Origin of the sequence: Arcticibacter sp., from assembly GCF_045629565.1 — a bacterium.
GTDB lineage: Bacteria > Bacteroidota > Bacteroidia > Sphingobacteriales > Sphingobacteriaceae > Arcticibacter.
Genome location: NZ_JAZQRL010000104.1, coordinates 57,672 through 159,624 on the forward strand (window position 1 = coordinate 57,672; position 101,953 = coordinate 159,624).

Annotated in this window: 81 protein-coding genes and 1 pseudogene (1 of these 82 running past the window's edge); 29 read left to right on the top strand and 53 right to left on the bottom strand. The window is 45.8% G+C overall.

Going from position 1 to position 101,953, the window contains the following annotated elements; genetic code table 11:
• The 4 genes from ACKI5J_RS14005 to ACKI5J_RS14020 form a co-directional block, all read left to right on the top strand.
• A protein-coding gene (locus tag ACKI5J_RS14005) for a head GIN domain-containing protein (RefSeq protein WP_407430109.1) crosses the window boundary here: on the top strand, positions 1-76 show its end. It extends 575 nt beyond the left edge of the window; 76 of the gene's 651 nt are visible here — the last part of the coding sequence; its start codon lies off the left edge, out of view; it ends in the stop codon at positions 74-76.
• Positions 77-195: 119 nt separating this feature from the next.
• A complete protein-coding gene (locus ACKI5J_RS14010; RefSeq protein WP_407430110.1) occupies positions 196-774 on the top strand; it encodes an RNA polymerase sigma-70 factor in 579 nt (192 codons plus the stop codon).
• Positions 775-779: 5 nt separating this feature from the next.
• Complete coding sequence (locus ACKI5J_RS14015) at positions 780-1,721, top strand: FecR family protein (protein WP_407430111.1); 942 nt, start codon at positions 780-782, stop codon at positions 1,719-1,721.
• A gap of 4 nt (positions 1,722-1,725) precedes the next feature.
• Complete coding sequence (locus ACKI5J_RS14020) at positions 1,726-3,558, top strand: STN and carboxypeptidase regulatory-like domain-containing protein (protein ID WP_407430112.1); 1,833 nt, start codon at positions 1,726-1,728, stop codon at positions 3,556-3,558.
• Positions 3,559-3,575: 17 nt separating this feature from the next.
• Here the strand turns inward: ACKI5J_RS14020 and ACKI5J_RS14025 are convergent, their stop codons facing one another.
• From ACKI5J_RS14025 to ACKI5J_RS14090, 14 genes are all read right to left on the bottom strand, one after another.
• Positions 3,576-4,427 (bottom strand): SDR family oxidoreductase, encoded by an 852-nt coding sequence (locus ACKI5J_RS14025; protein WP_407430113.1) that lies wholly within the window; start codon positions 4,425-4,427, stop codon positions 3,576-3,578.
• A 29-nt stretch (positions 4,428-4,456) separates the two neighbouring features.
• Positions 4,457-4,939 (bottom strand): hypothetical protein, encoded by a 483-nt coding sequence (locus ACKI5J_RS14030; protein ID WP_407430114.1) that lies wholly within the window; start codon positions 4,937-4,939, stop codon positions 4,457-4,459.
• Positions 4,940-5,097: 158 nt separating this feature from the next.
• Positions 5,098-5,817 (bottom strand): DUF4198 domain-containing protein, encoded by a 720-nt coding sequence (locus tag ACKI5J_RS14035; RefSeq protein ID WP_407430115.1) that lies wholly within the window; start codon positions 5,815-5,817, stop codon positions 5,098-5,100.
• Positions 5,818-5,837: 20 nt separating this feature from the next.
• Positions 5,838-7,100 (bottom strand): PepSY-associated TM helix domain-containing protein, encoded by a 1,263-nt coding sequence (locus ACKI5J_RS14040; RefSeq protein ID WP_407430116.1) that lies wholly within the window; start codon positions 7,098-7,100, stop codon positions 5,838-5,840.
• Positions 7,101-7,108: 8 nt separating this feature from the next.
• Complete coding sequence (locus ACKI5J_RS14045) at positions 7,109-8,350, bottom strand: DUF4374 domain-containing protein (protein ID WP_407430117.1); 1,242 nt, start codon at positions 8,348-8,350, stop codon at positions 7,109-7,111.
• 46 nt (positions 8,351-8,396) lie between these two features.
• Positions 8,397-10,781 (bottom strand): TonB-dependent receptor domain-containing protein, encoded by a 2,385-nt coding sequence (locus ACKI5J_RS14050; RefSeq protein WP_407430118.1) that lies wholly within the window; start codon positions 10,779-10,781, stop codon positions 8,397-8,399.
• 378 nt (positions 10,782-11,159) lie between these two features.
• The gene (locus tag ACKI5J_RS14055; RefSeq protein ID WP_407430119.1) at positions 11,160-12,647 is read right to left on the bottom strand and encodes a RagB/SusD family nutrient uptake outer membrane protein; all 1,488 of its coding nucleotides are present in this window, start codon (positions 12,645-12,647) and stop codon (positions 11,160-11,162) included.
• Between the two features lie 10 nt (positions 12,648-12,657).
• Entirely contained in the window at positions 12,658-16,203 is a 3,546-nt protein-coding gene (locus tag ACKI5J_RS14060) for a SusC/RagA family TonB-linked outer membrane protein (protein WP_407430120.1), read from the bottom strand.
• A 48-nt stretch (positions 16,204-16,251) separates the two neighbouring features.
• Positions 16,252-17,256, bottom strand: a complete 1,005-nt coding sequence (locus tag ACKI5J_RS14065) for a FecR family protein (RefSeq protein WP_407430121.1) — start codon at positions 17,254-17,256, stop codon at positions 16,252-16,254.
• 92 nt (positions 17,257-17,348) lie between these two features.
• Entirely contained in the window at positions 17,349-17,936 is a 588-nt protein-coding gene (locus ACKI5J_RS14070) for an RNA polymerase sigma factor (RefSeq protein WP_407430122.1), read from the bottom strand.
• Positions 17,937-17,986: 50 nt separating this feature from the next.
• On the bottom strand, positions 17,987-19,663 hold the full coding sequence (locus ACKI5J_RS14075; RefSeq protein WP_407430123.1) for a glycoside hydrolase family 28 protein: 1,677 nt from the start codon (positions 19,661-19,663) through the stop codon (positions 17,987-17,989).
• A 33-nt stretch (positions 19,664-19,696) separates the two neighbouring features.
• On the bottom strand, positions 19,697-21,820 hold the full coding sequence (locus ACKI5J_RS14080) for a hypothetical protein (RefSeq protein WP_407430124.1): 2,124 nt from the start codon (positions 21,818-21,820) through the stop codon (positions 19,697-19,699).
• 116 nt (positions 21,821-21,936) lie between these two features.
• Positions 21,937-24,420 (bottom strand): glycosyl hydrolase family 95 catalytic domain-containing protein, encoded by a 2,484-nt coding sequence (locus ACKI5J_RS14085; protein ID WP_407430125.1) that lies wholly within the window; start codon positions 24,418-24,420, stop codon positions 21,937-21,939.
• 146 nt (positions 24,421-24,566) lie between these two features.
• The gene (locus ACKI5J_RS14090) at positions 24,567-28,949 is read right to left on the bottom strand and encodes a two-component regulator propeller domain-containing protein (protein WP_407430126.1); all 4,383 of its coding nucleotides are present in this window, start codon (positions 28,947-28,949) and stop codon (positions 24,567-24,569) included.
• Between the two features lie 161 nt (positions 28,950-29,110).
• Between ACKI5J_RS14090 and ACKI5J_RS14095 the strand changes: the two genes are divergently transcribed.
• The 3 genes from ACKI5J_RS14095 (at position 29,111) to ACKI5J_RS14105 (ending at position 32,391) form a co-directional block, all read left to right on the top strand.
• A complete protein-coding gene (locus ACKI5J_RS14095; protein WP_407430127.1) occupies positions 29,111-29,452 on the top strand; it encodes a hypothetical protein in 342 nt (113 codons plus the stop codon).
• A gap of 103 nt (positions 29,453-29,555) precedes the next feature.
• A complete protein-coding gene (locus tag ACKI5J_RS14100) occupies positions 29,556-30,350 on the top strand; it encodes a FixH family protein (RefSeq protein ID WP_407430128.1) in 795 nt (264 codons plus the stop codon).
• Between the two features lies 1 nt (position 30,351).
• Positions 30,352-32,391, top strand: a complete 2,040-nt coding sequence (locus tag ACKI5J_RS14105; RefSeq protein ID WP_407430129.1) for a TonB-dependent receptor plug domain-containing protein — start codon at positions 30,352-30,354, stop codon at positions 32,389-32,391.
• Here ACKI5J_RS14105 and ACKI5J_RS14110 read toward each other — a convergent pair.
• The gene (locus ACKI5J_RS14110; protein ID WP_407430130.1) at positions 32,363-33,289 is read right to left on the bottom strand and encodes an alpha/beta hydrolase; all 927 of its coding nucleotides are present in this window, start codon (positions 33,287-33,289) and stop codon (positions 32,363-32,365) included. The genes ACKI5J_RS14105 and ACKI5J_RS14110 overlap by 29 nt on opposite strands.
• Positions 33,290-33,407: 118 nt before the next feature.
• Here ACKI5J_RS14110 and ACKI5J_RS14115 point away from each other — a divergent pair, with 118 nt between their 5' ends.
• Both ACKI5J_RS14115 and ACKI5J_RS14120 read left to right on the top strand, forming a co-directional pair.
• Positions 33,408-35,642 (top strand): ATP-binding protein, encoded by a 2,235-nt coding sequence (locus tag ACKI5J_RS14115; RefSeq protein WP_407430131.1) that lies wholly within the window; start codon positions 33,408-33,410, stop codon positions 35,640-35,642.
• Between the two features lie 204 nt (positions 35,643-35,846).
• Complete coding sequence (locus ACKI5J_RS14120) at positions 35,847-36,851, top strand: SDR family oxidoreductase (RefSeq protein ID WP_407430132.1); 1,005 nt, start codon at positions 35,847-35,849, stop codon at positions 36,849-36,851.
• Positions 36,852-36,884: 33 nt separating this feature from the next.
• Here ACKI5J_RS14120 and ACKI5J_RS14125 read toward each other — a convergent pair whose 3' ends face one another.
• Positions 36,885-37,436 (bottom strand): rhomboid family intramembrane serine protease, encoded by a 552-nt coding sequence (locus tag ACKI5J_RS14125; protein ID WP_407430133.1) that lies wholly within the window; start codon positions 37,434-37,436, stop codon positions 36,885-36,887.
• Between the two features lie 394 nt (positions 37,437-37,830).
• Here ACKI5J_RS14125 and ACKI5J_RS14130 point away from each other — a divergent pair, with 394 nt between their 5' ends.
• A complete protein-coding gene (locus tag ACKI5J_RS14130; protein ID WP_407430134.1) occupies positions 37,831-38,562 on the top strand; it encodes a hypothetical protein in 732 nt (243 codons plus the stop codon).
• Between the two features lie 416 nt (positions 38,563-38,978).
• A complete protein-coding gene (locus ACKI5J_RS14135) occupies positions 38,979-39,332 on the top strand; it encodes a two-component system response regulator (protein ID WP_407430135.1) in 354 nt (117 codons plus the stop codon).
• A 29-nt stretch (positions 39,333-39,361) separates the two neighbouring features.
• Here the strand turns inward: ACKI5J_RS14135 and ACKI5J_RS14140 are convergent, their stop codons facing one another.
• Positions 39,362-40,417, bottom strand: a complete 1,056-nt coding sequence (locus ACKI5J_RS14140) for an ATP-binding protein (RefSeq protein ID WP_407430136.1) — start codon at positions 40,415-40,417, stop codon at positions 39,362-39,364.
• 474 nt (positions 40,418-40,891) lie between these two features.
• Positions 40,892-42,514 (bottom strand): NADP-dependent glyceraldehyde-3-phosphate dehydrogenase, encoded by a 1,623-nt coding sequence (locus ACKI5J_RS14145; RefSeq protein ID WP_407430137.1) that lies wholly within the window; start codon positions 42,512-42,514, stop codon positions 40,892-40,894.
• Positions 42,515-42,619: 105 nt separating this feature from the next.
• Here ACKI5J_RS14145 and fabF point away from each other — a divergent pair, with 105 nt between their 5' ends.
• On the top strand, positions 42,620-43,864 hold the full coding sequence (gene fabF / locus ACKI5J_RS14150; protein WP_407430138.1) for a beta-ketoacyl-ACP synthase II: 1,245 nt from the start codon (positions 42,620-42,622) through the stop codon (positions 43,862-43,864).
• A 161-nt stretch (positions 43,865-44,025) separates the two neighbouring features.
• Complete coding sequence (locus ACKI5J_RS14155) at positions 44,026-44,466, top strand: Hsp20/alpha crystallin family protein (RefSeq protein WP_407430139.1); 441 nt, start codon at positions 44,026-44,028, stop codon at positions 44,464-44,466.
• Between the two features lie 74 nt (positions 44,467-44,540).
• On the opposite strand, the gene ACKI5J_RS14160 is transcribed toward ACKI5J_RS14155, so the two are convergent.
• Complete coding sequence (locus tag ACKI5J_RS14160) at positions 44,541-45,998, bottom strand: SusD/RagB family nutrient-binding outer membrane lipoprotein (protein WP_407430140.1); 1,458 nt, start codon at positions 45,996-45,998, stop codon at positions 44,541-44,543.
• A gap of 63 nt (positions 45,999-46,061) precedes the next feature.
• A complete protein-coding gene (locus ACKI5J_RS14165; protein ID WP_407430141.1) occupies positions 46,062-49,331 on the bottom strand; it encodes a SusC/RagA family TonB-linked outer membrane protein in 3,270 nt (1,089 codons plus the stop codon).
• Positions 49,332-49,536: 205 nt separating this feature from the next.
• On the opposite strand from ACKI5J_RS14165, the gene ACKI5J_RS14170 reads away from it, so the two are divergent.
• The 3 genes from ACKI5J_RS14170 (at position 49,537) to ACKI5J_RS14180 (ending at position 51,084) form a co-directional block, all read left to right on the top strand.
• Positions 49,537-49,746 (top strand): hypothetical protein, encoded by a 210-nt coding sequence (locus ACKI5J_RS14170; protein ID WP_407430142.1) that lies wholly within the window; start codon positions 49,537-49,539, stop codon positions 49,744-49,746.
• 197 nt (positions 49,747-49,943) lie between these two features.
• Positions 49,944-50,156 (top strand): hypothetical protein, encoded by a 213-nt coding sequence (locus ACKI5J_RS14175; protein ID WP_407430143.1) that lies wholly within the window; start codon positions 49,944-49,946, stop codon positions 50,154-50,156.
• Positions 50,157-50,187: 31 nt separating this feature from the next.
• Entirely contained in the window at positions 50,188-51,084 is an 897-nt protein-coding gene (locus ACKI5J_RS14180) for a DUF6562 domain-containing protein (protein ID WP_407430144.1), read from the top strand.
• Between the two features lie 22 nt (positions 51,085-51,106).
• Here the strand turns inward: ACKI5J_RS14180 and ACKI5J_RS14185 are convergent, their stop codons facing one another.
• Both ACKI5J_RS14185 and ACKI5J_RS14190 read right to left on the bottom strand, forming a co-directional pair.
• Complete coding sequence (locus ACKI5J_RS14185; RefSeq protein ID WP_407430145.1) at positions 51,107-52,273, bottom strand: MFS transporter; 1,167 nt, start codon at positions 52,271-52,273, stop codon at positions 51,107-51,109.
• Positions 52,274-52,389: 116 nt separating this feature from the next.
• Positions 52,390-53,208: a hypothetical protein gene (locus ACKI5J_RS14190; protein WP_407430146.1), complete on the bottom strand. Its 819-nt coding sequence runs from the start codon at positions 53,206-53,208 to the stop codon at positions 52,390-52,392.
• A gap of 112 nt (positions 53,209-53,320) precedes the next feature.
• Between ACKI5J_RS14190 and ACKI5J_RS14195 the strand changes: the two genes are divergently transcribed.
• Positions 53,321-53,845, top strand: a complete 525-nt coding sequence (locus tag ACKI5J_RS14195; RefSeq protein WP_407430147.1) for a ClbS/DfsB family four-helix bundle protein — start codon at positions 53,321-53,323, stop codon at positions 53,843-53,845.
• On the opposite strand, the gene ACKI5J_RS14200 is transcribed toward ACKI5J_RS14195, so the two are convergent.
• On the bottom strand, positions 53,817-54,347 hold the full coding sequence (locus tag ACKI5J_RS14200; RefSeq protein WP_407430148.1) for a C40 family peptidase: 531 nt from the start codon (positions 54,345-54,347) through the stop codon (positions 53,817-53,819). The two genes, ACKI5J_RS14195 and ACKI5J_RS14200, sit on opposite strands and share 29 nt — an antisense overlap.
• Positions 54,348-54,600: 253 nt before the next feature.
• On the opposite strand from ACKI5J_RS14200, the gene ACKI5J_RS14205 reads away from it, so the two are divergent.
• The 7 genes from ACKI5J_RS14205 (at position 54,601) to ACKI5J_RS14235 (ending at position 64,073) form a co-directional block, all read left to right on the top strand.
• Positions 54,601-55,833, top strand: a complete 1,233-nt coding sequence (locus tag ACKI5J_RS14205) for a hypothetical protein (protein ID WP_407430149.1) — start codon at positions 54,601-54,603, stop codon at positions 55,831-55,833.
• Positions 55,833-56,870, top strand: coding sequence for a sensor histidine kinase (locus ACKI5J_RS14210; RefSeq protein WP_407430150.1), 1,038 nt, complete (start codon positions 55,833-55,835; stop codon positions 56,868-56,870). Before ACKI5J_RS14205 ends, ACKI5J_RS14210 begins: the two co-directional genes overlap by 1 nt.
• Positions 56,871-56,875: 5 nt before the next feature.
• Complete coding sequence (locus ACKI5J_RS14215; RefSeq protein ID WP_407430151.1) at positions 56,876-57,646, top strand: LytR/AlgR family response regulator transcription factor; 771 nt, start codon at positions 56,876-56,878, stop codon at positions 57,644-57,646.
• 117 nt (positions 57,647-57,763) lie between these two features.
• The gene (locus ACKI5J_RS14220) at positions 57,764-59,446 is read left to right on the top strand and encodes a polysaccharide lyase (protein WP_407430152.1); all 1,683 of its coding nucleotides are present in this window, start codon (positions 57,764-57,766) and stop codon (positions 59,444-59,446) included.
• Between the two features lie 75 nt (positions 59,447-59,521).
• Positions 59,522-62,140: an outer membrane beta-barrel family protein gene (locus ACKI5J_RS14225; RefSeq protein ID WP_407430153.1), complete on the top strand. Its 2,619-nt coding sequence runs from the start codon at positions 59,522-59,524 to the stop codon at positions 62,138-62,140.
• Between the two features lie 83 nt (positions 62,141-62,223).
• On the top strand, positions 62,224-63,135 hold the full coding sequence (locus ACKI5J_RS14230) for a helix-turn-helix domain-containing protein (RefSeq protein WP_407430154.1): 912 nt from the start codon (positions 62,224-62,226) through the stop codon (positions 63,133-63,135).
• Between the two features lie 98 nt (positions 63,136-63,233).
• Positions 63,234-64,073, top strand: coding sequence for an SDR family oxidoreductase (locus ACKI5J_RS14235; RefSeq protein WP_407430155.1), 840 nt, complete (start codon positions 63,234-63,236; stop codon positions 64,071-64,073).
• A gap of 1 nt (position 64,074) precedes the next feature.
• On the opposite strand, the gene ACKI5J_RS14240 is transcribed toward ACKI5J_RS14235, so the two are convergent.
• Positions 64,075-64,689, bottom strand: coding sequence for a uracil-DNA glycosylase family protein (locus ACKI5J_RS14240; protein WP_407430156.1), 615 nt, complete (start codon positions 64,687-64,689; stop codon positions 64,075-64,077).
• Between the two features lie 107 nt (positions 64,690-64,796).
• Here ACKI5J_RS14240 and ACKI5J_RS14245 point away from each other — a divergent pair, with 107 nt between their 5' ends.
• Positions 64,797-65,294, top strand: a complete 498-nt coding sequence (locus ACKI5J_RS14245) for a DUF421 domain-containing protein (RefSeq protein WP_407430157.1) — start codon at positions 64,797-64,799, stop codon at positions 65,292-65,294.
• 44 nt (positions 65,295-65,338) lie between these two features.
• Here ACKI5J_RS14245 and ACKI5J_RS14250 read toward each other — a convergent pair whose 3' ends face one another.
• From ACKI5J_RS14250 to ACKI5J_RS14355, 22 genes are all read right to left on the bottom strand, one after another.
• Positions 65,339-66,163 carry a DNA/RNA non-specific endonuclease gene (locus ACKI5J_RS14250; protein ID WP_407430158.1) on the bottom strand — a complete coding sequence of 275 codons (825 nt, stop codon included), beginning with the start codon at positions 66,161-66,163 and terminating at the stop codon, positions 65,339-65,341.
• 36 nt (positions 66,164-66,199) lie between these two features.
• The gene (locus ACKI5J_RS14255) at positions 66,200-66,874 is read right to left on the bottom strand and encodes a hypothetical protein (RefSeq protein WP_407430159.1); all 675 of its coding nucleotides are present in this window, start codon (positions 66,872-66,874) and stop codon (positions 66,200-66,202) included.
• A complete protein-coding gene (locus ACKI5J_RS14260; RefSeq protein WP_407430160.1) occupies positions 66,861-67,667 on the bottom strand; it encodes an alpha/beta fold hydrolase in 807 nt (268 codons plus the stop codon). The genes ACKI5J_RS14255 and ACKI5J_RS14260 overlap by 14 nt, the downstream gene beginning before the upstream one ends.
• A gap of 128 nt (positions 67,668-67,795) precedes the next feature.
• A complete protein-coding gene (locus ACKI5J_RS14265) occupies positions 67,796-68,062 on the bottom strand; it encodes a hypothetical protein (protein ID WP_407430161.1) in 267 nt (88 codons plus the stop codon).
• Between the two features lie 82 nt (positions 68,063-68,144).
• On the bottom strand, positions 68,145-69,638 hold the full coding sequence (locus ACKI5J_RS14270; protein ID WP_407430162.1) for a M14 family zinc carboxypeptidase: 1,494 nt from the start codon (positions 69,636-69,638) through the stop codon (positions 68,145-68,147).
• A gap of 101 nt (positions 69,639-69,739) precedes the next feature.
• Positions 69,740-72,454, bottom strand: a complete 2,715-nt coding sequence (locus tag ACKI5J_RS14275; RefSeq protein WP_407430163.1) for a hypothetical protein — start codon at positions 72,452-72,454, stop codon at positions 69,740-69,742.
• A 139-nt stretch (positions 72,455-72,593) separates the two neighbouring features.
• On the bottom strand, positions 72,594-72,917 hold the full coding sequence (locus ACKI5J_RS14280; RefSeq protein WP_407430164.1) for a hypothetical protein: 324 nt from the start codon (positions 72,915-72,917) through the stop codon (positions 72,594-72,596).
• Positions 72,918-72,925: 8 nt separating this feature from the next.
• Positions 72,926-73,519, bottom strand: coding sequence for a superoxide dismutase family protein (locus ACKI5J_RS14285; protein ID WP_407430165.1), 594 nt, complete (start codon positions 73,517-73,519; stop codon positions 72,926-72,928).
• Positions 73,520-73,640: 121 nt separating this feature from the next.
• Positions 73,641-74,543 carry a glycosyltransferase family 2 protein gene (locus ACKI5J_RS14290; protein ID WP_407430166.1) on the bottom strand — a complete coding sequence of 301 codons (903 nt, stop codon included), beginning with the start codon at positions 74,541-74,543 and terminating at the stop codon, positions 73,641-73,643.
• 4 nt (positions 74,544-74,547) lie between these two features.
• Positions 74,548-75,453: a glycosyltransferase family 2 protein gene (locus ACKI5J_RS14295; protein ID WP_407430167.1), complete on the bottom strand. Its 906-nt coding sequence runs from the start codon at positions 75,451-75,453 to the stop codon at positions 74,548-74,550.
• Between the two features lie 108 nt (positions 75,454-75,561).
• Positions 75,562-76,743 (bottom strand): endo-1,4-beta-xylanase, encoded by a 1,182-nt coding sequence (locus ACKI5J_RS14300; protein WP_407430168.1) that lies wholly within the window; start codon positions 76,741-76,743, stop codon positions 75,562-75,564.
• Positions 76,744-76,838: 95 nt separating this feature from the next.
• Complete coding sequence (locus tag ACKI5J_RS14305; protein ID WP_407430169.1) at positions 76,839-78,632, bottom strand: ABC transporter ATP-binding protein; 1,794 nt, start codon at positions 78,630-78,632, stop codon at positions 76,839-76,841.
• 8 nt (positions 78,633-78,640) lie between these two features.
• Positions 78,641-79,795: a hypothetical protein gene (locus tag ACKI5J_RS14310; RefSeq protein ID WP_407430170.1), complete on the bottom strand. Its 1,155-nt coding sequence runs from the start codon at positions 79,793-79,795 to the stop codon at positions 78,641-78,643.
• A 3-nt stretch (positions 79,796-79,798) separates the two neighbouring features.
• On the bottom strand, positions 79,799-80,302 hold the full coding sequence (locus tag ACKI5J_RS14315) for a glycosyltransferase (RefSeq protein ID WP_407430171.1): 504 nt from the start codon (positions 80,300-80,302) through the stop codon (positions 79,799-79,801).
• The gene (locus tag ACKI5J_RS14320; RefSeq protein WP_407430172.1) at positions 80,299-80,733 is read right to left on the bottom strand and encodes an oligosaccharide biosynthesis protein Alg14; all 435 of its coding nucleotides are present in this window, start codon (positions 80,731-80,733) and stop codon (positions 80,299-80,301) included. Before ACKI5J_RS14320 ends, ACKI5J_RS14315 begins: the two co-directional genes overlap by 4 nt.
• 5 nt (positions 80,734-80,738) lie before the next feature.
• On the bottom strand, positions 80,739-81,626 hold the full coding sequence (locus tag ACKI5J_RS14325) for a glycosyltransferase family 2 protein (RefSeq protein WP_407430173.1): 888 nt from the start codon (positions 81,624-81,626) through the stop codon (positions 80,739-80,741).
• Between the two features lie 145 nt (positions 81,627-81,771).
• Positions 81,772-82,869: a glycosyltransferase gene (locus ACKI5J_RS14330; protein WP_407430174.1), complete on the bottom strand. Its 1,098-nt coding sequence runs from the start codon at positions 82,867-82,869 to the stop codon at positions 81,772-81,774.
• 1 nt (position 82,870) lies between these two features.
• Entirely contained in the window at positions 82,871-83,779 is a 909-nt protein-coding gene (locus ACKI5J_RS14335) for a glycosyltransferase family 2 protein (protein ID WP_407430175.1), read from the bottom strand.
• A gap of 9 nt (positions 83,780-83,788) precedes the next feature.
• On the bottom strand, positions 83,789-86,128 hold the full coding sequence (locus ACKI5J_RS14340; RefSeq protein ID WP_407430176.1) for a GumC family protein: 2,340 nt from the start codon (positions 86,126-86,128) through the stop codon (positions 83,789-83,791).
• A gap of 19 nt (positions 86,129-86,147) precedes the next feature.
• A complete protein-coding gene (locus ACKI5J_RS14345) occupies positions 86,148-86,840 on the bottom strand; it encodes a polysaccharide biosynthesis/export family protein (RefSeq protein WP_407430177.1) in 693 nt (230 codons plus the stop codon).
• A 224-nt stretch (positions 86,841-87,064) separates the two neighbouring features.
• Positions 87,065-88,159, bottom strand: coding sequence for a glycosyltransferase (locus tag ACKI5J_RS14350; protein ID WP_407430178.1), 1,095 nt, complete (start codon positions 88,157-88,159; stop codon positions 87,065-87,067).
• A gap of 150 nt (positions 88,160-88,309) precedes the next feature.
• Positions 88,310-88,831 carry a DUF4142 domain-containing protein gene (locus tag ACKI5J_RS14355; protein ID WP_407430179.1) on the bottom strand — a complete coding sequence of 174 codons (522 nt, stop codon included), beginning with the start codon at positions 88,829-88,831 and terminating at the stop codon, positions 88,310-88,312.
• Positions 88,832-88,999: 168 nt separating this feature from the next.
• Here ACKI5J_RS14355 and ACKI5J_RS14360 point away from each other — a divergent pair, with 168 nt between their 5' ends.
• Genes ACKI5J_RS14360 through ACKI5J_RS14370 form a run of 3 tightly spaced genes read left to right on the top strand, consistent with a single transcriptional unit; the run spans position 89,000 to position 90,366 of the window.
• Complete coding sequence (locus ACKI5J_RS14360; protein WP_407430180.1) at positions 89,000-89,848, top strand: MBL fold metallo-hydrolase; 849 nt, start codon at positions 89,000-89,002, stop codon at positions 89,846-89,848.
• An 11-nt stretch (positions 89,849-89,859) separates the two neighbouring features.
• The gene (locus ACKI5J_RS14365; RefSeq protein ID WP_407430181.1) at positions 89,860-90,078 is read left to right on the top strand and encodes a hypothetical protein; all 219 of its coding nucleotides are present in this window, start codon (positions 89,860-89,862) and stop codon (positions 90,076-90,078) included.
• Between the two features lie 24 nt (positions 90,079-90,102).
• Complete coding sequence (locus tag ACKI5J_RS14370; protein ID WP_407430182.1) at positions 90,103-90,366, top strand: SemiSWEET family sugar transporter; 264 nt, start codon at positions 90,103-90,105, stop codon at positions 90,364-90,366.
• Here the strand turns inward: ACKI5J_RS14370 and ACKI5J_RS14375 are convergent.
• The 4 genes from ACKI5J_RS14375 to ACKI5J_RS14390 form a co-directional block, all read right to left on the bottom strand.
• Complete coding sequence (locus ACKI5J_RS14375) at positions 90,334-91,530, bottom strand: glycosyltransferase (protein WP_407430183.1); 1,197 nt, start codon at positions 91,528-91,530, stop codon at positions 90,334-90,336. The two genes, ACKI5J_RS14370 and ACKI5J_RS14375, sit on opposite strands and share 33 nt — an antisense overlap.
• Entirely contained in the window at positions 91,527-92,576 is a 1,050-nt protein-coding gene (locus ACKI5J_RS14380; protein ID WP_407430184.1) for a glycosyltransferase family 4 protein, read from the bottom strand. Before ACKI5J_RS14380 ends, ACKI5J_RS14375 begins: the two co-directional genes overlap by 4 nt.
• A 220-nt stretch (positions 92,577-92,796) precedes the next feature.
• Positions 92,797-94,278, bottom strand: a complete 1,482-nt coding sequence (locus tag ACKI5J_RS14385) for an acyl-CoA dehydrogenase family protein (protein ID WP_407430185.1) — start codon at positions 94,276-94,278, stop codon at positions 92,797-92,799.
• Positions 94,279-94,520: 242 nt separating this feature from the next.
• Entirely contained in the window at positions 94,521-96,482 is a 1,962-nt protein-coding gene (locus tag ACKI5J_RS14390; RefSeq protein WP_407430186.1) for a TonB-dependent receptor plug domain-containing protein, read from the bottom strand.
• A 25-nt stretch (positions 96,483-96,507) separates the two neighbouring features.
• Between ACKI5J_RS14390 and ACKI5J_RS14395 the strand changes: the two genes are divergently transcribed.
• Positions 96,508-96,765 (top strand): hypothetical protein, encoded by a 258-nt coding sequence (locus ACKI5J_RS14395; RefSeq protein ID WP_407430187.1) that lies wholly within the window; start codon positions 96,508-96,510, stop codon positions 96,763-96,765.
• A gap of 155 nt (positions 96,766-96,920) precedes the next feature.
• Here the strand turns inward: ACKI5J_RS14395 and ACKI5J_RS14400 are convergent, their stop codons facing one another.
• The 3 genes and pseudogenes from ACKI5J_RS14400 to ACKI5J_RS14410 form a co-directional block, all read right to left on the bottom strand.
• A complete protein-coding gene (locus ACKI5J_RS14400) occupies positions 96,921-98,444 on the bottom strand; it encodes a glycosyltransferase family 39 protein (protein ID WP_407430188.1) in 1,524 nt (507 codons plus the stop codon).
• Between the two features lie 49 nt (positions 98,445-98,493).
• Positions 98,494-101,391: a triple tyrosine motif-containing protein gene (locus ACKI5J_RS14405; protein WP_407430189.1), complete on the bottom strand. Its 2,898-nt coding sequence runs from the start codon at positions 101,389-101,391 to the stop codon at positions 98,494-98,496.
• Between the two features lie 108 nt (positions 101,392-101,499).
• Positions 101,500-101,953, bottom strand: a pseudogene (locus ACKI5J_RS14410) (hypothetical protein); the annotation flags it as partial.

The window sequence follows — 101,953 nt, forward strand, 5'->3', positions numbered from 1 at the left end:
CGGACATGTTTACTATAGAGGTAACCCTGAGTTAGATTCCCGAGTTACGGGCAGCGGCAAGGTTGTGAAGTTTTAAGGCCATTGCGCGATTTGAAAACGCAAAGACGAACAAGAACCTTCCCATTTGATTCCGTTTCATGTTCTTAACTGAAATATTTTATCAAAAATCTCTAAGTTTGGGACGAAACTTACAAAGTGGAATCAACAGTCGCTGCTTCAGTATACCAGGCACCGTTCGATGACGACAATGCGTTTGAACGCTTGTTTAAGGAACATTTCAAAGCCTTACACTCTTACGCCAACGTCATGCTGCGCGACGAAGATCTGGCGGAAGAAATGGTACAGAACGTTTTCCTCAGGCTATGGGAGCGGCGGGAGCAGTTGAGCGTGCAGACCTCTGTAAAGGCCTACTTGTATAAGATGGTACACAACGATTGCCTCAATTATTTCAAGCACAATAAGACGAAGGCGAAATACGAGACTTATGTGATCCATACGATAGACGGAAAGACAAACAGTGCGGCCCACAAACTGGAACTTGGAGAGCTTGAGCATCGCCTTGCCGAAGCGTTGGACGACCTTCCGCAACAATGCCGCACCATTTTTCAGATGAGCCGTTTTGAGGAGTTAAAATACAAAGAAATTGCCAGTCACCTGGGAATCTCGGTAAAGACCGTGGAAAACCAGATGGGCAAGGCGTTGAAAATAATGCGGGTTAAGTTGGCTGACTTCCTACCGCTGGTAACACTCTGGCTGGTCGACAAATTTTTATAAGGGACATGGACGACGAACTTTTGGTTAAATATCTTTTAAAAGAAACCCGTCCGGACGAAGACAGGCAAGTTGAGTTATGGCTGGCGGCCAGCGAAACCAACCGTAAGCAATTCAGGAATCTGGAGCTGATCTGGAATACGAGTAAGAAACTGGCAAAGACGAGCACCATCGATGAAAACGAGGCTTGGAAACGCTTCCAGACAAAGGCTGGCAGCACTACTCAAAAAGCACCTGTAAAACTTTGGGCAAGGTACGGCTGGATGAAAATAGCGGCTGCACTGGTGCTTTTATGTGGAGCATGGCTGATACTTAGCAAGATAGGCAATAATGACAAGACGCTCACCGCCTACCAGGAGACACTGACTCAAGTTCTGCCAGACGGCTCCAACGTTACATTAAACAAAAATTCAGTGCTCTCCTACTCATATGCTGCTGATGGCGGGAACAGAAACGTCAAACTGGAGAAGGGGGAGGTGTTTTTCAGCGTTGCTACTGACAAACAAAGACCGTTCATCATAGCGGCGGACGGGGTAGAGATTGAGGTGATCGGAACCTCCTTTAACGTTAAACACAATGAATCGCTCACAGAGGTTATTGTTGAAACAGGAATTGTGAAGGTGAGCTTAGGAAAGCAGTCAGTTGTGTTGCACAAAGATGAAAAAGTTACTGCAAAAGCGGGGAAACTCAAAGTCTTGAAAAACACCGACCAGCTCTACAACTATTATCGCAGCAACGAGTTCGTAGCCGACCAGACTCCACTCTGGCGCCTAGTGCAGGTACTTAATGAAGCTTACCAGGCAGAGATCAGGATTGAAAACCCAGCATTAAGGAACGTGAAACTAACGACACGCTTCCAAAATGAATCACTTGATGGCATACTTCAGATCGTTAGCGAGACATTGCAGTGTGAGGTGATCAAGCAAGACAACGCTTACATTTTAAGATAGCGAGATGAAGGCAAATCTATTCCTTGTGTTGCTTGCCTTCTTTTTTGTACCGACGTTTGCGCAGCACACCTCTCCGGTTTATCGTTCGAATTTGTTGCGCAACATTTCATTGAACATCAATAAGGAAACACTCGGGAGTACACTCGACAGAATCAGCGAACAAGGAGGTTTTCACTTTTCATATGCCGGAGATTTCCTGCAAAAAGACAGCGTTATCTCACTTTCAGTGCAAAACAAAACCATTCGGGAAGTCCTTGAACAACTGTTCCAGGGAAATGTAGATTTTAAAGAAAGCAGGAATTACATTATTCTGAGGCCGGCATCCCGTCGGTTCTCAGTAGTCCCCGAAAACATCTATACGCGAAAGAAGCTTTATGAGATTGAAGGATATGTTTATGACGAACAAAGCGGCAAAACCGTAAAAGATGCAAGCGTATATGAGAAAAAGCTATTAAGATCAACGCTTACCGATAAGAACGGCTATTTTAAATTAAAATTCAAAAAAGCAGAGGAAGGCATTGTTCTCACAGTGAGTAAAAACAACTTCCGCGACACCAGTCTGCAGTTTCTCTCGGTGATAACGGTGAGCCCTCCAGGTTATAAGGAGAACGATTCAGATGCCGGGGCTTCAAACCAGGTGGAGCGTTCTCGTTTCGGACGCTTTCTCACCTCTTCACGGCAAAGGATACAAAGTTTAAATATTCCGGATTTTATTGCCAACAGTCCCTTTCAAGCCTCGCTACTGCCGGGAATAAGCTCCCACGGGATGCTGAGCTCCCAAATAGTAAACAAAGGCTCGCTGAATGTATGGGGCGGCTACACAGCAGGCGTTGACGGTGTTGAAATTGGCGGCATATTCAACGTCAACAAAAAGGATGTAAGGAAATTGCAGGTTGCCGGTGTGCTGAACATCGTAGGAGGATCAGTGAAAGGGGTGCAGGCCGGCGGATTGGCAAATGTTGTGTTAGACAGCGTGGAGGGAGTGCAGGCTGCGGGACTCGCTAACACGGTTAAAAAGGCTATCAGCGGCGTTCAGGCCGCAGGAATTGTTAATGCCGGACTCGACAGAATGGACGGGGTACAGGCCGCAGGCGTTGCAAACTTTGTTAGAAAGTCAGTCCGCGGAACACAGGTTGCCGGTGTAGCCAACATCAATGGAGGTAGCCTTAGCGGTTTGCAAGTTGCCGGCGTTGCAAACCTTATGAGAGAGTCAGTCCGCGGAACACAGGTTGCAGGTGTAGCCAATATCCATGGAGGTAGCCTTAGGGGTTCACAAATTGCTGGCGTTCTTAACTATTCTAAGATGATGCATGGCACACAGATCGGTTTGATCAACGTAGCCGACAGCTCTTCGGGCCTAGGTATCGGGTTGTTAAATCTGGTTAGAAAGGGTTATCACAAGATCAGCATTTCCAGTAATGAAGTATTGAATTCCAACATCAGCATCAAGACGGGAAATGCAAAGTTATACACGATAATAATCGGGGGAATGAACGTTTCGACCTCAGAAAAGGTCTATTCCGCCGGAATAGGCTGGGGTCATGATTTTATCTTCAACCCTCGTCTGTCTCTAGCTGCCGAGGTATCAACACAGTTTCTTTATCTGGGCAAACCGGTTAATAACCACTACCTGTATAAAGTGCAAACACACCTGCAATTCATGGCCACAAAGGGAATTACACTTTTTGCCGGCCCTTCCTATTCCGTTTACTATAGTAAGGCTATTGGGATAGCTGAAGATGGATATAAGAGTCGGATTGCTCCTAAATACAGCCGGTCATTTTCTACAAATGCAAGAGGCTGGATCGGCTGGAATATAGGACTTACGCTGATGTAAGTCCTATTGCTGCTTCTTTAACTATTTTTAAGCGCTTCAGCTACAACCTGAGAAAGCGGTGTCGTCTTATGCCCTATGAGGCGGGAAAGCTCATGGCCATCGTCAAATAAATCGCCCTTTGAGGCAGATACATCCCATCCGGCAATTGCATGAGAAAGACTTTCAGGTATGCCGAATTCCATAAGGGCTTTAGCATATTCAGCTTCCGGCATATTGACGTAAGGAATATTTTTTCCGGTCTGTTTGGATATTTCAGCAGCCAGGTCACTCAGCGTCCATGCTTCTTCACCGGCAAGTTCGTATACCTGGGCCTTATGACCTTCAGTAGTTAGTACTGCTACAGCCGCCTCGGCATAATCTGCCCTTGTGGCTGACGAAATCTTCCCTTCTCCCGCAGAACCGATGAGCGCACCACCGGCGAGTGCACCAGGAATGGAACCTGTATAGTTTTCAGTGTACCAACCGTTTCGTAATACCGTGAAAGAAATTCCTGACTCCCGCAATGCCGCTTCTGTGGCCAGGTGCTCCGCCGCCAGACTAAGTGTGGAAGTGTCCGCATGAAGAAGGCTGGTATAAACAATCCACTTCACACCATTCTTCTTCGCAGCATCAATTACATTGCGGTGCTGTACTGCGCGTTTCCCAACTTCACTTCCTGATATAAGCAGCAGTGTGTCTATTCCCGCCAAAGCGGATTCGAGCGTTTCGCGTTCGTTATAGTCGGCCTCCCGTGTTTCTACGCCAAGGGCAGACGCTTTTTGACTGGAACGGGCAAGAGCAACTACATCGTTTCCTTTCCCCAGATCTTTAAGCTTAGAAACCACCAGTTGTCCCAGGTGCCCGGTGGCTCCGGTTATCGCGATTTTCATATGTTGAATTTTAGGTAACGTACCAGAATTTAAGGTAAGCAAATATCAGTATGTTTCAACGTATAACTTTGCTCAAAATTAACAGCACCCGGATTTATGAATACTTCTCTGCCTTGTTCAGTATTTGTCTCACCGAAACCTTCTACAAAGCCCTCAGACACCTTCTTGAATATGACCGGTCTTTCTGACCTGGCTCCTTCAGCGTTGAACACATACCTGGCCGACAAAATATCATCTTTGTATTCTCCGGTGAAGGTGCCTTTGGATCTGTCCTTTTCCCAAAAGTTGTAGACCAGGCTCCCGTTGATTTGATTGCCTCGTACCTCGGTAATCGCAAGCTGAATCGTGTCTCTTTTGATCACTGCGATGTAGCAGCCTTTTAGGGGCTCTTCGGGAGGTGTTGTACCCGAAGTCATAGCCGTCTTGCCATGATTGGCATTACCGCAGCTTGATGTGAACAACGCCGCTGCCAGCAAAAGAAAGCTGACTTTAGGAACATGTTTGATTTTCATAGCAATAAATGGGTCAAATGCAATGCCAGTTTCACAGCAAGTTGTCTGCTTTCGCGGCAAAATGTCCATGCTGTGACCTACCCGGCAACCTGTCACTTAAAAAGTTGGTGCCTGAATTACCCAATCCAAACCAACAATTGGGTAACCAGGACTTAGTATTATCTGGTAACCCCGATACTTGAGGTTGCACCCTGCCATACAGCCGTAAACTTCTGACCGTTATGCTCTCCGTTCGTCTTTTCGAAGCTGCTAAGCTCCAGGACGTACGTGCCGGGCCACAACGGAATGAACGAGATACCACCATGAGCATCTGTGATAAACTCTTTACTCCAGCCTTCGGGAGAAGATACGGATACCGGTTTATTCGCTACAGGCCGACCGTTGAGCACAGCTTTAAGCTGCACAGGTGAGTTCACTTTATAGTTCTTCGCTTCATTCGCAGCCACGTTAATGGAGTTAGGAATGGACAGGTGATCGATGGCATTTGATCTACCTACAGCAACCACGGCCACTGACGAGAACTCATACTTCGTTGTTCCGCCAAGATCCTTTGCCTCATGACTCACTGTCAACAGGTAAACGCCATCCTGTTCAGGTGTAAAACTGGCGGAGTAGAAGTTAGTTCCAGCTGTGGTATTCAACTTCACTTTCTCCTTTCCGGGTACTGTAAGCCAGAGCGCAAAGTCTTTTACATCAGAGTACCATTTCCCCGTTTCTTCCAATTCTTTGGCGGCGTATTCGCCGTAGAAAACTTTCACTTCGTGGGGCTGCCCTTTTTTTCCGCTACTTGATGTCTCTATCCAGAGCGCATGAGCATACAGGTTTACGGTGCCTGCAGTTAAAAAGACCAGCATTAATAATGTTTTCAGATTGTTCATTTCGTTTTTGTTAAGATTAATTACCTGCCGTTTTTCGGCGTTGCAGCTGCTGCCTGTAGTATCTGACCAGACGGCTTCATTACCGCCCGGGTACCATCCTTATTTACCGGCGTCTTTTTTTTGTTCTTTTTTCCATATTTACGCCCCCACCAGACCAGAAAGCCGGTGACAGGCAGAGAAGCGCCAATGAGTGAAGCCAGAAAGGCAAGCACTTTTCCGGGGAAACCCAGAATACTCCCTACATGGATATCGTAGTTCATCTTTCTCAACTTCGTACCGAATGACGCCTCCTCGTAATCGGTAGCGTATACATCCTTACGCTCCAGCTGCTTCAATGTATGTTGGTCGAACGTATAACCTTTGTTATTATAAAATTGCCCTGCACTGGGATAAATAGTGATATCGATGGTGGCCTTCGCTTTCGCACTATCAGCAAAGCTGTAGTAAAAACCACCGGCCTTTGGATGTTTGGTGATTACCCTTTCCCAGGCGATATCCATCGCTTGCTCGGGAGTATAGTATTTATTGGCTTGTGAAGAGTCAGACTGCAAACGCTCGTATGGAACCAGCGTTTGTCCACCGGAGGTTACCCAATATAACCCCTCGCTATACCATTTGATGCCATAGACCATTCCGGTTAATGAGATAGCCAGAAGGAATAACAGCGAATAAAAACCTAAAACATTATGCAGATCCAGGTTCACCCGCTTGAAGGAAGCCCCCCATTTGATTTTAAAACTTTTTTCCTTGGCGGTTTTGTTCCACTTCTTTGGATACCACCAGATAAGACCGGTTATCAAAAGCACCACAAAGACCAATGTCCCGTAATTCACAATGGGTCTCCCTATCTCAAAGGGAAGCCAAAGGAAGCGGTGACCGTTCAAAATAAAACGGAAGAAATCAGTCTCGCCCTTCTTATGTATCTGCTGGCTAACCACTTCTCCTGTATAAGGATTTAGCTTCAGCGTAGTCCCCCCGCCTCGTCTACCTTGTTCCTTTGCGCCCCTCAGGTTGATATTAATGGTACGTCCCTGTTGATACATGGCATACGACACTTTTTTATCCGGGTGAAGCTGGAGGGCGATGCTGCTGAGTTGCGAGGGCTTCAGAACAGGTTTGTCTTGCTTCTCCATCCGGGTTTCGGGCTCTAAAAGAGCAGTGATTTCCTCGTTGAATACCCAGATACACCCTGTAATACACACGATGAACACGATAATTCCGGAGATAAGCCCCAGCCAGAGATGCAGCCAGTTGTTTACCTTCTTAAATGTGGAAGTTGCCATGGTTTTGACTAATATTTAAGGGCGTTTATCGCAGTAATTGTTCCTCCCTCAACCTTCAATCCACGCTTGGCAGCACCAATTTCCGCGTCGAAGATGTAGACGTAGCTTCCTTCACTGGCAGTTGTAATTCCAATATATCCCGTCTTGCCATCGCCTGGTGAATAGTTATTGATGGTTGTTGTTTTCGTAATATCGTCTGGAAGACCGGTTACCCACTTAAATTTTTTATTGATCACATCAGCTACGGCGAATTTTCTGGCAATGCCCTCCAGGGACTTCGGTTGAGGGTACATCTGCAGAATGAAGATCCCATTACCGAGATACGATTGAGCAGCGATGTGATGACCGCCAGACTCCTGCTCCACATTGAAGAAGTAGCCTTGATCAAATTCGGTTGTTCCTTTCAGGATACGAACAATAGCCGAGGGTTTGGTAGACGTAGGGACGTTGTTGTTTGTTGCCGCTGCAGGAGAAAAGGCGTAGGCGTCACCATTCTCTGTTTCAACCAGGCCGTTATTAAAATATGCGCCGATATAGCTGGTACGGTTATCCTTTATTACCTTCTCAAGCTCAAGTTCGGGATAAGAGAATACCGCTACCCATGAGCTGTCTGGATATGCTGTTCCAAATGCGTCAGGGGCCTTTCCTTTGATGCTCATATATGGCAGAAATAGCTTGTCGCCCACTTGAGTAGCCCATGTAAAGTGTGCCCGTTCACCGTTCCCTGCCAGCTGAACAATATTTACTTGCTTCTCCCCTACAATCTGGTATTTGCGGGCATCGACGCGGAACATGGAGGCAAATTCATTACCAGATCTTGGCACTTTGACGGTCAGGACATCATCCATTACAGGAGCAAATACTTGTACCGTCTCACTCTGAAAGTTACTGAGCTTGGTTAACGTCCCAGTGGAATCGAGGCGATAACTTGTAACTGCGCCCGGGTTACCCTGACCATAGAGCATGCTAAAAAACCTGTTCTTGTGGGTTATATAGTAACGATAAGAGCCATCCTGTTCAAGTCCGTTACCCTGCGTGGTGATCATGCCCTCTTCCAGGCTATTGGCAGTAAGCAGGTAATCAGCAATTCCTGTGGTTCCAATCGGTGTGGCGGAGATGATATATTTTGTTGCTCCGGTGAGCTCGGAGTCGGTATCATCCATATTCAGGTATTCTAGCTCGGGATCGCAAGCCGTAAAAAGGCTGAGCATACAGCATGCAAAAAATAGGTGTAAATGTATAGTCTTCATTATTATTATTTTTTGAGATTGTTGAACCTCGTTGATTCCTGATTTCTTAGTTAGTGCTGATGAAGTATCTTACTTTGGCATAGATGGCTCTTCCTGGCTTTTGAAGAGAGAAATTATCGTAGACTCTATTGTCCAGCAGGTTCTTGCATTCAAGTGCGATGTTGTACTTGCCTTTCCCCAAAGAATAAACAGCATTCACATCCTGCAGCCACTGCCTGGGGATGTCATACTTTTGATCGGCAGTTCCCTGACTCGGCCAGGAGAGGTAGTAAGCGTGAACATACAGGGCGTTATATCCCAGAGTCAGTGTATTGCCCTTCTTGCCTAAATTGTTGAAAAATATGGAAGCATCGGCATTACCGAAAAGGTATGGCATGTTAGGAATCCGGTCGCGGTAAAGCGGACTTTCCATCGTTTGGTTCTCTTCATACCTGGTATTATTCCTCAGATTCTGATAAGTCATGTTCACACCTGCCGTAAAAAGCTGCCTGAACGAATATCTGATCTCTCCCTCAAAGCCCAGATTGGTTACATCGGCAAGGTTATCCATCACCTGCTTCGTATGATTGTTGTTCAAACTCGGGCGTATGAAATCTTTTGCATTGCGGTACAATACGCCTCCGTCGACACTCAGCCTATGGATCTTGTTGATCTGTGCCTGATAGCTCAATCCGAAGTTATAGTTATGGCTGTGTTCAGGGTCCAGATCAATATTTCCCTGCAGGTTACTTAGGTCACCAAACAGCTCGTCCGTTTCAGGCAATCTGTAGCTCTTTTCATAAGAGGCTTTGACCTGAAGTTGAGGCGTAAAGAAGTAGGTAGACGCCACGCCATATCCCATTTTATTAAGGCCATTTTCGTGCACCATATAAGCTACATCCCCCCAGCTGCCACTGGGATTATAGCTTTGGGAGAACTTATTATGCTGATAGAAGTATTTTCCGAAGAATGAGGTATTCCACTTTTCAGAAGCTTTGAACTGGTAACCCAATCCCAAGATGTTCTTGACGTTTTTCTGAGGTTGCTTGTACTTTTCACTTTCAGGGTCTAGCTCATCTGAGCCTTTCCTGTTAAATGTATTGTAAACATTATTCAGCGTAAACAGGTGCTTTTCGCTTGCCGTATAACTCAGGTTTACTGTACCCAAACCATTATTATTACCGTATTTATACATGGAACGCTCACGTTCACTCCCCTGCCCCGGATATTCTTTATACTCCTGGAACCAATTGTAGCGGCGGTATACGGTATCAATATTTTGCTCCTTCCCGAAATTGTAGTTCCCGGTAATCCTCAGATCGAGACCTTTCACCAATAAATCCTCTTTGGAGTACTTCACACTTGGCATGATGATACTACCTTTACGATGCCAGTCGCCGAATACACTGACCATCCGCGCGCCTGTCTGCACTTCCGAGTAGTTCTGTCCTAAGGAGATACCAAATAACAGCTGGTCTGCAAAGGACCTGTTTACCAGCCCTGCACCTACGATTAACATTTCGTTATGGTAGGTATCGTTGAATCTCTTAACTCTTTGATGCTGAAAATACTGACCAGAAAAGCTGGCTACATCTGTAGTAACTTTGTAGTCATTGTCTGAATAGTTCTGAAATGCGTTGAGAGTAAGCTTAAAACCTGATGGCGTGGTGTGTCCAGCGTTAACTGAGGTTCGGTGCGTGTTAAATGATCCGAAAGAATACGACGCATCTGCGTAGCTCCTGGTATCATTTGCTGTAACAATGTTGATTGCACCGCCGAGCGCATCGGAGCCCAACCATACAGGAACGACACCTTTATAAACCTCCACCCGCTGTGCAAGATTGATAGGAATATTGTTAAGTTGAAAGGATGACCCAAAGTTATCCATAGGCACCCCATCGATAAAGAATTTCACCTGTCTGCCCGTAAAACCGTTTAGTGAGAAATCCAACCGGGAGCCTAGGCCTCCGGCTTCTCTAACCCTTACGCCGGAAACGCGATCAAGCGCATGAGAAATGTCCAGCGTCGAGTTGTGCAGCCTTTTAGCATCCACCGCTACTACGTTGTAAGCCTGCCGGTTAACTTCCTGAACGTCAGACCGACCGATTACAGAAACCGTTTCCATCTGCTGGCTGCTTTCGTTTAGTCGGATGTCAACGTTGAGGTTTATACTCGCTTTTACCCGGACCTCGCGACTTGTTTTGCTGAATCCTACAGAGTTCACTTGCAAAACATAATTCCCCGGCATTATGGCCGCTATCCTATAGAAGCCCTGGCCATTGGAGATGGTGCCCGCTGATGTGTTTAATAACTTGATGGTAGCGGCAATAACAGGGTCTCCGTTGCCGTCTCTGACGTATCCACTGATACTTCCCGGGGGGTTGTCCTGCGCAAAGGCAAGAAATCTGCAGGCACATAGCATGCCCACAAGCAAAAATTTCGTAATTTGCATGACTTTTAAGTAACGTTAAAGGTGAACCGGCCTAGCCGGATAATAGCCGCACAACTGGTACTTGTGCGGCTTATTTCATTTCAAATATAGACTATTTAGAATAATTCCAATTAACAATTAAGATCTTTAGTTATTTTTTATTCATATCTGGCACTTTAAGTTGTCTTACAAAATAGTTTAGAAGGCATAAGCAATCTTTCACCGCGGTACTTCTATCCAAAAATTCCAGTTATACATTGAGAAAGAAGGTTACTATACCTTGCCGCAGGTGAGATAGAAAACCATTGCAAAAAAAAGAGGCTGTATCATTTCTTCCATGATACAGCCTCTCTACCTACACCACCAATCAGGGGTCAGGTATTACTCTGAGCCGAAATACTAGTTGTATCCTTTGTTCTGCTCATACAATCCGGGAATGATGTTCAATTCCGTCTGTGGTACCGGATATATGATATATTCCGCCTTCATTTGACCTATTACCCTTCCCGCGTCTTCCCTGGCAGACCAGCTGTTCATCACTTCTATGACTTCTCCTGATCTGACAAGGTCATGCCAGCGGATACCTTCACCGATAAACTCGCGTCTGCGTTCAGCTAGCAATACGTCTATATCCACACTTGTTAATGCCGGGATGTTTGCACGTTTTCTAACGTCATTTACAACATCAACAACATCCTCCTGCGATCCTGAAGCACCTCGCAAAGTACACTCCGCTCTCATTAACAATACATCGGTATAGCGCAACACAATGAAGTTGAGTGGCCAGTCTGTCCAGCGAGTACCTTTTTTAGACACATCGATGAACTTTACAAGTAATGGGCGTGGATCATATCTTCCACCGGACGTATACCCGTTTTGCACGGAGAACATCTTGCGTCTGTCCGCTTCCGGGTAGGAAGCAAGCAGATCTGCTGATGGGGGGCGAACCATCACACCACCAGCAAAACCTGCAATCTGCTGAACGTAAAGATCAGGGAGTAGCAACGATGGGTACTCTCCACCGAGACCAAGTCCGCCCGATACATACTGAACATCAAAAATAACCTCTGAATTGCCTTCGTTACCGTATCCGAAAATTTCTTCATAAGTTCCGAGCATGTTGTATCGCTTGCTGTTAATGATATCGTCTAACAAAGCAGCTGCTGCAGACCATTCGTTAACGCCTAAGCCTGGTCCCTCTATGGAGTACGAAGGCCCCGAACGGGTCATATGGACCAGCGCCAGCAATCCTTTAGCGGCATATTTGGTCGCATGCCCAACTGATTTTGCATCATACACTTCGGGCAGATGTTCAGCAGCATACTGAAGATCACTTATAATCAGCGAATAAACCTCTTCAACCGGTGTGCGGGAGACACCCGAAGCCTCGGCTGCTGTCATCACTTTATCAATAAGTGGCACCTTACCAAACAACCGTAACAGATCAAAATAATAGAAGGCACGCAGGAAACGCCCTTCTGCCTCAAGCCTGAGCCTTATTGACTCTCCTAATACGCTTCCGTTTCGCGACAGCTGATCGAGCAAAGTATTGGCCTTGAATATGCCGCTATAGTTACCGCTCCAGGCAGAAATAATCTTGGTATTACCTGCCAGCGATGGAGAAAAATTATTAATGGCATCCCAATAACGCTTACCGTCATCAGACACCCCATATATATTATCTGATCGGGTTTCCGAGAGATCCAACACTCTGTTTGGATAGGATTTCAGATCCGCGTAAACCGCATTTGCAGCCTGCGTAAAGTCGCTTTCTGTTTTATAGAAGACTACTGTCGTGGCACTGGATTCTGGAATCAGCTCAAGCTGATCAGTACAACCCTGGCACAAAAGGACCGAAAGAAGCAGGAAAACATATCTCATTTTCATAGTAATATCTTTAAAATGTAACATTTATACCGGCCACGAATGACTTTGGAAGCGGCATGCCACCATAATCCGCAGCAACAGGAAATTTGGAGTCACCGCTCACATTCGTGGTTTGCGCCTCGGGGTTATAGCCGCCATAGTATTTATCCCGCCCAAACCAATTTTCAAGTGTCATGTAAATTCGAACAGACTGGAAAAAGGGCGTTTTGCTTTTTATATTATAGCCGGCAGTAATATTCCGGATCCTCCAGTAATTCGTTGAATAAAGCCAGTCGGTATTGTTTACGGGTGAAAAATTCGAAGAAGTCGCTTTTCCTCTTGGCGCGTCCGGATCAGGATTTTCAGCTGTCCATCTGTCCCGGTGAATTCCTAGCTGATTGTCCGCGAACACAACACCTGTTACGTCAATGGCGCGGCCTAATAAGGAGTAGAGCGAACCTCCTGACTGCCCTTGCAAGAGTACCGACAGGTCAAAGCTTTTAAACCTGAAGCTATTGTTTATACCCCAAATGTAGTTAGGGTTCGGATGGCCCGAGATCTGCCGATCAGCTGCATTAATAACGCCATCTTGATTCACATCCACATACCTGGGATCACCAGCCTGCTGACCAGGAACGATGGCCGCTCCATTGTTGATATCTTCCTCCGTCAGGATTCCATTCCGATGAATAACCGAGATGCTGTTGATTGGAAGCCCCACCTGCAAAACGGTAAAGGCATCTCCGCTGTAGTTGTTAGGCAGCGGGATTTCTATAGTGGAATTATTTGCTCCGAGCTTAAGGATTTTGTTGGTGTTATAGCTTAGGTTCATGGTGGTGGTCCACTGGAAAGCTCCGGCAAGATTCCTTGTCGTTAGTTCGGCTTCCCATCCCTTGTTGTTAACAGCGCCTATATTGGTGAGCATATTTCCGAAGCCTGATGCAGCGACAGTGGGCACATATAAAAGGAGGTCGGTGTTCTTTTTCGTATAATAGTCAAAAGACGCGTATATGCGGTTCTGAACAAGTCCGGCGTCAATTCCTACATTCCAGGTATTGGACTTCTCCCAGCTTAAATCCGGATCCGCAATAATATCGGGTGCCAAACCACCTGCCTGGCTGCCGGCGAAACTGTAGTTATAATTACCCAAAGTCGAAATACTGGTATAGTCTCCTATATTATTATTCCCTGATTTTCCCCAGCTTCCTCTGATTTTAAGCTCACTAAGCGCGTCTATATCTTTCAAAAAGTTCTCCTCGGATATTTTCCAGCCGGCAGAAACAGAAGGGAACCATCCCCACTTTGCATTTACGCCGAACCGAGAGGACCCATCACGCCGTATGCTTGCAGAAAGCAGGTATTTGGAATCATATGCATATTGAAGCCGTCCAAACCATGAAAGCATCTTATTCTCACTTTCCGTTGTGTTTCCTGTGATGGCCGCTGCCCCATTTAAGGTGGTGACGTAGATATTCGTAAATCCCCCCGATGATGCCATGTTCGACGCATCCAATGAGGTGAAATTATACGAGAACCCGGCCAGGGCAGAAATGTCGTGTCTAGCCTTGATCGTGGTATTGTAGTTCAATGTATTTTCATTCACAAACGTCTTCAACCGGTAGGTAGAATAGGTACCACGGGTGATCTCTCCCGGAGTATTTATCCTGGACGACAAATTTCCGTTCACTGTATGCGGAGTGAATTTCTTCGTGCTGGCATCGGTATTGTCGAGGTTTAGCGTTGTCTTGACATGGAGGTTTTTTATCAGCTCATAGTCTCCATAAACAGTCGCCAGTGTGCGGAAGTTTTTCGTATTGCCAATGGTCTCTCTGGCAATAGCTGCAGAGCTGTTGTTCGTCGTCCCCCATCGATAACTCTCATTATTGAAGGCATTGACATTTACACCCATTGTATCTTCTGCAACAGGACTAAAGATTAGTGCTCTGTGAAGAAAAGCATCTTTACCCTCTGTTGATCCGCCCCCGTGTCCGGGCTCAAAGAGCTCGGAATAAGTCGGCGCAACGTTCATGCCCACCGTTAGCCTTTTCGTAGGCTTGATGTCAATATTTGCCCTCCCTGAGATAGGTCTGTACCGCTGGTTTAAAATAACGCCTTCCTGATTGGCATAATTCGCCGACACGTAGTACTTAACAATATCAGTTCCTCCACTAACTCCAACCTGATAGCTCGTACTTGATCCCGTACGGAACAGTTCATTCTGCCAGTCAATAATTGACAGCCCTGGATGTCCTGCCATGGCCCAGCGATCATCCAGCATCAGCTGCGTGTTGAAAGCTCCTTCTTTTAATCCCAGGATGCGTCGCCTTTCTTCCGTAGACTGTGAGGCGGTACGCCCCGCGCCCGAAGCAACCCATCGGCTATTGATCATTTCGGTGGCTCTGGCCATCCATTCCTCTCCACTAAGCAGATCGATCTTTTTCGTACTTTTAGAAAGGCCTGTAAACACATTCACATTGATCTTCGGGGCGCCTGATTTTCCCTTCTTCGTACTGATCAACACTACTCCATTGGCCGCCCGGGAGCCGTAAATGGCCGATGCGGACGCATCTTTCAACACCTGAATAGACTCGATATCGTTCGGATTGATATTGTCAAGAGGGTTACCATTTGTGTATCCACCATTGGAATTTTGGCCGTTCACAGCCAAGGGAAATCCGTCAATGACGTAAAGTGGTTCATTAGACGCAGTGATTGAACCTGAGCCTCTTACCTGGACGCTCAGCCCTTTCCCCGGCACACCTGTCGTTTGCGCTACACGCACTCCGGCCATTTGCCCTACCAAAGCCTGATCAACCCGATTAATCGGCCGTTCGTCAAGATCTTTGGCGTTAAACGTCGCAATTGCGCCGGTGATGGTTGATTTCTTTTGAGTTCCATAACCCACCACCACAACTTCATCAAGCTGCTTGTGATCGGGCACAAGCACTACATCCACTTGCGTGCGGCTTCCTACAGCTACCTCTTGCGTCAAGAAACCTATAGAGCTGAAAATCAACGTGGAATTTGATTCTACCTGCGACAATGAATACCGGCCCTCAGCATCCGTTAAAGTACCATGCGTAGTTCCCTTGATTTTCACCGCTACAGCAGGAACTCCTAATTGATCCTCAGATGATCTCACCTGGCCCTTTACAGTTACCTGAGCCATTATTAAGGAAGAAAGAGAAACATCGGTTTCTGACACAGGCACACCAGCTTTCTTTTGAATCAGAAAATACTGACCGTCGATTTTCTTCGCACTGAGCACAAAAGGTTCAAGTGTCTGATTAACTTGCGTTTCTGATATAGCACCTTCCAGCCTTTTTAATACCTCTAAATCAATTTCCTTACTCTCCTGTTCGTTTATAGACTCAGGATCATACATGAACCGTACGTTATGCTCATTTTCCATCAGCCTCAATACTTCTTTCAAAGAATGTGACGTTTGAACGGAACTGATGTTGCGTTCCATAATCCTATTGGCTGTTAAAATCAGCCCCTGAGCGCTGGTTCCCGACAAGCCCAATAGTACTAGAAAAAGGATCTTAGAAAGATGCCACCTTGTAAAGTACTTCATTTTGGTTAGTTTAAAATTTATACTGGTTTGTTTGATCATGCGCGGTAACTAAAAAGATATCAGCATGTATCCTTTCTTTCTTGTTAGCTTGAGTGAATGAGCCTCCGTGATTCCTTCCAGCAAAAGATCAGGTCGGTCTGCCTGAACAGTAGCTGTAAATCGCTTTTGCAATATTTCCTGCTCTTTTGTTTCAATAAGGAGATTGTAATTATTTCGGAGAACATCGAAGATATATCCAAGAGAATCGTTTTCGAATGTCAAATAATTCTCCTTCCACGCGGTATACTTGCTGACGTTCGCCGGACGCTTCTTTACAGGGCCTGATCCATGTTTGTAATGCACCATTTCTCCAGGCTTCAGCATCAGCTCCTCACTAGCGCCGTTGATGACCAAACGGATTGCTCCGGTAGAGAGAATCACGTCTGTTTGCTCTTCCCGACTATTTACATTAAATGTGGTACCAATGACCTGAACGTTCAGATCATTCGCATGGACAACAAATTTCTGGTTGTTTTTTTTGTGGCTTACCTGGAAAAAAGCTTCGCCTTGAATCCAGACTTCCCTCGGCTTAGTGAGGTCAAACTTTGAATACCTAAGCTCTGAATTGGAATTCAAGTTTACCCTGGACCCGTCCGGAAGCACTACTTCCTTACGAGTGCCATACGCTGTTTTAATTACTTTATATGGGGATTGGAATAAATAAAGAAAGGTTAAAGCAGAGACAATAAGAATGCTCGCAACGGCTGCAACAAGCCCTAATCGCTTAAACCTTACAACTCTCGGCGCAGCTGCCGGGAGAGCAGTATCCTTCTCAATTCTGCTCCATAACAGGTCAACCCTAGCTAAGGGCATATCATAACCGAGTGAGTTAAGGCGAATAACCTCCTGTTTTGCCTCACTAATCGCTACCTGTTTCTCCGGGAAAGATTCGCAGAAAGATTCCCAAAAAAGGTCATCTTCAACATCTCCTTCCTTCATTATCCAGTTCCAGAACGCAGGGTCGTTTAAAAAATCATCTGCATCATAGTCTTTATAGCGACTAAAAAGATCCATCCGTATTTATGTTGTTTTATACAGATAGAGCACTCTTTTTGAAAAATTGGACAAAAATATTCTATTTTTTTTCTGCAGGAGCAGGCAGAAGTCTATAGCCAAAAAGTGAAAAAGCTTAGCACACCGCCTCGCATTTCCTTTACAGCCCGCTGAATCATTTTATAAACGGCTTCTCTGCCAAGACCCATTTCCTCTGAGATTTCTGCTGCTGTTTTCTTTCGAACAAACTTCAAATACATCGCCTTCCTTTGATTGTCAGACAATTGCCTCCACAACACCCGCAACTTAGATTTTATCTGCAATTGCTCCTCCTGCAGTACAAGTTGTTCTTCAATTGTCGCCTGTCCACCGGACTCAAAATGATTTTCCGCGGACAAGCGATTGTTCAACATTATTTCTACTTGTCGGAGCTTTTTATGAAGAACACGACGAACACAGGCGTATAGATAGAACCGAACGGAAACAGGTACAGAAAGCGCTTTATGGCTTTTCCAAAGATGGCAAAATACATCATGAATTGCATCCTCTATCAGCGCATCATCCTTAGTATAACGGCGGCCGTAGTTATATAAAACCTGTACATACTGGTCATATAACGTTTTAAACGCCGACCTGTCCCCCGTAATTAACAGCTTCCATAATTCAACAGATTCATAATCCGCTTCGAAAGACGCCTTCATAAGTTATTCACCAACTACTTTGAGGAATTTCTTCAAAGCACCTTAAAATCTTAATTCGAGAGTTTGACAGTTCCCTGTTCAGTTCCAGCTCCTATTTTCAGTGATGCAGCACTATACGATGACGTAATGTTAACATCTTTCGTCCTGCTGCCGGTCACCTCGAATATGTTACTATGCGCACTGTCGGCTTTGAAACCCTCTACCTGTACATTTTTCACATTCTTTAAAAACAGCGCCGGGCTCTTCGCCGCATAGATCTGCACATTTTTCAATTTTATATTTTCGGATTCAATAAGCTCCGCCCCTACTTGAGAATGAATAGTCACATTCTCAATATTGATGTTATCAATATTGTGTTCCGGGAGACCATTAAAATACATGGCTCTTCGGGCGTTGCTGCAAGAAATATTCTTGACGTAAATATTTCGGAATGAAGGAGTCGTCTCATCTACCGGCTCAAACCTGGTCTCTACGGGCTCAGCCTCCCCTTCCAGGACTTCTACTGCAGACTTCCCTCCATAATAGAGGTCAAACAATAAGGGCTCGGTAGCAATATCAAACATACTGACGTTCGATATATAAATATTTTCCACTACACCACCGCGGCCCCTCTTACTCTTAAAACGAAGACCGACATCGGTTCCCAGGAACTGACAATTTGTAACCGAAACATTGCGCACACCGCCCGACATTTCACTGCCAACCACAAATCCACCGTGTCCTTTGAATACCGTACAATTATCTACAATTACATTTTCGCATGGGCGATTTCTTTTTCGACCATCCTCATCCTTACCCGATTTGATACAAATACCATCGTCTCCTACGTCGAAAGTGCTGTTCACGATGATCGCATTTTTACAAGACTCCAGATCAAGACCATCGCCATTTTGAGCGTAAGATGGGTTGCGCACCTGTACGCCATCTAGTATGACATTCTCACACATCAGTGGATGGATATTCCATGCCGGGGAATTTTGAAAAATCACCCCTTGAAGATATACATTTTTGCATTCCCTGAAGCTAACCATAACCGGCCGAAGGAAATCTTTCACGGATTCCCAATCCTCATCGGTTTTCAAATTCCGTGGTACATTCATATCACTTATCGAATCACCGTACAGGTATTGTGCTGACGGCATCCAGTAATCATCACGTTTGAAAACGCCTCCATGAGCTGTAGCACGTTTCCAGAAGCTTTCAGAAACTTTTTGTTTTTTAAGTGGACGCCAGTGATGACCGTTGCCATCAATTGCTCCCTTGCCCGTAATCGCTACATTTTCCAGATTACTACCCGATATGGGAGACTGGCATCTGCGGGTGTCAAGCCCTTCGAAGGATGTTTCGATCAGAGGGTACAAGGATTTATCGGGAGAGAACAATATGATGGCCTGATCTTCAAGATGCAAATTGATATTGCTTTTGAATACAATCGGACCGGTAAACCAAACGCCCGAAGGAACGATCAGCCGTCCCCCTCCTTTTTCCGACAACGCATCGATAGCCTTGGAGAATGCTTGCGTGTTGAGAAATATTCCGTCGCCGACTCCGCCAAAATCTGTTATCCTCACATCGTTATCAGCAAACTTAGGAGCTGATATAACGGGCATTTCAAATGGCAGATCTTTGTACAGATACGCGTATTTACTTTCAGATTGAGGGCTAGTGCACGAGCTTGCCGTGATCACCGTCAAAATAAGCATAACCGCAGGGAATAGATACTTCATTTTCATCATAATTAAGTGTGTTGTATATAAAATTTATGGCATAGCCTGAAGATTTTCCCATATCACGTTCCATTTGCCATCTTTAGGAAAGCCAGGATTCTTCTTTTCATTACCGTCCCATCCGGCACACATCATGGCAATGGCTGTCAGCAAACCGCCGTTTCCGGGAAGGTAAACCCGAAGACGAGCATCCTGATAATTATGACCATTCACCAGATACGTATTTTTTTGCTGATCCATTAACAACGCTCCTACCGCCTTCTCAGGTTCGCCCAATCGGGCGGCAGCCATAGCTGTCATAGGATAGTCCCAGCCCCAAGTCTTTTTCCAATTCCAGTTATCCCAAATCCAATTCAACGAATTCATCATATAATCCGTGCGAATAAGCCTGTTTTGAGGCAAAATGCCCAATGCCCCCAGTATCGCCGGATGGTCTGACGTGAACCTTATGTCCTTATACGTATCCACAGCATCCTCAGAAGCCAGGTACAAGCCATCTGCAGCTGCCAGAGGCGAAAGCTTACCGATCAGTTCATCCCACTGCGCATTTCGCTTTTCACCAGCCCGCTCTTTCCATTTCTGAGCAACAGACAGAGCATAATGCCAGTATGAAAGTTCAAATGGGGGATTGATTGTTTCCGATGCCCGAAGAGTTTCCTGTGCTGGGATCGCACCCTTAAGCACATAGCGATCATTTATTTTATCATAAGAGGCAAAGGAAGCCATAAAATCTGCTGTCTGGTTAACCAGGCGTCCATATTTTCTGATTACCTCCGGCGAAGGGTTGCTCCGGTACAGCAGTTCGGCCATATAAATAAAATGCGGTTGTTGCCAAATCAGGAACGAACCAACTTTGGAGGGGGCCTCCGTACCTGAAGGATCAGTCATTTTCATCCAGCGCAGACCTTCAAACCCCTGCCTGCTCGCTATCTTGCCTGCAACAGGAGCGACCCGGTCATACCAGCCAAGGCTACGTTCCAACAGGCTGCCATGATTCCAAAGGGCAAAATTTGCCGCATGCCACCAATGCATTTCGAGGTGAAACTTTCCGAACCAGCTATTATAGGTAAGACCAGTCTCCTGTGGTGGGTACATGCCCGCCGATTGGATAGCCAGCAAATATTGTGAAAGGATTACCCGACGTTCCAGCTCTTGCGCCCGTCCGTCTGTACACTTCGAAAAATCAACCGCTCCTCCCTTTGTCCAAAATGCCTGCCAGTACTTGGACGATGCCGTGAATGTTTCTTTGGCACCTCCATGGCTTTGAGCAGGGGCTTTTTCTGTAAATGCTGAAGTGAACGAGAAGTCGCGGCTTTTTGGAGTCAGCACAAAATAATGGGGTTCTTTTTCCGACAATGATGCATTTCCTGTATATCTCACTGTCACATAATAGACTGTAGTATCCAACGTCCTTTTGAAAATGATAACGCCCTTCCTGTCTGATATGACCTCGGTCCTGTGCTTTTCGGGTAAAGTCCAGTCTGAAGCGTCATCCGCATGTTTGCCTGAAGGGTAAGGGAACCGAAAACTAATACTCAGTTTCCCCTTTTCAAGTAAAGGAGAACTCAAGGCTACAGCTACCTCATCATATTGAGGATGAGCAGCAGTTCTGACGCTTACCGGGTCCGATCCGATAGAAAAATTACTTTTAATCTCTCCGTTCCACAGTTCGAGCTTCTGATCCACCTGGCTGATCTGCTCAGATCTTAACCGTCCACTCGCCTGTTCCAAACCTATGTACCCTAAATGCATGCGATGAGGATTTACACGGAAATATTCCGCAGCATCCCGTTGTCTTCCTGCCTCGTTAAACGGAACCGAATACAATTCATTACGGCCCCTGAAGTTGTAATTTTTCAGTGTTTCTTCGGGTTTAAAATTTTCCGTATTCGGAAAACTGTGCCACCCCCACTGTGATTGTGTTCCCAGGGGCACTCCTGCTGAATAGGTTTCAGGAAACGTTTGTAATCCTGTAGCATCTACGGTAAAAGCAAAATTGCCGTTTCCTACCGACAGGGAAGACAATTCTGCTATTTCCGTTATCCTGGGGCTGTTACGTTCAACAAGAGCGAAACGATCTATCTTTTCAGGCTGTTGCGCTGCGCATAACGAAGCGAGAATAACAGCAGAGAAAACAAATGATATCTTTTTTAACATGGACGGTTTAATTAATTGAGTTTCGTATGGGTTAAAGTTGTGAAAAATAACGCTTATGACTATCCTGTACCTACCTAGCTCAACAGGATCACCTTATGAAGGGGTTGAAAGGGTATTTATCCCTGATCCTGGATGAACACGTACTTCTTCCCTGCTGTGGTCTCCACATCATAAAGAATTCCTTCATCCACCCCCGGCGTCTGGATTACAGCCTCCTTGGATACCAGTGGCTCTTGAATTTCCGCCGTCTGAAAAAGCGGGTTCTTGTTCACTCCTGAAGCGATCCGCAACGCTTCGCCAGACGCTGATTTCAGCCTCCCTTTAACCCTCAGTCGGCAACTACCGCCGATCTTAGAAGTGACCGTCAGCTTACTTACCCTGAAATCCTTCCATTCCATATCCACAATAAAACCGCCCCTTGCAACCAGGCCGCTTACCGATCCGTTTCCCCAAACATCCGGAAGGGCAGGTAGAAGGTGAATATTTCCATCATGGCTTTGCATCAGCATCTCTGCAATGCCGGCTGTACATCCGAAATTGCCGTCTATCTGAAAGGGAGGATGAGCGTCAAACAAGTTGGGATAGGTTCCTCCGTTCTGGCCGGAAGTCTCCTGAGGCGCAGGACTAAGCTGATCGGTAATAAGCTTATATGCCCTGTTTCCGTCAAACAACCTCGCCCACCAGTTCACCTTCCAGCCCATAGACCATCCAGTAGACTTATCTCCTCGGAAAATCAGTGAAGTTCGTGCTGCCTGAAATAACTGGGGGTTGGAGAAGGCGGATATCTGATTACTTGGGTAAAGCCCGTAGAGGTGCGATATGTGCCTGTGCTTGTCATCAGGCCGGTCAAGATCCTGCATCCACTCCTGTAGCTGGCCGTGCTTACCTATCTGCATCGGCGGAATACGCATAAGGATCGTCTTAAGTGAATCGGCAAATTTTTGATCTGTATTTAAAACGTTTGCTGCACGGATCGAATTCTGCAGCACATCGAAGACCAGCTGGTTATCCATAGTCGTACCTGCTGTGATAGACACCTTCCCACGATGCGAGTTCTCCGGGGACATCGAAGGGCTTACCACCAGCCACTTATTGACCGGTTCTTCCTGCAGCACGTCCTTATAAAAAGTGGCGGCACCCTTCAAGATTGGATAGTACTCTTTCAGAAAAGCCGTATCGCCTGAATAAAGGTAATGTTGCCACAGGTGCTGGCTTAACCATGCGCCTCCCATTGGCCACATACCATAGAATGCTCCGTCGACAGGACCCGTGATTCTCCATTGATCCGTATTGTGGTGCACCATCCAGCCTCTCGCGCCATACATCTCTGAAGCACTCTCCCTACCCGTTACCGCCAGATCCCTGATCATTGAAAATAGTGGCTGATGCATCTCCGACAGATTGGTGAGCTCCGCTGGCCAGTAGTTCATCTCCGTATTGATATTAATAGTATACTTGCTGTCCCATGGTGGGTTGACCCTGTCATTCCACTTACCCTGAAGATTCGCAGGCTGTGTGCCGGGCATCGAACTCGATATAAGCAAATAGCGTCCAAACTGAAAATACAAGTTGACCAAACCAGGATCATTACCCTTCGCAAATTCCCTCACCCGCTGGTCTGTAGGCATGTCAACCTTAGCTGCTCCCGCAATCTGCAGGTTTACACGGTCGAAATATTTCTTGTATTCCTGAATATGCGCACTTTTAAGTGCGGCATAATGCTTCTTTACTGCCCCGTTAAGACGGGAAAGCGCCCGATCATGCGGATCAGCACTCAAATCTTTATAATTGACTACGTTGGTCCCGATGGAGATATAAATAGTAGCGGCTGTTGCGCCAGATACACTCAGGCTGTCCCCTGAAAAAGCGGACTTTCCACCTTCGGTAATGACCCGCACCAGCGACTTAAACTTTACCTTTCCGGTCTTGTTGTCCGCATTGCCCGAAACACCGTCCAGCGCTACCATACCGTTAACGACACTACTTTTCCATTGCTCATGCGGACTGTTCATGGCCGCTTTGAAATGAATGCTCCTGGCCTTATCTGCAGTCAGTCTCATAACGATCACGTCGTCTGTCAGTGAAGCCAGCAACTCTCTGCGAAAGGTTACACCTTTCACTTTATACGAAACTGAGCTTATAGCGTTATGTATGTCCAGATCCCTGTAGTAGGTTTCAGGACGCTCATGTCCGGGAAACTTCAAAACCAGATTGCCAACCGGCTGATACTTCATCCCATAGTTATTATCTGTCGCCACCTGCCTGGGAATAATTTTCAAGCCCAGATCCTGTGCTTCTTCATATTTTCCCTGAGATATTAGCGAGCGCATCTTTTCAATACCTGGTTTAAGTCCCTTTACCACGTTGTTGCCGGGCTCTCCCGACCAAACGCTTTCTTCGTTCAACTGGATAACTTCTTCAGAAGGCCTTCCGAAGGTCATCGCTGCCAGCCTGCCGTTTCCGACCGGTAGCGCCTCATTCCAGTTAGACGCTGGTTCCCGGTACCAAAGCTTAAGATCTGTCTGGGCAATAAGTCCGGAAGCAGACAGCAGTGCCAGTCCGGTCATAAGCGTGAATCGCTTAATCGAATAATAAAGCATATGAAATTAGATTTACATTGAGATGGGTACCAATCACCCTTCCAGGCAACGTGGCACCAAGACAAAAGAAGTCATCGCCTCTGAAACCGAACGCCAAAAACTATCAGAATTGGTCGAATTTTCGACAAAATCCCCTTTCAAGGCGTTTACCGTAATGATCTCAGATAACCAGATGGGGGCATTCCGTACTTTTCCCTGAAGCACGTTCCGAAATATTTAGGATCATTAAACCCCACACTGTATGCTACCGAAGCGATGTTGATTTCACCAGCATCCAGCATCTGTTTGCCGCGCTGAACCCGCATATCCCTGACGAACTCGACTGGTGTCATATTCGTCAGGCTTTTAAACTTTTTATAGAAGGTCGTACGTCCCATGCCAATTTTTTCTGCCAGCTCATCAATATTGAACCCCGGATCAATCATACCGGTTTCTACAATTTGGATAACCTCCTTCAGGAACAGCTCATCGCGGGAGGTAATGACGACCTCGCTCGGGCGTAACGTTACATCTCCCGGGTTCTCCAGCAGCTTCTTGAAAAGCTCTTTCCGGGACCTGATCAGGTTTTGCACAGAAGCTCTGAGAAAGGCGTTGCTGAAAGGTTTGGTGATATAGTAGTCTGCTCCGAAGTCAAGCGCCTGAATCTGACTCTCAATAGATGATTTCGCTGTGAGCAAGATCAGCGGAATATGGCTGGTCCGCTGATCTTCCCTCAATTTCTGAAGCATTTCAATGCCGTCCATCAAGGGCATCATCACGTCGCTCAAAATCAAGTCGGGTTGTAGTATCACAGCCTTACTCAAGCCTTCCTCGCCATTGACGGCGGTCTCCACACGGTAGGTATCACTAAGCTGCTCTCGCAGAAAAGCCCTGAGATCATCGTTATCTTCCACAAGTAATACCAGGGGGCGATCCCCTACCTTCAGCGGGACCGAAGGCTGTTCTGTGATTGCTGCTCGTCCAAAACCTGCGAGAGGGCGGCCCTTGACGCTCTCATCGAAAAGGTCAGTTAAAATATGTTCAGCGGACAGCGCACTTCCTGAAAGTTCCACATCGCTGGCTTTCAGTTCTACAGTAACGCTCAAACCTCCGTCGCCATTAACACTAGCGAAGATCTTACCCCCTTGAAGGTCGACCAGCTCCCTGGATAACGCCAATCCGATTCCTGTCCCTTTAAGCTGCAGGCCATCCTTCGCCTCATCCTGATAATACAACTCAAAAATTTTTTGAAGCTTGTTTACTGGCACGCCAGAACCCTGATCATGGATTCTGACGACAAAATTTCCCTCATTTTCTGAATCGCTTACTTCCACCCGGATCTTTTTACCCGGAGGACTGAACTTAAATGCATTGGAGAGCAGATTATAGATCACTATGTCCAGCTTTTCCTCATCAGCCTGCACAAGCATCACATCTCTGGATGAGTCGAGCTGTAGCTCAATATTGTTTTGCCGGGCGGTTTCCTCAAAATAATACGTTACATTTCTAAGCAGAGCAACAAGGTCTACCGATGTTATTTTCAAGCTGGCCTTACCACTTTGAACCTTGCGGAGATCCAGAAGCTGATTAATAAAGCGAACCATCCTATTGGCATTCTTCCGGACAATCTCCACGTAAGACCTGCCTTGTTTGGAAAGATCTTCCCTTTGGGCCAATTCCTCTATCGGATTCAGTATCAGCGTCAAAGGAGTACGTAACTCATGAGATATATTGGTAAAGAAGTTCATCTTCAGAGCTGCAAGCTCCTGCTCCACGGCAATTTTGTGACGCAGTCTGATAACGGTTATAACTGTCCTTCTGACCCCTTCAAAGATAGCCGCGAACAAGACAACATAGAGCAGATAAGCCCAGTAGGTTCTCCAGGGCGGTGGCAGGATATGAATATGTAGCAGCCGGAACTGGTCAGCTTTCCCCGTGTCCTGCTCTGCATGTTTTATCTCCAACGCATACTCGCCGGGCGGAAGATTTGTATAACTGATCCTTCTCCGGTTACTGTTCTTTTGCCATGTTTTGTCGAAATCCCTCAACCGGTAAACGTACTGCTGTTTGGCATTCGACCGGTAATCGAGAGAAGCATAGTCTACGCTGACTGTATTTTGGTCGTAACGGAGCGTAAGGTCGGTGGTGTAGTTAATGTTAGAACGGAGAAGCTGATGACCATCACCTGCAGCTACGTCTTCATTATTCACCTGCAGTTTGGTTAGCACAATCCGCCTGTTTTCTTCGGAATCACGAAGCTTCGCCGGAAAAAAAGAAATGTACCCTTTTGATGTACCGTAGATGATAGAACCGTTTGAATGTCTGATACAAGAAGCTTCTGAAAAACTGACCTGCGACAAGCCGTCATAAGAATCGAACTTCCTAAAATAACCTCTTGAGGGGTCAAAACGACTGAGCCCGCCCTGCGTAGCGACCCACAGATGACCGCCCTCATCCTCTGTACAACTAAGCACATAATCATTGGATAAACCCTGGGCCGTTGTATAACTCCTAAATTTAAGCGACTCAAAGACCTTATCTCCAATCGCCAGATTTAGTCCTCCCCCTGAGGTGCCCAGCCACATGCGCCCAGCCCTGTCCCTGAAAATATACTGGATATCATTAATTCCCAGACTCGTGCTGTCATTCTTAACCTTACTGTAACTTTTCCATCTGCCCCTCTTTTTTCCGTCCAGTATCAGCAAGCCGTTTGTTGTTCCTACCCAAATATTTCCCTGACTATCCAAACTAAGGTGGCGGTTCTTTTTGAAAAGTTCCGTGGGATATTTTCCAAAAACCTGGTCTCCTGGTACTATACTTACCGATCCATTCTTCCATTGCGCTACGCAGAGACCTGCATCGATAGTTCCTATCAATACACTGCCGTCAGCATCCTCCAGAAGAGAATAGATTTCATTACTTCCCAATCCGTTTTTTACGTGGAAATGCTGAAGCGTATACTTAGTCCTCTCCTTATTAACCGGCGAAGCAATAAATAAGCCATTCGCTTTCGTTCCGAGCCAGATATGGCCCCTCCGGTCCTCAATTATCGTGTAGACCATTCCCAAGCCCCCAACAGGCATGTTCACAAAAAGATCCTTCAATCTCCCCTGCTTTCCGAAAACATATAACTCGGCACTTTTAGCTCCTAACCACAGCCTGCCCTCCCTATCCTCCAGAATACCCCGAACGTCATTTTCAGACTTAAGACTTTCACCCGGACGGAGAAGCGTTTGCCTGAAGTTATCTGCCTGAAAAATCACCTTATTCAAGCCGCGCTCATCGGTTGTAAACCACAAGACACCATCCCGGTCATAATGAAGATAACTTACCATGTTCGAGAACATGCGCGTGGACGTATTAGGTTCATTATAGAAATATTCGATCTGCTTTGTTTCCGAATCGTAATAACCAAAACCGCCGCGTTTCATCTTCACCCATACCAGTCCTGCCCGATCTTCATATACCTGAAAGTACCGGGTGTAGACCTTAAAGTCCCGGTCGGCTTTTTGTGTAAAGTGCCGTTGAGTGCCATTTGACGGATCATACATAATGACCCCCTGCTCTGCCGGCTCTATCCATAGCTTTCCATGCCGGTCCTCATAAAGCCGATGTATGGGCTGATTAAAGGTCTTTTTTCTAACTGGTGCAACTCCGCCCCGGGGTACGCTAACTAATTCACCGCCCGAAGTGGTTGCATATACCAGAGAACGTTGGGCAGATATGCAAAGCGCATTGATAGAATTGCCTGAGCTCAGCTCGAGAACCTGATACCTCTCCCTCACATCGCTACTCCAACCCTTGCTTTTATCGTATACAACAAGCTCTCCGCGAGAGGTTCCAAAATAAAGATAACCCTTGTCTTCCTTGCAAACCATATAACCACGCCCCGAAGCAAGCGCTTTATTCACTACACGAAAAGTGAATAGGCCTCCTGAAGATTTAGAGACACAGTCAAGCCCTTTATCTGTTCCTATCCAGACACTTCCTTTTTGATCCTGGTGTACGAAGTTAACCTGACCTGTATCATACCAGGAAAACTTCATCTTTGTTGATTCCGGATTTCTCAGGCAGAAAATGCCATCGTTCTCAGAGATCAGCCAAACGGAACCATCCTTCAGTATCTCAATAGTCTGAAAGCGCAAATCTTTTTTAACTCTGGCATTAATCAAACGGGATACGTTAAGAAAGCGCTCAGTAACCTTATCGAAACGGTATACCTGATCATCCGCCGCCAATAGCCAAAACCGGTTATTTTTGTCTTCGACCATATAGTTGATCCGGCTATTCTTTAGTTCCGAATTGTCACCCGGCAAAGAACGGTAAGAAACAAACTCTTCCCCATCATAACGACTTATTCCGTTCCAAGTAGCAAGCCAGAGGAACCCCTCTTTGTCTTTTACAATATGGTTAATCGCATCATGAGGCAGACCGTGTTCTGTAGAAAAGATCTCCACCTTACAGTTCGGCTGAGCCTGGCCCCTCACGCTATGGATCAGGAAAGCTACGGCAATCATACACATCGCTAAATGCTGTCTTTTATACATCATAACAGAGCGGTCGGCAATCATCAGTTAATTCAGCCTCCAAGATAACGAGTTAATTAATGATAGGAAGCAGATTTTTTCGATAGAATACGCTCGTAGCATCGGAGGATATCACCAGATTCTTTACCTTTGATGCGATGTTCTATCGTATTACAGCCTTCCTTATGATACCCCTTCTTCTTGGCGTCAGCCTGTCGAGGATGGCTGTGTTTGCTGGTTTTGAGCTAAATCGTGATTACATCGCTTCTAAACTTTGCGAGAACAGGGATAAAGCCTGGATGCATTGCGAAGGCAAATGTTACCTGTCGATGAAACTAAAGCAGGTGGAAGAAAAGGAAAGCAAGCAGGAGCGCGAAATACAAAAGCAGCTCACGCAAGATTCGTCTATGCCTGAGGCCTACATCTTTTTCTTTGGAGACGGTGTGAGCACTACCATCAATACACCCTATTGCCAGGCTGTCCTTTCCGGATACGAGACCCTCTTTTTTCACCCTCCCCGAGTCTGAATGCAACTCCTTTCTATAATTTCTTAATAAAGCCGGAATGCGTCATGCATTTCTGTGCATGGCGGTTTTTATCGCCGTTAACAACTTTTAGATATCACTTCAAATGAATCATACATTTAAATTAATGATGTTGCTGGCAGCACTGTTTTCGTTTGCCTCATGCAGCAAGAATAACGATATAGGCCCTGAACAAAATGCGGAGAAGATCCGGATTGACGAACAGAAAACCGCAAGCGGTGTAACCGTAACTTTATGGGCCGATAAAAAAGATCTCACGGTAGCCTGGAACAGGCTTTATGTATCATTAAAGAACACCGAGGGTGCAGCTATCACCAACGCAGTCGTCAGCTATACACCTGTCATGGACATGACGTCAATGGAGCACGCCAGCCCGGTAGAACAACCTTTGTACAGTGCAGCACAAGCCTTATATGAGGGAGCGGTCGTATTCTCTATGCCTTCAGGTACAATGGGTAGCTGGACATTAACCGTCTCTGTAAACAACGAACCAGTTGTTTTCCATATAGAAGTAAAAGCCGCTCCGGCTAATACCAAACACACCACAACACTCGTAGGAACTGACGGTATAAGCTACCTCGTGTCTCTCGTTCAACCGTTAACTCCCAAGACGGGGATGAATGATCTGGAGATTTTGATTAACAGGCGTCAGGATATGATGAACTTTCCCCCGGTTGAAGATTTTAACGTTGAATTAACTCCTGAGATGCCCTCGATGGGACACGGATCGCCTAATAACGAGAACCCTGTTCATACAGGCAGAGGACATTACAGCGGCAAGGTTAATTTTACGATGACCGGCGACTGGCGACTCCACTTCAGACTGAAAAGAGGCAACACGGTCATTATGGAAGATGCGGCGCTGGACTTGCTATTTTAACATGAAAAAGCAATTTGTTACCTGGACGGCCGTTTTCTGGCTGTCCGCCTTTTCAGGTTCTTTACAAGCGCAGCATACAGATTCCCTGCATAAACAACTACCTGTCAGGACATTGCTCCTACTCGAAGTACCTGTAAGTCCATCAAAGAGCATAACAGACGCTGCAAAAGACATCAGGCAGAATAATCTACAGGAGCTTACTGACAAAATCCTGGAGTATACTCCGGGGATTAACATGATCCGCCGGGGCAATTTTGCCATGGAGCCCAGTCTGCGGAGTATGAGCGGCGGCCAAATTACCATGAGTATTGACGGCATTCGTATCTTCGGTGCCTGCACCGACAAGATGGATCCCATAAGTTCTTATGTTGAACCGAATAACCTGGAAAGCTTTTCTGTTTCCTATGATCCTGGGGCGAATGCAGTGGGAAGCGGAATAGGTGGCGGCATTGACTTCAAGCTTAAGAAACCATCCTTTACAGATGCCCAGAAATGGTCAGGCCGCTTGGGTTCCGGTTTTGAAACAAACGGTGCAGCGGTGCAAACTTTAGCCGGACTGGAGTATAGTAGTGCAGACGTTTCTTTCCAAATCAACGGAATCTTCAGGAGAAGTAGTAACTACCGTGCTTCTGGCGGGCGGGAGATTCCGTTTTCCCAGTATCGTAAGTGGAATGGCAGCGCCTCAATGATGGTCAGGATCGGAGAATCAGACTACTTGCAAGCTGATTACCTACAGGATGAGGGTTATGACATAGGTTACCCCGCGCTGACTATGGATGTCGCGTTTGCCAAGGCCAGGATCAGCGCGCTATCGTATGTCCGAAATAGCAAACAGGGAGCGGTACGTTGGGAAACCAAGGGATACTACAACTATATCGATCATGCTATGGACGACACCCGAAGGCCGCCGGAGACAGTACCGATGCATATGGACATGCCCGGCACTTCCACTACCTTTGGTGCTTTTTCAGCACTTGATCTACACCTGAGCGACAGCCACCACATAAAAGTGCAGGCAGACGGCTATCACAACAAACTTTGGGCAACCATGACGATGTATCCACCCGGTGGTTCTCCCATGTTTATGTACACCTTGGCGAACCCTTTGAGAAGCAATCTGGGACTACATATATCGGACGCCGTTTCACTTAGTGATAAGCTTACCATTACACCCTCTGCCCGCTTAGAGTACATGCATGATAACATCTCCGGCGGTGAAGCTAAAGCACAGCTATCAGGCATGTTTGAGGGTGACCTTTCGCGGAACAGACTGCTTACTAATCTAAGTGTTGCTGCGAGATTTCAGCCCAACGCAAATTGGTTGCTGAACGCATCGGTCGCCAGGGGTGGCAGGGCAGCTACGCTTCAGGAGGCCTATGCTTTTTATATTTATAACAGGCTCGACGCGTATGACTACCTGGGTAACCCTGATCTGAGTCAGGAATCTTCCCTCAACCTTTCTGCTGGTTCTTCTTTTCGGAACACATCGGTGGAAGTTTCCGCAAATATCTTTGGATACTTCGTTCAGGACTATATCGCAGGGATGATCCTGGATGGCTATAGCACAATGACTATTGGTGCAACCGGTGTGAAACAATATGTAAACATCCCCTCAGCGCGCCTTTATGGAGGAGAATTTGCCGTCAAGTGGGAACCGGTGGCACGGCTCGTCCTGAGCAGCTTGAACACGCTTACACGAGGATCCGATAACGAAGGCGCTGCTTTACCGCTGATCGCTCCGTTTAAAACCGTTAATGCTGTTGATTACCAGTTACGCAAGACCTTTTTCAGGGTTGAAGGGATTACCCATGCAGCGCAGAAACATGTGAGTGCTCAGAAATATGGTGAAACGGCAACTCCCTCATCAACAATTTTAAGCTTCCATATTGGAAAACAGTTCAGCATTTCGAAACAAACCAAGCTTAAAATGAATGCGAGCGTGGAGAACATCTTCGACAAGCATTATTTCCAACATCTCGATATCATGAAAATCTCCCGACCCGGTCGAAACCTTACTTGCCGGATGACGGTCCTGTTTTAAAGCCCATCTCTGTCATCCAGGCTTCACACAACTGCGTCCACTTTTCTGTGGAGCCTGGATTATTTCTTAACGCGATAGCATGTCCTCCCTGGGGAAAGACATGGAGGCTCGATTGCACTTTATTGTCCACCAATGCCTTATAAAAAAGAAGTGAATTATTAACGCTTACGGAATGATCATTAAAAGCATGAACAATGAAGGAAGGCGGTGTGGAAGGCCCCACAAGTAAATGGGGAGAATAGCGTCCGATCAGGAGCTTGGAAGGACTCTCGCCCAAAAGGTTCTTTCTGCTTCCGGCGTGAGCATAAACTCCCAGGTCAATAACAGGAGATACCAGAATACTAAAATTCGGCCTGCCCGATACGTGATCCAGATAATCGCCAATAGAAGAAACATCTTTCTCGCTTACACTTGACAAAGCAGCCAGATGCCCGCCGGCAGATGATCCTTGTACACCTATCTTCTGGGGATCTATTGCCCATTTTGAAGCATTTGACCTGATCAGCTTGATGGCTCGCTGTACATCCTGTAAGGGGCCTGTCTCCCGAACTTCCAGATCGGGAGAATTAGGGAGCCGGTAGTTGAGGACAAATGCGCTCACGCCAATAGTATTGAACCACTTGGCAAGCTGAGTGCCACTGATAACGTAAGCCAGCCTTTCGTATCCACCACCCGGACAAATAACAACAGCACTGCCTTTATTTTCGCTTTGGGACGGAAAGAATGCGTACATACCCGGCGTGCCAACCTGAAAAATCCGCTCATTAGCTATACTGTCCTGCAATTTAAGGCCCTTTGAATTAGGCATACGCCCTTCGGGCCATAACGTTATAAATTCCTGTGCCTGAACCAGAAATGAAAAACAAAGTAAGAGAAAAGATAATATTAATGCCCTCATATCGGTCTTGATTAGTATTAATTTTGTATATATTCAAATATCTGATCTCCGTAAACATTAATGAAATTAAAAGCTTATTATATATAGCACCATAGCTCAAGTCATACCACCATTCTCAATGGAAAACGCCGCAATGCCCCACCAGCCGGAACAATATTACAGAAGTCTTATCCATACCATGCACCAGGGGTACGTTCGTCTGCAGGTAATTTTCGACGAACAGCACCAGCCGGCAGCACTCCACTGCCTGGAAGCAAATACAGCCGCGCGTGAAATGCTGGGATCACGGCTTGCAGGAGAGCACCCTTTTAAACTTGATGACTACTACGCAAAGCGTCTGCTGGATGTTATGGGCAGAGTTGCCCGCACCGGTGAATCGGAACGCCATGAGCTTTCGGCTACATCCACAGATGGCTGCTATGATTATACTGCGTTCAAAGCCGGAGCACCTGAAGAGTATCAGGTGGCGGTGATATTTGAAGACTCCGTTAAAAGGCACCGCCAGATTACGACCCAGGCAATCGATAAATACCTTACACTCTTTAACTCCATTGATCAGGGTTTCTGCACCATCGAAGTGTTGTTTGATAGTACAAATAAGCCTGTTGATTACCTGTTTCTTGAGGTAAATCCTGCATTCGAAGCGGAAACTGGTTTACGCAATGCTACGGGCAGGACGATACGGGAACTTGTTCCAAACGCAGAAGAAAAGTGGTTCCAGATATTCGGTGAGGTAGCCATGACGGGGGTATCGAGGCACTTCGATGAAAGAGCAGATGCATTGAACCGGTGGTACGACGTTTATGCTTTCCGGATAGACGAGCCTGAGAAGCGTCGTGTTGCCCTGCTTTTCAATGATGTAAGCAAAACCAGGAAAGCAGAAGAAGCTTACAAGGCAAGGCTCGAGCAGGAAGTAAGTATGCGTACTGCCGAACTAAATGAGAACAGAGATCTGCTGACCTCCATTTTAAATACGAGCCTCATTGCGATGTCACTTATGGAGGCGGTTCGTGACGAGGCTGGCAACATCGTCGACTTCAGACTACGCGTTGTAAACAAACAACTTGAAAAGCAGACCGGACGTGACGACTTGGTTGGAAAGTGCTATGCTGCCGAATATCCCGGGATTAAAATTACAGGCATTTTTGATATTATGGTTCGCGTGATGGAGACCGGAATATCCGCCGGAATGGAATATTTTTATCCTTACGAAGGTCTTAACAGGTGGTTCTCTTGCATGTTTGTTAAGATCGACGATGGCATAGTCGCCACTAACCTGGACATCAGCGAACGCAAATATGCAGAAGAGGAGCGTTTTAAAAATTATATGCTGCTGCAGCAATCTGAAGATCTAGCTAAAATGGGCAGCTGGGACTATACCCCTCATACGAAGACGCTGAACTTCTCAGATGGCATGTACAGGCTTTTCAATAGGGAAAAACGGTCGCCAGTTACCCCTCAGCTCTTTCTTCAATATGTAACCGAAAGCAAGTTCATTATCGCTAAGAACATGCTCCGGCTTCTCTATGCAGGTGAAGAAAACTTTGAGGAAACGCTGGAGATCAAGATCGACGGAGAGAGGAAGATCCTGCATTTCAAAGCGGTGGTCATGAAAGGTGATGCAAGTCATCCGACCCGCGTCCTCGGCGTAACGATGGACGTAACCGCGACCCGTACCGCTGAAGAAAAGATACGACAGATGGAGGCCGAGCAGCAGCTGGAGATCTTCAAGGTGACATTAACTACACAAGAAGAGGAACGGCGGCGGATTTCGGAGAGCCTGCACAACGGCCTCGGCCAGGTACTTTACGCCATTAAGATGAGCATGAATAATCTCACGTTCAACTCCGCTACAGAAAGGCAAAACGAATTCCACAAAGCAAAAAAATACACAGAAGACCTGCTGGCAGATGCTATTAAAAGCACCCGCGATATCTCTCATGCACTATCTCCTATCCTATTGGAGGATTTCGGGTTAAAAGCGGCTTTAGAAGCGATTTGTAACCAATTGGAAACGTCAACGAAGTTCCGCTGCCAGGTTGAACTAGGAAATACTTTCATCGATAAATCGTTGGAACTGGCTGTATTCCGAACCGTCCAGGAGCTCATGGTCAATACGGCTAAACATGCCAAAGCTACCGATGCTTATGTGGAGGTTAGAGGCGACGGCAACAATCTCTTTATAGTGGTTCGAGACAACGGAATTGGTTTCCACGCAAAAAGAAACCGGGGAGGAGGCATTGGGCTAGCATCTATAAGAAGCCGTGTTAAACTTCTTAACGGAAGTTTTTTGATTACTTCACCTCCTGAGGGCGGAACAACCACTACAGTAAAACTGCCAATTATCCTTTGACCGTCAAGAATAGAAGCTCATCGGACAGAACCTGCACGCTTCACACGTTCAGCCCCAGTCGAATTATAACGGCTAAATCCCAACCAAAAGGAAGGTACCGAAATGTTGTTTCGCGCATTAGATAAGCCCGCCAACACGAGCTTTTCAATCGCTAAAACAAATCCCGGTCAATGAGGTATATCTGTGAATAAAACATATCTACCTATGAACACAGATCATAAAATCAGCAGACGTACCGCCATTGGCAGCCTTGGAGCCGGCCTTGCTGCGCTTAGTATTAGTCCGGCACTCGCCGCAGGCGAAATCGCCGAAGGCTATCAGCCAGGTCAGCCATTACAAGATCCCCTAACCATGTATCCAAAGCCTCCCTTCAAAGAACAAAAGCAGCCATGGCCGGGGCTGGCAGGCAAGATGGAGCCTCGTCCCGATCATGGCGAACAAAGTTATAAGGGCTCAGGGCGACTCACAGGCCGTCGCGCACTGATCACCGGTGGTGATTCAGGGATGGGCAGGGCCGCTGCCATCGCTTTCGCACGTGAAGGGGCCGATGTTGCCATTAACTACCTGCCGGATGAAGAACCCGATGCGCAGGAAGTCGTTGCACTCATCAGGAAGGCCGGAAGGAAAGCGGTAGCGATTCCGGGCGACCTCCGGGAGGAGTCTTTTTGCCGGCAGCTCGTAGACCGTGCAGTAAAAGAACTAGGCGGCCTGGATATCCTTGTTAATAATGCCGCGCGACAACAAACAAAGGAGTCTATTTCCGACATCACATCGGCAGACTTCGATGCAACAATGAAAACGAATGTATACGCGCCTTTCTGGATCACCAAAGCGGCTTTGCCACATTTAAAGCCGGGGGCAGCCATCATAACGACTACTTCGGTACAAGCCACTGATCCATCAGCCGAACTGTTCGATTATTCACAAACTAAAGCTGCAAATACGGCCTTCGTTCGATCACTGGCCAAACAGCTGGGACCAAAGGGCATCAGAGTAAATGGCGTCGCACCTGGTCCTATATGGACACCTTTGCAGGTGAGTGGAGGCGCAACCATGGAGAAACTTACCAAATTTGGAGAAGATACTCCAATGGGCAGACCCGGACAACCGGCCGAACTGGCATCTATATATGTACAGCTTGCCGCAGCGGATGCCAGTTACGCTAACGGTCAGATTTATGGAGCTGCAGGCGGCGGTGGACAACCTTAATCAATCGAAACCTTTTTATATCAGCCTGTCAGATCATATAACATGAGGCGGGCTGATCATCTTCCCACCGCTGGGTGTTTGTGTTAAACGAAACCTGTTTCTGGCCCTGTCAGCATACATGATTCCCAGGAGAATACTCGAAGAGTAGGTGAGTACACAAGCGATATTATGCTGATATATCGAAATAAAGCTCATCACGAGAACCACAAAATATAATTGCCATAACGAAACAGAAAAGCTGCCGACGATATGCATTTCCTTCGAACCGCAGAGGGCCACAGTAGCTGTCATAATAGCCAGGACGCTGATAAACGCTCCTTCCATAATATGGTTTCGCCCGGCAAATGTTGGAAATATCAGATGTGCGAGAATAAAAACCGCTGAACTGATCATCACGCTGATCACATAAAACTTAAGAACCCGTTCGCCACCGACACGCTTTTGAAGGACGCTCCCGAACAACCATAATGCTGCCATACTAAGAATCATTTCGTCAATTCCGGTATGCACAAATTGGTGTGTGGCAACAGCCCACCACTGAGAAGTCACTCCTTCTATATTGGAGGACAAAGCGTAACGCGACATATCCTGGTTTGTTATGAACAGCTGTAATATAAAAACGGTGAAATGCAATAAAATGAGCAATTGTATTCCGAACCTTAATGGTGCAATTTTCGCAGTATTCATCATAATTATTCCCTTTATAGTCCGGCCAATGAAGCTCAAGAAACAGACCAAAAGAGCCTGTCTTTTCAGCTCGCCCGGTTCCATCACGAGCATAATCAGCTGGTTTTCAGAACCCATACAACATATTAGCGGAGGCTTGGATGCGCAATAATTCTATGGAACATCAGAAGGCACATTGTAGAGAAAGCCCACACAATGAGTGGTTTTTGTTCGGTATTATTAGAATAATCAACTCAGAACTGTAGCGTTTAAGACGGCAATTACGTTTTGACCTTAACTAGCTGACTCCATCATGTATCGTCCTTTCAAAATCCTCACCTCCCTTTTCTGCCTTGTCTTGTTGTTTTCTGCCTGTAAGAAAGATGAACGAACAGCGGATGAATGGGGACAGCTTGCAGAAGCGAAACTTAAAGAGATCAAAAAATTGGGCGAAGCCATCCCCTGTGATAAGCAGGCAAACGTAACCCTCCAGGATGTTCCTATGGGCTGTGATGCGCAGTATTTCCCTGTGCTGTCTTCCGATATCGAAGAATTCAACAGGTTAAAAAGCGACTATCAAAAGTATTCTGCTGCGCAGGCTGAAGCGTGGGCTAAAGAGGGCCGGGTGGCTGATACAGCCCCATGTTGGATGGTTTCCTGGATGACAGAGCAACCCTTGCGACTAGAATGTAAAGACAGCAAGGTAAAGCTAATCACTACAGAGGACATCAGCATCGCGGAAGCAAAGTCTCTCGCAGAGATCACACACAAGCAGGTGACAGACTATCTAAATATGCAAAAATGCACCAGTTCAGCCAATTGGGCGTATACAGCACTGATAAAAGACAAGACAATGGGGATACAATTTATTCCATACTCAGTAAGTTCCGATTCGAAGGAATTCAAACAAAAGGTGTCGCTTTATAACCGATTAATGTTGAGAATCATTGATGCAGAGGGTTCAAGAGACCTTACGTCTGATGTTCCGAGGGTAGAAGGGGTAGATTGCGTAAACGGTAAACCGGTACTTCGGATGATAGAATAAGGCCGGATTATTGCGCATTCTTTCCAGTCAGCGCGCACCAGAGGGACAAAGTCATTTGCACTATACTGCAACGCTTAAGCCCCAAAGTTTTGGAAAGCGAGTTGTCGCCTGAAAAAAGGCGCTTTGCATCCTCGACATTGGGAAAGGAAGTTGATGAGCGATATCAGGCACGGCTGTTTGACCGATATTTCCAGGTTCCTCAAGATGGAAATAACCAATCAGGTTTGGGTCTCGGCCATTTCTGAAGACTTTATTGAAGCTCAAGGGGGCAAGATATGGGTGGAAAGTGCAGTGAGAGAAGGAAGTAAATTCTGCTTTTCGCTGCAGGCGGAGCGTAATTTAAGAACCTATAACTACAACTGCTCATTGAATTTGTTTTTAAAATATTTAATTTCTCCTTTTGCCTATATTTGTCCATGACAAAGAAGGTCGTGATTATTGAGAAAGACAGAGATATTCTGGAAGTTGTATCCTACATATTAATCGATGCGGGTTACTCAGTTAGCCCTTTTGGTACAGAAGAGGTAACCCTCGAACATATCATTAAAGAAAAACCAAATCTTATCCTGCTCGATGTTATCAATATATCGGAAGAAGGAACAGCCTTATGCCAGGCGATCAAAAAGAACTACAGGCTTGCAAACGTTCCGATTGTTGCGCTTTCAACCCATTTGAAACCACAGCTGATAAAGGAAACGTGTGCTGATGAGGTGATGAAAAAACCATTCGATATAGACGAGCTTCTTCAGATTGTAGAAGACCATATATAGCTACCCGCTATAAGAAAGTAGCGGAATGGTTACTTAGGAAGCTGGATATAAAAGACAGAGCCTTTACCTTCCTCACTATCAAACCAAATGGTGCCATCATGCCACTCGACAATCGTTTTGATGATCGACATACCCAGACCCGTCGAAGGCTCTCCCTGGAGACCGGTTCGCCGGGCGTCATTAAATTTTTCGAACAGGGTTGCATGATACCTTTGGGGTATACCAATACCGTCATCAGCAACAGTGATCAATATATGTTGTTCCTGCTCTTCAATACCAATGGTGATCGTTCCCCCCTCCGGTGTAAACTTCAGCGCATTTGACACAAGATTATTGATCACCTGAAGGAATTTATCCTCATCTACAGCTACATAAACGTGCGAACGGCTTGAAGTAAAATGGATTTGCTTGTTAAGCTCCGCCTGATGGTTCAGATAATCTTCTGTCTGGATCTTAATCATCTTGATAAGATCAATACGCTTCTTGACAAGCTTTACACCGGCACTTTCCAAAAACTCATGGTCCATAAAATCCTTAATGAGCTTGATACACCTCAGGCTGAATTTATTGACCAGTTCTGCGTATTCCCTCACTTTCGCATTTTCCGCGTGGGAAACCTCTCTGCCTAACAACGTTGACAAGTTTCGGATAAGGCCTAATGGGGCAGCCAGATCATGGGCGATGATACTGAGAATGGAGTTTTTTTTAGCGTTGTGCTTACTGATCACATTGAGCTGGCTCTTATAAGTTGTTATATCTTCAGCACATCCCATAAAGAAACGCCCTGCCGCTTCTGTGATCAGATAGGGGAAAACACGAATGTATCTTTGTGATTCTCCGCGGACGACCCTGCATTCTACACTCCCGACGGTATTGCCCGATAGGCAGGCTTCGCATTGAGATATGACATACTTCTGATCTTCCGGATGAACCATAGCCAGGAGCAATGGAACAGTCGGCTCGACATCCAAATCAAAAAAATCGATGAAAGCAGGGTTCAGGTAAGAAAACCGATTTTCTTCCAGATGATAAGAAAAATACAGTTGATCAGAAGCTTCTGTAAGCGAATATAATGTATTGGGCACATCCATAGTCGGCAAGTATTCCCGGTTGTTTAGCTACCAGACTTTATTAACTATAATCCGTTTGATAAGTTTTAATTACGCGGTTGATTTGACTTTTCGATATACCGAAAGCGGAAATATCCTGAATCAGATGCCAAACACGTTAAGGCAGACTTTATCATTCGCGGACACCTGTTTCTGATCAGTCCGGCGCCAGCTGGCAGGCAGTTAGAGGGAAGCTAGAGGGAAGGTAGTGGGTGTAGCCGCACCTTAGCCGCCTTGCAGCCACGTTGTAGCCACGTTTTGCAGGAAAAAGGTGGCTACAACGTCGCTGCACCGTGCCTACACCCTGGCTACACCCACTAGCTGCCCACCAGCTGCCCCCTAGGTGACCACTAGCCGTATCCTGGATGTCTGAAGACTGACCGAAACGAAAAAGAGGGTAGTCATAGCATGAATGACGCACCCTCTTTCTGTTTATACCCAACCTTTTTCCTAAAATATATACTTCGTACTTAAAAAATTAGATGTCTCATCTCCCACAATCTGGTTGATAAGAGCTTTATTGTTATCATTCAATTTAGTCGCAACCAGGGATCGGATAGAGAACGATCGCAACGCATCAACGACTGAAAGCGTGCCTTCGGCACTATCTTTCCGCCCGGTGAACGGAAAAACATCCGGGCCTCTCTGGCACTGGCAGTTGATATTAACCCGGCTAACCTGATTGACCAAAGGATCAATCAGGGTGGATAGTTCATGAGGATCGTTACTAAACACACTCACCTGCTGGCCGTGGGTAGACTCGATAAGATACTCTATCGGTTCTTCCACATCCGAAAACGGAACAACCGGAATTACAGGTCCGAATTGCTCTTCACGATATAACTTCATCTCCTTATTTACCGGATACACAATAGCAGGATAAACAAAAGATTCGAAAGCCTCCCCACCATGAGGATTAACCACCCTGGCGCCATGTGCGATGGCATCATCAATGCACTCTTTTAAATAAGCCGGCTTACCAGGTTCCGGAAGCGGAGTTAGTGCAACACCTTTCTCCCAAGGCATGCCATATTTAAGCTTTGCTACTTCCGCTGACAGCTTTTCCAGAAACTGCTCCGCTAAGGTCTCGTGCACATAAATGATTTTCAACGCAGTGCAGCGCTGCCCGTTGAAAGACAACGACCCGAGAACCGTCTCACTGACGGCCAGATCCACATCTGCGGCAGCCGTGATAATAGCGGCATTCTTGGCGTCAAGTCCCAGGATCGCCCGCAGTCTGTTCACTTTGGGATGTAGTTTCTTTAGCTCATTGGCCACCTTACTTGACCCGATCAACGTCAGCACGTTAATCTTACCTGACCTCATCAAATCGGGCACAATAGAATTCCCGCGCCCGTAAATGGTATTCACTACACCTTTCGGAAAGCTGTCGCGAAATGCTTCCAGTAAGGGATAATGCAGCAAGGTGCCGTGTTTAGGAGGTTTGAACAATAGCGTATTTCCCATTATAAGTGCCGGGATCAGCGTCGTAAACGTCTCATTTAAGGGATAATTGAACGGCCCCATACAGAGCACCACTCCCAACGGAGACCGGCGTATTTGCGCCACAATACCCTGTTCAATCTCAAATCTTGACGACTGCCGGTCGATATCCTTCAAGGCGTCGATAGTAGCATAGATGTATTCAACTGTCCGGTCAAACTCCTTGACAGAATCAGTAAAGGATTTACCAATCTCCCACATAATCAGCTTCACAACCAGGTCCTTTTTCTCCAGCATCTTATACGTAAATTCCTCTACGTGTTTGATCCGGTCCTGTACGCTCATAGTAGGCCATTCGCCACGGCCATCGGCATAAGCAGCAACGGCCGCATCAAGTGAAGCCTGGGCCTCCACGGGCGTACATATCGGATAGGTCCCAATCAGTTTGCGTTTCAGACCTTCGGCCGACCGCATACATACGGGGGAATAAACGGCGTGGACGTTTCCGTCCCACTGCTTCATCTCCCCATCGCTCAGATATTCCCGCTGATGAACTTCATCTATCATGAACTCCGGAGGAACCTGGCCTTCCTCTAAAAAGATAGATTCAAGATTTAGGGTTTCGCTCATTTGATTATTGCATTGGTTAAACCAAATATACTGAAAACCACCCATCACCCTCATATATGTGCATTTTTGTCTACTTTCGCAGAAAGTTAATAAAATTTCAATTTTATGCTCAATAGAGTAGTAGTTACAGGAATGGGCGTCATTAGCCCCTTAGGTGCAACCGCCTCAGCGTTCTGGCGGGCGATCGTTGCAGGCGAAAGCTCAGCAGCCCCGATCACTCATTTCGACGCTTCAGAATTCCGCACACGTTTTGCATGTGAAGTAAAGGACTTTAACGCTTCAGACTATCTGGACAGAGGCGACATAAAGAGAACTGATTTATTTACTCAGTACGCCCTTATCGCGTCTGATGAAGCGATAAAGGATGCAGGAATTGACCTCAAGGATATGGACCCTTTCGATGCCGGAGTAATCTGGGGATCAGGACAGGGCGGTATGCAGACCTTCGAAGATCAGGTAACGGAATATGTAACAGGTGATGGCAAACCCCGGTTCAGCCCGTTCTTTGTACCAAAACTTATTGCCAACATGGCATCCGGAATGATTTCCATCCGCAACGGCTACATGGGTATCAATTATACTACTGTTTCGGCATGCGCAACGTCGAATACAGCGATCATGGATGCCTACAATTATATCCGTTTAGGCCAGGCCAAGGTGATCGTTACGGGCGGCTCTGAAGCCCCGATCACACCAGCTTCTTTCGGAGGGTTCAGCTCGATGAAAGCGATGTCTGCACGAAATAGCGACCCTCAAACAGCATCCCGTCCATTTGACGTGGAGCGAGACGGATTCGTAATGGGTGAAGGCGCGGGAGCCCTTGTGTTGGAAGATTATGAACATGCGGTTAAACGCGGTGCTCATATATATGGCGAAATTGTTGGCGCTTCCATGACAGCCGATGCTTACCACATGACGGCCACGCATCCCGAAGGCATTGGCGCAGCGAAAGCTATGGAAAGAGCACTCGGGCAGGCCTCTTTGTCAATCAAAGACGTCGACTATATTAATCTGCACGCTACTTCTACACCTGTAGGCGACCTTTCAGAGATTAACGCTTTACTCAACCTTACCCAGGGGGAAAAGCTGAAGTTTAAAATGAGCGCTACCAAGTCCATGACCGGACACCTGCTTGGCGCTGCTGGTGCAGTTGAGGCAGTGATCTGCCTGTTAGGAATTCGTGATCAGGTTATTCCGGCAACGATCAATACCACACAGCTTGATCCGGCAGTTCCTGACAGCCTTAGCGTAGTGCTTGGTGAAACCATTGATGCTCCGGTAAAAGTGGCGATGAGCAATACATTTGGATTTGGCGGGCACAACGGAATTGTTGTATTTAAAGCAATCTAAGACATCATCATCAAATGAAATTTTGACACTTGAACTGATATTTTTTCAGTCCAAAATGTGAAAATGCGCAATGGCACACCTCTTGTATATCCCTTAGTGTATTAAAAATGGTAAGTATCTCTAATTGAATCATTAAACTAATTTTAAGGAGGAAAATCAAGATGGCACTTGTTAAATTTAATTCAGACAAGAAAAACAACGCATTAATGCCAGGCTTTAATGATGTTTTCGACTCTATCTTCAACGACACATTTTTTACAGACCGCACCGTGATGCGGGTGCCTGCCGCTAACATCAGTGAAACCGAAGATCATTTCCACATTGAGCTGGCTGCTCCAGGCTTGAAGAAAGACGATTTTAAAATCAACTTAGACAGAAATGTCCTGAGCATATCAGCTGAACAACGTTCTGAACAAAACGATAATCAAAAGAACTACAGCAAACGTGAGTACAGTTACAATTCGTTTGTCAGATCATTTACACTGCCAGAAAGCGCTGATGATAACGGTATCGAAGCAGAGTATGTTAATGGTGTACTGAAGATCAACATTGCTAAAAGAGAAGAGGCGAAATCTGTACGCAAACAGATCGACATTAAGTAACAATTTTCTTTTTCTCAAACAAGAAAGGCCGGTCATGTAAAATGACCGGCCTTTCTTGTTTGAGAAACTATGGATTATTTTTCCCACCAAACCTTGGTGTGGATATCATCTCCCCCGATACGGTCCGCAGCAATCTGATAATTTTCAGGATTGTACTGACGAACGTCGCTATGGTACATGAAGCGGGTAGGCATCACCCCATCATGGAGCATATGAGGTGTTTTCGGCAGCCTGGGAAAACCCGTCCTCCTGTATTCGAACCATTGCTGGTAATCATTGAAAAACAGCGCAAGGTATTTTTGATTCATGATCTGCTCGAAACTTCCATCAAATGCCGCCTCCTGATTTTGGAAATAGTTGGCGGGCATCAGGCCATTTTTCCACTGCGTAATCCCTGCCGTTACCGCTTTTTCATAAGCCGTTTTGGCAGCCGTCTGATCTCCCGCCATCAGCGCAACTTCTGCTTTAATAAATTCGACCTCTGCATAAGTCATTAATACCTCGTAGATCTCTGTTCCGACAGCACTGGGGTACATCAGGTCGCCATTAGGACTGCTAGGTGTATAGTTGAACTGTGACACGTCGCCAGAATGTGCAGAAGGAATGCCTCTAAAGCCGATATCGACAGGTTTACCATCAACGATCTGACTGGCCCGCGTCATGAACAACGCTCTCCTGGGGTCTTCCAAGCCGTTCAGCATATCAACGAAGAATTCGCTCATAGCTTCAGAGTTCACATAATCCTGCCGACGGCTCCAGGCATAATCATATGGAGCAATCCCCGATATCTTTACCAAGGCAGCTTCCGCATTACTGGTAAATACAGGATACTTTTCAGGATCAGCGATCATGGACTTCAGGCGCTCATAGCTATTCATTTCCGTTCTTTTCGAAACTCTCAACAGCATACGCATTAAAAGAGAGTTATTGAACTTTCTCCATTTCAGTTTATCGTTATTATACAGCAGGTCGTTCCCTGACATGACGCCTTCGCCTGCGTAGATGTTATTTGCTTCTTCCAGTTCGGCAATGAGTGTCGTGTAAATCTCCTCCTGGGTATCAAACTTCGGCTGACTGATATTCTCCTCCGCTTTAAGTGCCTCGGAAAATGGCACATCCCCAAAACTATCGGTCAGTATGCCTCCGATATAGGCTTTTAAAGTGATCGCGACAGCCCGGTAGGCAGGCTGGGCATATACTTCTGCCGCTGCTTCCATTTCCCTTACATTGCGTAAATAACGGTAGGTTGTATTCCAGGTGCCGTTACCCGCAGATTCGGAAATATCGTAACGGTGGGCCCCTAACTGCACACTTGGATTGGGAAGCCCTACCTGCATCATCTGCCAGGTAAAATCATAACTTCTTACGGTAAAGTAATTACTCATACCATATATAGTTGGCGTGAGCAAACTACCTGGAGTTACCTTCTCAATCAGGTTGGGATTGGTATTCAAGTCTTCAAAATCCTTCGTACAAGAAGAGAGTACCACGATATTGAGGAATGTAAAAACTGCGATTATACTTCGTTTCATTATTTTATTTTTATGGGCTCTCGGGAGCCTGATCATCCAATATTAATTATCCCGGCGATGCTGCTACAACGTAAGTCTGAGATTCAATCCAAAGGTTCTTGTGCTAGGCATCTGGCCCATTTCAACACCCGGCATAATGCTCGAGCCGTTGAAGGCAGCGGTCTCCGGATCGAAGATCGGGAAGTCAGATATAACCGCCAGATCTCTTCCGTACAAGGCAACACTTGCACCGGCAATCTTAGCCCTACTTAAGAAATTTTTCGGAAGGTTAAACTCCAGTCGCACTTCTCTTAACTTCAGATAAGAGGCATCGAAGCTGTTCGTTTCTACGTTAGCCCGACGGTAATAATCAGAGTACCAGGTATTGATATTGACCTTTGTGGTGTTTGGTGAGTAGCTGCCATCTGCATGGAGCACCACTCCCTCACCCAGAACTTTGCCTTCTTCTCTGCCAACCAATGTGTGTCTCAGCTTACCGGTTTCCGTTAGTTTATGGTGGGTCTGTGAGTAGATGATTCCGCCGTATTGCCCATCGACCAGGGCGCTCAGCTTCCAGTTTTTGTATCTGAATTCATTATTGAACCCGCCTTTCCAGTCAGCATAGGCATTACCGATCCTCACTTTTTCAGCAGGGCGAACAGCCAAACCGGTGGATTGGTTAAAAATAACCTGTCCTTCTTCATTTCTAACCAGACCGTATCCCCAAAGATCACCCGTTGAACCTCCTTTTGTCACGATAGTCTGCACTGCCCCTGCACCACTGGATGCGATAATCTGCTGGTAGCCTTCAACATCCTCGCTTAGTTCTAACACCTTATTACGATTCCGGGACCAAGTGATGGTAGAGGTCCACCCGAAATCCTTACTCACTACGGGCCTTGCATTCAACATCACTTCCACACCGCGATTACGGATGACACCTCCGTTAATCCAGGCCTGGCTAAAGCCTGTCGTTACATCAAGGGGAACGGATAACACCTGGTTCTTGGTGGTCGTCTGATAAAGGTTAACATCTGCATCTATCCGGTTATCGAATAAAGCGAAGTTAGCGCCACCTTCCCATGACTCTGTTTTCTCTGGCTTCAGGTTTGCGTTATGCAACACGCTGGGGGCTTCTGCCGAACCAGGAAACACAGAGGTATTGTAATATTTACGGGTTTGGTAAGGATCGGTATCAGAGCCTACCTGTGCCCACGATAAGCGGAGTTTGGCAAAAGATACTACTCTGGGCAGCATAAAGATGTCGCTTAATATATAACTTGAACTGACAGACGGGTAGAAATAAGAGTTGTTTCCGTCAGGCAAAGTCGACGACCAGTCATTGCGACCTGTAATATCCAGGAATACCTTATCATCCCACGCGAAGTTCATCAGTCCGTAAGTACTGTTCACCTTTTTCTCAATAAGTTCGTTCTCCGCAACCGGAACGGTAAGCGCATTCGAGAGCTTATACACCCCCGGCAGCAATAAACCTCTGGCTATACCGCTGTTTTCCTTGAGGCTCCTGCTCATCAGGTTTCCTCCCAAAGAGGCCTGGATGCTCAGCTTGGGGACAATTTTATCTTTAAAGGTCAGCATGGCGTCCGTGTTTGACTCGAAGAAGCTGACGTCTTGCTGCTTGTAATAGCCAAGAGGAAAATTAGCTGTATCGAAAGTTCTTCTCATTTCTCTCTGGTCCTGACGGCTGCTCAAGCCCGACCGGAACATCACATTCCATTTATCATTGAAAGTATATACCCCCTGCAGGTTACCGTCTATGTTATGACTATTGATACCGTTAGTCATTTCATGGGCTATCAGATATGGGTTCTCAATGTAAGAACTGAAGGGGTGGATCTGCTGAAGTTGCTCCTGCCCTTTTTGCCATCTCGGCTCGTACCATTTAACCGGGATACTCGGGTTCTGAAGAATCATGAAATAAGCTATGCTCTGATTATTATAACCCGTACCAGGTACGTTATCGCTTGATTTGTTGGTATAAGCAAACTTTCCGTTTAATTGTAGTTTATCTGAAAGCTTCATACTGGAATTAAGGGATGCAGCCAGCCTTTCAAATCCGGTATTGGGCATGATCCACTCGTTTTTGGTATGTGTCACCGATCCACGGGCAGTAAACCTGTCATTGCCCCCGTCCAGGGATAGTGAGTTTTGGAACGTTGATCCTGTTCGCCAAAAATCCTTTATGCTCCCGTCCTCGTAAGGAACCCATGGTGTCCGGGTAAGTCCCTGAGTGCCGGTCTCCGGATCGTATTGAAAGTAAGACTGTCCGTTAAACTTCGGTCCCCAGGCGCTGGATGTACCACCTGTACTGACACCATCCTCTGAAGCGGCATAAGAGTAGTATAGCTCACCTGCGGCATTTCTGTTATTGTTACCCTGGCCATATTCATATTGATAATCAGGCCAGCGCAGGATATCATTGAAACTGGAGTTTGAATTAAACGTTATGCCCAGGCCGCCTTTCCTGGCCTTACCGGATTTGGTGGTGATGATAAGGGCACCATTGTTAGCCCGACTACCATACAGCGCTGCTGCCGCTGCACCTTTGAGCACAGTTACCGATTCAATATCATCAGGATTGAGATCCGAAACACCATTTCCAAAATCAACAGGCACATCGTTGTCACCTCCAGCTGATACCGCACCGTAGGCATCATTCACGCCGGAAGTAATTGTCCCCGAAGTCATGGGAACGCCGTCAATAACGATCAATGCGTCGTTTCCATTGGGTTTCAGTGAACGGTCGCCTCGCAGATTGATACGGGTACTGTTAAACGGCCCTGAACCACCTTGTGTAAGTGTTAAGCCGGGAACCTTTCCTTTCAAAGCATCTGACCAGTTATTGGAAGGTACGTCGGCAATGTCCTCTCCCTCAACCTTCGTAATTCCGTATCCCAGCGATTTTTCCTCGCGTTCAATACCCAGCGCGGTTACCACCACTTCGTTTAAAGCATTACTGCTTGAACTCATGCTAATAACGAGATTTTGCCTTTCTGCAGCTACCACATGCCTGGCTGTGGTGTACCCGATCATATTAAAAAACAGTTCGGTTCCTTTAGGGACTCTTAAATTGAACTCACCGTTAGCTCCGGTTGCACCAAGCGCTCTCCGGCTCTGATCTGTAATGGTTACACCGGGTAAAGATAACCCATCGTCTCCATCCATTACCCTACCTTTTACGGTAACATTTTCTTGCTGCCCGGTGACGATCACTTCATTAAACATGCTGAAACCTGCCGCCTGAAGACTGTGTGTGCTTGCCGCCAACACTGAAAAAGCAATCAGCCTGATAGCCTTGCTAACTCGATTTTTACGTGGAAAAGTGCTCTTCATTATACTTCTTTACAAACCTTATTTTGACCGGAAGCACGAATTGCGGCTCCCGGTTGATGCAGCAAATGTCTGCTTCATTTATAAAGTGAATGTTAAGTCAGGATTACCATAGAAGCCGTCAGGAGCTTGAAGTTTAGCTCTTAAGTAGCGGCAGGCGCTAAACATTTTAAGCGATGAAGGTGTTAGACTGAAAAACGATCAAACTATGAAAAGCACATTAAAGTACACCTTCCTCGCATTCGCATTCGTACTGGCAACGTCTGCCTGTAGCTCTAATAAATCAGAGAACAGAACAAGCGATTCTATAGATTCTATAAATGACTCTATTCAAAATGATACAGGCGCTCTTGATCTGACATCCCAGGCTGATACCATTCCAGATGATGGAGCAGGTGTCGATACCTCCGGGATGTAGTTACTGGTCTGCTTCAACAGACTATTGTGAGCCGGTAGTAAGGAGTGGAAGTGAGCCCGGCTTTCTTCCACTCCTGGCAAAGACCTATCCTTATTATCAGTGTATAATTCTGTGGCGGCAATTGTGTAGCGCACATCCGGTGGACGCTCCGTAAATTTAGAGTAGCTACTAACCATTAAGAACTAATAATTGCCGTGATGTCTCTTGAATTAAAAAAGCCGGAAGTTTCGCTCCAACCAGGACAGCGTTTCGATCAATTTCCCCAGAGGAACCTGGATATTATAAAAGAAAGGCACTCAGAGCATGAACGAATACCGGCACATATCTCCCCGTTAAAAATCATCTGGACGGTGTTGGTAGCCTCGTATTTCCTGGTAAGATCAGGATTACGAACTGGAGGAAACCGTTAGGATTACGCATGGATTATGAAGGAACCTCCATATGATAAGAATTCTACTCTCCATCCTCAGTCTGTTTTTACTATTGGTATCATGCAAAAAAGACAACTCCAAAGACGATCCGCTTAGCGACGACTTCCATGATGTAAGATTCAACATAATGCTATCCGACCGGAACATCCTTGAACCTCCCGTTTCGGGCGTTGTGCCTTCTTCTGAATCCCGGCCCGGGCACAAGCTTTCAGATTATTTCGAAAAACTGGAGTACTATCTGTATAACTCCAGCGGCATAAAGGTTGCCAGCCTGAATATGGATGCAGATGATTCCGCTATGGCATTTAAGATCCCGGTTGTCAGCCTACCTTCAGGAATATATACGGTCGTATTTTTAGGCAGACGGGAAAAGAGCACCGGAAATTCCTCTCCGATTTATTTCGGAGACGACCAGGGTTCGCCCTACCTGGCACATTCCATACAAAGGGAGGTAACAGATCTGTTCTATGCTTCGCAAGACTTCGAAGTTAAAGACCAGGATGCCGATATCGACATCCCACTTAGACGGCCAGGAGGTAAATTCAAAATTGTAATCGAAGATGACCGGATAGCCAATGTTGAAAGAATAGGGATGCTTATCAACGGATATACTTTATTCTACCCGAGAAGCGACAATCTCGCCCAAAGAAAAGACATCAGTCTGCCCATACTGAAAAACTACATCACGTCATTTGAAATTGTTAATGGTATAAGCGTCCCCAAACAGGTTTACGTAGACTGGAGCTACGAAAACTTTGTCTTCACCAAATCGTCAAACAATACTTTGGTAAATGCAACCGTAAACGCTTATGACCGGTCGAACAATGTTCTGTCGCAAAAGTCTTTAAACAACATCATAGTCGAGAGGAACAAGACCACTACAGTAAGGGTAAAGCTATTCGATTAGCTTCTCTATACTCATGAAACGTCTACTGTCGGGAAACCGCTACCACTTGTTTACGACGGATGATAAGCACCCAAGCAATTAATGCCCCCGTAAGCGCCATGCCAACCCCTACCGCCTCCGGCGATGTATAACCTAAACCTGCCGCGATAGGCAAGCCCCCAAGGAATGCACCGAGGGCGTTTCCCATGTTAAATGCTGCTTGCGTCATTGATGCACCCAGCATTTCGGCCCCTTTCGATGATTGGATCATCAGCATCTGGATTGGAGAAGCAATCGCCAGTGAGCAGCTTCCCGCGATAAATGTCAGCACCAGTGACATCACCTGACTCTGGGAAAAAAAGAATATAAGGGCCAGGGTAACCGACATAGCCAATAACAAGACGACGCAGGCCGTCAGCGGCTTCAATCTGTCTGCCAGCTTACCACCGACCAGATTTCCAACGAACATACCAAGACCCGCAACCATCAGAATATAGGGAACCGTTGACTCCGAAAAGCCGGAAACTTCCGTCATCAGGGGTGCTATATAACTGATCCAACAGAACAAACCGCCCGTTCCGATAGCAGTGATCAAAAAGATCAGCCAGGGATCCAGGCGCGAAAAGACTTTCAACTCAGACCGTATATTACTGGTTTTAGATCCCGCAAGGGCTGGCAACGCAAGGTAGACCGCACACATCGTGATTAACCCGATCAACCCAATTCCCCCGAATGTAAACCTCCACGAATAGGTATGACCGATATAAGTACCCAGTGGTACAGTGAGCAAGTTAGCAATCGTGAGCCCGCTAAACATCAGCGAAATGGCTTGCGCCTGCTTTCCTTTGTCTGCCAGCCGGCTAGCCACAACAGATCCTACGCCGAAAAACGCTCCATGAGGTAATCCGGACATAAAACGCGAAATGAGCAGTATCGTATCGTTAGGGGCAAAAGCAGAGAGTGTGTTAAATACCGTAAACAGCAGCATGAGACCGACGAGAATTGTCTTGGGAGCCATTCTGCTGGTACCTGCAACAAGCAAAGGCGCCCCGATCATCACACCTAAGGCGTAAGCCGAAATCATATGCCCCGCCTGAGGTATGGAGATGCTGAAATCTCTTGCTACGTCAGGCAGCAAGCCCATCATGACAAACTCTGTAGTGCCTATCCCAAGCCCACCTAAGGCAAGGGGAAATAACTTTCTTTTCATAATATCTTAGCCGCCCTAATCTTTCGAGCGGCAAAGATACTTTTCTGAACTGCAAATAAGTCCTGGCTTATGTTAATACAATATCATCTTTGATGCCCCAGGAAGTTCTGGTACCATTATTTTTGCGCCATAACAAAATTTCCAAAGTATACTTTCGACTCCTGATCATAAGAAAACGGAGCAGTCAGATAGAAGAACTTTGGCACATTCGCCTTAAACATCTTCGTGTCCAGAACCTTAGATTTGTTAATATATACACGCATGCTCTCAGCCTCTACTTCAATTGCCACATGTATCAGGCTATTGGAATAGTTAGCAAAGGGATACTTTACGCTGTTGTAAACTTGGGTATCACTGCTCGAGCTGGTTATTTCCTTGTTATGGAAATGCAGCTGGGTGTTGGTAATAGCATTTCCGTTGTAAGCATCCGTCAGGTGGTTTTTAGCCCCGTTGTCCCTGGCGAATCCAAAAGACATACTACCGATATCAGCGGCTTCTGCACTTCTTGTAATCAGGTCGAATTCGATCGTAAACGCAGCGGGAGTATTTAACAAACTGTCGATTTTGTAAGTAGACTTTTCTGACAGAGCCAGCCATTTACCAGGAATATCGGGAATGGATACGATGCTTCCGGATCCACTTGATTTCCACTTCTTTGCCATTCTGCCCGCAACATCAGTTTTGAAATCGGATTCAAATAAGACCGTGCCACCGGGAGTGAACCCATAAACTTCGTCCACTTTGGGCGCATTTTGATGCGAGGACCCGTCTGTTTTCTGATTTACAGCGTTTGAGCTCTTTCCGTCAAGCACTTCCTCTATCTTTTTATTTGCCTTTTCTTCCAGCGTTCGCTGCATTTTTTTCCATACCTGCGCCTGGGTGGATACATGGCTGAGAAGCAGGACGCCAAATCCTGCGATGATCTTTGTTTTCATAGATGTATTTGCCTTATTCAAAAATATGATTTGCAGCAGATTTTTTATCGTTTCGATACAATTTATTTAAGTTTACGAAACCTGTGGATTAAAAATAGCGTTTCATGATAACATGGCAATACCTCATGATAAAGATTCGCTGCAGGATACCGTTAGAAGCAGCTATTTAAAACTCAGAGCCGAACTTCAACCCGATCTCCTGGCAGTAAGCGACTTGCGGGAACTTGACGGACATGTTAAGGGGACGAAGATGAGCCTGAATAACCTACTGGCGTATCTGCATGGTTGGGGTCAGCTCGTTTTAAAATGGGTCAGCAAAAGAGACCAGGGAGAAACGCTGAACTTGCCTGAAACGGGGTATAAATGGAATCAGCTAGGTCTGCTTGCTCAGAAATTCTATGCTGACTATGAAGCAGATGACTATCTCAGCCTCTGCAAGAAGCTTGATACAACCGTCGAAGACCTTCTCCTCCTTATCGAGAGCAAAACGAATGAGCAATTGTATGGCGAGTCCTGGTATAACCAATGGCCACTTGGAAGAATGATTCAATTTAACAGCTCTTCTCCTTACGCTAACGCAACTACAAGGATCCGCAAATGGAAAAAGGTCAGGACTCAGCAGGAGCAATTATCCTGACCACCTTCATGTATCTTTTTCTATATTTTTCGTTCAGCGCTGACTCTGTAACGCCATACGCTTTTCCTGATGTGGAATGTATGAAACGAAGTGGTTCGCCGGGGTCGGACACCACCATACCGATATGTCCGATATTTCTGATTTTAGGATTTGTGCCAGTGAACAAAATCAGGTCGCCGGGGCCAGCGTTTTTAAGATCGACCGTCGTTCCCGCTTTTGCAAATGCAGCTGAACTGCGTGGTACAGCAATCTGAAAGTTCCTGAAAACATAATGTATAAAGCCCGAGCAGTCAAAGCCGGTTTTGGGATTGGCAGATGCGTATTTATATCGAATGCCAGTCAGCGAACGTGCGAATTCAATTATTTTTGTTTGCAAAAGAGCAGCATCTGAAATCTTTTCAACGGGACTGATGGTACTGGCCGGATTGGCCGTTGCAGAACTTTGTACATGTAATAGTGGTGGCGCGCTCAAAAGCAAAGCCAGCATCAAAAATCTCTTCATAGTAAATCGCGAAGCCGCAAAGATAGCAAATTGCATATAGCGTACAACGCTGCTAGACAACCTGATCGAATATATCGCTCAACGTGTGCACAAACGCTATAGTGGAGTTCAGTTTTAAGTATCGCCTAAACGCAGGCTAAGATCTCAGCCCACTTATATCCCGGTTCGGAGTTGCAATATCTCTTTTCATTCTATAAGTGTTGACTGAGAACGAACAAAGTAATACATTTCGACTTTCCAATTAAGTGAGCCCATGAATATTCACTTCAAGCTGTTTGTTTTTTTAATCACCTGGTATGTCTGCCCGCTTTCTGTGCATGCGCAAGAGGCAAGCTATATCTATGCCGATGTGGTATTGAAAAACAAGACAACAGTCACTGGAGTAATCCGATGGAGCAGTGGCCAGATCTTCTGGACAGACGTTCTGCAGGTCTCTAAAACCGATCCTCTGGCATTGAAATATCTAAAAAAGTATCAGCTGGACAAGCTTCCCGGCAGCAGGGACAATACCGACGGTATAAACTGGGAATTTATGAACCTATGGAAGGATAAACTACCGCAAAGGCGCCAGGAGACGTTATGCCGGTTTGGCGATATGGTTTCCATACATGTTACAGGCGCCCAAAACGCTCAGATTTTCTATAAAAGCGGCACGAAGATACGCGTCAGCGGTGGTCCGGGAATCGGCGATCTGGGCAAAGATATTCTGGTGTACAGCACAAAGGCCCAAAAAGTTGCATGGAAAGACATCAGCAGAATTAACTTCAGGGAAACAGGTGAAAGTAATCTTCCGTGGAAAGGCAAACCGTTGTATGGCACCGTATACACGGTGAATGGACCTGTTAGCGGTTTAATCAAATGGGATAAGTCGACGTTTGCTGCATCAGCTGCCATCTACGGAAAAAGCGCTGACCGGATGATCGGGGTGAGCTTCAATCAAATCAAAAGGATTTCCAAAAAAGATCAGGGAGCTGTTATCACACTTCATTCGGGAAAACAGGTCTTTTTGAAAAGCACCCGGGATGTTAGTAACTCAAATCGCGGAATCATTGTTACCCATCCGGAGAACGGTCAGGTAGTGGTACCATGGTCGGCATTTAAATCGGTCATTTTCCATCAGCAACAGGGCCAACCCGTGACTTATAATTCTTTCGTCAAACCAAGAAGAATCTATGCGCAGGCATTCGGGTCAGAAAACCGCATTTTAAAGGGTAACTGTACTTTTGACATGGATGAAGAATGGAATTTTGAGATGCTTGAAGGAACGAGCAACCGTATTTACTATAAAATTCCTTTCAGCCATATTTCTGCTATTACACCGCAGAATGAAAAACAATCAACCGTTATTCTGAAAGATCAGCGATCTTTGACCCTAAATAACGAGAATGACGTTTCCGCGCTCAATTGGGGACTCATTATATGGTTAAAGAACTCAAAGTATCAGTATCTTCCCTGGGAAGAGGTAAACAAAGTACAATTCAGATAATGAAGAAGGCATCCGGGCAGAAAAGCAATATAGCACTGTGGTTATTGGCAACGGTGGTATTATTGCTCGTTTGGAGCTGCTATAACCTGTACCAATCGGACGTCCAGCTGATATATCTCGCCGCCATTATGTGGATTTTCACCGTGGTGGTCCTGCTTTGGTACGGGAACAAGTGGATCTTCGATTTTCTGAATTCACGGATTTCATGGCTTTCCCACCCTTCTAAGCGCTTCTTTTTACAACTTCTGATCAGTTGCGTTTATTCACTATTGTGCATCAATGGGTCTTACTACCTTTTTAAGATTCAAACCACACTCACTCCGCCTGACTTATCACAATTTGTGGTTTTAAATGTATACGGACTGCTTTTTCTTATTCCGGTGCTGCTTGTTAACTTTAGCGTGTATTTCATGCAGCAATGGAAAAAAGCTCACGTTCAGTCGAACAAGCTGCAGGAAGAAAACCTCCGGACTCAACTAAATTCTCTGAGAATGCAGCTGGATCCGCACTTTTTGTTCAATAATCTGAATGTGCTTTCGTCATTGATAGAGAAGGATCCGCGTACCGCACAACATTTTCTGGATAAGTTTGCCGATGTATACCGGTACGTGCTGGAATTCAACAAAGAAGAGCTCGTTCCGGTGAGTGAGGAGCTGGGCTTTGTTGATGCTTATGTGTATCTTCTGAAAAAGCGATTTGAGAACCAGTTGCGAATTGAAATCAACGTACCTGCGGGGCTTGTCGACTCATTTTTTATTCCTCCTCTCTCTGTTCAGTTACTGATTGAAAATGCATTGAAGCATAACAAGCTTTCCACAGAAAGCCCATTGCATGTGGAGGTTTTTATTGAAGACCAAAACTGGCTAACGGTACGCAACTCCTATGCTCCACGATCAGGATCAGGGGTGAAACGAGGTAAAATGGGATTGGAAAGTATTCGAAAAAGATACGCATATCTATCGGCTTTGAATTTAAAAATCCATCAGGATGATTCTTTTTTTGTAGTAAGTTTACCCCTGCTGGAAATAGAAGAGTAAGATACATGGACGTTTTAATTATAGAAGACGAGAAGCCCGCAGCAGAAAGACTGATCAGCCTATTACAGGAGTACGACCGGGAGATCACGATCCTTGATGTGATGAACTCAGTAGAAAGTACAGTAGAATGGTTGAAGTCGAACAAGCTGCCTGATCTCATTCTGCTTGATATCCATTTAGCAGACGGACTCTGTTTTGAAATTTTTGAGCAGGTGCCGGTTAAATGTCCGGTTATCTTTTGCACAGCGTATGATGAATACGCTCTCAAGGCTTTCGAACTGAATAGTATTGATTATTTGCTGAAGCCTGTCCAGCAAGCGAAACTTGCGAAGAGTCTGGAGAAGATGAAAGAGCTGAGCCGGTCGCAGGAAACAGGCAGGGCAATCAGCGCCCAGGTACATGACTTAATGGGACTTATCAAAAAACGCGAAGCTTCCTATAAATCGCGATTTATGGTAAAAATAGGCAACCGGATCAAAGCGATCAAGACCGAGGATATCGCTTATTTCCATTCTCAAAACAAACTAACGCTGCTGGTGAATAAAGAAGGAGGCAGCTTTCCTATCGATTATGCTTTGGACGAGTTGATCAATTTCCTTGATCCGGCAATCTTTTTTCATGTTAACCGAAAATTAATTATTCATATTGATGCGGCCCGCGAAATTCACCCTTACTTCAAAGGAAGAATGAAGCTCATCCTTCACCCGCCGCTGGAAGACGAGGTGATTGTTAGCAGCCAGCGTACACCGCTGTTTAAGATCTGGCTGGATCAGTAGTTCTTTTTCATCCTGGTATTTTCCAGTTCGGGTATGAAAATATCCAGCTATGTCGATAATCTGTTTGTTTTGTGGTTTCCAAATCGTCTTTTTATGAAAATTACGCCTTGTTATTGAATGAAAAGGACTAAACAAAACACCAAATTAAAGGCAGTCTTGGCATTGGCCATTGCAGCCGCTTTCAGTATTAACACACCGGGCTTCGCCCAATATCCCCAAATTCCACAGGACGTACAGAAAGCTACCAACGATATGATGGAGGCTGCGCGCAAGCAGTCTGATGAAGCATGGCAAAAAGCACTTCCGATTATTGAGAAAGAAGCTAAAGAAGGTAAGCCTTATATTCCATGGGCGGGCAGACCAACTGATCTGCCACAGGCGGAGATTCCTGCTTTCCCGGGTGCGGAAGGTGGAGGCGCTTATTCTTTCGGTGGTCGCGGAGGTAAGGTTATCGTAGTGACCAGCCTGGCTGATAACGGTCCGGGTACCCTCCGTGAAGCTTGTGAGGTAGGTGGCGCGCGTACAATCGTCTTTAATGTTTCCGGAATTATCCGCCTCAAAACACCGCTGATCATCCGCGCTCCTTATATTACTATAGCCGGACAGTCTGCTCCAGGTGACGGTGTTTGTGTAGCCGGAGAATCTGTGTGGATCAACACTCACGATGTAGTGATCCGATTCATGCGTTTTCGCCGCGGGGAGACTTACGTAGGTCGCAGGGATGACGCCATCGGAGGTAACCCGATCGGGAATATCATGATCGACCACGTGTCGGCCAGCTGGGGTCTGGATGAGAACATGTCGATGTACCGCCATATGTATAATGACAGCACAGGCAAGAAAGAGGATAAACTGGCGACAGTTAACCTCACCATCCAGAACTCTATCTTCTCGGAAGCCCTGGATACCTGGAATCATGCCTTCGGTAGCACCCTGGGTGGAGAGAACGCTACTTTTATGCGTAACCTTTGGGCTAATAATGCAGCACGGAATCCATCCATCGGCTGGAACGGCATCTTTAATTTCGCCAATAACGTCATGTTCAACTGGGTGCACCGCTCAACCGACGGTGGGGACTATACCGCTTTATATAACATCATCAACAACTACTATAAACCGGGGCCACTTACCCCGCTCGATCAGCCTATCAGCTACAGAATCCTTAAACCGGAGTCAGGCCGCAGTAAGCTTCCATATGTGGTATTCGGAAGGGCTCACGTAACGGGTAACATCATTGAAGGCAATAAAAAGGTAACCGACAATAATTGGGACGGTGGTATCCAGGTAGAAGATAAAAAAGGCGAGCTGATGTCGTACGAGCAATCACAGCCTTACTTTGCCGCGATGAAGGTAGAAAAGCCTTTCCCGATGGCGCCAATCACTATCCTTCCTACACAAGAAGCTTACAAGTATGTGCTCGATAACGCTGGCGCTACGCTACCTAAACGCGACCCGGTAGATGTACGGGTTGTGGAGCAGGTCAGAACCGGGAAGATCAATGCGCTGAAGAATGTAAAATTACCTGAGACGGATTTCAAACACCGCAGGTTACCGAAGGATTCTTACAAAGGTGGCATCATTACCGACATCAGCCAGGTAGGTGGTTATCCGGAGTACAAAGGTAAACCTTACCAGGATACCGACAAGGATGGCATTCCGGATGCCTGGGAAAAACAGAACGGCCTGAATCCCAAAGATGCAAGCGATGCTGCCAAATATCGCAACGACGGTTACACCAACATCGAAGCCTACCTGAACAGCCTCGTAGAGGTGGCAAAAGTGAAGCCGATGAAAATTTAAAGTTTTAGTTTAATACAATGATAGAATAACCAGCCGCGAAAGCGACTGGTTATTTGCTTTTGACCTAACCAATTAATGAAAAAAGCCCTCTTCCTCTTTGTCATAATTCCTCTGACACATTTCTATGCAGCCGCCCAATCAAGCCGCCTGATTACAGGTGTTGTACAGGACTCCGCCGGGATCACCTTGCCTGGATCATCAGTTAAGCTTGTTTCAAGTCTCGATACCTTCTCAACTGCTACAAACCTGGAAGGCATTTTTCGCTTTCCGGCAGTAAAATCCCAGTCGTTTCGTATCACTGTAAGTTCTATTAGCTTTCAAACGTTCAGCAAGGAATACACTGCAGATCTGAAAAGTGCATCTGTGACCCTCGCTCCTATCCGGTTGAAGGATGCTAATAATCAGTTGAACGAGGTGGTGATCAATATCGTCACACCGGTCGTGATCAAGGAAGACACTGTTCAGTATGATGCGAGGGCCTATCCGGTAAGAGAAGGTGATGCGGTCGATGAGATGGTGAAGCGCCTTCCTGGCATGGAAGTAGATAACGAAGGGAACGTAAAGGCTCAGGGTGAACCTGTTACGAAGATCCGTCTTAACGGCAAGGATTTTTTTGGTGATGAGGCCGCGGCGGCCCTGCAAAATCTGCCCGCAGATATCGTAAAGAATATTCAGCTGGTAGACGATTATGGAGAAGAGGCGAACTTGAGCGGAATAAAGAGTGGTGAACCACAAAAGATTCTGAATATCAATACAAGGGAAGACAAGAAGGTTGGCTATTTTGGACGCGCGGAGGGAGGACTTGGTTCGACGGATCGCTATGTTGGGCGTGCCAGGGCAAATCGCTTTAATGGCGATCAGCAGATCTCCTTTGATGCAACAAACAACAATATTTCCAACCGTTCAAAAGGAACCACAGACCGTACATCTGCCAGAATTCATTATCGCGATAATTGGGGGAAGAAAATAGAAAGCTATGGAAGCTACAGATTTCAGAGAAACGATAACAGCTCGCTGGAGAGAACAATCACCGAGAGTGCCTTCGACAGTTACACGCGCTATGAAAATGACCGCAGCGAAAACAACAACAAGACCACTGAGCATGGCTTGTCATGGAATCTGGAATTCAGGCCGGACAGCGTGAATTATTTTAAATTCAAACCGCGGTTATCTTATGATACAGGAAACACACGGAGTACCGGATCTACGCTGACGGAATTACTCTCGGCTAATTCGATACGTGAGCGTATCTCAACGGCCTCCTCTTCTTCTTTCAGCTCCGACAACGAACTATATTACCACCATAAATTTAGAAGGAAAGGTCGTAATCTGAGTGCCAGTGCCGTGGTTAACACCACCGCCGGTGACAATCTTTCGGATATACGAAATGACTATACAAACACCGATTCATTGAATAACAGTTCTATTGAACAGCAGTATCAGTATCGCGAAAATGATAACCGTAACACAAACACCCGTTTACGAGTGGCCTATATTGAGCCGCTAAGTGAGAAAGGGATGCTGGAGTTTAATTATCAATGGAACAGGACATCGACTAAAACCATAAGGGACACGCGCGACATCAACCCTTTAACAGAGGAAGAGACCTTGAATACCAACCTTAGCAATAACTATAATTATCAGTTCGTTACAAACCGCGCGGGACTAACCTATCGGTACATCGCACCGAAGCTTAATTATTTCGCCGGAATATCGGTGATGCCCTCTATATTAAAGGGTCAGGATCTCAGCAGGGGCATTGAAACCAGAAAAGAGACGCTTAACTGGATACCTAGTGCGAGAATGATGTATAAGTTCTCGAAGGAGCAATCGTTTACTTTTCGCTATTACGGAAGAAGCAACCAGCCAGGGTTTACGCAGCTGCAGCCCATTACTGATAATTCAAATATCCAGAATGTCGTTAGCGGAAATCCCGATCTTAAGCCGGAATTTACTAACAACCTGGGGCTGGAATACAAACAAAATGACTGGAAAAGTGGCTATGTGATGGACGCCAGGGTTGACATAAGTCAAACCAATGATAAGATTGTTACCACTAAGGTGATCATCCCCGACAGCATTAAACAGGTCTCTTCGTATATCAATACGGATGGATTTTACAATGCCCGGGCGAACTATTCGTTTTCTCTTCCTTTCTCGGAGAGACAATATACCATCACTTATTCGGGCGGATCGAATTTTAGTAATAACATCGCTTTCACCAACAATGACCGGATTACAGGTAAGAACCTGAATATCAATCAGGGACTTAGATTCAGGCTCGATATCAAGGATAAGACAAACGCGGAACTGAGTACTTCATTTTCATATAACCAGACACAATACAGTGCGGGATCTCTATCTGACCGCTATACAAAGACTTATCGTGTTGGCCTGTCGGGAAGAACATATTTCAGGAAGGATCTTACACTGGGTTATGATTTCTCGAAGACCGTGAACACTGGTTTTAACGCGAACAATACTAACCCCACGCTGCTGAACTTATTTCTGGAATACCGGTTCCTGAAACAAAACAGAGGAAATATTCGCTTTCAGGGCTATGACCTGCTCGACCAGAATACCGGTATCTCGCGGGATGTATTTGACAACGTGATCGTAGACTCCCAAACGAACCGCCTGGCGCGCTATTTCATGCTCACTTTTCAATACCGCATTCAGCATTTCGGCGGCTAAATACCGGAGACGGTTTGAATTTTACAATAAATTACTTGTTTGAGGTAATACCTCAACGGTGATTCCAATTATCTTTGCACACGATGAAGCATAACCTGTCCCTCGGAAAAGCGGAGAGCCTGGAGGACTTTTACCAGCAAAAGTTCAAGGAATTGCCATTGGATATAGGTGAAAAAACGGATCACTTCAATGTTTTCCGGCTGGAGGACTGCGTTCTGAAGCCAGTGACTTACAGTCGCCGGGATTTCTATAAGATCAGTCTGATCCGCGGGCGGAACAGATATCATTATGCGGAAAAAAGCCTTGAAATTGACGGACCTACTCTGATGTTTTTCAATCCGAGCGTACCTTACACATGGGAACCGCTGTGCAACGAGGCTACCGGGTTCTTCTGTATTTTTTCTAAATCTTTTTTTACAGGTAAGGTTGCTGGGGGGCTGACGGACTTGCCTATGTACGCTTGCGGTGGTAGACCGGCTTACCGTCTGGATGAGCGACAAGATGAGCAAGTGAGTGGCATCTTTCATAAAATGCTGGAAGAAATAAAAAGTGACTATGTGTTCAAATACGATCTGCTCCGAAATTACGTTGCGGAGCTTACGCATGTTGCACTAAAATCAACACCTTCTGAGAGCGTTTATGAACATCCCAATGCAAAGTCGAGAATTACGGCTGTTTTCACCGAGTTGCTCGAGCGCCAGTTTCCGATTGAGAGTCCCTCTGCGCGGTTTAATATGCGATCAGCTAAAGATTTCGCTAATCAGCTTGCCATACATGTGAATCACCTGAACAGGGCAGTGAAGGAAACCACAGGAAAAACGACAACCAGTATCATTGCCGAGAGGATGCTTACGGAAGCGAGAATACTGCTAAAACGCACCAACTGGAATATTTCTGAAATAAGCTACTGCCTGGGTTTTGAAGAACCCTCCCATTTTAACAATTTTTTCAAGAAGCAAACACAACTGACGCCTTCCCGATACAGGACGACATAAGATCCCAGCATGTGTTTGAATCTGATAATATTACGTTTGAATCCCACAAGCTGACCGTTGTTAGGTAATCTACCTTTGTCTTTAGAAAAACAAAGGAAATGAAAACAAAAAAAGTATGGTTTGTAACTGGTGCTTCAAAAGGACTGGGTTTGACATTGGTAAAGAATCTTTTAAAAAACGGATACTCTGTTGCCGCGACATCAAGAAAGATTGATGATCTTATCGGGGAGTTAGGTGAAGCAGACGGACAGTTTCTTCCGCTTGAGGTTGACATAAGGTCTGAAACCAGTGTAGAAAGTGCCATCGAAAAAGCATTTAATACTTTGGGAAGGCTCGATGTTGTTGTCAATAATGCCGGCTACGGACTGACCGGTGCAATCGAAGAACTCAGTGATAAGGAAGTCCGCGATAACTTTGACATCAATGTTTTTGGCTCGCTCAACGTCATACGCAAAGCCTTGCCGTACATGAGGGCCCAAGGCTGTGGTCATATTTTCAACATATCATCAATTGGAGGATTTACGGGCTTATTTCCCGGATTCGGGATTTATTGCGCAACCAAGTTCGCAGTGCACGGCTTTACGGAATCCCTGGCTGCAGAGGTCAAGGCATTCGGCATACATGCCACAGTGGTGTTTCCAGGATATTTCCGAACCAATTTTCTGAGTGCCGGATCATTGAATGTTCCGGAGCATGAGATTCCTGAATATCGCGAGGTACGTACATCGCAGGCAGTGCATCAGAACGAGATCAATGGCAATCAACCTAATGATCCTGAAAAAGGAGTAGCGACAATCGTCAGGATTGCAGAGTCTGAGAATCCACCCTTACACCTCTTCCTTGGACAGGATGCGTATGAACTGGCTGAGCAGAAGATTGCGCTGATAGAGGCCAACATGAGCAGCTGGCGCGATTTAGCTGCCACAACAGCGTTTTAGTTTACTTTTCCGGAGGAATGATCGGCATGACCTCCGGAAAATCTATTATTTCCAGCGACTTCAACTTTTCCCTTAGCTCCGGAATGACCTCTTGCATAAACCAGGGATTGACCTTTAACCAGTTCTGGTTCCGGGGCGAAGGATGGGGTAAAGGAAAGAAGCTGGGACTATATTCACGAAAAGAGCGGACCGTATCTGTAAGGTTGCCTTTGTAATTACTTCTGAGATAATAGCGCTGGGCATACTGTCCAATGAGCAATATAAGGGGAATCGATGTAAATGTTTCGAGGATTTTTGTATGCCATAAGCCTGCGCATTGTGGCATTGGTGGCAGGTCACCTGATTGCCCTTTACCCGGATAGCAGAAACCCATGGGCATGATGGAAAACATGTCGGGATTATAGAAGGTTGTCGTATCCACATTCAGCCATTGTCTCAAAGTCTTCCCACTGGCGTCATTCCACGGGATACCAGTCTCGTGAACCCGCCTTCCCGGAGCCTGCCCGATGATGATTACTTTAGACGACTTTCCAATCTGAACGACCGGTCGGGCCCCGTTCTGCAAATGGTCTTTGCAAAAAGTACAGGCTAAAATATTTCTCAACAGCTCTTCCATACAATCTCCTGAAATTTCAGCGTTCCGAATGTAAGAAATTTCTTTTAGACAACGCTTTAAACAGTTTGATAAGATGGGCGTTATACCCTATTCTACAAAGAAAGATAATGAAGCAAGTCGTCAGCACTCTTGGTGAACTCTTTCAGTTCGAATCGCCATTACATGAGTTGCTCATCAGGGGCACTATCTTGTATTTGGGGATATTATTTCTGATGCGTATTCTTCCCAGACGGGCGGGCGGCGAGCTTGCGACCATGGATCTGGTGTTCATTCTTTTAATTGCCGAAGCAGCAACTCATGCCTTGGGTGAATACAGTTCTGTTAGCGATGCCCTCATCACGATTATGACGCTGATGTTCTGGAATTACATGGTCAATATGTTGAGCTTTTACTTTCCGTCGTTCGAGAAGCTCGTTTCAGCGCCTCCGCTATTGATTATAAAGAACGGAAGGCTTTTAAGACGCAATATGAGACGGGAATATATCACGGTGGAGGAACTTATGGAGAACCTGCATAAGAGAGGCGTCGAAGATCTGAATGAAGTGAAGGCGGCCTATATGGAGGCAGACGGCCATATTAGTGTGATTATTAAAAAAAACAAGTAACAACAGAAAGACAGAAAATAAATCAGAATTTATTTACTTGCTACTTAGTCAACCTCATTAAGCAATAAATCACGTTTTTTACTTTCCAGATTGTGCTGTACGGCTCGGGATAGTTCGGGGAAGAAATTCAGGCTGGTTAATGATTCAAGATGATCGATTGTGGTGAGGTAATCTTGAAGCTTTTTGGATTGCGGATTTTGAGGAAAGAGGAACGCGACAGCCTTTAGCGTACCGGTATACCCCTTACGAAACGCCAGGATACGGTAAAAACCAGTGGGAACGGCGACACCGGAAGCGAGTCTACGCGGATTTTTATCGAAAACAGGACCAGTAATCACAAAGAGGTCGTGTACTTCCTTATTAGGGGTGTCGTCCTGTGACAGACTTTCTCTTTCGAGCTTTTCCAAACTTGCCCAAAGTCCCTGATTCAGCGCTGGGCTTTGCGGACATATATTGGTCATCAGATAGGTCTCAAGCTGCCCCAGCTGTCCGTATTGCGATAAGATAGTCGCGTTAGGAGCCATGTGGCCCCTGTCGTAGCCTGATCTGTTGAACGCATCATGGTCCACCCTGCTTTCCGTACGGTAATCTGTCAGGAAGCGGAAAGGCCTTTCCCAGTTGACGTACTTAAACTCTCCCTTCATATTCCCCAACCGGTATGCCACCCAAAGAGGATTTTTCAGTTGTTCATCATAACAAGAGATATAAGCAGCATTGATGAGTACCTTCACCTGGTCATCGGGAGCTAAGCTTTCTTTTACCGGAAGGCCTCCGTGCGTCAGCAGGCCTATTTTAGACAGGTCGCCTATCTGCGCATAGCAAACGATCTCAAGACAGAAAGAGGCAATAAACAGAACAATCTTTTTCATGGTATCAAAGGCGCGAAGATACCAATATTAACTAATTCAGCCTTGTTGGCTACCCAACTGAGTATTTGCTTTAGTGACAATATTTTTAACCACCGTATCGAGTTGATTCGCTGATTCTTTTAACATGGAGAGTAACTCTTTGAAATCTTCAGTGGCCTCAGCTTGTTCAAGCAAAACAACTAAGCCGAGCACATTTGCCAATGGAGCACGCACCAGGTGTGATTGGTCCGAAGCGACTTCCCTGAGTGTCTCGTCCTTCTGCAGAATTTCCCTTTCTGCAAGCTTCTTTTGTAATCGAAGCTCATCCTCAAACTTCTTTCTGTCGACTACCTTAAATATAGCTGCATGAACCAGCATATTCTCATCATGGCCAGCACTCACGATCACTTTTGCACTAAGCAAGCATTGAAAACTCTCACTTGCCGTTTCGATCTTAAGATTAATTTCCCTTACCTCCTTATGCATTTTAAGAAGGGGATATATGAAGAGCTGAAAATATAATTGGCTACCCTTTTCGAGTAGATCTGAAAAAGTCAGTCCATCTGTCTGAGCGTCTTCCAGGCCGGTCCACATGCAGAAGGTTTTGTTCAAATGGTGAAGCTTCCCAGATAGATCAAAAGTGATCAACCCACATGCAGCATGGTCATAGAGCATGGCAAAATCGAACGCCTGGTTATTCAGATCGTGTTTCATATCATCAGAACCCATCATTCTTTACATAAGAGCTGATGGCACGAATTGTTTCGTCGGGATGACTCATATGGGGACAATGCCCCGTGGCGCTAAGTATTACCAGGGTATTGTTAGCCGTATTCGCCTGAATATAATGCCCCACTTCTATCGGAGCAAGCATATCGGATGAACATTGCAACGTGAGACTTGGAGTCTTAAGCAACTTCAAGTCAGCTCTGTTATCGGATAGAAATGTCACGCGTGCAAACTTGCGTGCTATATCAGGATCAGTAGCACAAAAGTTGGCAGTCAGTTCTTCGCCCAGCTCCGGCCTTTCCGGGTTTCCCATAATGAGCGGTGCCATACTACTTGACCAGCCGAGGTAGTTGCTATCCATTACGTCAAATAATGCTTCAAGATCAGTCCTTTCCATGCCTCCGTTATACGATTCATCAATCATATAGCAGGGCGAAGGGGCTACAAATATCAGGCTATTAAAATAGTCGGGACTGGTTATAGCTGCTTTCAGCCCAATCATACAAGCGACCGAATGGCCAATGAAGATAACATCTTTAAGATGGAGTGTCTCGAGGATCTCAAGAAGATCCAAAGCGTAACCGTCCAGACTACCGTATCTTTCGGAATCATAGGCGGCTAGGTCAGACTGTCCTGAGCCCACAAAATCAAACACGATAACTTTGTAGCTATGCTCAAACGCCTTTATGATATATTCCCATACATTCTGGTCGCATCCAAAGCCATGGGCGAAAATCATGACTTGCTTCCCTGTACCCCTTTCTCTGACGTTGTTCCTCTTTAAGACGTCTCCCATTCTCAATTGTTGCTTGCTCTTTTGCTGCAAAGGTACGAGATTGGTCTAAGATTACCGAACTTCTGCCTTTCACAGCGGCGAAGGCCTATTGCGGATACAGCGTTTACCGCCACTTCAATATTCCCTCATTATCCGGAATAGAGCCTGTTATGCGCATTGATAGCCTTGCCGATGGCGTCTGCACATTCTTGAGACAAACTTCCCTCAGTCCACGCCCAGCTGTCCTGACCCGACAATCGAAGTTTGCCGACTTCTTTACCGCCTCGCCTGACCTGATAAGTCTGTCCCTGCATTGGAGCAATATCATATCCTTGAAACCGGGAATCAGTATCCGGATCACAGGCTATTTCTATGGTTATTCCAAACTCTTTGGTTTTTAGTTCATCATTTTCCATGGATAATTAACTGTTTACTAGCGGATAATGTTTTCAAAAGCTAACAAAAACAAGCAGCTTCAAAGCCTCCGAACAGCTACGACTAATATCCATAGGTGTTTGGCAGGTAGGAAATCTTCTTGCTGAGATCAACCAGAAAACCATTAACCACTGCATAAGCCGGCTTTCCACCAGAAGCAGCAAGAACGAAGTTAGGATACTGATACAATGCAATCGGGCGCGAGCTTACGGAAATTCCATTCATCAGATTCAGAAGACGGTTGCGTACCGGACCAGCAGGAGAACGTTGGTCGGAAAACCGGACATACAAATAGCCCTGCCTCAACAGTGCGGCCTCACTTTCAAGACTGAGCTTTTCCCATTCACCCTTTTTCATGGTGATGACTTTGCCAGGTATCGACACGAACGAAGATGCGTCAACTTCATGATAGCCGTAATTATTATGCATGTCGCCAAGCTCTTCGATAGCACCCACGTAATTTAACCGTTTACCAGTACCGTCAACTGATGCTGAATAGTTGATACCCACACTTGCGCGGTAACGCAGGCTATCTTTCACGATTTCTGCATTACGGATAACCAAATTAAAGAGGAATCTGCCATTGTCGGGAATTGCATGATATTGTTCCATATCTTCCTGTTCATAGGATTCGTCCGCGATTGCATGTAATGCACTAAGAAGTACATAAAAATTAAGTTTCCTGATGTATTGTTTTTGCGGATCGTTCTGGTAACCTCCTGATTCAATCAGAACGGTTGATATTCCCTTGTTCTGAAATGTATCCCCGAATCCCCGGGGCTCGTGCGCATCACTATATTTTGCTACCTGGTCTGGCAGGTACTTTTGAAGTGTACGGTTCATCAGTACAACCATCTTCGCTGCGTTCCCACGTGTTTCATTCATATCCCTTACCAGGTTATATGCGGGTGCGAGAAAAGAGATCGTAGCCGGTTTACTGGATGAACCAACCGAGTATAACATATTCTGATCATGTAAATTGAAACCGAACCGGGGCTTTATTTCGTCCGCAACCTTCATTAGAAAACGCCCTTCCGGTGTGGTGAGCGCATGCGCATCCCGGTTAATGTCTATATCCATCGCATTCCTGCGTTTCCATACCTCTGCCCCATCAGGATTGACCATTGGAATAAAATGAAGCTCCAGCTTCTCCATCAGGAAGTGCCGGAATGAATCATTTTCATCTGTTGCAGACAGAAAGTTGAAGATGTCGAATAAAGCCAAAGTCGCGGTTGACTCGTCTCCGTGCATCTGCGTCCATAGGAGCACCTTCGTTTTCCCCTTCCCGGCCACCAGGTGGTTGATCTTTCTCCCCTGCACAGAGGTACCCTGGAGAGAAGACCGTAAAAGTCCGGAAGAGACGTGCTTACTGATGAGCGGCTGCATCTCTGCATGTTTGATTATCCGATAAGGGATTGCTGATTCTTTGTAGCGATCGTAGCTTTTCCATATAGAGGTCTCTTCAATGGCGAGGCCGGGGGCCTCTCTCCGAATGCTGAAGCTTACCACGATTCCGATGATGATGAAAGCAGAAGTAACCAGTAGCTTAGTACCCATTGTTTTCCAGGTTTCAGACTGCAATTTACCTAACCGCGTTTAAAATGATTAATAAATGTTCATTATGATCATTTTTCACATGTTATGCAAATCGGCGTTTCCTAGATATATTTGCCTGCATAGGCAAGACACTGTATCGCTGACAGCCCCCACTGAGCAGCTCCATTCGTTCCAGCATCCTTATATTCCTCTATTGGATTCAGGACCAAAGGTCTTGGTACTAAAGAAAGCTCGGGAATTCCCTGCTCTGCGCCCAGATTGAATTCCTTCCATGCACGTTTGGCTAAGGCTTCGTCTTTCAAGGAGTGTGCCGCAAAAGCGGTTAAACGAGCATGCCCCTGTCTAAGATTGAGCTTGTCAACGCTTGAGCCGAGCTCTTGCTCCTGCTCTTCCCTGGACGCATTGTACAACCTGCAATATTGCAGCCAGGCCTTTTTGAACCCCGGAACATCAAGCAGTAACAGGAGTTCTTCGCAGACCTCCGTCAGACCGAATGCAGCACTTAGATGACTTATACTTATATCTTGTTTTTTTGTAATTTCAAATGCTCCCGTATTAAAATCAAAGTAACCTGCCCCCGTGAAGAACATTTTCGGCTGAGCAGCAATACTTTCCATTCCACGAAGCAACTTATCACGGACAGCGTTATATCCGGTACGTTCCCATTCCGTCAGCCAGGCTGCTGCAACAGATCCCCAATCGGTGCCAAAACTAGCATGGACGATATGCGAAGGTCTCTGTATCATGCTTTCGTCATCAAATTTCTCACGTTTTCGAAGCGGCTTAATGTCAACGAGGGTCTTCACTCCCTCTACCTGCTCCTTTAGCAAGTCGCCGATCCGCTCGTCAGCAGTCAGATAGTATAAGAACCTTCTGTTCAATGCAGTACTGATACGAAGCTGTTTAGCGCTACAGCCCCAATGCATTACATTATGGCGTGATCCCAATGGTGCGAAGCGCCCGATATGATGAACGTCTACCTCTCCTGTATGACGCGTCATTGCCTCGGCCATCCGGAAAGCATCCGGCCTGGAAGAACGCAGAAAGTAGTACCAGAGCCAAAGGTCAGTAGAGAGCTCCGAATTATCCCATGCAAATCCTCCGATATCGTATTTCCAGGTATGCCGGTCCGTATCATAGGAATGCATGACGTCACCATAATTCCAGAAGCCGTACCAGTCAAACTGATCAATCTGCTTCTTATAGAAATCGAAACTCCAGTCCAGCCGTTCTTCTATCTTCCTCTTAGCGGCAGAAGAACGATCGGGCAGCGACCAGTTGCCTCCAAAAACCTTTTGCTCTTGAAGATACCCGGCCTCGCATATCAATAACGCCGGATGCTGAAGAGACCTGGCCAGGCCGGCAATCTGTTCGTTTGCAGGAGTGCCCATGATCCACAATTGCATCTCACTGGTACGCGCAACCCCGTATGGCGTACCATATCCTGATTCATAGTCTTCGTAAGTAATTTCAAGGCCTTCGTTCTGTTTATCAAAATCGTCCATACCCATACCATCGTGATAGAAACGGAGATCCATAGCCGGACTTTCTGGCGCCCACAACCAGAGGGTTATTTCTGCAAGCTGCGAATGGGCGCCTCTAATGTCAATTTGCGCAGGGTAGCTTTGCCAAAAGTTTCGAATTCCAAAGGCCACTCCAACCGAAGGGCTTCCCAAATAACCGGTACCTGCGGAGCGGCCTCCGTGGCCGGCATTAAGCCAGGAATGGTTGCTGGATGTTCTCTTTTTAATCGTAAAAGAACCTGAGCTCCCCTGGTACAAGGTATAATCTCCAAAAGCAGGAATGAGATGCAGACGCTTAGAAACCACGTCTGGAAACTCCGATACAGCAGGTGTTGCCGCTCCTCTTACCTGAGCAGATCTGATCTCCTGCCCGGGATCCCGACGCAGTCCGGTAAGCCCCCTCACTCCCTCTGCAAACACGCCGCCTTCCTCTCCCACGAATCGGATATGCCGGTTATGCAGTTCATCCTCCATAGCCACCGCAAACCGGAATCCAAGTCCTTTAATAAACAACTTGTTCTCATCACCGTCGTATATAAGGGTATGCATGATTTTAACAGACTCGCTCTCATGGTAAAAGTAGAGACGAACGACGAAGAGGATCAGCGCATCTTGAGGACCGGCGCGATGGGTCCCTTCTATTTTGACTACTGTACGTACCGGACCTTGCTGTTCGATAGAAACACTTCCTATCTCGCCCGTGTACAGTTTCTTATTTATATCTTGTTCCGTGTCTGAATCGGGGCAATTTTGAGTAATCATCACCAACTTCCCTTTCAGAAGCTGCTTCTTTCCATCCTTTTCAATCGATTCAATAAGCAGGCTTCCCTTCTTGTTCAGAACACAACGGATGCGCCGGGTATCAATTTCAATCTGGGTATCTGATTCTTTGACAAGTATTCCGCCGGATGTTTTCTGTGCCGTACCGGGTTTTAATGTTAGTGCTCCTGATGAGGCCGCAACCTTATTAACGGCATAGCCCGACCATTTGACCGAACCATCGGGCCAGTACGCGAGAGGCCATGCCTGCACTGCGAGAGACTCGTTATGTTCATTTCTCAGTTGAAACTCAGTATTTTCTTTTACAAGACCTTTTGGCCAGGGAACTCCCCATGTGACGCCCTGCAGGTATTTAAGATCTGTATCTTCCAGCCATTTCAATGGTACAGCTGTTGAGGCTTTACGATACACAGACTTCTTGTTTTGTGCTGAAACAGGGAATACAGCTGCTGAAGCAGCAAGCAAAGCGGATGTTCTGATAAACTGCCTTCTGGAAAACACCTGGTTTTTCATGATTACGATCTTAGCAACGGGCGAAAGCTCCCGCTTCGTCGGGCAATATATCAGTATATCGTTATACTCTAAAATAATTTATACATTGTACTTTAAAATTACCGGTCCGAAAAATGATAGTCCCGGACCGGCAGTTTTTTTAACCCCGAAGCTGCTGAACAATCCCCGGGATGGCATTAGAAATCTTTTTGATAACTTCAGGGGAGAGACCAAACTTTCCCTGAAGCCTGTCTGCTACAGCTTTCGCAATATTTTCGGACATATCGCCGTTTCCTGACCCTCCGGTCAGCGACGACAACATTCCCCCTATCCCCCCTGAGGAGAAACTATTCTTCAAGCCTTCGTTTACGCCCGAAGCAACTTCTTTGTTGACATCTTCCTCCTGACCCGGCGGAATAAGCTTCGCAATTTCCGGATTATTGGAAACATGCTGCTTTACGAGATCTAATACTTTGTCTAACATAATAGTGGTTATTTCATCTCCATAATTACACCGCAGCCAATACGACTGCCTGAGTTACCGGTAGGTTGGGTTGTATAATCATCCACGCCTGAGTGAACAATAATAGCTTTGTCGAGTATGTTGGTCTTCTCATCACCTCCGATACTCCACCGATCAGACTGAATGGTTATCTGGCCTTTACCATTCCCATCAAGGTCAATATTTCCTATATCGCCTGAATGATGTTCACCCGAATCCCACTTCCCGTGTTTCTCTCCGGTTGGATTCCAATGTCCGTGTGCGCCGTTGCCGCTGTCGCCACAATCGCCATGCTCATGAAAGTGAACAGCAACTGATTGATTGGCTTTAGCAGGAAATTCGAGCGTAAGCTTCATCTCCACCTTCCCATCATCCAAAGAGGTAAAATGAGCCATACCGCTTCCGGATGTATCCGCCTTAGTAGCCGATATGTCGGCATGAGCCTGCCTGGAACTCGTACCGTCACTTGCATTTCCACCTTCAGTGCTCAGAGAGTCTGAACTGTTACTGTTTTTTGTATTCGTACAAGCAACCGCGAAAAGCAAAACTAATGCTCCAATCGAATTTAATGTCTTTTTTAACATAACTAATAATATTGGTTAAAATACAAAACAGTTATAAGCCTTATTTGTGTTGACATGTTTGTTAATGCGTCAAGGTATGACCTACTTAGCCGCTATTTCATAGAAGAATTTCGCATCACGGTTAGGGATTTCTTCCCAGGAGCTGCTTCAAAAATATCTTGGTTTGCAGCGTTATCCTTTCTTTAAGCGGCACATTCAATGAAAGTTCCCTCAATCTCCGCGAAACATATTCTGGAATAAGATGCCTGCGTCTGATCAGGAGCCTGTACAGATAGGAGTCAAAAAAAGCACTCATCTCCTGTGTATACAGCCCTTCATTAAGAAGAAAATTTTTCATCCGCAATCTCAGGTTTATTCGGTCATCCATGATTTTCTCTAACCTATTGGCACTGGTCGTATTTGATACCGAATTTTCCAGACTGTAGATGATCGTATGGGGTGAGAAGTCAAATCCGATTCTCGAATTTACAGTAAGTAACCTGAACAGCAAATCATATTCCTGAGAAGAACTCAAAGATTCATCCCAACCATAAACCTTCAGCAAGGCCTCCTTTTTCCAAAGATTTGCACTTGTAATACCAAGCTTGGATGAGATGAGCGATTCCCAAACATTCTCCATCCTGGGCAATCTAAGCTTTTCCACAACAGCACCACCAACAGTGCGGCTCGATAAGTACGCGCCTGAGATAACATCAAACGAGCCGTCCCTGGCAATCTCGAGCTGTCTGGCAATCTTTTCCGGCATGAGCTCATCATCGGCATCCAAAAACTGAATCCAATCACCTACAGCTTGCCTTAGGCCCGCGTTCCTTGCTGCAGGTGCTCCTGGCTTTAACTCGATTATGCTGCTTATGAATTCAGGATAAGTCTCACAATACCGACTCAACACCGCCTGTGTGTCGTCAGTTGAATTGTTGTTAACGAGGATTAACTCCCAGTTGCTGAGGGTTTGTTTAAAGACGCTTTCAATAGCCCTGCTGACGAACGCGCTGCAATTGTAACAAGGAATGATAATTGATACCATAGAGCTATCCATTTAAATATGCTCCAGGTTTTGAACATGCCTTTCTGGAATAAAGTATCTTATTAATTGACGACAGCACATTCATTCCGATTTTAAATTCCTGATAAGACAACCGCAGGTTCAGACGGAACAAAGGTTTAAAAACGTTCTTATTAAATTGGATAAGGTATTTAGTCAAAGCCTTTGGAAAGCTTTTCTCTGTATCCTTTAAAACCCGGATATACTTGATCTTCTTTATGCGTCGGGTATGCACTAAACTTACAGGCCTGTTGTCACGATCATGAAACCCCCGGTATGCCGGAGCTATTCCTATTTTAAATCCCTTTATCCTTGCCCGGGTTACAAAATCCAGATCCTCACCATACAGCGGAAATATCGGGTCAAAGAGTCCGGTTTTCAGCAAACAGTCCCGTGAAACAAGCCAGAACGCCCCGTTCACGAAGTTTATACTGTACAACTCCTTGGGTGATTGAAGATACAGATCAGAAAACAGCCCTTGGCAGTGTCTGCAATATATGCCGAACAGCGTATCGAAACCCGTACCGCTTCCATTTAAATGGGTGGGAGATATTATACCATATTCCGGATGCCGACGATGGATCTGAACGAGTCCGGCAATGGTATTTTCATCGATCCATGCATCCTGATTCATTAAAAAAACAAAATCGGCACCGTCATCAAGTGCTTTCCTAAGCAAGATATTGTTTGCCCTCCCGAACCCGATATTCTCGTAGTTAGGTGTTATATCTACTGCCGGAAACTTCTTCTTGACAATATCCAGCGTATTGTCTGAAGATGCGTTATCTATCAAGTTGACTGTTAGAGGAATACTGGAAGCGAAAATGCTTGTTAAACACTTTTCAATCCATCGGGCACCATTGTAGGTCGAAATGATTACATGAATATTCATTTAATTCGATCAGTATATCAGGGATTAAGACTTGTTATAAACGCTTAAACCAAATATACCGATCGAATTTGTGACATCAAGTGCACAGATTTGAACCAATCACTGCATTTACTTTACACCATCCAGGACACCCTGATAAGCAGGCTTCCTCTCGTAATTACTGTCAAATAACAATGGCCAGTCAGGTCTTTTATAACTTCTCGGCACCCAGCTGTCGCCATCCGTCACATTCCATGCGGTAATTCCAAATTGCTGACTTTTAGGAATCGAGTTGTATGTCTTCACAATAAACTTGTATTTAGCTGCCTGCTTCTTCAGTAAATCACTTGTTAGCTTCTTACTTTTATTGCTCTCTGGATTTAAAGAGATATCCAGTTCTGAAATATGAACTTTAAGTCCTGTCGCAGCTACTTCCTTAATTGCTCTTGCAAACTTTTCGTCAGACAAATTATAACGGGTATGCATTTGCATTCCAACGCCATGGATCGGAATTCCGCGCGCTTTCAACTTATTCACATATGCAACAATTCCTCTCCTTTTAAAATTGCCATATTCGTGACCGTAGTCATTATAAAAAAGGATTGCCTTCGGATCGGCCTCATGGGCATATTGAAAGGCCCTGGCTATATAATCCGGACCAAGCTTTTTGTACCAGAGGGTCTTCTTGTCTAATGTACCGTCGTCTTTGAACGCCTCATTAACCACATCCCAGGATTCTACTCTACCTTTGAAGTGCTTCACGATCGTCTGAATATGAGTTTTAAACATCTTCTCCCAAGCCTTCGAATCGCCTTTGTAATTTTTAATCCATGAAGGCAATGAACTGTCCCATATTAAGGTGTGACCATGAACACGCTTATTGTGTTGTTTGGCATAATTTATAAGGTAATCCGCATCCGCAAAGTCGTAGGTATTTTCTGCAGGATGGAGCTCTTTTATTTTCATAGCACTTTCTGCAGTAATGCTGCTGAATTCCTGGGTCACAAGCGCCCGATACTTTTCGTTCTTTTGGAGGAAACCAATATTTACAGAAGCTCCAAATTTAAAAGGAAGGCTGTTTTGTAATGTAGCTTTACTTTTTGATGATTTGCTGGCAGCCACTGTTTCTAAACTGACTGTTTCCGTCGGAGTAGCGATTTCCTCAGTTTTTGAACAACCAGCTGCTCCCATAACCAGCACTGCTAGCAGCACCTGATACGTTTTTATTACCATAATGATTAGAAGAAATACGAGAATATCCCCCTTGATATAATCGATTTCGTTGGTTTGTCTTACGTATTTATAAAGCACCGGTTACATATTATTGACATTTTACTTTTACAAAAAGTTAATACACAGTAGATTAATAAAATTTCACGCCGAGCAAGACGCTTTCTTGTTTGACACTAAATTTGTTGCAAAAGAACCATTCTTTTAAATCGCTCCGAATTCTCTACCATCTGACTGAAGCTTCCGCTATAGGTCACTTGCCCTCCCTCAAGCATAAAGATCTTGTCCGCGTTCTTAATCGTTGATAGCCTGTGTGCAATAATAATCATCGTGTAGCTACCTTGAAGTTGCTCGATGTTTTGCTGTATGATTAATTCCGTTTCCGAATCAAGTGCCGATGTGGCCTCGTCCAGAATAAGGATGTCTGCTCTTTTGAAGAGCTCCCTGGCAATAGAAATCCGCTGTTTCTGCCCCCCTGAAATCAACATCCCTTTATCCCCCAGCTCAGTCTTCTCTTTATTAGGAAGTGACCCTATAAAATCTGTAAGCGATGCCATTTCCACAACCTTCCAGAAGTGGCTGATATTCTCAGGACTCGGCTCGGCCCAAAAAGTAACGTTATTGAACACGTTATCTTTAAAAATTACAGCCTCCTGGGATATATACCCCACGCGACTACGATAGCTGTCAAGGTTGTATGATTTCAGGTCCTGCCCATCGATGAGCATACTCCCCTTTTCGAGAGGTAATAGTCCGGTGATAATATTGGCTAACGTCGTCTTTCCAGACCCGCTTTCGCCTACAAGGGCAATAGTTTGATTCTTTGGAATCTGAATATTAATATCATGGAGGACAGTGGTATTACCATATTTAAATTCGACATTCCTAATCTCTATTCCCCGTTCAAATCCATCAAATTCAGTCTGTTGCTGCGGTTCCTTCTGTCCCTGCATCTCCTGAGTCAGGCGTGTTACGGAGTCAATTGCGCCCACATTCTGAACAAAGCTCTGCCATGAATTCTGATAGTTCATCAAAAATGACAATGCGCGGTAAAACAAGAGAAGACTCAGAATGACAGATCCCAGGCTGCCGCCGATCCACCTGATTTGAACAATAATTACGATCACAATGATCAGAATTACCATTGGCTCTCTGATGCTCGCGGTGATAGCCTGATAATGTCCTACCTTGGTGTTTAACCTTTCGGTATCTTTAATTACCTGCCTGATCTTTTTGCTGAATCCCCTGAACTGGTTTGTTGCTTTCAAATACTTGAAAAAATGCACCGCCTCAATCAGATAAGCGTTGAAAAGATTTCCTTTTGAAGAAATCCGCATGGATGAGGTTTTTACTGTCTTTACGATTCTGCTGAAGAGAAGATTGGATAGGACTGAGCACAACGCTACCAGAAAAGCAAATTGCCAGTTGGCTAAAAATGCCATTATCACATAGGTAAGCAACATGGCCACTGCGCTTACAGCATTCAGATACTGGGTAAACGCCTGTTGCAACTTTTGCACTTCAGCAGTAAGCACATTTTGGATCCTACCCGCGTCAAGCTTCAAGAAACCGTTATAGCTGAGATGCTGCAGATCATCGGTCAGTTGAAACCGCAGTTTCTTCATAAATCGTTGCTTAAGACGGACCTGGGAACTTAGCTGAAAATATTTCAGCGCTCCCTTCATTATAAAGAGAATAACAAGAGAAATTAAGACGCTGTAAATATTTAGCGGTATGCTAAGGCTATCAAATAGATCTGTAAAAAAATGCAGATTACCCATAGACTCCCGGGTTTCTAAATTACCCTGATCGTCCATCATCTGAAGTAAGGGGATAAACATGGCGAGCCCGATGCCATCAAGGAAGCTTACAGAGATGTTCAGCGAAATGTCGAACAAAAAGCGTAAACCCAGAATTCGGTAAAAAAATCTAAAATAGGCTCCAAATTTGTTTGTTAATGATTCTGTCATATGTCAAATTAACCCGACTCAGGGTCTGCATTAATGTCTCTCTTTAACATCGTCACGTTCGTAGTCATCAGAAACACCATACTTATAGCGAAAAAGAGATTGTTAAAGGAAGATACGGAAAGTCCGTTGATTACAACAATGGCTATGAAGACGAGAATGGCGTCTTTCTGCATTCCACTTTTACGTAGCATCAGCCAGGTAGCATAAATAATAAAAACGAGGCCCAGAAGACCATGATCAAGAATTACCCTTAAAAGAAAGGAGTGTAAAACAACAGAATAGCACGTGCCATCGCCAGAGTAGCTAAAGAGTCTTTTGAAGTAGCTCATGTCCGCACACGAGTAGTAGCTTAATGGTGTGATACGTTCATTTCCGGCCAGCCATTGCCAGGCGTTCCAACCCTTCACTTCGCTCCAGAAAACCAGCATGAATTTATAGCGGTCGATTTCTTCCAGGCTCCCTGACCGTTGTGAAAATATATAGTAAATCGCCAGACCGAGTATCACCGAAGCAACAGGTACCATAAAAACCCAGGTCTTCGGAAACGACTTGATGAACACATACAAGACAAGAACACTGTACATGAGTAAGGACGACCGGGAGAGTGACAGGAGCGTAATAACCGCCAGAACGGCCATAATCAGCAGATACCTTTCCGATGTTATACTGTAACGAACCAGGAATAAGGCATATAAGAGCATTAGCTCGAAATTATTTTCTTCATAAACAATCGGCCGATCGTCGGTACCGAGCACAAAAGCCAGTAAATATTTAAAGAAAAAAATCCCGAGGAGCACCGTATAAAAGTTGACAACACTTCTGGCAGTCATCAGCCTTTTGTCAGTTAAAAACGTTAGAAGGAACAGGTATACAAATGACTTGTATATCATCAGGAAATCAAGAACATTCGCCTGGCGATAAACAACAGCATACAACCATGAGCAGATAAGATAAAGTGCAAGAGATCCCTGCAAGATCATAACGCTATCAATACGTTTTGATCTTGCCCACAGAAAAGCAGCGCCGCAGTACACCACAAGCAAACTCTCCAGACCAGTGAGCATCGGATCTGCCTGCTTTCGAACCAACAGCAAAGCAAGCGAGATAATGCCCATACCTCCCATCACGATAATAAAAAGCTTAGTGAAGATAAACGCCCTCATTACTTATCGTGGTTTTCTTGCTGCGATCATAAACTCCTGAATAGATGATATCAGGCTTTGGGATGCGGTATCTCCAAGCTCCGGCATGGTGAACAACACGTTTGAACCTGAATGGGTACCTAAAACAACCTCCCGAAGTTCGTCCATATTGTATACAACAGGCATGTAGTTCAGCTGAGCTATTTTGTTAGCCGTAGCCAATTGATGCTCATTCCGATGTTCTCCATACGCGGCAATGCGCGGCACAATGATGATTGGCTTCCTCTCCTTTAAGGCCGATATAATGGTACCCATGCCTGCATGGCTAATAATAAGCCGGGCCTTACTGAATATCCCCATATATTCCTCCGGTGTCAGAAATTCCACAATCTTCATATTTCTGACCACGAAATCCACTCCAAAAGCCTGAGCTACCACCTCTTCGTCTACCAGTTCACCAGCTATTTCCTCCATTGCCCGGATAAGCCGATTAAAAGGTGCCTGGGTTCCTGTCGTTACAAAAATCATACTAACACATTTCCCGCATACATAATTTTTGATGACGCTAGTTCGGGCCACTGCGTATAGACGCGATCAGCGAATCTGGATGCAATCCTTCCGCTTAACGAAATCTTTTCTACATTGGCAATACTATCGATCCATACCGTGCGCACGCCCATCAACCATCCCACCATTAATCCCATCAGTCCCGGAGCGGCTCCCGTTGTGACGATCACGTCCGGCTTTTCCTTTGAAACAATATGGAACGCATGCCAGAATGTTTTCAAAAGCCTGATCTTGTTCCATCTGCTGGCTTCAGCAATATGATAAAACTTCTTTCCCGGCACCATACTGGCAAAGTCCGGATTGGTTGAAACAAAAAAAACATCCTCATCGTTGAAAGCGAGCGTTATTCTCAGCAGCTGAACCCAATGGCCCCCAACTGACGCAATTCCCATGATTTTCATAGTGTAGTAGAATTAGTGTAGGTAAATTTATTTTCAACTCTTTTAGCCATGAACCGCCTTACAGCCCTCGCCTCATGCTTCGAAACCAATGGCCGGCTAACGAGTGTGGCCTTTATGCCGTACATCAAAAAGAGACACCCCTCATACATACTTCTCTCCTTCAGCAGTTTACCTGCCTTAAATAGATACATAAAAAAGGGGTATCCCATATTCCGGTATCCATAGGCCTCCCTGCGCAGTCCCTGCCTGACCCCACCTTCAGCATCTCTCGTTTGCGTCGGATATAAATGCAACACGTCCTGCTCAAAAAATTTCTCCGTGATATATCCTTTATCCCGGGCCAGAATGTTGTCTATACCATCCCATCCCTTAAAAGGCCTGAGGCCGCCAATCGCCTCAAGACATTCCTTTCGATAAAATTTATTCGGCCCCTGTGTGTGCCACCGATGTTTAGACTCGATCACTTTTCCCTTATCATTAATGATAAAAGTTGCCCCGCTCGCAATACCCAGCTTGGGGTACCTTTTAAACTTCTCCACCAGAAAGGCTAAATAGTCATCTTTCTGTATCACGAGATCCGCATCAAGCTTTGACACAATATCCCAACCGATTTCCATCTCTTCAGCCACCTTCAATCCCAGATTAAACAGGTCAACGACATTGTTTCCAGTCGCCCTGGCTCCTGAACCGCTTTCTCTCCTATAATATTTGATAAACGGGTACTGAGCTGCATATTCCTGAACAATCCGTGGTGATTCATCCACTGAACCATCATCCATCAGCAGCCAGGCAGCAGGATGCACACTTTGCCTGACTACCGAAGCAAGAGTTTGTCCTACAGACACTTCTTCATTCTTAAAGGGTGTTATAATTAACAACTTCATGTGCCTGTTAAATTATTGACAACAAATTCGTAGAAAATTTACAAGTTGAGAGCTAGTACAATCGTGTCGTTACAAATAGAACAAATCTGGAATTAAAATAGCCTACACAGAATAGCATTCCGGATATACAAAAACCGAGAAAATACTATGAAACCATTCCAGAGAACAGCTCATCATAACGTCTCATAATTTGCTCAGTACCAAATTCCTGCGCTCTTTTTTTAAGTCTGTTCTTATCAATCGGCGACTGTAAGGCGCGCGCCATTTCAGACGCTAATGCAGTGGCATTCCCTACAGGTGAAAGATATCCGTATCCGCCCTTCAAAATCTCAGAAGGTCCAAAATCACAATCGGTTGATACGATAGTCAGTCCCGCAGCTAAGGCCTCAACCAATACATTCCCAAACCCCTCATAGTCTGAAGAAAGGACAAACAAATCTGCTTTACTCATCCATGATACCGGATTGAGTTTGAAGCCCTCCAAACGTATGCAGTCCTGAAGGTTCATATCATCTATCTTCTTTTGCAGACCCGATTTCAGATTTCCGTCACCCAGTATGATCAAACGGACCTGAATATCTTTTCGGAGCAAGGCTATCGCTTCAATAAGCAATGCGTGGTTTTTAGCCGGAACCAACCTCCCCACAGTGATAATCACAGGAACTTCCGGAAACTGAAACCACTCGTGACTTACTTCAGTACCCGCTTGCTCTTCCAGCTGCGGACTCCAGGCTGGATTATATATTACATGTATTTTTCTCTTTGGGATAAGAGCAACTTTTTTGAGGCTTCCGGCAAGCCCCTCCGATACAGCAACAACAGCATCTGCAAACCGATATAATAACGGGATAGCAAGGAATGTCAGCTTAGACAACGTCAAGGAGCTGTTCTTAAAAAAAACAGCTGTGTTGTTCCGCTCCGATATGACAATTTTTGTCCTCACCCCTGAGAGAAACCGGCCGATCACCGTGAACGTATTCAACGAAGGCGTAGCCGTAAACAGAAGATCAAACTGATGTTCTTTCAATATGGAGGAGAAAGATCTTAACAACTTCGTCTTGTCAATAGACTTGAAGAAGATGATCTTGACGTTCTGGTCAAGCAAATCGATATATTCTCCATCCCGCTTCATCAACACAACGGAAACATCATGTCCCGCTGCTGCGAAGTAGTTCGCAGCATTGACGATCATACGTTGTATCCCACCGTGATTCAGGTTCCGATAAAAATATGCCAGCTTCATATCATGTTCTCATTAGTTTTCTTGCCATCAGTTTGGCAAGAAGGAGCATACCCGAAGAACTTACATTCATTTTACTGATAAGGCGAAAGTCAGGCCGTTGCCCATCGATCATTTGTCCTCTTAGGATACTGTAGATCCGCTGATTCTGAAATTCTTTAATAGCCTTCCTCAGTTCGTAATCGTCTGACCTCTTCAGGAGATCCATCACGAATGGCGAAAATATATAACCCGATTCCCTTTTAACAGACTTGGTAACCATGTTTACGGAGTCCAGATAATAGTTAGACAGCGGCTTATTAATCCAGATATTCTCTTTACTTAAAGCAAGGCAGCGGATCCAGGTATCAACATCACCGCCCCTCTTATAGCCAGCTGCCGGGAATTTACCCGCACGCAGCAGAATATCCTTCCGAAAAGCAACTGCACCCGTCCAGAGGGTATGTCGCTGCCTGAACAAATCCACGAGTTCAAAGCGTCTGAAATCATCCTTTTTGTTCAGAGAGGATGTTCGGTCGAGCTTTTTGGTCCCTCCCGTAACATGATAATAGCCCCAGGAAAGCGATGTGGCTTGAGGATTCTGAATGATGGCATTATATAAAGTATCCAACAGCTCAGGCGCCCACTCATCATCGGCGTCCAGAAAGCAGATCCAGTCAGAGCACGCTTTGTCGATTCCCATATTTCTGGCCAGATAACCACCAGGCCCCGGTTCCGGTCGGTCAAATAGTCTTATCCGGTCGTCCGAAAACTCTTGAAGCTTCTCTGCAGAACCGTCTGTTGACGCGTCGTTAACAATGATAAGCTCAAACTCAGGATAGGTCTGATTAAGCACAGAATTTATGGAGCGTTCCAGATGCGGCAACTTGTTATGCACCGGAATAATAACCGAAAAGCGCAACTTCTTATCCATAATGATTGATTAAGCCTTTGCAAAAAGCCCCTTTACCTTTCTAAAGCGCGACCGTTCACCTGTACTATAATCGTACTGTCCATAGTTGTATCCCGATCCGGCTTGAATATCGTTCAGCACCATCGCCATATGTTTTTTAGGATTCTCATTCTTCAGCTCTTCCGCAATCGCGAGCTGAGATTTTAGTGTAAGATGTTGTCTCGCCACGTACAGACAGGTGTCGGCGTGCTCCATCAGCAACTGTGCGTCCGTAACCACACCTACAGGTGGGGCGTCAATAACGATATAATCAAACTCGGCACGTAAAATTTCGAAGATAAGGCCAACCCGACTGCTCATCAGTATTTCTGCAGGATTGGATCGCAAAGCTCCTGCGCTCATGATAAAAAGGTTATCCAAAATTCCTGAGGGCTTGATAATGTTCCCGAAGTAAAGCTCCTCTTCTAAAATAAACTCTGAAAAACCGGGTCCGTCCGGCACTATAGCTTTAGCAGACAAGCCTGGTTTTCTCAGATCGAGTTCCATGAGCAGCACCTTTTTATTCGAAAGGGCGAATATGCTCGCCAGATTAGCCGATACAAAAGACTTGCCTTCTCCGGATACGCTCGAAGTCAACAGTATAACTCTATCATCAGATTCCCTGAAATTCAGCAACAACTTCGTCCGCAACGCCCTGAACTGCTCCGCTACCGGTGTTCTGGGCTTGAACGCCACAACAAAAGTCTCACCCTCAGTGCTGTGACTGATCTCTGCGATCACCGGCAGTGTGCAGTTGATCCGGATATCCTCCTTATTCTCAATGCGCGTATTGGTCAGAAACCGCAGATAGATCACCGATGCCGGAATGAGGAGCGAAAGCAAGGTCGCCACCGTATAATAAACCGGTGCCTTCGGACTTACCTTTCCCTGTGTCTTTGGAGGATCGATCTTTTTCGAGTTAGGCGTATTATAAGTCTTGGCAATGGCCGACTCTTCCCTCTTTTGCATCAGGAATATATACAATTCCTGCTTGATCTGCTGTTGCCGCGCCAGGTCAAGATAGTTCCGTTCAATCCTCGGCACACCCTGCACCTGGCCTTCCACCGATTGCATCTGCTGCCTTAAGTTTGCAAGCGTGATGCCAAGTGAACGCTTACTACTGACCAGACTGCTTAACATGTCAGCCCTCAGGTTCGCGATCCGCTCATTAATATTCGTGATCACCGGATTTTTCGCTGTCACCCCGACCATTCTTTTATCTCTCTCCAGAAGTAGCGTATTGTACTTTTCCACCAGATCACTAAAGGTCGGATCGGATACCACGAGCGAACTCGGTACAATCCTGTCGTTTCCGGCATTGCTCTGCAGATACTCCTGAAGGCTGGTTAGAACATTTATTTGTGTTTCTGCCTTAGCGACCTCATTCATAAACTGACTGCTGTTCTGAACCATCACCTTAGACTGTTCAGACATCTCTGCAATCCTGTTTCTTTGCTTAAAACTCTGTATGTCGCCTTCCAAATCACCAAGCTCGGCACCAAGGAAGCTGAGCCTGTTCTGTATGAAAGCAACACTGCTGTCAGCCAGTCGGTTTCGGTCCTCCAAATTTGTCTGCACATACAGATCAAGAAGCCGGTTTAATATATCCTCTCCTTTCTTTGGCAACGGATAAGAAAAATTCAAGTCGAGGATAGCCACTTGCTTCGCAAATAATGCTACTTCCAGGCTGTTGGTGAGACTATTAACAGCCTTGTCAACAGACGATATAGTGAACCGGTATGCTCCAGGCGCCGGGGCTCTTTCATCTGTCTGACCCAACTGTATAGTCCCCACCCCGGTAACTTTCAGCGGTTTATTGAAGCTGAGCTGCGTCGCTGTATCCTCCCATTCGAGCTCGACCTTTCCGCCAGGCAGCACCGTAGCATCAAAGCTTGTGAACTTGATCGAATCGAGAGGATCGATTACCTCGACGACAAAGGGAGGCTGATACATCTCTACAGACTTAAAGCCCTCCCTGCGGTAGTAAACCACATCAAGCTTCATATCCCGAACCACCTTTTCCATGAGAGAGCGTGTTTTTAATACAACAGCTTCTTCATCTACGCTCGACGCTGTCGGCACGCCCAATTCTTCCGTCAACGAATGGCTTGCCGCCGTACTACCCCCTCTGGTAGAACTACTGATTTTCACCATGGCATGGATATTATACAAGGGTGTGGCATATTGAATATAAAAAAACACAACAAGGCAAAAGACTACAAAGGTCGCAAGGAACCATGGCCATGCAGCCTTCATCTTACGCCACAGCTGCGTATAATTTGTTTCATCGCCTTCGTCGAAGGACATACCGTTATACTTACGTTTACTCATTACTTATTTCGTATAGGATCTACCAGATTCTGGTAATGATGAGAACTATGGTAGAAATTGCCGATAATGTTACAACCGCAGTTGACCGGGCTGTGCTGTTCAGTGAAAAGACCTTCGCCTTATTAGGCTCCACGTAAATCACATCGTTCTGCTTAAGATAATAATAGGGGCTCTTAAAAATATCGGAAGAATTAATACTCAGCGTTCCATACTCTTTCTGGCCGTTCTGGTCGCGGATAACCATAATATTTTCACGTTTTCCGTAAAGTGTTAAGTCTCCGGCCAAACTAAGTGCGTCTAAAATAGACACCTTCTCGTTGGGCATGGTAAATGAACCAGGTCTGTTGACCTCTCCCAAAACAGAGACCTTAAAGTTGAGGAGCCGAACCGTGACATTAGGATTCTGGTAATATTCCGCCGCCTCTTTTCGTATCAGTTCCCGCGCCTGAAAGGTGCTCAAGCCTGCCACTTTAACTTTGCCAATGATTGCAAGCTCTATCTCCCCATTCTTATCTACCGAAAATCCTTCTATTTCCCTTGAACTGGGATTCCTCGCATTTCCCATCGTTTCCTGAACCGACGACTGATTTACAACTGCAGCTGTTTGCGGGTCTACAGTTATTATAGATATGCCCAGAATATCATCGGTTTGAATGATCGGTTCAGTAAACGCAATCGCAGACTCCAGTCGCTTTCGCTCGGTCTGATTCATGTTTTGGAAATAGGCAACATTCTGAGTGCCAACACAAGAAGAAAAGAAAATCACTGAAGAAAAAAACAGCAGAGAAAAAGAAAAAAATTTTCGGAATCCAAGTCTCATAGAGCGCCTATTGTAAACAGTAAGAAGATGTAAACAAAAATATTACTAATGACTTCTCTTCCTATACCCAAACACAAGGCACTGATACACATAAAATTACACGAATCCGGGATATTTCATTTCACAGGATCCTCCAGGAAAGGAATGATGACCTTTAACGTGGTTTCGTCCGACGAAAAGAACGCGCTAAGCTTCCCGACGATCTGTTCTGCAGAGAGATATTGTTCGTAATAACTGATGACATTTGATCTGAGCTTCGCTATCTCCTGTTCGGACATGGTGAACAGTTCCGACAAAACCTCACCCAATTCATTCTCGTTTGTATAGCAAACAGCGTTTTTCATATGTTCCAAAGGAGGCGTAAACAACGAACCATATTGGATGATCGGTATGGTACCAACGGCCATCGACTCAATGGCGTTATGAGACCATGGCATGCGTACCCCCGGCAGGCAAAGAAAAAAGTGCGCTTTACCCAAAATACTTAACCATTGCTCCCCCGGTGTCCTTGCTTCTGATAGCACAATCTTTTTTGCTCCCGCTTCCAATAGCTCATGCAATCTCCCCGGCTCCTTTACAAACTCCAGTTCAGCCGGTTCATCAAACCGGCCCCTGATGTATCTCAAGGCGTTTATCCGGGAAACAGTTCCATTAAAGTTCTCTTTAAGAACATCCCTGTTATATAGCCTGCTATCAAAATTTCCGGCAAAAAACACCAGTACGTTCCGCTTCTGGCTTCTAAAAAGGTGTAGATCGTCAGAACTTATTTGTTTTATATAAAACTTGGGATGCAAGGGAAAAGGCATATAGAAGGCTCCTTCGTCAACGGTTCCTATAAAACGGTATCCGTATGCAATCTCCAACCATTTTCGCTTGCCGACTGGAGATACCCATTCGACAGTGTTTTCCTTTGCTTGACATTGACGTACCAGCTTATAATTTTGCTGCAGGAAAAGCTTTTTATAAGGTGGGGCTAGCCGGCTTATGAACGCTTTGTCTATCTTCACACTCAACCCAAAGCCACAAAACTTCAGGTATTGGCAAAATATAAACGAGAACCTCCCCATATCGCTGTTCATGAGAAAGCTGTCTAAATAAACATTCAGCTTATTATGGGTTGGCACCGGATTAAACTTACTTTTTACAATATAGCTTATCAGTTTCAACTCATGATAAAGATCTCTAAGCGGCGACTTGATTCTTCCTATCATTCAATCAAAAATAACGAAAGCATGTTCGCGAAGCCTTGCTACCTTTCCATCTGATACCCCAATCAACATATTTTGATCCATATTTCACACTCCAACCTCCTGAAACAAAGAAGGGACCGACTATGCGGTCCCTTCTTTGCTCTTTTCCCTTTAATTTATTGCCTCATTCAGCTCTCTGGCTTCGTTCAAATGCTGCTCCAGCTTGGGAAGCTTACCTGCAGCCCAGGAACGCAGATCCGAATCCGGAACTCCGTTCGAAGACGAGGCCGAGCGAAAAAGTGATACGGCTTCTTCATGCGATACCACCATCAGTCTGGCAAATTCCTTGTCGAAAGCCGCACCGGTCAACGGAGTCAGCATCTCATAGTTGTCCTTATGCCGCTTCAAAAGATCCTGACTCAAGGTCCAGCCTTTCTGCTGTGATAGAGTAGCCAGCTCCTGTGCCGCCATGGTGTGGTCCGTAACCATGTGTGATCCGAATGCAGTAACCAGTGGGTTCATACCCTTTGTACCAGCAAGCTGACCTGATTGAATCTCGAAACTGTTACTGCTTGACGCCTGAGTAACAAACTCCTGATTAGTCATCCCTGCATCGTCGTCGTCATCACTGCACGATTGAAATAAACAAACGCTGCTCAAAGCAACTGCAAATAGAATTGTTAGTTTTTTCATGTTTTTCAAAATTTAATAGATACGATAATAACAACAGACCACATGGAGGTGTTCATTCGAGAAATACGGTTTTCTCATGTTTGAAATACCTGATCGTGCTACCAGACAGCTTTCCCGCCAACAGTTAGCATTAAAAGTTGTTAACAACTAACATCTAAATCAAACTCTATGAAGCAGAGCGGCGATAATAAATTTATACCCATGACCTCGGTGGAGAGTGGTCACGGTAGAGAAGTCCGAAAAGACGTTTACTATTATACCAACCAGATCGTCAACGTCATCATGATCGGAGATCCGGCCCAGGGAGACTGGGTACTGGTCGATGCCGGCATGCCCCACAGCGGGAAGAAGCTGGTGGAGGTAGCCGAAAAAAGGTTTGGTAAAGGCACCAGACCCAAGGTCATATTACTGACACACGGACACTTCGACCATGTAGGCAGCATCGTTCATCTTCTGGAAACCTGGAACGTTCCGGTGTATGCGCATCAGCTGGAATTCCCCTTTTTAACAGGCCAACAGCGCTATCCTGAGCCTGATCCCAGTGTTGAGGGAGGCTTACTCGCCAAATTATCCTCCATATATCCCATCGAGCCTATTGACATCCGCGAACGTCTTCTTCCTCTCCCTGAAGACGGGACGGTGCCTGAGTTGCCTGACTGGGTATGGATCCCTGCTCCCGGACATTCACCTGGCCAGGTGGCTTTCTTCAGAGAAAAGGATCGTACCCTTTTATCTGCTGATGCGTTTGTGACCGTCAGGCAAGACTCACTTTACAAAGTGCTCATTCAGAAAGAAGAAGTGCACGGACCTCCGAGGTACCTGACCACAGACTGGCAGGCTGCATGGGATACTGTAAGGCGACTTGAACTGCTTCAACCGGAGCTCGTCATTTCGGGTCACGGCCAAGCCATGGAGGGTGTTGAGTTGAGAGAAGGATTAAAAAAACTCTCTGAAGACTTCAGCGATGTCGCAATACCTGATCACGGAAAATACGTAGGAAAAGCTCAAAAACCATAACTGAAAAAACTATGAAACATTGTTTAATATCGTGGACGGCCGAATTCCCTGATGGGCAGAACTACTCGGGAAATGCCACCATGACCTCAGAAAGCGGTCTTCCACCAAATCAAACCATCATTGATATAATTAAAAGAGAGAATCCCAAGTTGCAAGATTGCAAAATCTCGCTTCAGGACAAACTTGAGTTCAATTCGCAAAGGGAACTCGACAGTTACGGACGAGTTTAAGACAGACACAACCATCGCCTTAACATGAATATAAATGAAACGCTCATCGGCATTGTCGCCGGCATTTGTACCAGCACCTCGGTTATTCCTCAGCTGGTAAAGACGATGAAAGAAAAGAAGGCCGAAGATGTGTCGCCGCTCATGTTCTTTATTCTGTTAACCGGCACAAGCATCTGGACCTATTATGGTATCCTTAAGGACGATTTACCCATAATTGTCACCAACGTTTTTTCATCGTTAGTGACAATTACCATGTTAGTTATGAAGTTCAGGTTCTCTTCTAAATAGCCGGCCTGACCCAATGCGCATATAGACGTTTTCCACTTTGTCGAGAGCCGATTCTGAATCGAATCGGCTTACGTTTTCCAGTCCGCCTGAAACCAGATTTGCCCGCTGTTCGTCACTCATGTTTAGCGTTCTGTCAATTGCTGACGCGCATTCGTCCAGCCATTCCGGCTCATTGCCCATCTGCTTCCTGCTAACATATACAGCCGGTTGTCCGCCTACTTCGTTCATCGGTGCCTCGTCAGTAGTAATAACCGGACAACCTGACGCCATAGCTTCTATAATCGGCCAGCCAAAACCCTCTGCTAATGACGGAAACAAAAATAACGAGGCGGCGCTATAGGCCTTATCAGCAAAATCATCCGGCATTCCGGCCAGCGCATGAATATCCGCTTTATACAGAGAGGAGTCTATTTGAGTCCGGATGGTCTCATCAGGATTTTCCCCGATCAAGAGCAATGGCAGTACCTGTTCCGATTTGTCCCTCCACCTCTCGTAAGCCCCAATAACACCTGCTTTATTTTTATACCAAAGGTTACCCCCTACATGCAGAATAAATCCCGCACGAAGATCTACGCAGGTTTCCCTGCTCAATTCCCTTCTCAACAGAACGACATCGTCGGCCGGTCTGAACTTTCGGGTCAAACCATTATATACAACTTCAGATAGCAGGGGCGGCTTAGACAGCATGTTATGCAGATCAGTCTGAGTCTTATATGAAATAGAAATAAAGTGATCGGCCGCGCTGTATCCTTTTCGGATATACGACTGATAAATCCTCCCAGTTCGTCCTGTAACGTTCTCGCGAATCTCTCCGGTCGCACTCCTTTGGGCCAGGAAGTCATGGCAGTGAACAATATGGGGCCGGTCCCTGACAAGTGGCACCCATGGGCCAAGCGCATGATCTGTAATAACAAAAAGTGTATCAGGTGGAAGCTTCCTTAATCTGGTCTTCACTTGTATCGGAAAGATCACATATTGATCGAGATAACCCAGCCACTTATTCAGCGACTTGTTACGAAACGGCAAAGCAGAAAAATACCCTTTGGGAGACCACATATCTACCTGATGCCCTCTTTTCTGCATTCCGCTGGCAAGCCAGTTGGCATACCTTGGCATACTTTGGTGTCGCAGAAAGTCAGGGTGAGTAAAAAAAACGATTTTCATATTCTCGATGATACAGCCTCTCTGATAACCTTTAAATAACGATCGGCAACCTTCTTAGGATGATGAAGCTTCAGGTGTTGCAAGGCCTCAAGCCTCAGTTTTTCTTCGAGCTCCTTCGAATGCAGGATCTCCCGAATGCGTTTGACCATATCAGCGGTATCTCCTCTTTTAAAGGTTAAACCCGCACTGCCGACGGCATCAGGTAGTCCGCCACCATCAGATACCACAGGAATGCATCCGCAAGCCATGCCCTCAAGGGCAACGTTCCCAAACGGCTCTTCCCATCTCGAAGGCACGAGTATCACTTTATGTTCGTTCAAACAATCTACAAGCTCCTTTCCCCGCAGGGAACCTTTAAAATCCACTTGATGCTCAAGTCCGTATTTTGCCGCCAAAGCTTTTAATGCGGGTGCCTCCGGCCCCTCGCCGATGATAGTAAGACGAACTCCAGATCGCTCCTCCATACCTCTCTCCGCTTCGGTGTCCAGTGCATGAAGCGCCTCAATAGCCAGGTCGGCCCCTTTGTCAGACACGAGCCTCCCCAGAAAGACAAGGTCAATGCGTCTCTTCGCCTGACTGTTCATTTTGAAAAGTTCTGCTCTGTAAGGATTTGTTATCACGATTGCCTTTTCCCAGTTCTTTCTTCTCAGCGCCTCGCTTACTGCGATGATGCTTTTGGATCTCCTGAACCAGAGTGTCTTCAGTTTATCCTGCCAGCCAACACTACCATCAACTCTGGACACCCAGGTATTTAGTGCTATCACGTTAGGCTTACCGAAGAAAAGACCCGGCCAGGTCAGCCGGAGACAAGGGTTATTTTCAAACACAACATCCGCCCAGTGATGTTCCCTGAACAAATCCAGTTTGCCCGGCCGGCGAACAACAGCAAACGGAAACCTATTTTCCCGCTCGTCTGCCGTCCAGGTAACAAGCCTCACCTGATGCCCCGCCTTGATAAACTCATGTGCCAGGATTTCCGAGTTGATTTCAATCCCTCCTATGTCAGGATAAAAGTTATTAGACAGAAGCAGAATTTTCAAAGACATAGCCGAGCTTATTAGACCTGCGTTTCGAGGTATCTTATTCACATACCGACGCATTTTCACATAAATGTACGGGGATGATGCACGTTAATAAAACAAGCCCGGGCTTTGTATCACACTTAGGGAAAATCTGAGAAGTACTGATAGCGTATAAACGACAAAAGCCCCCAATGGGGGCTCTGTCGTTTATACGCTATCAGTATGATTTAAAAAACCGGGGCTTTTATAAATTCAACCAGGAGCTATTTTCTGAGTAATCATCTACTACTCCAACGGTGTTGTCAAAGTGATAAGCACAAATAAGGCCGCCCACTTCCTGTTGGATCATTCGGATACTATTATCCACCAGATCCTTTCTAAAGCCTTTTTGTTGCAACTGCAGCACATATTCTGTACAGATCACGCGCGCAAAGATCTTGCCCAGATCTACCATCTTGCGCTGCGTCAGCGTCGTACTCAGTTCAAAGTTCAGGTCCTTCTTGAAATATTCGCAAGCTTGCGAAGTCAACTTCAACGCTTTCAGATATTCAAATACATTAGACTGCTTGCCCTTCTTCATAGCACGCGTCATCATCTCAGCAATCTGTGTATACAACATTTCATTCGAACCTTCAAAGATCTGAAATGGCCTGCTGTCCATGATACCGCGCCCGCCGATATGGCTTATGCGGTAGCCGTTGGCTCCCGACACTTGTACCAGCAACTGTGCAGACTCCTGCATCAGGTCAGTAACCACTGCCTTCATGCTATTGGCTTCCAGTCCTTCAGAAGCCAGATTGTGGTCTATGCTACTGATATCAGTACTTCTGGAACACATCCCCGAGCAAATAGTAAATGCAGACTGGATGCGTGCAAGCTGAAACTGAACCTGATCTATGGAAAGCAAGTTTCCTGCGCCGACCATCCTATTCTTGCAATGCCCGATGGCTTCGTCCAGCATACGCTTGATGAAGCCCATCCCCATACCAGGGAACTGCATCCTGCTTCTGTGCAAAATATCAAGCATCATCTTAATACCCGTAGATTCTGGTTGCAGTTTGTAATTGGAAGGGACTTCCAGATCCAGCTTATTCAAGCCATAAGGTATCATATAAAGGCCCGCATTGTCAAAGATCTCCTCTACTATGATTTTTTCTCCCTCGCAAATGAAAAAATCTATATCCCGGCCCAGCTCTCCGTTCGTTTCCTTGCGGGAAGCAATAAGCCAGTAATCAGCAAGCCCTGTCAGTCCCTGCCAATGTTTGGTACCCTTGATCTTATACCCGTTCTCCGTGGGTACATAACTCGTTTTCATATTCAGGGCATCACTACCGTAACCGGGCTCAGTGATCATCAGACCGCCCATGTTCTGATTTTCGAGAAAACGATTAAAGATACCCTGCTTAACCTCCTCATTTGCGTACTTGGATATTGGCTCCAAAAACAACGCAATGTTGATTCCGAAAGTTAACGAAAGCGGAAGCGACTCATATGAAGCCGCAGCCAGCAATCCCAAACACTCTTTAACCTTCGAACCACGCCCCCCGTACTGTTCTGGAATAGCTACAGACAGTGGTCTCTTAGACATAATACCATTTATTATTTCAGGCGGAAGGCCTCTTTCCAGGCTCAGTTGGTTTATATCTTCCTTTTCATGAAAAAGGTGATCAAGAGTTTCCTCGAAGTCTTTAATAAATTCGGGAAAGGGGATATTCGTCAATATCATAGTTAAGTTTTAAATACTGTTCAGGCTTTTGTCCACTGTACATAAATTAAGCAAAGAAAAAAAACTTTGTTCAATTACACAGGATCTATTTATCAAATGAGTACACCTCAAAAGCCTGATTCTGCACGAAATTAAGAATTTTCCTCATAAGAATTATTGAACCAGAAATCAAGTTATATTTTAATCAACTTAGTAACAACAGATTACAAAATCCCTTGTTGTAATTATTTTTTAAAAACTTGTTACAACCTGAATTTAACCCCTCCGTTCACAACAAAACCATCAAGAGGCGCATAAATATCGCGAAATACCGGATTGTTGCCCGCACCAGTATAGATGCTGTCAAAACGTGTTTGCCGGGTATCCGTGAAATTTTCAAAATTGATGTAAAGCGAAAATTTCTCCCACAGTCTTTCGGCCATGAAACCCAATATCCAATAATCTCTTCCGGTGCTGCCGTCACTTAGTTTCTGCTTGCTATAATAATAAGCTTCTGCTCCTAACTTCCATTTTTCTTCGACCTCATACATCAGCACGTTATTCAGGCGATGTTTGGCAGTCAGAGGGTTTTGTCTCTTCGATCCTCCCGAGTGGATCCTGGCATCAGTAAAGCTATATCCTAAAAACAACTTTAGATCCTCGTAGGTAACCTTAAGATTGGTCTCCATCCCCCTGCTGTCTATATGCCCGTTGATATTCTCAAACACATAACGTCCATCACTTGCTGTTCCAAGCGTAAGCGGATGATTTAAATACGTGTAGAAAAACATCTGATTGATACTGAAAGTCACCTCGTCATCAAAAGCAGTCGTATTATAATTTACATCCCAGTTTGCTCCATAACTTTTTTCCAGACGGTTCATACGGGAAGACACGGGAAGCACATTCCTGTACTGTATCCGCTCGCTTTCTTCTGTAAAGATTGTCGGTGCTTTATATCCCATACCCATGCCTAACCGGGACGTCAGTTGTCGGTTAAGCTTAAATAAGGCAGACACGCGGGGCAATAAAGCAAGGCCATAATCTATAACATAATCACTTCTTATTCCGGTTTCCAGCTCAATCCATTCCGCGGCATGAATGTTTGCCTGGAGAAAGGCTCCCGCAGTTGTTTGCGTATAGTCCCGGAGGGGTAGCCCTTCTTGTCTGGCCTCCCTGAACTGATCGGTCCATAGGTTCAGCCCTCCTATCCACTCTACTTGCCTCCCGCTACGCAGGTAGTTCGCTTCAGTAAAACTCCCGTATTGCTTTCCTTTGAAACGATAGCCAGGTACGTCAATGCCCCGGTTAAAATAGCTTATACTGTTTTTTATGTTAAACGCTGCATGTTCACCCCAGGGGTATCGGAAAGAAAGCTGACTGGAAACCCGCTCCGTCTTATTCCTTTCAAAGTAGCGGTCTTCCGGGTCCGAGCTATCATCCAGGTAACGGATATTCCCTCCGAGGCGGTTCTCGAAACTTCCGTTCAGACCAAAGCTGAGCGTTGCCCCCTCATCAAAGTAGAGAAACAGCCGGGGATTCAGGGTGAATCGTTCAAACTCCGGAATCGCCGTAAAATCAGTCGCTCCCGGCGCATAAGCCCGGTTTGAATTTCTGGCAGCAAAGACAGTGATGCCTGATTTGCTGAAGCGTTCACTGTAAAAGCCACTGGCATCCAGGCCGCCGGCTGTAGTTCCGTTCAGATGAACATTAAACTCCCGTTCGTTCCGTGGTGTTTTGCTGATCAGATTGACCAGTCCCGCAATAGCACCTCCCCCATATAGGGTAGAGGCGGAGCCCTTCACCACTTCTACCTGCTTAAGGTCCAGAGGCGGTATCTGCAATAACCCCAGACCACTCGCTGCTCCAGAATAGAGCGGAAACCCATCTTTCAATATTTGTGTGTACCTCCCATCCAGTCCCTGTATCCGGATAGAGGAATTGGCACTGGTTGCCGACGTTTGCTGCGTCTGAATGCCTGTGCTCTCACTAAGTATAAGCCGGATATCTCCCGGCTTCATGTTACCCTTCTCATCCAGCTCCTCACCGGAAATAACTTCCAGGCGCGTTGGCGTATTAGAAATGGTGCGACTGCTGCGCGTTGTTGATATAATGACCTCGTCAAGATCTCCCTTTTGCGAAAGGGTATCCGGATGAATGTCAGTTTGTGCAAATGCGGAGGCACAGCAAGCCCATATGCATGCATTTATAAAAAATTGTTTCATTATTATTTTTAACCGTTTACAAAAATTGATTATCCCTTTAAACTGCGGCAAGCCGGGGGGGCTGCCAGATGGAATAACTCACGGTAGGGACAGAAGAAACGGGAGGATGCCCAAATTCCCGGAGCATGACGAGAGCCATGGGGGACTGTTGCGTTACTTTAGGAATAAGGATGGAAAATATGCAGCCGGAACAGTGACAAAGAGGACTACATACTTCCGTCTTTATACCCCCATCACAGTCGCCGCTCTCCTGGCAGAAGTCAAGGCTACCAGCGAAAAGTAAAAAAGCGATGATAATGGCGAGCATCTTCATATCTCAAAGTTAAACTCTTTGCATATATCATTTTCAAAATTTATGAGATTTCTAACCCATAACATGATACAAGCACCTGCAGATTTCAGAGCTGAAACGGTCAGGGCCGTGGCGGGGATCCATAATCAATCAGGCGACTGATAGGCAATAGCTGCTTTGCGGTGCCGAATCAGATAGATTACCGATCCATTAACCTCCGCGTTCGGGTAATGGATCCGCTGACAGCTGAGCAGCCCCGGCGTACTGCTTTCATTTCTTGGCCTGGAAGCGACTATGATGGTATATTCCGGCTCCTCATTCACATCTTCAATAGAAAAGAAGCTGGGCCTTATCGATGCGGTTGCCGGCACCTGATCCTTTCCAAAGAACGATATGGCTCCCGCCTGCTGATAATTATCTGTCAAGACTACAGTAGAAGCCCTTTTTGATTCAGGAAGTGACCGATAAACAAGCACCGTTTCTTTAGCCAGTTTCTCCCATCCCAGCATCTGTGCAAAATACTGGGGAACCTGACCAGTGGTACCATCATCCCATTTCAGAGGCCCGGTAATACCCGTGTGCTTCCGCATGATATCGAGCCAGGCAATTGTATGGTTTAGCCGAAGTACGGGGACAACCGCAGGCATAGCAAGCACTCCCGATAAGATAATCATCACAAAAAATGCTGCACTGACCAATGGCCTCTTCCATTTCTTAAGCAGCTCTGCTGTACAGATAGCTCCTGCCGCATAAAGCACAGGAAAAGCTCCGAACGAATAATATGTCTTCGCCTGGAGGCACAAGAAAACCAACTGAAGCAATAAAAAGGAAATACCGATAAACCGATAGGGACGCAGGCTCGTTGAAAACAATAAAAAAACGAGACCAACACCACATACTACTCCCGATGCTCCATGAGAGAAAAGCATTTGCTGCATCAGGGTGGAATAATCCGTCTTTGACCAGTAATAGGTATTGAGCTCCCCCAGCTGGGTGACAAAAGGAAAGTCGTTATCGACCTGCCATATCAGGTGTGGGAAAACGATCACTATCCCCGGAATGACGATATACAACATCTCCCTGGCGGTCAGCTTCCTGCCCGCACCTGTAAATAAAGCCGCCAGCAAACAGCAAAGATAAAGGGCTATAGAAAACTTGTTCATCATGCCAAGTCCGGCAGTAACGCCCAGGTAAAACAAATCATTGGTGTTGCCCCTCTTAACAAACCGGATTAAGAAAAAACTGCAGAGTGCCCAACCAAGCTGGTCAAAAACGACGGGTTGCATCATATACCCAGTAGCCAGAAAAGAGGGATCCAATAGAATGGCGATACAGGCTATGAGTACAGCAAAAGAACCTCCTCCCAGTAGCCGTACCATCAGCCCCGTAAGGCCAACCAGCGCAGCACCGCAAAGCGTGGGAAACAGGCGAAGCGCCCATAGCGAATCACCTTCAAGCTGCACCCACACCCAGGTGATAAATGAAATGAACGGAGGGCCTTCTTTGTAGCCCCAGGCCAGCTGTTCAGCCATAGCAACGTATAACAGCTCATCCGCATGATAGCCGTACCTCCCGTTAAAAGGAAGATGAATAAGAAGCTTCAAAAGCAGAAAGATGATGATGATGACGACTGTCTGTTTCTGTGAATTTACCACCGGCCCGTATTGCATCTTACCTAAACAAATCAGCGCGAAAATGTTCCCTGATAGCGATCTATTATTACATCCCGGGCATTTTTTCCCTTGAATCAATAGCCTTCAGCAGATAATCAAACAATGCAACATCCGACGGGATCTGCAGCTTTTTCCTCAACCGATAACGGCTAACTTCAACCGCCTTGATCGTGATACTCATTAACTGGGCAATTTCCTTGGATGTCATATTCATTTTCAGATAAGCACAAAGCTTTAAGTCGTTCGAACTTAAATCCGGAAAACGTTCCTTTAAGCGGCTGAGAAAATTGGAATGTATCTGATCGAAATGGCGCGCAAACTGTGTCCAGTCCGCATCGTTCTTCTCCGCTTCAGTCAACAGTCGTATAACACGTTTAAGTTCCGTTCCGTTATTGCTGTCTTTAGTCTCCTGCAAAAGCTCTTCCCTGATCCGCGCAAGCAACTTACCACGCTGAACAAGGTGCATCGTGATGGAAGCAAGCTCCTTATTTTTATAATCCACATCTGCAGTAAGTTTCTCATTGTGCAGTTTCATAATCTCACGCTCGTTGTGTTCAAGTTCAAGCTGGTGCAGATATTTCAATCGCTCCTGTTCCTTCAGATGTTGCTTCTTCTGCCTCCTGACGACTAACAAGATCAAACCGGCCACTATCAGGAAGCAGCACAGGTAAAACCACCAGGTCTCGTACCAGGCAGGACTGATCGCTATCGGATACTCAAGAGCAGCAGATTGATTTCCCAGATTATTTCTGGCCTTTACTTTAAAAACGTAGGTACCCGACGGAAGGTTAGTATACTCTTTTTCTGCTTTCGTGCTCCATGCAGACCACTGACTGTCGAAACCACTTAACTGGTAACTAAATTCGATGTTATTCTGTTGCTCGAAGAGAGTCGACGCAAACTCAAACTGAATAGAATTATGGTTATAGGGCAACTTAATCGGGCTATTGTCTTTGTAATTGCCATATCCGCCGAATACGATGCTGTCTCTGTCTCCAAAGACTTTAACCTGTGCCAGCAGCACATTCAGCTCATTGCGCTGCGCCCTGTATTTGTCAAAGTTGATATGATAAATACCTTTATTGGAGCCCACAAATATATTCTGCTGATCATATGGGTACACATGCTCAAACCCTGAAACAATCCGCGAAGTAAGTTCGGGAATGTAAACGACAGCCGTTTCATCAGACTTCTTTGAAAAATCTATAACGCCAAGCTTTTTTTCATTGACAAACCAGACATTTCCAGCCTGGTCTTCTTTCAAATAGTGAACGGGGGTGTTCTTCAGGTATGGGTAGAAAAAATCAGAACGTTTAAATTTCTTTTTGCTGCCATCATACTCATAGATCCCGTCCTGTGTGGCAACGACTATCCGGTTCTTGACCTGAAACAGGTAATTACCCAGAGTAGAAGGCAGGCCATCGTCTTTCGTCAGTATCTTCTTATTCGTTATTCGACGAAAATCAGACGATAGTTTTAACATGAACACCCCGCGATACGGATGAGATGCCCAAACAGTATTGCTATTTCCGTCAAACGCTATAAATCGCAACGAGGTCTTCTCAAGCGGCCCTACGGGCTTTGCCTCTGAAAAATTTCCAGCCTCATAACTGAGCAGTTGCAACCCTTCATAAGTTCCTGCCATGATATAACGGGAGGGCTCTACCGGAGATAAGGCTTCGAAAAGCCAGGTTCCCTGTGTTCCCTTAACTGGGCTAAGTAAACTCTCGCGGATGGTAAAAGCTCCGTCCTCGTGAGCGAGGAGCAATTGCCGGTTTATCTCCGCTAGCCCCCATACCTGACCCTTCAGCTTACCTACTTCCTCAAACTTCCCCTTGGAATAGCTAAGGTCTTTAATTTGCATATCCAGGGGTAAATAAAACAGTCCGTTCGAAGCACCTACATACAGATGCTTATCAAATATCCTCGCCGAGTAACTGCTGATTTGTTTCTTAGCATCCGGAAAAATCTGCTTTATGGCACTGTTAAAAGCAACCATACTCAGGCCGTCATCCAGCGCGATCCAGAGGTTCTTACCTTTGTCAACCAAAAGATTCCGGACATAATTGGTTTGCAAACCTTCATTGGCTGAAAATTGCTGCACAATGTGTCCTTTCCGGTCTATTATGTAACAGCCTGACGAGGTAGTGCCGATGGCAATCCAATCTTTATTAACCGCGACAGCGCTGTAAATAAAGCTGGTACCAAAAATACCGTCCAATGCCGTTTCTTTTCTGGTGATCTTGCCGCCCGACAGTAAGTACAGCCCATGTTTAAGGGTAGCTACAAGCTGCACACCCGGGTCATAGTCGAGCACAGCGGTGACTACGCTTTCCTTAAAAATCTTATCATCCGATGCGATCTGCCAGGTGCCTTCCCTGAAGACCATGAGGCCCTTATTTTTCTCCTGTGCAAATATTCCACTCTGCCCCTGCCCGAGGAACAACCATTCGGAACTTGTACGGAAAACCCGGATAGCATCATCTTTTAAATAAAAGATCTTGTCGGTAGTTCGAAAAAAAAGCATATCTCCTACCTGACAGATGTTCCAAACATCAGCAAACTGCCTGCTCGCGGCGGGGATGAGAGGTTTAAGTGATCTGAAATTCAGAATACCGTGACTATTCGGTTCGAAGAAACCGATCTCGTCCTGTGCGCCGACATATATCCGTCCCGAATTTGTAGCCGCCTTCACAGCATGAACCACCGTTTTATTAGGCAAGGGGTATAGTCTCCAGTGCTTCCCGTCAAAAGATAACAGCCCCTCGTTATTGGCGAAGTACACCCTGCCCTGCCGGTCCTGGTCTGCTGCCCAGTTCTGGATACCTCCTTTATAATTCAGATTGTCATAATTAACAATCTGTGGCAAACCGATCGGATTCTGGGCACTGGCGCGCAAGAAGAAAAAGCTGACTATAATGGTTAGGTAGAGATGCTTCATCATTAGTAAATCTAATGATAGTATTTCTACCCGTCAATTAATTAATCATGTGAGTACTTAAGCAGTCTTTTTCTTGTCTCTCCGTACTTTGCAGAAGGAGATGATCTAGTGTTACGAAGAAAACGATACCCGCTTCCCTACCGGGAAATCTACTCGATCCCTGCCGTCTGCCGTTCGTTGCTTCGTCGCTTTTGCCGGCGTTTTTGTTCTTGCCGCCATTTTCGTGGTGAGTTTCTCTTTCCGTTGTTCCTGATCGCGTAGCAGCCTGTTGCCTTCGTAACACATCATACTGATGGCTGCTGCCCGTGTTTGCTGTTCTTCGTTAAGCTCCATGTTCACCGGCCCAGCAGGGTACGCTCCCGCTTCTTCAGCCGCGAAAGCAGCGATAATCCCGCAGGGACTGAATGCCTTGCTGTTCAGCAGTACATAACCCTCCTCCATCCGTGTTTCAGCATAAGCCAGCAGCGATACGCTCAGCATCAGGAGCTGGTCTGCTTCAGCCCGGGCGACAAAGCGGATCTCCTGCGCCTCCAGCTGTCCGTATTTGCGCAGCTCCACATCCCTG

Excerpts from the sequence above, each read along its gene's own strand:
- ACKI5J_RS14015 (WP_407430111.1), top strand. The coding sequence starts at position 780 with ATGGACGACGAACTTTTGGTTAAATATCTTTTAAAAGAAACCCGTCCG.
- ACKI5J_RS14020 (WP_407430112.1), top strand. The coding sequence starts at position 1,726 with ATGAAGGCAAATCTATTCCTTGTGTTGCTTGCCTTCTTTTTTGTACCG.
- ACKI5J_RS14025 (WP_407430113.1), bottom strand. The coding sequence starts at position 4,427 with ATGAAAATCGCGATAACCGGAGCCACCGGGCACCTGGGACAACTGGTG.
- ACKI5J_RS14030 (WP_407430114.1), bottom strand. The coding sequence starts at position 4,939 with ATGAAAATCAAACATGTTCCTAAAGTCAGCTTTCTTTTGCTGGCAGCG.
- ACKI5J_RS14035 (WP_407430115.1), bottom strand. The coding sequence starts at position 5,817 with ATGAACAATCTGAAAACATTATTAATGCTGGTCTTTTTAACTGCAGGC.
- ACKI5J_RS14040 (WP_407430116.1), bottom strand. The coding sequence starts at position 7,100 with ATGGCAACTTCCACATTTAAGAAGGTAAACAACTGGCTGCATCTCTGG.
- ACKI5J_RS14045 (WP_407430117.1), bottom strand. The coding sequence starts at position 8,350 with ATGAAGACTATACATTTACACCTATTTTTTGCATGCTGTATGCTCAGC.
- ACKI5J_RS14050 (WP_407430118.1), bottom strand. The coding sequence starts at position 10,781 with ATGCAAATTACGAAATTTTTGCTTGTGGGCATGCTATGTGCCTGCAGA.
- ACKI5J_RS14055 (WP_407430119.1), bottom strand. The coding sequence starts at position 12,647 with ATGAAAATGAGATATGTTTTCCTGCTTCTTTCGGTCCTTTTGTGCCAG.
- ACKI5J_RS14060 (WP_407430120.1), bottom strand. The coding sequence starts at position 16,203 with ATGAAGTACTTTACAAGGTGGCATCTTTCTAAGATCCTTTTTCTAGTA.
- ACKI5J_RS14065 (WP_407430121.1), bottom strand. The coding sequence starts at position 17,256 with ATGGATCTTTTTAGTCGCTATAAAGACTATGATGCAGATGATTTTTTA.
- ACKI5J_RS14070 (WP_407430122.1), bottom strand. The coding sequence starts at position 17,936 with ATGAAGGCGTCTTTCGAAGCGGATTATGAATCTGTTGAATTATGGAAG.
- ACKI5J_RS14075 (WP_407430123.1), bottom strand. The coding sequence starts at position 19,663 with ATGAAGTATCTATTCCCTGCGGTTATGCTTATTTTGACGGTGATCACG.
- ACKI5J_RS14080 (WP_407430124.1), bottom strand. The coding sequence starts at position 21,820 with ATGTTAAAAAAGATATCATTTGTTTTCTCTGCTGTTATTCTCGCTTCG.
- ACKI5J_RS14085 (WP_407430125.1), bottom strand. The coding sequence starts at position 24,420 with ATGCTTTATTATTCGATTAAGCGATTCACGCTTATGACCGGACTGGCA.
- ACKI5J_RS14090 (WP_407430126.1), bottom strand. The coding sequence starts at position 28,949 with ATGATGTATAAAAGACAGCATTTAGCGATGTGTATGATTGCCGTAGCT.
- ACKI5J_RS14095 (WP_407430127.1), top strand. The coding sequence starts at position 29,111 with ATGATACCCCTTCTTCTTGGCGTCAGCCTGTCGAGGATGGCTGTGTTT.
- ACKI5J_RS14100 (WP_407430128.1), top strand. The coding sequence starts at position 29,556 with ATGAATCATACATTTAAATTAATGATGTTGCTGGCAGCACTGTTTTCG.
- ACKI5J_RS14105 (WP_407430129.1), top strand. The coding sequence starts at position 30,352 with ATGAAAAAGCAATTTGTTACCTGGACGGCCGTTTTCTGGCTGTCCGCC.
- ACKI5J_RS14110 (WP_407430130.1), bottom strand. The coding sequence starts at position 33,289 with ATGAGGGCATTAATATTATCTTTTCTCTTACTTTGTTTTTCATTTCTG.
- ACKI5J_RS14115 (WP_407430131.1), top strand. The coding sequence starts at position 33,408 with ATGGAAAACGCCGCAATGCCCCACCAGCCGGAACAATATTACAGAAGT.
- ACKI5J_RS14120 (WP_407430132.1), top strand. The coding sequence starts at position 35,847 with ATGAACACAGATCATAAAATCAGCAGACGTACCGCCATTGGCAGCCTT.
- ACKI5J_RS14125 (WP_407430133.1), bottom strand. The coding sequence starts at position 37,436 with ATGTCGCGTTACGCTTTGTCCTCCAATATAGAAGGAGTGACTTCTCAG.
- ACKI5J_RS14130 (WP_407430134.1), top strand. The coding sequence starts at position 37,831 with ATGTATCGTCCTTTCAAAATCCTCACCTCCCTTTTCTGCCTTGTCTTG.
- ACKI5J_RS14135 (WP_407430135.1), top strand. The coding sequence starts at position 38,979 with ATGACAAAGAAGGTCGTGATTATTGAGAAAGACAGAGATATTCTGGAA.
- ACKI5J_RS14145 (WP_407430137.1), bottom strand. The coding sequence starts at position 42,514 with ATGAGCGAAACCCTAAATCTTGAATCTATCTTTTTAGAGGAAGGCCAG.
- fabF (WP_407430138.1), top strand. The coding sequence starts at position 42,620 with ATGCTCAATAGAGTAGTAGTTACAGGAATGGGCGTCATTAGCCCCTTA.
- ACKI5J_RS14155 (WP_407430139.1), top strand. The coding sequence starts at position 44,026 with ATGGCACTTGTTAAATTTAATTCAGACAAGAAAAACAACGCATTAATG.
- ACKI5J_RS14160 (WP_407430140.1), bottom strand. The coding sequence starts at position 45,998 with ATGAAACGAAGTATAATCGCAGTTTTTACATTCCTCAATATCGTGGTA.
- ACKI5J_RS14165 (WP_407430141.1), bottom strand. The coding sequence starts at position 49,331 with ATGAAGAGCACTTTTCCACGTAAAAATCGAGTTAGCAAGGCTATCAGG.
- ACKI5J_RS14170 (WP_407430142.1), top strand. The coding sequence starts at position 49,537 with ATGAAAAGCACATTAAAGTACACCTTCCTCGCATTCGCATTCGTACTG.
- ACKI5J_RS14175 (WP_407430143.1), top strand. The coding sequence starts at position 49,944 with ATGTCTCTTGAATTAAAAAAGCCGGAAGTTTCGCTCCAACCAGGACAG.
- ACKI5J_RS14180 (WP_407430144.1), top strand. The coding sequence starts at position 50,188 with ATGATAAGAATTCTACTCTCCATCCTCAGTCTGTTTTTACTATTGGTA.
- ACKI5J_RS14185 (WP_407430145.1), bottom strand. The coding sequence starts at position 52,273 with ATGAAAAGAAAGTTATTTCCCCTTGCCTTAGGTGGGCTTGGGATAGGC.
- ACKI5J_RS14190 (WP_407430146.1), bottom strand. The coding sequence starts at position 53,208 with ATGAAAACAAAGATCATCGCAGGATTTGGCGTCCTGCTTCTCAGCCAT.
- ACKI5J_RS14195 (WP_407430147.1), top strand. The coding sequence starts at position 53,321 with ATGGCAATACCTCATGATAAAGATTCGCTGCAGGATACCGTTAGAAGC.
- ACKI5J_RS14200 (WP_407430148.1), bottom strand. The coding sequence starts at position 54,347 with ATGAAGAGATTTTTGATGCTGGCTTTGCTTTTGAGCGCGCCACCACTA.
- ACKI5J_RS14205 (WP_407430149.1), top strand. The coding sequence starts at position 54,601 with ATGAATATTCACTTCAAGCTGTTTGTTTTTTTAATCACCTGGTATGTC.
- ACKI5J_RS14210 (WP_407430150.1), top strand. The coding sequence starts at position 55,833 with ATGAAGAAGGCATCCGGGCAGAAAAGCAATATAGCACTGTGGTTATTG.
- ACKI5J_RS14215 (WP_407430151.1), top strand. The coding sequence starts at position 56,876 with ATGGACGTTTTAATTATAGAAGACGAGAAGCCCGCAGCAGAAAGACTG.
- ACKI5J_RS14220 (WP_407430152.1), top strand. The coding sequence starts at position 57,764 with ATGAAAAGGACTAAACAAAACACCAAATTAAAGGCAGTCTTGGCATTG.
- ACKI5J_RS14225 (WP_407430153.1), top strand. The coding sequence starts at position 59,522 with ATGAAAAAAGCCCTCTTCCTCTTTGTCATAATTCCTCTGACACATTTC.
- ACKI5J_RS14230 (WP_407430154.1), top strand. The coding sequence starts at position 62,224 with ATGAAGCATAACCTGTCCCTCGGAAAAGCGGAGAGCCTGGAGGACTTT.
- ACKI5J_RS14235 (WP_407430155.1), top strand. The coding sequence starts at position 63,234 with ATGAAAACAAAAAAAGTATGGTTTGTAACTGGTGCTTCAAAAGGACTG.
- ACKI5J_RS14240 (WP_407430156.1), bottom strand. The coding sequence starts at position 64,689 with ATGGAAGAGCTGTTGAGAAATATTTTAGCCTGTACTTTTTGCAAAGAC.
- ACKI5J_RS14245 (WP_407430157.1), top strand. The coding sequence starts at position 64,797 with ATGAAGCAAGTCGTCAGCACTCTTGGTGAACTCTTTCAGTTCGAATCG.
- ACKI5J_RS14250 (WP_407430158.1), bottom strand. The coding sequence starts at position 66,163 with ATGAAAAAGATTGTTCTGTTTATTGCCTCTTTCTGTCTTGAGATCGTT.
- ACKI5J_RS14255 (WP_407430159.1), bottom strand. The coding sequence starts at position 66,874 with ATGATGGGTTCTGATGATATGAAACACGATCTGAATAACCAGGCGTTC.
- ACKI5J_RS14260 (WP_407430160.1), bottom strand. The coding sequence starts at position 67,667 with ATGGGAGACGTCTTAAAGAGGAACAACGTCAGAGAAAGGGGTACAGGG.
- ACKI5J_RS14265 (WP_407430161.1), bottom strand. The coding sequence starts at position 68,062 with ATGGAAAATGATGAACTAAAAACCAAAGAGTTTGGAATAACCATAGAA.
- ACKI5J_RS14270 (WP_407430162.1), bottom strand. The coding sequence starts at position 69,638 with ATGGGTACTAAGCTACTGGTTACTTCTGCTTTCATCATCATCGGAATC.
- ACKI5J_RS14275 (WP_407430163.1), bottom strand. The coding sequence starts at position 72,454 with ATGAAAAACCAGGTGTTTTCCAGAAGGCAGTTTATCAGAACATCCGCT.
- ACKI5J_RS14280 (WP_407430164.1), bottom strand. The coding sequence starts at position 72,917 with ATGTTAGACAAAGTATTAGATCTCGTAAAGCAGCATGTTTCCAATAAT.
- ACKI5J_RS14285 (WP_407430165.1), bottom strand. The coding sequence starts at position 73,519 with ATGTTAAAAAAGACATTAAATTCGATTGGAGCATTAGTTTTGCTTTTC.
- ACKI5J_RS14290 (WP_407430166.1), bottom strand. The coding sequence starts at position 74,543 with ATGGTATCAATTATCATTCCTTGTTACAATTGCAGCGCGTTCGTCAGC.
- ACKI5J_RS14295 (WP_407430167.1), bottom strand. The coding sequence starts at position 75,453 with ATGAATATTCATGTAATCATTTCGACCTACAATGGTGCCCGATGGATT.
- ACKI5J_RS14305 (WP_407430169.1), bottom strand. The coding sequence starts at position 78,632 with ATGACAGAATCATTAACAAACAAATTTGGAGCCTATTTTAGATTTTTT.
- ACKI5J_RS14310 (WP_407430170.1), bottom strand. The coding sequence starts at position 79,795 with ATGAGGGCGTTTATCTTCACTAAGCTTTTTATTATCGTGATGGGAGGT.
- ACKI5J_RS14315 (WP_407430171.1), bottom strand. The coding sequence starts at position 80,302 with ATGATTTTTGTAACGACAGGAACCCAGGCACCTTTTAATCGGCTTATC.
- ACKI5J_RS14320 (WP_407430172.1), bottom strand. The coding sequence starts at position 80,733 with ATGGGAATTGCGTCAGTTGGGGGCCATTGGGTTCAGCTGCTGAGAATA.
- ACKI5J_RS14325 (WP_407430173.1), bottom strand. The coding sequence starts at position 81,626 with ATGAAGTTGTTAATTATAACACCCTTTAAGAATGAAGAAGTGTCTGTA.
- ACKI5J_RS14330 (WP_407430174.1), bottom strand. The coding sequence starts at position 82,869 with ATGAAGCTGGCATATTTTTATCGGAACCTGAATCACGGTGGGATACAA.
- ACKI5J_RS14335 (WP_407430175.1), bottom strand. The coding sequence starts at position 83,779 with ATGGATAAGAAGTTGCGCTTTTCGGTTATTATTCCGGTGCATAACAAG.
- ACKI5J_RS14340 (WP_407430176.1), bottom strand. The coding sequence starts at position 86,128 with ATGAGTAAACGTAAGTATAACGGTATGTCCTTCGACGAAGGCGATGAA.
- ACKI5J_RS14345 (WP_407430177.1), bottom strand. The coding sequence starts at position 86,840 with ATGAATCAGACCGAGCGAAAGCGACTGGAGTCTGCGATTGCGTTTACT.
- ACKI5J_RS14350 (WP_407430178.1), bottom strand. The coding sequence starts at position 88,159 with ATGATAGGAAGAATCAAGTCGCCGCTTAGAGATCTTTATCATGAGTTG.
- ACKI5J_RS14355 (WP_407430179.1), bottom strand. The coding sequence starts at position 88,831 with ATGAAAAAACTAACAATTCTATTTGCAGTTGCTTTGAGCAGCGTTTGT.
- ACKI5J_RS14360 (WP_407430180.1), top strand. The coding sequence starts at position 89,000 with ATGAAGCAGAGCGGCGATAATAAATTTATACCCATGACCTCGGTGGAG.
- ACKI5J_RS14365 (WP_407430181.1), top strand. The coding sequence starts at position 89,860 with ATGAAACATTGTTTAATATCGTGGACGGCCGAATTCCCTGATGGGCAG.
- ACKI5J_RS14370 (WP_407430182.1), top strand. The coding sequence starts at position 90,103 with ATGAATATAAATGAAACGCTCATCGGCATTGTCGCCGGCATTTGTACC.
- ACKI5J_RS14375 (WP_407430183.1), bottom strand. The coding sequence starts at position 91,530 with ATGAAAATCGTTTTTTTTACTCACCCTGACTTTCTGCGACACCAAAGT.
- ACKI5J_RS14380 (WP_407430184.1), bottom strand. The coding sequence starts at position 92,576 with ATGTCTTTGAAAATTCTGCTTCTGTCTAATAACTTTTATCCTGACATA.
- ACKI5J_RS14385 (WP_407430185.1), bottom strand. The coding sequence starts at position 94,278 with ATGATATTGACGAATATCCCCTTTCCCGAATTTATTAAAGACTTCGAG.
- ACKI5J_RS14390 (WP_407430186.1), bottom strand. The coding sequence starts at position 96,482 with ATGAAACAATTTTTTATAAATGCATGCATATGGGCTTGCTGTGCCTCC.
- ACKI5J_RS14400 (WP_407430188.1), bottom strand. The coding sequence starts at position 98,444 with ATGCAATACGGGCCGGTGGTAAATTCACAGAAACAGACAGTCGTCATC.
- ACKI5J_RS14405 (WP_407430189.1), bottom strand. The coding sequence starts at position 101,391 with ATGATGAAGCATCTCTACCTAACCATTATAGTCAGCTTTTTCTTCTTG.